The sequence below is a fragment of the Noviherbaspirillum galbum genome (genome assembly GCF_010974945.1).
Taxonomy (GTDB): domain Bacteria; phylum Pseudomonadota; class Gammaproteobacteria; order Burkholderiales; family Burkholderiaceae_D; genus Noviherbaspirillum; species Noviherbaspirillum galbum.
Window position 1 is genome coordinate 1 of the sequence record NZ_JAAIVB010000035.1, and the last position, 111,292, is coordinate 111,292.

114 protein-coding genes, 2 tRNA genes and 1 riboswitch (1 of these 117 cut by a window edge) are annotated in these 111,292 nt (G+C 64.8%); of the genes, 39 read left to right on the forward strand and 77 right to left on the reverse strand.

The window, feature by feature from the left end; genetic code table 11:
• Positions 1–392: 392 nt before the first annotated feature.
• Complete coding sequence (locus tag G3574_RS09080; RefSeq protein ID WP_163962235.1) at positions 393–1,169, reverse strand: enoyl-CoA hydratase; 777 nt, start codon at positions 1,167–1,169, stop codon at positions 393–395.
• 295 nt (positions 1,170–1,464) lie between these two features.
• Here G3574_RS09080 and G3574_RS09085 point away from each other — a divergent pair, with 295 nt between their 5' ends.
• Positions 1,465–1,836: a bacteriohemerythrin gene (locus G3574_RS09085; protein WP_163962237.1), complete on the forward strand. Its 372-nt coding sequence runs from the start codon at positions 1,465–1,467 to the stop codon at positions 1,834–1,836.
• Positions 1,837–1,885: 49 nt separating this feature from the next.
• Here the strand turns inward: G3574_RS09085 and mltA are convergent, their stop codons facing one another.
• Together mltA and apaG are read right to left on the reverse strand one after the other, a co-directional pair.
• A complete protein-coding gene (mltA, locus tag G3574_RS09090) occupies positions 1,886–3,094 on the reverse strand; it encodes a murein transglycosylase A (protein ID WP_235953239.1) in 1,209 nt (402 codons plus the stop codon).
• Positions 3,095–3,310: 216 nt separating this feature from the next.
• On the reverse strand, positions 3,311–3,685 hold the full coding sequence (gene apaG / locus G3574_RS09095) for a Co2+/Mg2+ efflux protein ApaG (RefSeq protein ID WP_163962241.1): 375 nt from the start codon (positions 3,683–3,685) through the stop codon (positions 3,311–3,313).
• 168 nt (positions 3,686–3,853) lie between these two features.
• Here apaG and rpe point away from each other — a divergent pair, with 168 nt between their 5' ends.
• The 6 genes from rpe to trpC all read left to right on the forward strand — a co-directional run bounded on the left by rpe (position 3,854) and on the right by trpC (position 9,436).
• On the forward strand, positions 3,854–4,519 hold the full coding sequence (gene rpe, locus G3574_RS09100; RefSeq protein ID WP_163962244.1) for a ribulose-phosphate 3-epimerase: 666 nt from the start codon (positions 3,854–3,856) through the stop codon (positions 4,517–4,519).
• 2 nt (positions 4,520–4,521) lie between these two features.
• Positions 4,522–5,208 carry a phosphoglycolate phosphatase gene (locus G3574_RS09105; protein WP_235953241.1) on the forward strand — a complete coding sequence of 229 codons (687 nt, stop codon included), beginning with the start codon at positions 4,522–4,524 and terminating at the stop codon, positions 5,206–5,208.
• Between the two features lie 226 nt (positions 5,209–5,434).
• Positions 5,435–6,931 carry an anthranilate synthase component I gene (gene trpE, locus G3574_RS09110; RefSeq protein ID WP_163962246.1) on the forward strand — a complete coding sequence of 499 codons (1,497 nt, stop codon included), beginning with the start codon at positions 5,435–5,437 and terminating at the stop codon, positions 6,929–6,931.
• Position 6,932: 1 nt separating this feature from the next.
• Positions 6,933–7,511, forward strand: a complete 579-nt coding sequence (locus G3574_RS09115; protein ID WP_163962248.1) for an aminodeoxychorismate/anthranilate synthase component II — start codon at positions 6,933–6,935, stop codon at positions 7,509–7,511.
• A gap of 74 nt (positions 7,512–7,585) precedes the next feature.
• The gene (gene trpD, locus G3574_RS09120; protein WP_163962249.1) at positions 7,586–8,629 is read left to right on the forward strand and encodes an anthranilate phosphoribosyltransferase; all 1,044 of its coding nucleotides are present in this window, start codon (positions 7,586–7,588) and stop codon (positions 8,627–8,629) included.
• A 6-nt stretch (positions 8,630–8,635) separates the two neighbouring features.
• The gene (gene trpC / locus G3574_RS09125; RefSeq protein ID WP_163962251.1) at positions 8,636–9,436 is read left to right on the forward strand and encodes an indole-3-glycerol phosphate synthase TrpC; all 801 of its coding nucleotides are present in this window, start codon (positions 8,636–8,638) and stop codon (positions 9,434–9,436) included.
• Positions 9,437–9,512: 76 nt separating this feature from the next.
• On the opposite strand, the gene G3574_RS09130 is transcribed toward trpC, so the two are convergent.
• From G3574_RS09130 to G3574_RS09170, 9 genes are all read right to left on the reverse strand, one after another.
• Positions 9,513–9,980 (reverse strand): hypothetical protein, encoded by a 468-nt coding sequence (locus G3574_RS09130; RefSeq protein WP_163962253.1) that lies wholly within the window; start codon positions 9,978–9,980, stop codon positions 9,513–9,515.
• 171 nt (positions 9,981–10,151) lie between these two features.
• Positions 10,152–11,960, reverse strand: coding sequence for a M61 family metallopeptidase (locus G3574_RS09135; RefSeq protein ID WP_163962254.1), 1,809 nt, complete (start codon positions 11,958–11,960; stop codon positions 10,152–10,154).
• A 28-nt stretch (positions 11,961–11,988) separates the two neighbouring features.
• On the reverse strand, positions 11,989–12,447 hold the full coding sequence (locus G3574_RS09140) for a DUF3429 domain-containing protein (protein WP_163962256.1): 459 nt from the start codon (positions 12,445–12,447) through the stop codon (positions 11,989–11,991).
• A 67-nt stretch (positions 12,448–12,514) separates the two neighbouring features.
• Entirely contained in the window at positions 12,515–13,099 is a 585-nt protein-coding gene (locus tag G3574_RS09145) for a nucleotidyltransferase family protein (protein WP_163962259.1), read from the reverse strand.
• A 29-nt stretch (positions 13,100–13,128) separates the two neighbouring features.
• Positions 13,129–15,372 (reverse strand): xanthine dehydrogenase family protein molybdopterin-binding subunit, encoded by a 2,244-nt coding sequence (locus G3574_RS09150; RefSeq protein ID WP_163962261.1) that lies wholly within the window; start codon positions 15,370–15,372, stop codon positions 13,129–13,131.
• Between the two features lie 10 nt (positions 15,373–15,382).
• Positions 15,383–15,841 carry a (2Fe-2S)-binding protein gene (locus tag G3574_RS09155; protein WP_163962263.1) on the reverse strand — a complete coding sequence of 153 codons (459 nt, stop codon included), beginning with the start codon at positions 15,839–15,841 and terminating at the stop codon, positions 15,383–15,385.
• Positions 15,842–15,944: 103 nt separating this feature from the next.
• Entirely contained in the window at positions 15,945–16,934 is a 990-nt protein-coding gene (gene acuI / locus G3574_RS09160) for an acrylyl-CoA reductase (NADPH) (RefSeq protein WP_163962265.1), read from the reverse strand.
• Between the two features lie 129 nt (positions 16,935–17,063).
• Positions 17,064–17,792 (reverse strand): DsbC family protein, encoded by a 729-nt coding sequence (locus G3574_RS09165; RefSeq protein WP_235953243.1) that lies wholly within the window; start codon positions 17,790–17,792, stop codon positions 17,064–17,066.
• Between the two features lie 44 nt (positions 17,793–17,836).
• Positions 17,837–19,036: an FAD-dependent monooxygenase gene (locus tag G3574_RS09170; protein WP_163962267.1), complete on the reverse strand. Its 1,200-nt coding sequence runs from the start codon at positions 19,034–19,036 to the stop codon at positions 17,837–17,839.
• A 111-nt stretch (positions 19,037–19,147) separates the two neighbouring features.
• Here G3574_RS09170 and G3574_RS09175 point away from each other — a divergent pair.
• Positions 19,148–19,223: transfer RNA gene (locus G3574_RS09175), tRNA-Phe, on the forward strand.
• Positions 19,224–19,462: 239 nt separating this feature from the next.
• Here the strand turns inward: G3574_RS09175 and G3574_RS09180 are convergent.
• Together G3574_RS09180 and G3574_RS09185 are read right to left on the reverse strand one after the other, a co-directional pair.
• The gene (locus G3574_RS09180) at positions 19,463–20,131 is read right to left on the reverse strand and encodes an NAD(P)H-dependent oxidoreductase (RefSeq protein WP_163962270.1); all 669 of its coding nucleotides are present in this window, start codon (positions 20,129–20,131) and stop codon (positions 19,463–19,465) included.
• A gap of 21 nt (positions 20,132–20,152) precedes the next feature.
• Positions 20,153–20,875, reverse strand: coding sequence for an SDR family oxidoreductase (locus G3574_RS09185; RefSeq protein WP_163962273.1), 723 nt, complete (start codon positions 20,873–20,875; stop codon positions 20,153–20,155).
• 62 nt (positions 20,876–20,937) lie between these two features.
• On the opposite strand from G3574_RS09185, the gene G3574_RS09190 reads away from it, so the two are divergent.
• Positions 20,938–21,900 (forward strand): LysR family transcriptional regulator, encoded by a 963-nt coding sequence (locus tag G3574_RS09190; protein WP_205609722.1) that lies wholly within the window; start codon positions 20,938–20,940, stop codon positions 21,898–21,900.
• Between the two features lie 41 nt (positions 21,901–21,941).
• On the opposite strand, the gene G3574_RS09195 is transcribed toward G3574_RS09190, so the two are convergent.
• Entirely contained in the window at positions 21,942–22,700 is a 759-nt protein-coding gene (locus tag G3574_RS09195) for an SDR family NAD(P)-dependent oxidoreductase (protein ID WP_163962275.1), read from the reverse strand.
• Positions 22,701–22,810: 110 nt separating this feature from the next.
• Between G3574_RS09195 and G3574_RS09200 the strand changes: the two genes are divergently transcribed.
• Positions 22,811–23,710 (forward strand): LysR family transcriptional regulator, encoded by a 900-nt coding sequence (locus G3574_RS09200; protein WP_163962277.1) that lies wholly within the window; start codon positions 22,811–22,813, stop codon positions 23,708–23,710.
• Between the two features lie 218 nt (positions 23,711–23,928).
• Here G3574_RS09200 and G3574_RS09205 read toward each other — a convergent pair whose 3' ends face one another.
• The 8 genes from G3574_RS09205 to araD1 form a co-directional block, all read right to left on the reverse strand.
• The gene (locus G3574_RS09205; protein WP_163962279.1) at positions 23,929–25,506 is read right to left on the reverse strand and encodes an aldehyde dehydrogenase (NADP(+)); all 1,578 of its coding nucleotides are present in this window, start codon (positions 25,504–25,506) and stop codon (positions 23,929–23,931) included.
• Between the two features lie 31 nt (positions 25,507–25,537).
• Complete coding sequence (locus tag G3574_RS09210) at positions 25,538–26,470, reverse strand: dihydrodipicolinate synthase family protein (RefSeq protein ID WP_163962281.1); 933 nt, start codon at positions 26,468–26,470, stop codon at positions 25,538–25,540.
• Positions 26,471–26,489: 19 nt separating this feature from the next.
• Positions 26,490–28,043, reverse strand: a complete 1,554-nt coding sequence (locus tag G3574_RS09215; RefSeq protein ID WP_163962550.1) for a UxaA family hydrolase — start codon at positions 28,041–28,043, stop codon at positions 26,490–26,492.
• 87 nt (positions 28,044–28,130) lie between these two features.
• The gene (locus tag G3574_RS09220) at positions 28,131–28,925 is read right to left on the reverse strand and encodes a transporter substrate-binding domain-containing protein (RefSeq protein ID WP_163962283.1); all 795 of its coding nucleotides are present in this window, start codon (positions 28,923–28,925) and stop codon (positions 28,131–28,133) included.
• 44 nt (positions 28,926–28,969) lie between these two features.
• On the reverse strand, positions 28,970–29,698 hold the full coding sequence (locus G3574_RS09225; protein WP_163962285.1) for an amino acid ABC transporter ATP-binding protein: 729 nt from the start codon (positions 29,696–29,698) through the stop codon (positions 28,970–28,972).
• A gap of 37 nt (positions 29,699–29,735) precedes the next feature.
• Entirely contained in the window at positions 29,736–30,380 is a 645-nt protein-coding gene (locus G3574_RS09230) for an amino acid ABC transporter permease (protein WP_163962287.1), read from the reverse strand.
• A 33-nt stretch (positions 30,381–30,413) separates the two neighbouring features.
• Positions 30,414–31,094, reverse strand: coding sequence for an amino acid ABC transporter permease (locus G3574_RS09235; protein WP_163962288.1), 681 nt, complete (start codon positions 31,092–31,094; stop codon positions 30,414–30,416).
• 68 nt (positions 31,095–31,162) lie between these two features.
• The gene (gene araD1 / locus G3574_RS09240; protein WP_163962290.1) at positions 31,163–32,164 is read right to left on the reverse strand and encodes an AraD1 family protein; all 1,002 of its coding nucleotides are present in this window, start codon (positions 32,162–32,164) and stop codon (positions 31,163–31,165) included.
• Between the two features lie 114 nt (positions 32,165–32,278).
• Between araD1 and G3574_RS09245 the strand changes: the two genes are divergently transcribed.
• Positions 32,279–33,214 (forward strand): LysR family transcriptional regulator, encoded by a 936-nt coding sequence (locus tag G3574_RS09245; protein WP_163962292.1) that lies wholly within the window; start codon positions 32,279–32,281, stop codon positions 33,212–33,214.
• A gap of 45 nt (positions 33,215–33,259) precedes the next feature.
• Here G3574_RS09245 and G3574_RS09250 read toward each other — a convergent pair whose 3' ends face one another.
• Positions 33,260–34,387, reverse strand: a complete 1,128-nt coding sequence (locus G3574_RS09250) for a S1C family serine protease (RefSeq protein WP_163962294.1) — start codon at positions 34,385–34,387, stop codon at positions 33,260–33,262.
• A gap of 204 nt (positions 34,388–34,591) precedes the next feature.
• On the opposite strand from G3574_RS09250, the gene G3574_RS09255 reads away from it, so the two are divergent.
• From G3574_RS09255 to G3574_RS09265, 3 genes are all read left to right on the forward strand, one after another.
• Positions 34,592–35,278 (forward strand): CC0125/CC1285 family lipoprotein, encoded by a 687-nt coding sequence (locus tag G3574_RS09255; RefSeq protein WP_163962296.1) that lies wholly within the window; start codon positions 34,592–34,594, stop codon positions 35,276–35,278.
• 126 nt (positions 35,279–35,404) lie between these two features.
• The gene (locus G3574_RS09260; RefSeq protein ID WP_205609724.1) at positions 35,405–36,280 is read left to right on the forward strand and encodes an endonuclease III domain-containing protein; all 876 of its coding nucleotides are present in this window, start codon (positions 35,405–35,407) and stop codon (positions 36,278–36,280) included.
• Between the two features lie 176 nt (positions 36,281–36,456).
• Positions 36,457–36,924, forward strand: coding sequence for a nuclear transport factor 2 family protein (locus G3574_RS09265; protein ID WP_163962298.1), 468 nt, complete (start codon positions 36,457–36,459; stop codon positions 36,922–36,924).
• A gap of 147 nt (positions 36,925–37,071) precedes the next feature.
• Here the strand turns inward: G3574_RS09265 and G3574_RS09270 are convergent, their stop codons facing one another.
• A complete protein-coding gene (locus tag G3574_RS09270; protein ID WP_235953245.1) occupies positions 37,072–37,632 on the reverse strand; it encodes a hypothetical protein in 561 nt (186 codons plus the stop codon).
• 63 nt (positions 37,633–37,695) lie between these two features.
• Here G3574_RS09270 and G3574_RS09275 point away from each other — a divergent pair, with 63 nt between their 5' ends.
• The 8 genes from G3574_RS09275 (at position 37,696) to G3574_RS09310 (ending at position 45,966) form a co-directional block, all read left to right on the forward strand.
• Entirely contained in the window at positions 37,696–38,376 is a 681-nt protein-coding gene (locus tag G3574_RS09275) for a response regulator transcription factor (RefSeq protein WP_163962300.1), read from the forward strand.
• A 146-nt stretch (positions 38,377–38,522) separates the two neighbouring features.
• Positions 38,523–39,812: a glutamyl-tRNA reductase gene (gene hemA, locus G3574_RS09280; RefSeq protein ID WP_163962302.1), complete on the forward strand. Its 1,290-nt coding sequence runs from the start codon at positions 38,523–38,525 to the stop codon at positions 39,810–39,812.
• Positions 39,813–39,907: 95 nt separating this feature from the next.
• A complete protein-coding gene (gene prfA / locus G3574_RS09285; RefSeq protein ID WP_163962304.1) occupies positions 39,908–40,990 on the forward strand; it encodes a peptide chain release factor 1 in 1,083 nt (360 codons plus the stop codon).
• An 84-nt stretch (positions 40,991–41,074) separates the two neighbouring features.
• Entirely contained in the window at positions 41,075–41,560 is a 486-nt protein-coding gene (locus tag G3574_RS09290) for a disulfide bond formation protein B (RefSeq protein ID WP_163962306.1), read from the forward strand.
• Positions 41,561–41,565: 5 nt separating this feature from the next.
• Positions 41,566–42,399 carry a peptide chain release factor N(5)-glutamine methyltransferase gene (gene prmC / locus G3574_RS09295; protein WP_163962557.1) on the forward strand — a complete coding sequence of 278 codons (834 nt, stop codon included), beginning with the start codon at positions 41,566–41,568 and terminating at the stop codon, positions 42,397–42,399.
• A 108-nt stretch (positions 42,400–42,507) separates the two neighbouring features.
• Positions 42,508–44,850, forward strand: coding sequence for a Tex family protein (locus tag G3574_RS09300; RefSeq protein WP_163962309.1), 2,343 nt, complete (start codon positions 42,508–42,510; stop codon positions 44,848–44,850).
• A 153-nt stretch (positions 44,851–45,003) separates the two neighbouring features.
• A complete protein-coding gene (gene grxD / locus G3574_RS09305; protein ID WP_163962311.1) occupies positions 45,004–45,315 on the forward strand; it encodes a Grx4 family monothiol glutaredoxin in 312 nt (103 codons plus the stop codon).
• A gap of 27 nt (positions 45,316–45,342) precedes the next feature.
• The gene (locus G3574_RS09310) at positions 45,343–45,966 is read left to right on the forward strand and encodes a UbiX family flavin prenyltransferase (RefSeq protein ID WP_163962313.1); all 624 of its coding nucleotides are present in this window, start codon (positions 45,343–45,345) and stop codon (positions 45,964–45,966) included.
• A gap of 59 nt (positions 45,967–46,025) precedes the next feature.
• Here G3574_RS09310 and G3574_RS09315 read toward each other — a convergent pair.
• From G3574_RS09315 to G3574_RS09350, 8 genes are all read right to left on the reverse strand, one after another.
• Positions 46,026–46,101, reverse strand: a tRNA-Thr gene (locus G3574_RS09315).
• Positions 46,102–46,125: 24 nt separating this feature from the next.
• Positions 46,126–46,605, reverse strand: a complete 480-nt coding sequence (locus G3574_RS09320; protein ID WP_163962315.1) for a ClpXP protease specificity-enhancing factor — start codon at positions 46,603–46,605, stop codon at positions 46,126–46,128.
• A 49-nt stretch (positions 46,606–46,654) separates the two neighbouring features.
• Positions 46,655–47,266, reverse strand: a complete 612-nt coding sequence (locus G3574_RS09325) for a glutathione S-transferase N-terminal domain-containing protein (protein WP_163962317.1) — start codon at positions 47,264–47,266, stop codon at positions 46,655–46,657.
• An 88-nt stretch (positions 47,267–47,354) separates the two neighbouring features.
• Entirely contained in the window at positions 47,355–48,119 is a 765-nt protein-coding gene (locus G3574_RS09330; RefSeq protein ID WP_163962319.1) for a cytochrome c1, read from the reverse strand.
• A 22-nt stretch (positions 48,120–48,141) separates the two neighbouring features.
• Positions 48,142–49,548, reverse strand: coding sequence for a cytochrome b (locus tag G3574_RS09335; RefSeq protein WP_328804772.1), 1,407 nt, complete (start codon positions 49,546–49,548; stop codon positions 48,142–48,144).
• Positions 49,549–50,157, reverse strand: a complete 609-nt coding sequence (petA, locus tag G3574_RS09340) for a ubiquinol-cytochrome c reductase iron-sulfur subunit (protein ID WP_163962321.1) — start codon at positions 50,155–50,157, stop codon at positions 49,549–49,551.
• A 207-nt stretch (positions 50,158–50,364) separates the two neighbouring features.
• Positions 50,365–51,120 (reverse strand): response regulator, encoded by a 756-nt coding sequence (locus G3574_RS09345; RefSeq protein WP_163962323.1) that lies wholly within the window; start codon positions 51,118–51,120, stop codon positions 50,365–50,367.
• Between the two features lie 68 nt (positions 51,121–51,188).
• Positions 51,189–51,938 carry a Nif3-like dinuclear metal center hexameric protein gene (locus G3574_RS09350; protein ID WP_407941659.1) on the reverse strand — a complete coding sequence of 250 codons (750 nt, stop codon included), beginning with the start codon at positions 51,936–51,938 and terminating at the stop codon, positions 51,189–51,191.
• 37 nt (positions 51,939–51,975) lie between these two features.
• On the opposite strand from G3574_RS09350, the gene G3574_RS09355 reads away from it, so the two are divergent.
• Positions 51,976–53,163 (forward strand): Do family serine endopeptidase, encoded by a 1,188-nt coding sequence (locus G3574_RS09355; RefSeq protein WP_163962325.1) that lies wholly within the window; start codon positions 51,976–51,978, stop codon positions 53,161–53,163.
• A gap of 12 nt (positions 53,164–53,175) precedes the next feature.
• The gene (locus tag G3574_RS09360; protein WP_163962326.1) at positions 53,176–53,865 is read left to right on the forward strand and encodes a DUF2461 domain-containing protein; all 690 of its coding nucleotides are present in this window, start codon (positions 53,176–53,178) and stop codon (positions 53,863–53,865) included.
• A 32-nt stretch (positions 53,866–53,897) separates the two neighbouring features.
• On the opposite strand, the gene tatC is transcribed toward G3574_RS09360, so the two are convergent.
• The 31 genes from tatC to G3574_RS09515 all read right to left on the reverse strand — a co-directional run bounded on the left by tatC (position 53,898) and on the right by G3574_RS09515 (position 83,810).
• On the reverse strand, positions 53,898–54,668 hold the full coding sequence (gene tatC, locus G3574_RS09365; RefSeq protein ID WP_163962327.1) for a twin-arginine translocase subunit TatC: 771 nt from the start codon (positions 54,666–54,668) through the stop codon (positions 53,898–53,900).
• A complete protein-coding gene (gene tatB / locus G3574_RS09370) occupies positions 54,668–55,159 on the reverse strand; it encodes a Sec-independent protein translocase protein TatB (RefSeq protein ID WP_163962328.1) in 492 nt (163 codons plus the stop codon). The genes tatC and tatB overlap by 1 nt, the downstream gene beginning before the upstream one ends.
• A 64-nt stretch (positions 55,160–55,223) precedes the next feature.
• Complete coding sequence (gene tatA, locus G3574_RS09375) at positions 55,224–55,424, reverse strand: Sec-independent protein translocase subunit TatA (protein WP_163962329.1); 201 nt, start codon at positions 55,422–55,424, stop codon at positions 55,224–55,226.
• A 75-nt stretch (positions 55,425–55,499) separates the two neighbouring features.
• The gene (locus G3574_RS09380; RefSeq protein WP_163962330.1) at positions 55,500–55,874 is read right to left on the reverse strand and encodes a histidine triad nucleotide-binding protein; all 375 of its coding nucleotides are present in this window, start codon (positions 55,872–55,874) and stop codon (positions 55,500–55,502) included.
• Positions 55,875–55,929: 55 nt separating this feature from the next.
• Complete coding sequence (locus G3574_RS09385) at positions 55,930–56,292, reverse strand: phosphoribosyl-ATP diphosphatase (protein WP_163962332.1); 363 nt, start codon at positions 56,290–56,292, stop codon at positions 55,930–55,932.
• Positions 56,293–56,322: 30 nt separating this feature from the next.
• Positions 56,323–56,730 carry a phosphoribosyl-AMP cyclohydrolase gene (gene hisI, locus G3574_RS09390; protein ID WP_163962334.1) on the reverse strand — a complete coding sequence of 136 codons (408 nt, stop codon included), beginning with the start codon at positions 56,728–56,730 and terminating at the stop codon, positions 56,323–56,325.
• Positions 56,727–57,491 (reverse strand): imidazole glycerol phosphate synthase subunit HisF, encoded by a 765-nt coding sequence (gene hisF / locus G3574_RS09395; protein WP_163962336.1) that lies wholly within the window; start codon positions 57,489–57,491, stop codon positions 56,727–56,729. Before hisF ends, hisI begins: the two co-directional genes overlap by 4 nt.
• Before the next feature lie 2 nt (positions 57,492–57,493).
• Positions 57,494–58,300: a 1-(5-phosphoribosyl)-5-[(5-phosphoribosylamino)methylideneamino]imidazole-4-carboxamide isomerase gene (gene hisA, locus G3574_RS09400; protein ID WP_163962338.1), complete on the reverse strand. Its 807-nt coding sequence runs from the start codon at positions 58,298–58,300 to the stop codon at positions 57,494–57,496.
• 73 nt (positions 58,301–58,373) lie between these two features.
• The gene (gene hisH, locus G3574_RS09405; protein WP_163962341.1) at positions 58,374–59,012 is read right to left on the reverse strand and encodes an imidazole glycerol phosphate synthase subunit HisH; all 639 of its coding nucleotides are present in this window, start codon (positions 59,010–59,012) and stop codon (positions 58,374–58,376) included.
• Positions 59,013–59,048: 36 nt separating this feature from the next.
• The gene (gene hisB, locus G3574_RS09410) at positions 59,049–59,645 is read right to left on the reverse strand and encodes an imidazoleglycerol-phosphate dehydratase HisB (RefSeq protein WP_163962343.1); all 597 of its coding nucleotides are present in this window, start codon (positions 59,643–59,645) and stop codon (positions 59,049–59,051) included.
• A gap of 1 nt (position 59,646) precedes the next feature.
• The gene (gene hisC, locus G3574_RS09415; RefSeq protein ID WP_163962345.1) at positions 59,647–60,753 is read right to left on the reverse strand and encodes a histidinol-phosphate transaminase; all 1,107 of its coding nucleotides are present in this window, start codon (positions 60,751–60,753) and stop codon (positions 59,647–59,649) included.
• A gap of 34 nt (positions 60,754–60,787) precedes the next feature.
• Positions 60,788–61,570: a DNA-methyltransferase gene (locus G3574_RS09420; protein ID WP_163962347.1), complete on the reverse strand. Its 783-nt coding sequence runs from the start codon at positions 61,568–61,570 to the stop codon at positions 60,788–60,790.
• A 30-nt stretch (positions 61,571–61,600) separates the two neighbouring features.
• Positions 61,601–62,914, reverse strand: a complete 1,314-nt coding sequence (gene hisD, locus G3574_RS09425) for a histidinol dehydrogenase (RefSeq protein ID WP_163962559.1) — start codon at positions 62,912–62,914, stop codon at positions 61,601–61,603.
• Complete coding sequence (gene hisG / locus G3574_RS09430) at positions 62,908–63,579, reverse strand: ATP phosphoribosyltransferase (RefSeq protein WP_163962349.1); 672 nt, start codon at positions 63,577–63,579, stop codon at positions 62,908–62,910. Before hisG ends, hisD begins: the two co-directional genes overlap by 7 nt.
• Positions 63,576–64,829, reverse strand: a complete 1,254-nt coding sequence (gene murA, locus G3574_RS09435) for a UDP-N-acetylglucosamine 1-carboxyvinyltransferase (protein ID WP_163962351.1) — start codon at positions 64,827–64,829, stop codon at positions 63,576–63,578. Before murA ends, hisG begins: the two co-directional genes overlap by 4 nt.
• Positions 64,829–65,065 (reverse strand): BolA family protein, encoded by a 237-nt coding sequence (locus G3574_RS09440; protein WP_163962353.1) that lies wholly within the window; start codon positions 65,063–65,065, stop codon positions 64,829–64,831. Before G3574_RS09440 ends, murA begins: the two co-directional genes overlap by 1 nt.
• 34 nt (positions 65,066–65,099) lie before the next feature.
• On the reverse strand, positions 65,100–65,855 hold the full coding sequence (locus G3574_RS09445; RefSeq protein WP_163962355.1) for an ABC transporter permease: 756 nt from the start codon (positions 65,853–65,855) through the stop codon (positions 65,100–65,102).
• The gene (locus tag G3574_RS09450; protein ID WP_163962357.1) at positions 65,852–66,763 is read right to left on the reverse strand and encodes an ABC transporter ATP-binding protein; all 912 of its coding nucleotides are present in this window, start codon (positions 66,761–66,763) and stop codon (positions 65,852–65,854) included. Before G3574_RS09450 ends, G3574_RS09445 begins: the two co-directional genes overlap by 4 nt.
• A 110-nt stretch (positions 66,764–66,873) precedes the next feature.
• On the reverse strand, positions 66,874–67,188 hold the full coding sequence (locus tag G3574_RS09455) for an STAS domain-containing protein (protein ID WP_163962359.1): 315 nt from the start codon (positions 67,186–67,188) through the stop codon (positions 66,874–66,876).
• A 2-nt stretch (positions 67,189–67,190) separates the two neighbouring features.
• Entirely contained in the window at positions 67,191–67,841 is a 651-nt protein-coding gene (locus G3574_RS09460) for an MlaC/ttg2D family ABC transporter substrate-binding protein (protein ID WP_163962361.1), read from the reverse strand.
• A gap of 138 nt (positions 67,842–67,979) precedes the next feature.
• Positions 67,980–68,792 carry an MlaA family lipoprotein gene (locus G3574_RS09465; RefSeq protein WP_163962363.1) on the reverse strand — a complete coding sequence of 271 codons (813 nt, stop codon included), beginning with the start codon at positions 68,790–68,792 and terminating at the stop codon, positions 67,980–67,982.
• Positions 68,789–69,265 (reverse strand): outer membrane lipid asymmetry maintenance protein MlaD, encoded by a 477-nt coding sequence (gene mlaD / locus G3574_RS09470; RefSeq protein WP_163962364.1) that lies wholly within the window; start codon positions 69,263–69,265, stop codon positions 68,789–68,791. Before mlaD ends, G3574_RS09465 begins: the two co-directional genes overlap by 4 nt.
• Before the next feature lie 79 nt (positions 69,266–69,344).
• Positions 69,345–70,124, reverse strand: coding sequence for a lipid asymmetry maintenance ABC transporter permease subunit MlaE (gene mlaE, locus G3574_RS09475; protein WP_163962367.1), 780 nt, complete (start codon positions 70,122–70,124; stop codon positions 69,345–69,347).
• On the reverse strand, positions 70,121–70,924 hold the full coding sequence (locus G3574_RS09480; RefSeq protein ID WP_163962369.1) for an ABC transporter ATP-binding protein: 804 nt from the start codon (positions 70,922–70,924) through the stop codon (positions 70,121–70,123). Before G3574_RS09480 ends, mlaE begins: the two co-directional genes overlap by 4 nt.
• A 180-nt stretch (positions 70,925–71,104) precedes the next feature.
• A complete protein-coding gene (locus G3574_RS09485; protein ID WP_163962372.1) occupies positions 71,105–72,568 on the reverse strand; it encodes a glutamate synthase subunit beta in 1,464 nt (487 codons plus the stop codon).
• Positions 72,569–72,789: 221 nt separating this feature from the next.
• Positions 72,790–77,466, reverse strand: a complete 4,677-nt coding sequence (locus G3574_RS09490) for a glutamate synthase-related protein (RefSeq protein WP_163962374.1) — start codon at positions 77,464–77,466, stop codon at positions 72,790–72,792.
• Between the two features lie 192 nt (positions 77,467–77,658).
• Positions 77,659–78,366, reverse strand: coding sequence for a transposase (locus tag G3574_RS09495; RefSeq protein WP_163962376.1), 708 nt, complete (start codon positions 78,364–78,366; stop codon positions 77,659–77,661).
• A 117-nt stretch (positions 78,367–78,483) separates the two neighbouring features.
• On the reverse strand, positions 78,484–79,989 hold the full coding sequence (locus G3574_RS09500; protein ID WP_163962378.1) for an HDOD domain-containing protein: 1,506 nt from the start codon (positions 79,987–79,989) through the stop codon (positions 78,484–78,486).
• A gap of 3 nt (positions 79,990–79,992) precedes the next feature.
• Positions 79,993–81,708 (reverse strand): putative bifunctional diguanylate cyclase/phosphodiesterase, encoded by a 1,716-nt coding sequence (locus G3574_RS09505; protein ID WP_235953249.1) that lies wholly within the window; start codon positions 81,706–81,708, stop codon positions 79,993–79,995.
• Between the two features lie 328 nt (positions 81,709–82,036).
• Complete coding sequence (gene ssb, locus G3574_RS09510; RefSeq protein ID WP_163962380.1) at positions 82,037–82,540, reverse strand: single-stranded DNA-binding protein; 504 nt, start codon at positions 82,538–82,540, stop codon at positions 82,037–82,039.
• Positions 82,541–82,610: 70 nt separating this feature from the next.
• Positions 82,611–83,810, reverse strand: a complete 1,200-nt coding sequence (locus tag G3574_RS09515) for an MFS transporter (protein WP_163962564.1) — start codon at positions 83,808–83,810, stop codon at positions 82,611–82,613.
• Between the two features lie 133 nt (positions 83,811–83,943).
• Here G3574_RS09515 and uvrA point away from each other — a divergent pair, with 133 nt between their 5' ends.
• Together uvrA and G3574_RS09525 are read left to right on the forward strand one after the other, a co-directional pair.
• Positions 83,944–86,802: an excinuclease ABC subunit UvrA gene (gene uvrA / locus G3574_RS09520; RefSeq protein ID WP_163962382.1), complete on the forward strand. Its 2,859-nt coding sequence runs from the start codon at positions 83,944–83,946 to the stop codon at positions 86,800–86,802.
• 5 nt (positions 86,803–86,807) lie between these two features.
• Entirely contained in the window at positions 86,808–87,086 is a 279-nt protein-coding gene (locus G3574_RS09525) for an acylphosphatase (protein ID WP_163962384.1), read from the forward strand.
• Positions 87,087–87,329: 243 nt separating this feature from the next.
• On the opposite strand, the gene G3574_RS09530 is transcribed toward G3574_RS09525, so the two are convergent.
• From G3574_RS09530 to G3574_RS09565, 8 genes are all read right to left on the reverse strand, one after another.
• Positions 87,330–88,421: an enoyl-CoA hydratase/isomerase family protein gene (locus G3574_RS09530; RefSeq protein ID WP_163962386.1), complete on the reverse strand. Its 1,092-nt coding sequence runs from the start codon at positions 88,419–88,421 to the stop codon at positions 87,330–87,332.
• A 91-nt stretch (positions 88,422–88,512) separates the two neighbouring features.
• Positions 88,513–88,860, reverse strand: a complete 348-nt coding sequence (gene hpf, locus G3574_RS09535; protein ID WP_163962388.1) for a ribosome hibernation-promoting factor, HPF/YfiA family — start codon at positions 88,858–88,860, stop codon at positions 88,513–88,515.
• A gap of 92 nt (positions 88,861–88,952) precedes the next feature.
• Entirely contained in the window at positions 88,953–90,434 is a 1,482-nt protein-coding gene (locus G3574_RS09540; RefSeq protein ID WP_163962390.1) for an RNA polymerase factor sigma-54, read from the reverse strand.
• A 15-nt stretch (positions 90,435–90,449) separates the two neighbouring features.
• Positions 90,450–91,190, reverse strand: a complete 741-nt coding sequence (gene lptB, locus G3574_RS09545) for an LPS export ABC transporter ATP-binding protein (RefSeq protein ID WP_163962392.1) — start codon at positions 91,188–91,190, stop codon at positions 90,450–90,452.
• The gene (gene lptA, locus G3574_RS09550) at positions 91,187–91,756 is read right to left on the reverse strand and encodes a lipopolysaccharide transport periplasmic protein LptA (RefSeq protein WP_163962394.1); all 570 of its coding nucleotides are present in this window, start codon (positions 91,754–91,756) and stop codon (positions 91,187–91,189) included. The genes lptB and lptA overlap by 4 nt, the downstream gene beginning before the upstream one ends.
• Positions 91,757–91,778: 22 nt before the next feature.
• Positions 91,779–92,375 (reverse strand): LPS export ABC transporter periplasmic protein LptC, encoded by a 597-nt coding sequence (gene lptC, locus G3574_RS09555; protein ID WP_163962396.1) that lies wholly within the window; start codon positions 92,373–92,375, stop codon positions 91,779–91,781.
• Positions 92,372–92,899, reverse strand: coding sequence for a KdsC family phosphatase (locus G3574_RS09560; protein ID WP_163962399.1), 528 nt, complete (start codon positions 92,897–92,899; stop codon positions 92,372–92,374). Before G3574_RS09560 ends, lptC begins: the two co-directional genes overlap by 4 nt.
• Complete coding sequence (locus tag G3574_RS09565) at positions 92,899–93,927, reverse strand: KpsF/GutQ family sugar-phosphate isomerase (protein ID WP_163962401.1); 1,029 nt, start codon at positions 93,925–93,927, stop codon at positions 92,899–92,901. Before G3574_RS09565 ends, G3574_RS09560 begins: the two co-directional genes overlap by 1 nt.
• A 111-nt stretch (positions 93,928–94,038) precedes the next feature.
• Between G3574_RS09565 and G3574_RS09570 the strand changes: the two genes are divergently transcribed.
• Together G3574_RS09570 and G3574_RS09575 are read left to right on the forward strand one after the other, a co-directional pair.
• A complete protein-coding gene (locus G3574_RS09570) occupies positions 94,039–96,027 on the forward strand; it encodes a monovalent cation:proton antiporter family protein (protein WP_163962403.1) in 1,989 nt (662 codons plus the stop codon).
• Positions 96,028–96,125: 98 nt separating this feature from the next.
• Positions 96,126–97,031 (forward strand): AEC family transporter, encoded by a 906-nt coding sequence (locus tag G3574_RS09575; RefSeq protein WP_163962405.1) that lies wholly within the window; start codon positions 96,126–96,128, stop codon positions 97,029–97,031.
• Positions 97,032–97,108: 77 nt separating this feature from the next.
• Here G3574_RS09575 and metF read toward each other — a convergent pair whose 3' ends face one another.
• The 5 genes from metF to metK form a co-directional block, all read right to left on the reverse strand.
• Positions 97,109–97,939, reverse strand: a complete 831-nt coding sequence (gene metF / locus G3574_RS09580; RefSeq protein WP_163962407.1) for a methylenetetrahydrofolate reductase [NAD(P)H] — start codon at positions 97,937–97,939, stop codon at positions 97,109–97,111.
• A complete protein-coding gene (locus G3574_RS09585; protein WP_163962409.1) occupies positions 97,936–98,280 on the reverse strand; it encodes a phage holin family protein in 345 nt (114 codons plus the stop codon). Before G3574_RS09585 ends, metF begins: the two co-directional genes overlap by 4 nt.
• An 82-nt stretch (positions 98,281–98,362) precedes the next feature.
• Positions 98,363–99,784: an adenosylhomocysteinase gene (gene ahcY / locus G3574_RS09590; protein ID WP_163962411.1), complete on the reverse strand. Its 1,422-nt coding sequence runs from the start codon at positions 99,782–99,784 to the stop codon at positions 98,363–98,365.
• A 29-nt stretch (positions 99,785–99,813) separates the two neighbouring features.
• Positions 99,814–99,888, reverse strand: a riboswitch (S-adenosyl-L-homocysteine riboswitch).
• A gap of 72 nt (positions 99,889–99,960) precedes the next feature.
• Positions 99,961–100,896, reverse strand: coding sequence for a M14 family zinc carboxypeptidase (locus G3574_RS09595; RefSeq protein WP_235953251.1), 936 nt, complete (start codon positions 100,894–100,896; stop codon positions 99,961–99,963).
• Between the two features lie 43 nt (positions 100,897–100,939).
• Entirely contained in the window at positions 100,940–102,118 is a 1,179-nt protein-coding gene (gene metK, locus G3574_RS09600; protein ID WP_163962415.1) for a methionine adenosyltransferase, read from the reverse strand.
• A 223-nt stretch (positions 102,119–102,341) separates the two neighbouring features.
• On the opposite strand from metK, the gene G3574_RS09605 reads away from it, so the two are divergent.
• From G3574_RS09605 to G3574_RS09655, 11 genes are all read left to right on the forward strand, one after another.
• A complete protein-coding gene (locus G3574_RS09605) occupies positions 102,342–103,208 on the forward strand; it encodes a lysophospholipid acyltransferase family protein (protein WP_268958873.1) in 867 nt (288 codons plus the stop codon).
• Complete coding sequence (locus G3574_RS09610) at positions 103,205–104,068, forward strand: LpxL/LpxP family acyltransferase (RefSeq protein WP_163962418.1); 864 nt, start codon at positions 103,205–103,207, stop codon at positions 104,066–104,068. The genes G3574_RS09605 and G3574_RS09610 overlap by 4 nt, the downstream gene beginning before the upstream one ends.
• Before the next feature lie 38 nt (positions 104,069–104,106).
• On the forward strand, positions 104,107–104,955 hold the full coding sequence (gene dapF, locus G3574_RS09615) for a diaminopimelate epimerase (protein ID WP_163962420.1): 849 nt from the start codon (positions 104,107–104,109) through the stop codon (positions 104,953–104,955).
• A 114-nt stretch (positions 104,956–105,069) separates the two neighbouring features.
• Positions 105,070–105,741, forward strand: a complete 672-nt coding sequence (locus tag G3574_RS09620; protein WP_163962423.1) for a DUF484 family protein — start codon at positions 105,070–105,072, stop codon at positions 105,739–105,741.
• Positions 105,742–105,749: 8 nt separating this feature from the next.
• The gene (locus G3574_RS09625) at positions 105,750–106,724 is read left to right on the forward strand and encodes a tyrosine recombinase XerC (RefSeq protein ID WP_163962425.1); all 975 of its coding nucleotides are present in this window, start codon (positions 105,750–105,752) and stop codon (positions 106,722–106,724) included.
• Positions 106,725–106,779: 55 nt separating this feature from the next.
• A complete protein-coding gene (locus G3574_RS09630) occupies positions 106,780–107,982 on the forward strand; it encodes a class I SAM-dependent rRNA methyltransferase (RefSeq protein WP_163962427.1) in 1,203 nt (400 codons plus the stop codon).
• A 46-nt stretch (positions 107,983–108,028) separates the two neighbouring features.
• On the forward strand, positions 108,029–108,532 hold the full coding sequence (locus G3574_RS09635; RefSeq protein ID WP_163962429.1) for a Fur family transcriptional regulator: 504 nt from the start codon (positions 108,029–108,031) through the stop codon (positions 108,530–108,532).
• Between the two features lie 40 nt (positions 108,533–108,572).
• Entirely contained in the window at positions 108,573–109,622 is a 1,050-nt protein-coding gene (locus G3574_RS09640) for a CobW family GTP-binding protein (protein WP_163962431.1), read from the forward strand.
• A gap of 371 nt (positions 109,623–109,993) precedes the next feature.
• Positions 109,994–110,479 (forward strand): RNA polymerase-binding protein DksA, encoded by a 486-nt coding sequence (gene dksA, locus G3574_RS09645; protein WP_163962433.1) that lies wholly within the window; start codon positions 109,994–109,996, stop codon positions 110,477–110,479.
• 222 nt (positions 110,480–110,701) lie between these two features.
• Positions 110,702–111,031 carry a hypothetical protein gene (locus G3574_RS09650; protein WP_235953253.1) on the forward strand — a complete coding sequence of 110 codons (330 nt, stop codon included), beginning with the start codon at positions 110,702–110,704 and terminating at the stop codon, positions 111,029–111,031.
• Between the two features lie 87 nt (positions 111,032–111,118).
• Positions 111,119–111,292, forward strand: partial view of a TonB-dependent receptor gene (locus G3574_RS09655; RefSeq protein ID WP_163962435.1) — the 5' end (the start) only. It continues 1,839 nt past the right edge of the window; only the first 174 of its 2,013 coding nucleotides appear in the window; it begins with the start codon at positions 111,119–111,121; its stop codon lies off the right edge, out of view.

A 111,292-nucleotide genomic window follows, 5' to 3' on the forward strand; every position in this document is an offset into this window, starting at 1 on the left:
ATCTTCCCTCCACCAGGTTGCCCCGGCAGACGTCCGATCGTCGCTCACTCAAAATACTGACTAGGCCAGTCCTTGCGAACTGTCCTGTATTCTGTGCAAGCACTTGATATATTGTGAGACACCGGTTGCCCGGCGTGCACCCCATCAAGCGCCCACACTTATCGGCTGTTATTTGTTAAAGATCTGTCCGCTTGCGCTACCAGCCGGTTGCCCGGGGAGCGCTGCGCTGCGAAGCGTTGTGTTCGTCAGCAGCAGAGAAACGAGATTATGCAGTACACGCTTCCTCTCGTCAAGCACTTCGCCGCATTTCGATCGGAGAAAAGAATGCCGGCCAAATTGCCATAGAGCAGATCGTTGCCGGCATGCGCCACATCACCATCGCCGGGCTGACGTCACTGGTTCTTGAAGGCCGGCGCTCTCTTTTCGACGAATGCCGCCATCCCCTCTTTCTGGTCTTCGGTCGCGAAGGTGCTGTGGAAAAGCCGGCGCTCGAACTGCACGCCCTCTGCGAGCGTCGTCTCGTAGGCGCGGTTGATGGATTCCTTGATCATCATGACGGAGGGCAATGACATCGAAGCAATCGTCGCCGCGGCGGCCAACGCCTCTTCCATCAATTTGTCCGCCGGAACGACGCGCGACACGAGACCGGCGCGCTCGGCTTCGGCCGCGTCCATCATGCGGGCGGTAAGGCAGAGATCCATCGCCTTCGCCTTGGAGACGGCGCGCGGCAGGCGTTGGGTTCCGCCTGCGCCGGGCATCGTGCCGAGCTTGATTTCAGGCTGGCCGAACTTCGCCGTCTCGGCCGCGATGATGAAGTCGCACATCATCGCGAGCTCGCAGCCGCCGCCGAGCGCATAACCGGCGACGGCGGCGATGACGGGCTTGCGCACGCGGCGGATCTGCTCCCAGTTGCGCGTAATGTACTCGCCCTTGAAGACATCCATGTAGGTGAATTTCGCCATGGCGCCGATGTCCGCGCCGGCGGCGAACGCCTTTTCGCTTCCTGTGATGACGATGCAGCCGATGCCGTCGTCCGAGTCAAAGGCGCCGAGGGCCGCACCGAGCTCGTCCATCAGCTGGTCGTTGAGCGCGTTCAGCGCTTTCGGCCGGTTCAGGCGGATCAACCCGGTCTTGCCATTTACCTCGGTGATAATCGTTTCGTAAGCCATGCGTGGACTCCGGTGGAAGGAATGACGAAAGGGCAATTGTACATTCATGCCGCAGGGGTAAAGCGCGGGGTTCGCATTTGACATGGCTCAAACCGATTCCACCGTGACCCATTAGCATGATACCCACACCGGTCCGATTTTCACCAGAGCACTGGTCCGCCAATCAAAAAGATGGAGCACGCCGCGCCTCCCGCGTCTTTCAGCATTTCCCGCTAAAAAGATGACCCGGGGAGGCAGATGCTCCACCGATCGACATTACCCAGCCGACAACCACCATTTTCCCGGAGTCACCAACATGGAAACGATGCATCGCGAGCTGTTCTCAACCTTGGAAGAGCTCTCGCTCGCAACGGACGCTGAATTCGGACGCGGCTATTCGGAGCTCGTGCGCAAGGTCGAACGCGTGTTCCAGCGGGAAGAACAATGGATGGAAGACTGCAACTATGCCGGCCTTGCCACGCATCGCGAGCAGCACGCGCGCGTCCTCGGCGGATTGCACCACGTGCACGGCATGGTCATGCATGGCGATCTGGCAACCGGACGCCGGGTGGTCGACGAACTCCTGCCGCAATGGCTGGCCTTCCATACTTCGACCATGGATGCCTCGCTCGCCGCGGCGATGCAGATGATGCGCGGCACGACCGCCCCGACCTCTACCCTCTCCTGAGCAGTCCATCCTTTCCGGGCGCCAGCGGCGCCTGGAAAGAAATGCATTCTCAGCGCGCCGCCGTGCGGGGCAGCGGCATGAGCTTGGGCAGCAATACCCACATGGAACCGCGCTGCTTCATCTTGCCTGCCTTGTCGCCCGCTTCGGCGCCGAAACCCCAGAAGAAATCGGCTCTCACCGGATTGCGGATGGCGCCGCCCGTATCCTGTGCCATGACCAGGCGCCTCAGCGGCTCGTCGCGATTGGGCAGCGTTGTGGACAGGAAGACAGGCGCCCCGAGCGGAATGAACTGCGGATCGACGGCGATCGAGCGTTGCGGGGTCAAGGGCACGCCCAGGGCGCCTTTCGGGCCCTTCGAGGGATCGGCGATCTTTTCTTCCTTGAAAAATACATAGCTCGGATTGGCGTTCAGCAATTCCTGGCGGCGCTCGGGATGGGCGATGTACCAGGACCGGATGGCTTGCGCGGACGCCTGCTCGAGCGTCATCTCGCCCTTGTCGACCAGGTAGCGGCCGATCGACTTGTAGGGATATCCGTTCTGGTCGGCATAGGCCACGCGGATGGTTTCCCTGGTGTCGGCGAGCTGGACGCGCCCGGAGCCTTGCACCTGCAGGAAGAAGGCTTCGATCGCATCATCCACCCACACCAGGTCCTTGCCGCTCAGCGCGCCGGACTGCGCCAGCTCGGCACGTGGATAGTAGGGAATGACCTTGTTTCCCACGACGCGGCCGCGCAGGCGCATGTTCTTCAGTTCAGGATAGACGCTCGACAGGTCGATGGTCAGCAGGTCGTCGGGAACCCGATGCAGGGGAATCTGGAACGGACCGCCCTTCTTCCGCGCGCCCTTCAGCAAGGGTTCGTAATAACCGGTCACGAGCCCGGCGTCGCTGCCATCCGGATTGATGACCTGGTAAGGCGTGAAGAAGGCTTCCATGAAGGTGCGGATGGCCGGGTTGCTGCCGGCGTCCACCGTCTTGGCAATCGAGCAAGGTTCGGTCCACTCGGGCTTGCGGATGAGCGCGTCGCACGACGCCAGCCAGGCCGGCCATGCTTGGCGCAGGTCATCCTGGGTCCAGCCCGGCAGGGCGCCGAAGCTGGCCGGCCGCAGCACTTCCCTGGGCGCTTCGGGCGGGGCGGGCTGGCCGGTGGGCGGAACCTGTGTCCCGGGAACGGGCGGCTTGCCGGCCGCCGGCGGCGGAACCGGGGCGGGCGGCGTGGTGGTACAGGCGGAAATCACGAGGCTGGCGAGCGCAGCCATTACGGGTAAACTAAAGCGTTTCAATGACATGAAAGAACACGATGTGGGTATTGATCCTGGAGGCGGGCTTCGCCCTGTTTCTGCTGGTGTTCATTGTATGGTGGACGATGTTCGCAGGCAAAAAACCTTCGCGTCCGGCGCAACGGAAATCCCTGCCGCGCGAGGATGAACCGTCATCCTGAGCCCGGACCGCGAGGCGCGGCGAGGAATTGGCAGTCAGTGCAGCGTGCGCGGCAGCGACAGCACGAATTCCGGAATCCGGGCCTCGAACTGCGCGCCGTCCTCGGCCACGCAGAAGTAGGTGCCGGACATCGTGCCTTGCGGCGTGGCTAGCGAGGTGCCGCTGGTGTATTCGAATTCCTCGCCGGGTTTCAGGAAGGGCTGGTGCCCGACGACGCCGAGGCCGCGCACTTCCTGGACCTCGTCGTCGGCATCCACGATGACCCAATGCCGGGAAATGAGCTGCGCCGGCATCTGGCCGGTATTCTTGATGGTGATGGTGTAGGCGAAGACATAATTCGACCGCTCGGGATCGGATTGCTCGGAAAGGTATTCGGTCTTGACCGAAATGCTGAATTCGTAGGCAGCCATGATGTTCCCTGTTGTTTTTGTTGTGATGCAGTCCGCGCGACGCACGGTGTCGAAGCGGCCGGTCCGGCATTGCACAGCAAATCCTGGAGGCGCGCAAGTGGCGGACGCGGGGCCGGAACGGATGAACGGGTAAAATACCGCATTCCCATCAACCTGGCTTGATCTGCAATGCCCAACTACCGTATCGCCCCGAGCATCCTGTCCGCCGATTTCGCCCGCCTGGGCGAGGAAGTCCGCAACGTCGTCGCGGCCGGCGCGGACATCATCCATTTCGACGTGATGGACAACCATTACGTTCCCAACCTGACCATCGGCCCGCTCGTCTGCGAAGCCATCCGTCCGCACGTGCAGGTGCCGATCGACGTGCATCTCATGGTCAAGCCGGTGGACCGCATCATTCCCGATTTCGCCAAGGCGGGCGCGAACATCATCACCTTCCACCCGGAAGCATCGGAACACATCGACCGCTCGCTGCAGCTGATCCGCGACAACGGCTGCAAGGCCGGCCTGGTGTTCAACCCGGCAACGCCGCTGCACCATCTCGATCATGTGATGGACAAGCTGGACATCATCCTGATCATGTCGGTCAACCCGGGCTTCGGCGGCCAGTCCTTCATTCCGGAAGCCTTGAAGAAGATCGCCGCCGTCCGCCAGCGCATCGACGCCTCGGGCCGCGACATCATGCTGGAAGTCGACGGCGGCATCAAGGTCGAGAACATCGCCGAGGCGGCGCGCGCCGGCGCGGACACCTTCGTCGCCGGCTCGGCCATCTTCGGCAAGCCGGACTACAAGGCGGTGATCGACGCCATGCGCGCGCAACTGGCGCAGGGCTGACCATGCAGGACGCCGCCATGCTTCCCGGCATCCGGGCCGCCATCATCGACCTCGACGGCACCATGATCCATACGGCGCCCGACTTCCATGTCGCGGTGAACCGCATGCGCGACGAGCTCGGCCTGCCGCCGCTGGACATCGAGACCATCACGCATTTCGTCGGCAAGGGCACCGAAAACCTGATCCGCCGGGTGCTGGCAGTGGATTTCGACGAGGGCGGCGCGGACACGCATTTCGCGCAGGCGCTGGCGTCCTACCTCAAGCATTACCTGGCGATCAATGGCGACTTTTCGTCCATCTACCCCGGCGTGCGGGAAGGCCTCGATGCCTTGCGCGGCAAGGGCCTGCGGCTGGCCTGCGTGACCAACAAGCCGGTCGATTTCGCGGTGCCGCTGCTGGAGAAGTCCGGCCTGAGGCACTACTTCGAGATCGTCTACGGTGGCGATTCGCTGCCGCGGAAGAAGCCCGATCCCCTGCCCCTGCTGCAGGTCTGCGAGGATTTCGGCCTGCCGCCGGCGCAGGTCGTGGCGATCGGCGACTCGTCCAATGATGCGCAGGCGGCGCGCGCGGCGGGTTGCAGGGTGCTGAACGTGCCCTACGGCTATAACCATGGCGAATCTATACACGGCGTCGATTCCGATGGTATAGTTCCCACGCTGCTCGATGCGGCGCGGCTCATCGCCGCTTGATCCTTCGACTCCGTACACGACAACCACGCATGTTTCTCGGCAAAAAACGTACCGTGACCGCTCCAGGCCAATTCGAGGCCTGGCTGTGGCGACGCTGGCAATCCTGGTCCAACTGAGACCCCGATCGCCGCTGGCCGCATGCGTTTCACTTTGCCTGGCCGGCAACGTTTTCTGCAAACACCCCTTCCATAAGGCGCCTCGTCTACAATAGCGCCCGGAGAGAAACATGACCGAACTCGAATTCAAATCGCTGGCCACGCAAGGCTACAACCGCATTCCGCTGATCGCCGAGGCTTTCGCCGACCTGGAAACGCCGCTCACGCTCTACCTGAAGCTGGCCCAGACCCAGAACACCGGACGCAACACCTTCCTGCTCGAATCCGTCGTCGGCGGCGAGCGCTTCGGCCGCTATTCCTTCATCGGCCTGCCGGCCACGACGCTGATGCGCAGCTTCGGCGAGCGCACCGAGGTGGTCAGGCACGGCGAGGTGGTGGAAACCTACCAGGGCAATCCCCTGGACTTCATCGCCGAATTCCAGGCGCGCTACAAGGCGGCGATCCGCCCCGGCATGCCGCGCTTCTGCGGCGGCCTGGCCGGCTACTTCGCCTACGACACCGTGCGCCACATCGAGAAGCGCCTCGCCCACTCCACGCCCCGCGATGACCTCGGCCTGCCCGACATCCAGTTGCTGGTGACCGAGGAGCTGGCGGTCATCGACAACCTCTCCGGCAAGCTCTACCTCATCGTCTATGCCGACCCGGGCCAGCCGGAAGCCTATTCCAAGGCGCGCCAGCGCCTGAAGGACCTGCGCGCGATGCTGCGCCGGGTTGTCGACGTGCCGGTCACCTCCGCCTCGGTGCGCACCGAGACCGTGCGCGAGTTCGACAAGGCGGATTATCTCAAGGCGGTCGACAAGGCCAAGGAATACGTCATGGCCGGCGACCTGATGCAGGTGCAGGTCGGCCAGCGCCTGAAGAAGTCCTACGTGGATTCGCCGCTGTCGCTCTACCGCGCGCTGCGTTCGCTGAATCCCTCGCCCTACATGTACTTCTACAACTTCGGCGACATGCAGATCGTCGGCGCCTCGCCTGAAATCCTGGTGCGCAACGAGCAGACCAACGAAGGCAAGAAGAAGGTCACGATCCGCCCCCTCGCCGGCACCCGTCCGCGCGGTTCGACGCCGGAAAAGGATGCCCAGCTGGCCAAGGAACTGCTGGCCGACCCGAAGGAAATCGCCGAGCACGTCATGCTGATCGACCTGGCGCGCAATGACATCGGCCGCATCGCCGAGACCGGCAGCGTGAAGGTCACCGACAAGCTGGTCATCGAAAAATACTCGCACGTGCAGCACATCGTTTCGAACGTCGAAGGCATCCTCAAGCCGGAGCAGTCCAACCTCGACGTGCTCAAGGCCACCTTCCCGGCCGGCACGCTATCGGGCGCGCCTAAGGTGCGGGCCATGGAAATCATCGACGAACTCGAGCCGACCAAGCGCGGCATCTACGGCGGCGCCTGCGGCTACCTGTCCTTCGGCGGCGAGATGGACCTTGCAATCGCCATCCGCACCGGCGTCATCAAGGACGGCACGCTCTACGTGCAGGCCGCGGCCGGCGTGGTCGCCGACTCGGTGCCCGAGATGGAATGGCAGGAAACGGAAAACAAGGCGCGCGCCGTGCTGCGCGCGGCCGAGCAGGTGCAAGACGGACTGGACGGGGAGTTCTGACATGTTGCTGATGATCGATAACTACGACTCCTTCACCTACAACCTCGTCCAGTACTTCGGCGAACTGGGCGAAGACGTGCGGACCTTCCGCAACGACGAGATCACCCTGGAACAGATCGCGGCCATGAAGCCGGACCGCATCTGCATTTCCCCCGGGCCGTGCACGCCCAACGAAGCCGGCGTATCGGTGCCGGTGCTGAAGGAATTTGCGGGCAAGCTGCCCATCCTCGGCGTCTGCCTGGGCCACCAGGGCATCGGCGCGGCCTTCGGCGGCAAGGTGATCAGGGCCAAGCAGGTCATGCATGGCAAGACCTCGGTGCTGCACCACACCGGCGTGGGCGTGTTCAAGGACCTGCCCGATCCGTACACCGTGATCCGCTACCACTCGCTGGCGATCGAGCGCGAGTCGCTGCCGGATTGCCTGGAAGTGACGGCCTGGACGGAGGACGGGGAAATCATGGGCGTGCGGCACAAGGAATTCGCGGTCGAGGGCGTGCAGTTCCATCCCGAGTCCATTCTTTCCGAGCATGGCCATGCGCTGCTCAAGAACTTCCTCGACCTGCGCTCGCCGACGCGCTGACCCGACCGACTCCCTTCGAACGCGCGCCCCGGCCGAGGCCGGGCGCCGGATCGAGCCACAGAAAGGCTGACACGATGCCGATTACGCCACAGGAAGCGCTGATCCGCTGTATCGAACACCGCGAGATCTTCCACGACGAAATGCTGTCGCTGTTCCGCAGGATCATGAGCGGCGAGATGTCGCCCGTCATGATCGCCGCCCTCACCATGGGCCTGCGGGTGAAGAAGGAAACCATCGGCGAGATCGCCGCCGCGGCCACCGTGATGCGCGAATTCGCGACCAAGGTGCCGCTGAAGGACGCGAGCGGCCTGCTCGACATCGTCGGCACCGGCGGCGACGGCGCGCATACCTTCAACATTTCCACGGCGTCGATGTTCGTGGCCGCCGCGGCGGGCGCGCGCGTGGCCAAGCATGGCGGACGCAGCGTGTCCTCCTCCTCGGGCAGCGCGGACGTGCTCGAAGCCCTCGGCGCGAACATCAACCTCCAGCCGGCACAAGTGGCCGACTGCATCGAGGAAACCGGAATCGGCTTCATGTTCGCGCCCAACCACCACGCGGCGATGAAGCATGCCGCGCCGGTGCGCAAGGAACTGGGCGTGCGCACCATCTTCAACATCCTCGGCCCGCTGACCAATCCCGCCGGCGCGCCCAACATCCTGATGGGCGTGTTCCATCCCGACCTCGTCGGCATCCAGGTGCGGGTGCTTCAACGCCTCGGCGCCCAGCATGCGCTGGTGGTCTGGGGACGCGACAACATGGATGAGGTCTCGCTCGGCGCCGGCACCATGATCGGCGAGCTGGTCAACGGCGAAGTGCGCGAATACGAAATCCATCCCGAAGACTTCGGCCTGCAGATGGTCGCCAGCCGCAACCTGAAGGTGTCGGGCGCGGCGGAGTCCAAGGAAAAAATCTTCGAGGCGCTCGACAACCGCCCCGGCCCCGTGCGCGACATCGTCGTGCTCAACGCCGGCACCGCCCTGTACGCAGCGGGCCTGAGCCCATCCATCGGCGAAGGACTCAACACGGCGCGCGAGGTCATCGCCTCGGGCGCGGCGCGCAACAAGCTCAATCAATTCGTGAAAGTGACGCAGCGGATCGGCGCTGCCAACCCTGCCTGATTCATCATGTCCGACATCCTGCAAAAAATCCTCGACGTCAAGGCGGATGAAGTCGCCGCCGCCAAGAAGAACCGCGACTTCGCCAGCCTGCGCCGCGACGTGGAAAGCGACCGCGACCTGCGCGCCGGCCTGCGCGGTTTCGAAGCCAGCCTGCGCGGCAAGATCGCCGCCGGCCAGGCCGGCGTCATCGCCGAGGTGAAGAAGGCCTCGCCTTCGAAAGGCGTGCTGCGCGAACGTTTCCTGCCGGCGCAGATCGCCGAGAGCTATGCCAGCCACGGCGCGGCCTGCCTGTCGGTGCTGACGGACGTGCAGTTCTTCCAAGGTTCGCCCGCCTACCTGGAGCAGGCGCGCGCCGCCTGCGGCATTCCGGTGCTGCGCAAGGATTTCATGGTCGACCTGTACCAGGTCTATGAAGCGCGGTCCTGGGGCGCGGACTGCATCCTGCTGATCGTGGCCGCGCTCGACCACGGCCTGATGGCCGAACTCGAAGCCTGCGCGCTCGACCTCGGCATGAGCGTGCTGGTGGAAGTGCACGACGGCGAGGAACTGGACGCCGCCCTCAAGCTGAAGACGCCGCTGCTGGGCATCAACAACCGCAACCTGCGCACCTTCGAGACCTCGCTCGACACCACGCTCGGCCTCCTGCCGCGCATTCCTTCCGACAAGCTGGTGGTGACCGAATCGGGCATCCTTGCGCCGAACGACGTGAAGCGCATGCGCGACGCGAACGTGCATGCCTTCCTCGTCGGCGAAGCCTTCATGCGCGCGCCGGAGCCCGGCGTGGAATTGCAGCGGCTTTTCGGCTGAACCCCGCGGCTGACCCAGAGTCGGCGCGAATGCTCCATGCACGAAACGGCCTGACCACGTCAGGCCGTTTTTCTTTTCACCGCTCGTCGCTGAGCAAATGGCCGGCGACGAGGCCGACAGCGAGCGCGCCGTAGATGACCGCCAGCGAACGTCCGGACAGGCGCAATTCATAGCCAGGGGTTAGGCGCTTCGGCACGAGGTAATAATCGGTGACATAGGCGCCTGCGGTCACCAGCGCCGCGCCGACCACCGGCGTCACTGACGACGTGTTGCGCTTTCCGCCGAACAGGCGCTCGTAGATCGCCGCCCAGAAGATGCTGGAGGCGTGGTTCAGGAGAAACCCGGTCAGGGTGAATTTCGCCGAAGCACGATCCTGCCGCCCAGCGTTCTCGTTTCCCCAGACGATGTGGCTGGTGGCGTTGAGCGGCGCGGCATAGGAGTCGGTTTCGCGCTTGCCCGCGAGCGACGCGGCCAGCGCCGTGGCGATGCCGGCCACCGTGCCGGAAACGAGCGATTTTCCCAGCAGGCCGTTGGCGATGTTCATTGGTGTTCTCCATGCGGTGAAACGCGCCTGCTGTGCCGGGTGTAAAAGCGACATGGCGCGTTGTACAAGGTACAGCATCCCGCCGGCGGGATGCCGCCTCCCCGGATGGGAGGCATTTCAGCGCATGGGAATTGCAAGAGCTGTGCCCAAGGGGACAGCGTGGAGGCTTGTTCAGCCCTTCTGCAGCCATTGCCCGCGCTTGCGGACCACGGCAGCCGGCTTCGTTTCCGCCGCCAGCACGACCTTGGGGGCATCGTCGCGGGCGATCGCCAGCGTGGTGCTGAACAGTTCGTCGCGCCGGAAAGCATGCACCGTGACAAGGTCGCCGACACGATACCGGCCGAGCAATCCGTCGACATTGGCGTGCGTGACGCGGATGCCGTCGATGGCCACGAGAATGTCGCCTGCCGACAAGCCGGCCTGGTGCGCAGCGCCATCCTCGTATACGTTTGCCAGCTTGCAGTCATTGCCTTCGCGGCCCGTCTTGACGCCGATCGCCGGCTTGGCGTCCTTGCGGTCGTCGGCATAGGCGATGCCGAAAGGCGCCAGCAGCTTGTCGAGCGGCAGGTCGTCGGTGCCGTGCACGTGGCGCTCGAAGAAGCGCCTGAGCTTCAGGCCGGTGACCTCCTCGAACAAGGCTTCGACATCGTCCTCGGCAATGCCCTGCCCCAGGACCTTGCCTTCGTAGAAGTCGCGGCCGTAGCGTTCCCACAGCGCGCGCATCACGTCGTCGAGCGACCGGCGGCCGCGCGTCTGCTCCCGGATGGTCAGGTCGAAGCCGAGCCCGACCAGCGAACCCTTAGCGTAATAGCTGACGATGGCGTTCGGCGAATTTTCATCCTGGCGGTAGTACTTGACCCAGGCATCGAAACTCGATTCGGCCACGCTCTGCTTGGTGCGGCCGCTGCCGCGCAGCACGCCGTTGACCGTCTTGGACAGCAGCTTGCAATAGGCGGCCTCGTCGATCACGCCGGAGCGCACCAGCATCAGGTCGTCGTAGTAGCTGGTGAAGCCTTCGAACAGCCAGAGCAGCGCGGTGTAGCCTTCGCTGCGCAGGTCGTAGGGCGCGAACACCGCCGGCTTGATGCGCTTGACGTTCCAGGTATGGAAATACTCGTGGCTGCACAGGCCGAGGTAGGTGCGGTAGCCGTCGCTCATTTCCTTGCGGCCGGTAACCGGCAGGTCGGCGCGCGAACAGATGAGCGCCGTGGAGGCGCGGTGTTCGAGGCCGCCGTAGCCGTCGCCCACCGCCATGGTCATGAACACGTAGCGGCGCATCGGCGCGCGCCGGGTCTTCGGTTCGAACAGGGCGATCTGCGCTTCGCAGATCTTCTTCAGGTCGCCGGACAGCCGCGCCATGTCGAGGTTGGGTACGCGGCCGGTGATGACGATGTCATGCGGCACGCCGTGCGCCTTGAAGGTCGCCAGCGCGAAGGTGCCCATCTCGACGGGATGGTCGATCAGCTCGTCGTAGTCGGCGGCGACATAGGTGCCGAAGCCGTAGCGCTTCGCCTTCAGTTCCGGCAGGGCCGTCGCCACCCGCCAGTCGCGGAAGCCGTCACCTTCGGGCGGCCGGATGTCCACGACGTGCTGCATGCCCTCCATGCCCTGCGCCGACAGGAAGACGCTGGTGCCATTGAAGAAGCCGTGCGTCTGGTCGAGATGGGCGGCGCGCACCGACAGGTCCCAGGCGTAGACCTCGTAGGTCAGCACCAGTGGACCCTTGCAGGGCGCGGCCTGCCAGGTGTGCTTGTCGATCTTTTCCAGCAAAACTTCGCTGCCCTTGCCACCCCTGCCCGATTCCGCCCGGATGCGCACGATGTTGCGGGCAAACTCGCGGATCATGTAGCTGCCCGGGATCCAGGCCGGCAGCGACACCACCTGGCCGTCGGCGGCGGGCGTCTCGATGGTCAGCGTCACCTCGAACAGATGGGCGGCGGGATCCTTGGGGGTGATGACGTAGAAAAGGGCGTTCTTCATTCTCGGTTCTATCAAAAGTCGGCCGCGGTCATCCACGGACGTTGGCGGCCATGACGGCCAGGGCCAGCGACGGCACCACCACGCAGGTCAGGCGGAAACGCAGGTCGATCAGCCAGTCGGGCAGGCGATACCAGGGATAGGTGCGCTTGTCGACCTGATAGGCCGCGATGAAGCCGGCCATCAGCACCGCGTAGCCGAATCCGCCGGTCATGGTCGCCAGCCAGGCGATGAGCGACGGCGTCACGCCCCACAGCAGGGCGCGCCGGGTCTGTTCGATGGACAGCGTCCCGGACAACATGGTTGCACCCCAATGCAGCCCGCCGAGGAAAGACAGGATGATCACGCCATAGGCAAGCTGGCCCTTGATGAAGTCGCCGAGCCAGCTCGGGTCGACCAGCCAGCAGGCGGCCGCGAGGGCGACGAAGGGAATCAGGCCGGCATAGCCCAGCAGGTGGGAGAGACGCTTGTTGAGGAAATGGGTATTCATCCGATGGCGCGCGCAGGCCGGAACGAAAGACCATAGTGTAGCGGAAGGCGGGAATGTCCACCCGGCATCATGTCAGGTCGTCAACCGTGTCGATGTCGCGCGCGATGCCCGGGTCGTCCACCGCGATTTCCATGACAGGATGGCTGCGCAGCAGGCGGCGCGCGCCCTCGTCGCCGGACAGGCCGAGCAGCGCGTCGAGGTGGTTGCGGTGGAAGGCGACCGGGTTGCCGCGACGGCCCTCGCGGGTCGGTGCGGCTATGGACGCGCCGCCGCGGATGGCGTCGGCGAGCAGGCGGACGGTGGATGACTGCACATAAGGCATGTCGGCCAGGGCGATGACCCAGCCGTCGGCGTCTCGCGCCAGGCCGATCGCATGACGCAGGGAAGCACCCATGCCTTCCGATGCCTCGGCGCAGCAGGAGACCTCGCAGCCCGCCGCGCGCAACGCCACGGCAAGCACATCGGCGCCGGGACGAACCACCGCCAGCACGCGGGGCAAGGCGCCGAGCATGGCGGCGGCGGCGCGGACCGCCACCGTCCCGCCATCGGCCAGAGGCTGCATCAGCTTGTTGCGCGCGCCCTCCGGATCGAAGCGCGATCCGCGCCCGGCGGCAAGCAGGATGCCGACGACCTGTCCGGACATCCCGCTCATGCGGCCGGCCCAGTGATCGTCTTCACGCCTCAGGCCGACTTCAAGTCGAAGGGCAGTTGCCGCAGGCGCTTGCCGGTGAGCTTGGCGATCGCATTCGCGAAGGCCGGGGCCAGCGGCGGCAGGCCGGGTTCGCCCATGCCGGTCGGCGGCTCGGCGGACGGCACGACATGCACCGCGATCTGCGGCATGTCGGGCATGCGCGCCACGGTGTAATCGTTGAAGTTCTGCTGCTGCACCACGCCATCCTTCAGGGTGATGGCCGCCCCGGGCAGGGTCGTGCCCAGCGCCATCAGTGCCGCGCCCTGAACCTGCGCCTCGATGCTCATCGGGTTGACGGCGCGGTTGCAATGCACGGCGGCGGTGACCTTGTGCAGCTTCGGCACGCCATCCTTGACCGAGGCTTCGACCACGTAGGCCACGACCGACTGGAAGGATTCATGCAGCGCCACGCCCCAGGCTTGGCCGGCAGGCAAGGCCTTCTTGCCGTAGCCCGACTTGGCAACCGCCAGGTCGAGCGCGGCGAGATGGCGCGGATGCTCGCTGCCGATGAGCTGCTTGCGGTAGGCGACCGGGTCCATGCCGGCGGCCTGCGCTGCCTCGTCGATCAGGGTTTCCATCACGAAGGCGGTATGGGTCGAGCCGACCGAGCGCCACCACAGGACGGGCACGTTGGCCTTGGCATTGTGCACTGACAGCTTGAGCGGCACCTTGTAGGGTTCGCCCATGCCTTCGACCATGGTGGCGTCGACGCCGTTCTTGACCATGAAGGGCTCGAAGGGCGTGCCGGCGAGGATGGACTGGCCGACGATGGTGTGGTTCCAGGCGAGGATGTTGCCCTTGTCATCGAGGCCGAGCTCGGCGCGGTGCAAGTGCGCCGGACGGTAGTAGCCGCCCTTGATGTCGTCCTCGCGGCTCCAGATGAGCTTCACCGGGCCGCTCTTGCCGGCGGCGCGCCAGGCCTTGGCGACGTTTACCGCTTCGACGATGTAGTCGGAGGTCGGGACCGCGCGCCGGCCGAAGCCGCCGCCCGCCATCATGGTGTGCAGCGTGACCTGTTCCGGCTTGAGGCCGGCGGTCCGGGCGACCGCGCCCTGGTCGACCGTCTGGAACTGTGAGCCGGCCCAGACGGTGCAGGCATCGTCCTTCAGGTCGATCACGCAGTTCAGCGGCTCCATCGGCGCATGGGCCAGGTAGGGAAAGCTGTATTCGGCAACGATCTTCCTGGGGGCGGACGCCAGCTTCGAGATGTCCGCGTCGCGGGCAACGATGCCCGGCGTGGCGGCGAGGCGGCGGTACTCGGCCATCTGCTGCTCGCTGCTTACCTTCTCGACGGCCGAGGTATCCCACTCCACCACCAGCGCGTCGCGCCCCTGCTTCGCCGGCCAGTAGCCGTCGGCGATGACGGCGATGCCGCTGCCGCCGCGGTCTGTCGCGACCTGCACGACCTGCTGCACGCCCTTGATGGCCAATGCCTTGGCGGCGTCGAATTTCGCCACCTTCGCGCCGAACACCGGCGGCCGCGCCACCACCGCGACCTTCATGCCGGGCAGGCTGTGGTCGATGCCGAATTTCTGCTTGCCGCTCGACTTGTCGCGCGCGTCGAGGCGCGGCGTGGGGTGGCCGATGAGGCGGAAATCCTTCGGGTCCTTGAGCGCGACCTTGTCCGGAACCGGCTGCTCCATCGCGGCACCGGCGAGCGAACCATAGCTTGCCTTCCTGCCGCCCGGGCCGATCACCATGCCCTTGCTGGCGGCGCACTTGTCGGCGGGAACCTTCCACTGCTGGGCAGCGGCGGTGACCAGCATCGCGCGCGCCTTGGCGCCGATCTCGCGGTACTGCGTGAAGGAATGCGCGACCGAACCCGAACCGCCGGTCATCTGCATGCCGAACAGCGGGTCCTTGTAGGCATCGCCGGCCGGCGCGAGGTCGGAACGCACCTGCGACCAGTCGGCATCGAGTTCCTCGGCGATCAGCATCGGCAGGCTGGTGTTGACGCCCTGGCCGAACTCGAGGCGGTTGACGGCGATGGTGACGGTATTGTCCGGCGCGATGCGCAGGAAGGCATTGGGGGCGGTGAGGGCCGAGGGCGCCTGCTGCGCCTGGGCCCGGGCGAAACGCTGCGCGCCGGGCACGACGAAGCCGATGACCAGGCCCCCGCCCACCACGCCGGCGGCCTTGATGAAGTCGCGGCGCGACACGCCCGCCGTGCCGGCTTCATCAGCCGAATCATTGACGGCGGACTGCGCGTCCGTCCGCATCCAGTCGATATGCATGGTGATCTCCTCAGGCCAGCGTCTTGGCCGCATCCTTGATGGCGGCGCGGATGCGCTGGTAGGTGCCGCAGCGGCAGATGTTGCCGCTCATGGCGGCGTCGATGTCGGCATCGCTGGGATTGCGGTTCCCGCGCAGCAGCGCGGTCGCGCTCATGACTTGCCCGCTCTGGCAGTAGCCGCACTGGGGCACGTCGTGCCTGACCCAGGCTGCCTGCACTGCCTGCCCGACCTTGTCGACCTCCATCGCCTCGATGGTAGTGATCTTCTGACCGGCGGCAGCCGAAATCGGCGTGACGCAGGAGCGGATGGCCTCGCCGTTCAGGTGCACGGTGCAGGCGCCGCACAAGGCGGCGCCGCAGCCGAACTTGGTGCCGGTCATGTTGAGGTTGTCGCGCAAGGCCCAGAGAATGGGCGTGGATGGATCGGCGTCCACCTGCATGTCCTTGCCGTTGATGTTGAGTGTAACCATGACCTCTCCTATGGTTGTTGCGTTGATGCCGGCGGCGTGAATCGTCCAGGGAATATAACGCAATTCCGGCGTAACGCGCAGGCCTGCCGCGGGTTGTCGACGTTCAGCGATTGACGTCCACCACCAGCCGTCCGCGCACCTTGCCGGCAAGGATCTCCGGCGCCCTGGCAATGACGTCGCCGAGCGCGATTTCCTGGGTGATGCGTTCCAGCTTGGCGGCGTCGAGGTCGCGGGCGAGATGTTCCCATGCCTGGACGCGGCGCGCCTGCGGCGCCATCACGCTGTCGACGCCGATCAGCTTCACGCCGCGCAGGATGAAGGGCGCGACCGAGGCGGGCAGGTCCATGCCCTGCGCCAGGCCGCAGGCGGTGACCGTGCCGCCGTAGCGGGTCTGGGCGATGGCATTGACGAGGGTATGCGAACCCACGGAGTCCACCACGCCGGCCCAGCGTTCCTTCTGCAGGGGCTTGCCGGCTTCGGACAGCGCGGCGCGGTCGATGACCTCGGACGCGCCGAGCGCCTGCAGGTATTCCTTTTCCGCCAGCTTGCCGGTGGAAGCGACGACCCGGTAGCCCCAGCCGGACAGGATGGCGACCGCGACGCTGCCCACGCCGCCGGATGCGCCGGTCACGAGGATCCCGCCGGCATCCGGCTTGACGCCCTGCTCGCGCAGGGACAGCGCGCACAGCATTGCCGTGTAGCCGGCGGTGCCGATGGCCATCGCGGTGCGCGCGCTCATGCCGTCCGGCAGGCGCACCAGCCAGTCGCCCTTGAGCTTCGCGCGCTGCGCCAGGCAGCCCATGTGGACCTCGCCCACGCCCCAGCCATTGAGGATGACGCGGTCGCCCGGTTTCCATGCGGCGTGGCTGGACTCGATGACCTCGCCGGCGCCGTCGATGCCCGGCACCATCGGCCACTTGCGCACGACCGGCGAGCGGCCGGTGATGGCGAGGCCGTCCTTGAAATTGATGGTGGAGTAATCGACCCGTATCGTGACGTCGCCGTCGGCGGGCAATTGCGCCTCGTCGAGTTCGGTCAGCTGCGCGTCCGTTGCGCCGTCGTCCTTCTTGCCGAGCAGTATGGCCTTGAACATGTCGTCTCTCCTGGTAGTGTCGCGTTGTCTTCTTGTCAGGTGGAGCAAGGATTATAGTGCGCATGAAAAAAGCGCGCGGCCCGAAGGCGCGCGCGCTTTGCTCGACAGGAAGACGTTGCCGCGTTCAGATCATTTGCTTGCCGTCGACGCCAGCTTGGCTTCCAGCGTCTGCTTGTCGATGGCGCCCGGCACCCGGCTGCCGTCCATGAAGAAGATCGTCGGCGTGCCGGTGATCTTGAGCTTCTGGCCGAGCGCGAACACCTTGTCGTTGGGCGCGGTGCAGTTGGCGGGCGCGTCCGGCGCGGCCTTGCCCTTGAGCATCCATTCATCCCAGGCTTTCGCGCGGTCGGCGGTGCACCAGATGTTGCGCGACTTCACCGAGGAATCCTCGGCCAGGATGTTGTACATGAAGGTGTAGACGGTGACGTCGTTCACGTCCGTCAGCGTCTGGCGGAAACGCTTGCAGTAGCCGCAGTTCGGATCCTCGAACACCGCGATCACGCGCTTGCCGTTGCCCTTGACCGTCTTGAGCGCCGCGTCCAGCGGCAGGTCGGAGAACTTGATCTTGTTGACTTCGTCGATGCGGGCCTGGGTCAGGTCGGAGCGCGTCTTGAGGTCGATGACGCGGCCCATGAACAGGTAGTCGCCCTTGGCATCGGTATAGAGGATGTCGCCGCCGACCTTGACTTCGTACAGGCCGCCGTAGGGCGTCTTGGTGACGCTGTCGACCTTCACGCCTTCGCCGAGGCGCGGCTCGATCGTCTTCCTGATCGCGGCTTCGGTGGTGCCTTCGGCGGCCATGGCCATGCCGGCGGTCATCGTGATGGCGCAGGCGGCGATCAATGTCTTGAGTTTCATGCGGTTCTTTCGATGTGGTTCAGGTTGTTCAGGATGTTCGAAGCTTAGCGTTTTCCCAAGGCATGGGAAATCAGGGTTCGCTTTATGACAGGCAACTTGTTGACAAGGTTCATTCCCAGGTTGCGGACCAGGCGCAAGGGCTCGAGGTCGGCCGAGAACAGGCGCTCCAGCCCGTCGGTGGCCACCTGCATGAGGAGGATATCTTCCTTGCGCGAACGCGCATAGCGCCCGAGGACGCGCTCGTCGCCGCAATCGCGGTGCGCCTCGCGCTCGCGCACCGCCTTGAGCAGGCCGGCGACGTCGCCGAATCCGAGGTTCATGCCGTGGCCGGCAAGCGGATGCACCACGTGCGCGGCATCCCCCACCAGGGCGACGCGCGGCGCGACCAGGGAATGCGCCCGGATCAGGCTGAGCGGAAAGGCCTTCACCACTTCCGGCTGGACAGGCTGCAGCCGGCCCAGCGGCTGTCCGGGCAAGGCATTCAGGCGCTCCGCGAGCTGCCCCTGGGATTCCTGGAGCAGCACGCTGGCAAGGTGTTCCGGCGCCGACCACACCAGCGACGTCCGGTTGCCCGGCAGCGGCAGCAGCGCGATGATGCCGTCGGCCGAGGTGAACCACTGGAAAGCCGTGCCATGATGCGGCAGCTCGGTCTCGAAGTTGCAGACCACGGCGCGCTGGCCGTAGGGCCGGTAGTCGATGCCGATGTCGCACTGGTTGCGCACCCAGGATTGCGCGCCGTCCGCGCCGATGATCAGTTCGGCCTGCAGCACGCTGCCATCGTCCAGGTGGACTTTCCCGCAGTCACCGGTTTCAAGGCGCGCGGCGCGGCCGTTCACGACCCGCAGGCCGGGCGCGAAGCGCAGGGCGGCGTCCAGCGCGGCGTTGAGGTTGCGGTCTTCGACGATCCAGGCCAGCGCGCCGGCGCGTGCGGCGAAGGCATCGAACACGAGGTTGCCGGCCTGCTCGCCGTCGCCCTTGATGTCCATGGCATCTACCGCCGCGATGCGCGACGCATCCATCGCATCCCAGACCCGCAGCGAGGCCAGGAGATCATGCGCGGTCTGGTTCAGGGCATAGACCCGCACATCCCAGCTGGCGGCTTCGCCGGCGGGCACGGAAGGAGGAGACGGGGGAGAAGGAGGAACGAGGAGGGTGACGCTCATGCCGGCCTGCGCAAAACCGAGGGCGGTTGCCTTGCCGATGGCGCCATTGCCGATCACGCAGATTTGGCTTTGATATTGCATGGATTCCGGGTTTCCGGGTGGTGGTCTTGTCCCGCATTATAGCCCCAGCCGAAAAATGCATGCCTGGAAATGCTTGCATATTCCCATAGCTTTGCTATACTTGCGCGCCTTGGCCTGGTAGCTCAGTCGGTAGAGCAGAGGATTGAAAATCCTTGTGTCGGTGGTTCGATTCCGCCCCGGGCCACCAAGAATTTCTTAGCAAAAACGCCAACCCATTCGGGTTGGCGTTTTTGTTTCCGGCAACCGAAATCCTGGTGTCCGGTCCATTTCCGGCACAAGGCGGGCCAGCGGCAACGCAGTTTCCTTCTGGTTCAGTCGTGTGCGCCCGTCAATCACGGATAGTTGTCCAACTCACTACCCCATCACCACCTTTCCGACCGTGTGCTGAACGCGCATCTCCTTCAGGGCGCCGCACGGGCAGCCCCTTTAGTACGGTCCGACCACGACCGGCGCTTCCGCGTGAATCGCCGTCAGCCGCCGCGCGTAGTCCGCTAGCCAGGCAGCGCGCTGCTCGTCGCTCGCGCGCACTGGGCCGTAGTGGATCTGCGGCGCCAGCACGTCGAAGCCGAGGAATTCGAGCACGCCGCGATGCACCGGGCGCAGGATGGCCTCGATGTCGCCGTTGAAACCGTCCTTGCGGTAAGCCTCTTCCGGCCCGCCCGTGGTGAGCGACAGCAGCGCGCGCTTGCCGCGGAACTTGCCGGTCTGGTAGATCGACCCGTAGCCGTAGGTGCGGCCCATCGCCATCACCCGGTCGACCCAGCCCTTGAGGATGGCCGGCAGGCCGAACCACCACAGCGGGAACTGCAGGATCAGCAAATCGCAGGCTTCGAGCTTGTGCAACTCGCCTTGAATGTCCGGGGCGAAGCCGTCGTGCTCGGTGGCGTGGGTTTCCTCGAGCTGGAGCTTGAGGTAGTCCGGGTCTTTCACGGTCGTGAAGTTGGCGCGGCTCGACACGGGATTGAAACCCATGCGATACAAGTCGCTGGTGCACACCGTGTGGCCGGCGGCTTGCAGCTCGCGTACGGCGGTGTCGAACATGGCGCCGTTGAAGCTGTGCGCTTCCGGATGGGCGAGGACGATCAGTACGTTCATTGTAAGGTTTCCTGATGTAGGTCAGACGGACATGCGCGCACCGCCATCGACGTCGAGGATCGCGCCGGTGGTGAAGCCGTTGCCGAGCAGGTAGACGATGGCGGCGGCGATGTCTTCCGGAGTGCCGGTGCGGCCGGCCGGCAGCGACTTGGCTGCGCCGGCGAACATGCCGGCCTTCGCCTCGGCCGGCATGCCGTCGTAGGCCGGGGTGTCGACCAGGCCAGGGGAAACCACGTTCACGCGCAGCGGCGCCAGTTCCTTGGCCAGCGTTTGCGCCATCTGCGTGAGCGCGCCATTGACCGCGGCCAGGCCGGCGGTACCCGGCATCGCGGTGCGCGAGGCGGCACCCGACAGCATCACCACCGAACCGTCGCGGCGCAGGTGAGGCAGGGCCGCCTGCAATGATTGCCAGTAGCCGACCAGCTTGCCCTCGATCGCGGCGCGCAGCGCGGACGCCGGGACCGAGGCGAACGGCCCCCAGGCCGCGTTGGACGAGCCGGCCAGCACCAGGTGATCGATGCGGCCGATGCGCTCGAACAGGGCGGTCAGCGAGGCAGGGTCGGTGAAGTCGGCCACGTAACCGGCGGCGCGGCCTTCGATGGTTGCCAGCGCGAGGTCGAGCTTGGCCTGGGAACGGCCGGCGATCAGTACCTCGGCGCCGTCGCGCGCGAGGCTGCGCGCCGCGGCCAGGCCCATGCCGTTGGAACCGCCGATGATCAGGATGCGTTGCTGTGCGAAGGACATGTTGTTCTCCAAAGTGGGGGTTAGGTGTCGCCCACTTTAGCGGCCGGCCACCCATCCGTGAAATGGATTATGATTATTCCCGGCATAAGCAGAACAAATACCTCGTGGACCTCAACCGTATCGACCTCAACCTGCTCGTCTCGCTCGACGTGCTCTTGGCCGAGCGCAACGTCACGCATGCGGCGCGGCGCCTGTCGCTGTCGCAGCCGGCGCTGTCGGCGCAGCTGCGCCAGCTGCGCGAACTGTTCCGCGACCCGCTGCTGCTGCCGGCCGCGCGCGGCATGACGCCGACCGCGCGCGCGCTCGAGCTGCAGGGGCCGCTGCGCGAAATGCTGGCCACGTTGTCGAGCCTGGTGGCCGAACGCCAGCCGTTCGATCCGGGAACGGCCAGCGATACCTTCCGCATCGCGACCACGGACTCGATCCAGGCGGTGGTGTGCGTGCCCTTGATTGCGCGGCTGCGGAGCCTGGCGCCGGGCGTGCGGGTGGCCCTGCTGCCGGTCGCCGAGGCGCGCCTTGCGGAACAGATGGGCAGCGGCGAAGTCGACCTGGCGCTGGTGACGCCGCAGGCGATGCCGCCTTCGCTGAAGAGCCGGGCGCTGTATGACGAAACCTTCCTCTGCCTGCTTCGGCAAGGCCACCCGGCGGCGGCGCAGCCGCTGACCCTGGACACTTTCTGCGACCTCGACCATGTCCTGACGTCGCCCGCGGGGGGCGGCTTTTCCGGCGTCGTCGACGAGGTGCTCGCCCGGCTCGGCCGGCGTCGTCGCGTCGTGGTTTCGATCAACAGTTTCCTGCTGGCACAGGAACTGGTTGGGGAGAGCGACCTGGTGTGCACCGTGCCGAGCCGGCTGGCGCGGCGCTGGAGCGACAAGCTCAACGTCATGGCGCCGCCGTGCGAGGTGGACGCCTTTTCGATCCACATGGGCTGGCATCCGCGCGCCCACAGCGATCCGGCGCAGCGCTGGCTGCGGGACCAGGTGGCGGAAGCAGCCGTCGGCATTGCAGGCCGTTCAGCCTCCTGAACCGCCCGCCATCCTGACGCTCGGGCAAAGCGGCGCGGTTCTCAGATGAACATGCCGCCCGATGCTTCGATCCGCTGGGCATTGATCCAGCGGCCCTGGTCGCTCAGCAGCATGGCGACGGCGTCGCCGATATCGTCGGGCAAGCCCACGCGGCCGAGCGCGGTCTGCGATGCGATGTAAGAGCCTACCTGCGCGTTGTCGCGTACCACCCCGCCACCGAAATCGGTTGCGATGGCGCCCGGCGCAATCACGTTCACCGCGATGCCGCGCGGACCGAGTTCCTTGGCCAGGTAGCGCGTCAGCACCTCGACCGCCCCTTTCATGGCCGCATAGGCCGATTTGCCAGGCAGGGCGAACCGCGCCAGGCCCGACGACACGTTCAGGATCCGGCCGCCGTCGGCCATCAGCGGCAGCAACTGCTGGGTCAGGAAGAACACGCCCTTGAAGTGGGTGTCGCACATCTGGTCGAACTGGGCTTCGGTGGTTTCGGCGAACGGCGCGTCGATGCCGGTGCCGGCGTTGTTGAGCAGGTAATCGAAGCGATCGCGCTGCCAGATGTCGCGCAGCGCCGCGCGCACGGCATCGGCGAACGCGGCGAAGCCTCCGATCGTCGCGACGTCCAGTTGCAGGGCGACGGCACGGCGTCCCAGCCCGGCGATCTCGGCAACGATCGCCAGCGCCTCGTCGCGCCGGTGATGATAGGTCAGGATGACATCGACGCCCTGCTGCGCGAGCTTGAGCGCCGCGCTCTTGCCAAGGCCGCGGCTGCCGCCGGTGATCAGTGCAATCTTCTGGTTCATGGTTCGGGTCCTTTCGCTGGGTAGATGCGAAGAGTCTATAGTCGCCTCCAAGCTGAATAAAGATAGAATATGCGGCAGCACTGTTCATCAATACCAAACAATCGAGGCAAATGGATCGAATCGATGTCATGCGAACCTTCCTGCGCGTCGCAGAGCTCGGCAGCTTCACGCAGGCAGCGGACAGCCTCGGCCTGTCCAAGGCGAGCATCTCGTCCGCAATCCGGGAGCTGGAAACGGCGCTGGGCGCGCGCCTGCTGCAGCGCACGACGCGCAAGGTGCAGATGACGCCCGACGGCCTCCTGTTCTATGGACGGTGTCGTGACATGCTGGCGGAGCTGGACGAAGTCCAGACCATGTTCCAGAACGACAACGCGGCCCTGACCGGCCGCCTGCGGGTTGACATGCCGATCGGCGTCGCGCGCAACATCGTGATTCCCGCCCTGCCGGCCTTCCTGGGCGCGCACCCGCGCCTGCAAGTGGAGCTTTCCAGTACCGACCGCCGGGTCGATGCCGTGCGCGAAGGCTTCGATTGCGTGCTGCGCGCGGGCGTGCTTGAAAACTCGTCGCTGGTCGCGCGTCCGCTCGGGCATTTCGAACTGGTCAACTGTGCCAGCCCCGCTTACCTGGCGCGCCACGGCCTGCCGCGCACCCCCGCCGAACTGCACTCGCATTTCCTGGTCGATTACGCGCCGGGCCTGGCGGGGCGGCCGGCACTGTTCGAATACATGGAGGGCGGCGCGCGGCGCACCTGCGAGGTGCCGGCCGCGCTGGCGGTGAACAACAGCGACGCCTACCAGGCAGCCTGCCTGGCGGGCCTGGGCATCATCCAGGCACCGCGCGCCGGCATGATCGACCTGCTCGCGCAAGGCCGCCTGGTATCGCTGCTGGAAGACTTCCAGGCGCCGCCGATGCCGGTGACCTTGCTGTATTCAAGCCGGCGCCATTTGAGCAAGCGCGTGCGCTGTTTCATGGATTGGCTGGCCGGCGTCCTGCAGCCCTATCTCGCCTGATGGCGGTCGACTTGACCTCGATGTCTGCCGCGACAGCGAACGCCGTACTGAAAATTCTTGTCCGGTGGTTCGATTCCGCTCCGGGCCACCAAAAAAACAAGGGCTTGCAAGTGTCGGCTTGCAAGCCCTTTTGTTTTGCCTGTGATTCGCGATGCGCTTTCCAGCGGCGAAGCTTGATGCAAGCATCAAGCTTCGAGTACTGCGATCCCGGCAGCTGCTTAGGCCGGAACCACGACGCCATCGACGAGGCGCGTCACCTGCATGGGATTGTCCGGCTGCAGCGCCGGCGGCAGCAAAGCCGCCGGCAGGTCCTGGTAGCACACCGGCCGCAGGAAGCGCTGTATCGCCATGCTGCCCACCGATGTCGAGCGGCCATCGGACGTTGCGGGATAAGGTCCGCCATGCACCATCGCATGGGACACTTCGACGCCGGTGCCGAAACCATTCACGAGGATGCGGCCGGCGCGGCGCTCCAGGGTCGGCAGCATGCGCCGCGCATCGGCATGGTCGGCGTCGTCGATATGGATTGCAGCGGTCAGCTGGCCTTCCATGCTTTCCAGCAAGTCCTGCATGTCAGCCAGGTTCGCACAGCGGACCACCAGCGATGCCGCCCCGAATACCTCTTCGCGCAGCCCGCGTTCGCGCCGGAAGGATGCCGCATCGGTCGAGAACAGCGCGGCCCGCGCCTGGGTGGCGCCGCCATCCTTGCCGCGTGCTTCCAGCTTGACCGTGTCATGGGAGCCGAGCGCGGCCACGCCAGCCTGGTAGGCATCCCGGATGCCGGGCGTCAGCATGGTGGCCGCCGGCGCCTGGGCAAGCGCTTCCGACGCCGCCGCAATGAAGCGGTCGAGATCCTGCCCATCCACGGCGAGCACAAGGCCGGGATTGGTGCAGAACTGTCCGGCGCCCAGCACCAGCGATGACACGAAGCCTTGCGCGATCTGCACGCCGCGCGCGGCCAGCGCGTGCGGAAAAAGCACCACCGGATTGATGCTGCTCATCTCGGCATAGACGGGAATGGGTTCGGGCCGGGCCGCGGCGATGCGCATCAGCGCCGTGCCGCCCGCGCGCGAGCCGGTGAAGCCGACCGCCTTGATGCGCGGATCCGCCACCAGCGCCTGGCCGATTTCGCGGCCGGCGTCGAACAGCAGCGAGAACGTGCCTTCCGGCATGCCGCATTCACGCACCGCCCGCTGCACCGCGCGTCCGACCATTTCCGAGGTTCCCGGGTGCGCGGAATGCGCCTTGACGACGACCGGGCAACCCGCCGCCAGCGCTGCCGCCGTATCGCCGCCCGCGACGGAAAACGCCAGCGGGAAATTGCTGGCGCCGAACACCGCGACCGGCCCCAGCGCAACCTGGCGCAGCCTCAGGTCGGACCGGGGCAAGGGCTTGCGGTCGGGCTGCGCGGGATCGATGCGCACGTCCAGGAAATCGCCGGCCCGTACTACCGACGAGAACAAGCGTAGCTGCCCGACGGTGCGCCCGCGTTCGCCTTCGAGGCGCGCGCGCGGCAGTCCGCTTTCGCGCATGCAACGCTCGATCAGGGCGTCGCCAAGCGCGAGGATGTTTTCCGCGATGCGTTCGAGGAAAGCGGCACGCTGCTCCGGCGCCGTTTCGCGATACGCGTCGAACGCGCCCCAGGCGAGGCGGCAGGCCTCGTCCAATTCCTGCATTCCGGCGCCGCCGAAAGCGGGCGCCATGCGTTCCCCGCTGGCCGCGTCGGTCGCATGCACCGTACCGTTGTTGCCGCGCATGGCGCGGCCGCCGATCAAAAGTTCACCTTCCACCATCACGAATTTCCTTTTCTTGTCGTATGCGCCGCGATCAGCGGCCCCAGCGCAGCACCAGCGGCTCGAGGCGCCGGGCGATGGCCAGCAGGCCGTCGCGCGTGGCCGGTTGCACCTGCGGCAAGGGATGCCGGACCGCGTCGCAGCGGATCACCCCGCCTTCCTTCATCAGGATCTTTGCCGTGGCAAGGCCGGCCTGTCGGTTTTCATAATTGATCAGCGGCAGCCAGCGCTGGTATTCGTCCGCGGCGCGCGCGGTGTCGCCCTGGGCGTAGGCATCGGTGATCATGCGGATGCCGTCCGGGTAGCCGCCGCCGGTCATCGCGCCGGTCGCGCCGGCGTCGAGGTCCGCCATCAAGGTGATGGCTTCCTCGCCATCCCAGGGGCCTTCGATGGCATCGCCGCCGAGGGCGATCAGCTCGCGCAGCTTGGCCGCGGCTTGCGGCACTTCGATCTTGAAATACGACACCTGCTCGATTTCCTTCGCCATGCTGACAAGGAAGGGCGCGGACAGGGGCGTGCCGGCCACCGGCGCGTCCTGGATCATGATCGGGATGTCGATCGCGTCGGACACCGCCTGGTAAAACTCGCGGATGCCGCGTTCGGCCACGCGGAAGGTGGCGCCGTGATAAGGCGGCATCACCATCACCATGGCCGCGCCCATGTCCTGCGCGCGGCGGCTGCGTTCCGCGCAGACGCGCGAGCTGAAATGGGTGGTGGTGACGATCACCGGCACCCGGCCCGCGACATGTTCCAGCGCAGTCTTCATCAGGACCTCGCGTTCATCGTCGCTGAGCGTGAACTGCTCTGAAAAATTGGCGAGGATGCAGATGCCTTCGGAGCCGGCATCGATCATGAAGTCCAGGCAGCGGCGCTGGCCGTCGAGGTCCAGTTCGCCACGCTCGTCGAAGATCGTCGGCGCGACCGGGAAGACGCCGCGGTAGCGCGGCTTGGCGTTGATTGTGTTCATGTTGTCCTTTGAAGATGAATCAGGTGATCGCGCCGATCTGCCAGGGAACGAACTCGTTCTGGCCATAACCGTGCATTTCGCTGCGGCTGTGGCGGCCGGAGGCGGTGTCGAGCATCAGCTGGAACAGTTCCGCGCCTTTTTCCTGGATGGTGGCCTCGCCGGTGAGGATGGTGCCGCAGTTCAAGTCCATGTCATCCTGCTGGCGCTCCCACAGGGCGTTGTTGGTGGCGATCTTCAGCGAGGGAGACGGGGCGCAGCCATAGGCCGAGCCGCGGCCCGTGGTAAAGCAGATGAGGTTGGCGCCGCCTGCCACCTGGCCCGTTGCCGAGATCGGGTCGTAGCCCGGGGTATCCATGAACACCAGGCCGCGCGCCCTGACCGGCTCGGCATACTCATATACGTCCACCAGGTTGGTGTTGCCCGCCTTGGCGATGCCGCCGAGCGATTTTTCGAGAACCGTGGTCAGTCCGCCCGCCTTGTTGCCGGCGGAAGGATTGTTGTTCATCGAGGCGTTGTGGCGATCGCAGTAGGCTTCCCACCATCGGATGCGTCCGACCAGCTTTTCGCCGACCTCGCGGCTCACCGCCCGCCGCGTCAGAAGGTGCTCGGCGCCGTAGATTTCCGGCGTCTCGGACAGGATGGCCGTGCCGCCGTGCTTCACCAGCAGGTCCACCGCCGCGCCCAGCGCGGGATTGGCCGAGATGCCGGAATAGCCATCGGAGCCTCCGCATTGCAATCCCACGATCAGGTTGCTGGCCGGCACCGGCTGGCGCTTCGCCAGGTTGGCCTCGGCCAGCATGCCGCGCACGATCTCGACGCCATGGGCAACGGTCTTGGTGGTGCCGCCGGTGTCCTGGATGTTGAAGGTCTTGAGAAAATCCGACTGCGCCAGCCCCTGGCTTTCCACCAGGCGCGCGATCTGGTTGGTTTCGCAGCCGAGGCCGATGACCAGCACGGCGGCGAAGTTGGGATGGCGGGCGTAGCCGCCCAGCGTGCGCTGCAATAGCGCCAGTCCTTCCCCTTCCGGATCCACCGCGCAGCCGACGCCATGGGTCAGCGCGACCACGCCATCGACGTTGGGAAAGTCCGCCAGCGCCTCGGGATACAGGTCGCGCCGGAAGCGGTCGGCGATGGCGCGCGCCACCGTGGCCGAGCAATTCACCGACGTCAGGATGCCAATGTAGTTGCGGGTGGCGACCCGTCCGTCGGCGCGCACGATGCCCTCGAACGTGGCCGGCGAATCGGCCGGAACGGTCGGCCTGGCGTCGGCGCAGTAGGCATAGTCGCGGGCGAAGTCACCCATTGCGAGGTTATGCGTATGAACGTGCTCGCCGGGCTGGATCGCGCGGCTGGCGAAGCCGATGATCTGGCCATAGCGCCTGACCGGCGCGCCGGCTTCGATGGCGCGTACCGCCACCTTGTGGCCGGCGGGAATGAGCCCGGCCACGCGGACATCCTCGCCGGCCAGCATGGTGCCGCCCACGAGCTGGCTTCGGGCAATGACGACGTCGTCGTCCTGGTGCAGGCGCACGGCGCGCGCGGTGTTGGCCGCCGCGGCCGGTGGCGCCGTCATGGTGTGTTCGCTGGGAGGCATGTCTGTCCTTGAATACGCCGGTCTAGACCGGCATGCGGTTGCTAACGATGCGTTGGATGGCAGGCGTCACAGGTCGGCCGGCAGCGCCGTGCCAAAGTATTTCTTGTAGATCTCGCTCAGCTTGCCGTTGGCCATGTTGGTCTTGACCCAGCCGTCGAGATAAGCCTTGAGCTCGGGTTCGTTCTTGCGCAGGCCGATGCCGAGAGGGAAGGCCTTCATGGCGAATTTCACTTCCACGTCGCGCGCCGGATTGTTTTTCTTTACCGCCGGGATCACGCTCATCGCCGCGGCGATGTAATCCTGCTGGCCGGTCGAGACGGCGGTGTTGGTGGTGGCATCGTCCTCGTAGCGCACGATGCTCACGCCAGCGATGTCCTTCGTGCCGCGCGTCAGTTCCTGGTCGCTGGTGGTGCCGCGCGTGACGGCGATGGTCTTGCCGGCCAGGTCGCCGAAGCCGGCGATCTTTTGCTTGGCCGGACCGCCGACCACGACCTGCAGCACGGCGTAGGGGTTCGAGAAGTCGACCACCTTCTTGCGTTCATCGGTGATGGAGAACGAGGCCATCACCACGTCGGCCTTCTTGGTGAGCAGGAAAGGCACGCGGTTCGGGCCGGACACCGGCACCACCTCGAGCTCGACGCCCAGGTCCTTGGCCAGCAGCTGGGCGGCTTCGATATCCGATCCGCTCTGCTTGGCCTGCCCGTCGATCATGCCGAAGGGCGGCGCGCCGATGTCGACGGCCACGAGGATCTTCTTGCGCTGCTTGATCGCGTCCAGCGCGCCCGAGGCGCTTGCGAAGGACATCGTGCCCATCAAGCCGAGGGCAATCAGGCTGGTGATGACGGTGCGGCGTGTATTCATGGTCTCTCTCCTTGTAGATGGCCGGATGGCCGGTCGTTCAATATTCACAATCCACTCGATACGAACTGGTTCAGCTCGGCGGTCGACGGCTGGCCGAGCATCTCGCCGCCGCCGGATTCCCAGACGATGCCGTGATGCATGAACATGATCTGGTCGGCGACGTTGCGCGCGAACGCCATTTCATGCGTCACCAGCACCATGGTCATGCCGTCGGCCGCCAGCTTCTCGATGACCTTCAGGACTTCGCCGGTCAGCTCGGGATCCAGCGCCGACGTCACCTCGTCGAACAGCATGAGCTTGGGTTTCATCGCCAGCGAACGGGCGATCGCCACGCGCTGCTGCTGTCCGCCGGAAAGCTGCTCGGGGTAGGCGGCGGCCTTGTCCAGCAGGCCCACCTTTCGCAGCACGTCGGCGGCGGTTTCCCTGGCTTCCTGCGCGCCGATGCCATTGACCTTGCGCGGCGCCAGCGTGATGTTCTCTTCCACCGTCAGGTGCGGAAACAGGTTGTAGCTCTGGAAAACGATCCCCACGTCCTTGCGCAGTCCGTGCAGGTCGACGCCAGGCTGGTGCATGGCGCGTCCGCATACGTGCAGCTCGCCGCCGTTGATCGTTTCCAGGCCGTTGATGCAGCGCAGGGCCGTGCTTTTGCCGGACCCGCTGCGGCCGATCAGGGCAACCACCTGGCCTTGCGTGATCTCGAAGCTCACTCCCTTGAGGATCTGGTTGCTGCCGAAGGACTTGTGCACTTTGTCGAACCGGACGATGCTGTCCATGTGAAGTCTCCTATGAATTGTTTTCCCGGCCGCCTTTTCAGCCGCGCTTGTAGCGTTGTTCCATGCGGGCCGCCAGGCGCGACAGCGGGTAGCACATGGCGAAGTAAACCAGGGCCGCGATGCTGAACACGATGAAGGGTTCGAACGTGGAGTTGTTCACCACGCGCGAAGAATAGGTCAGGTCGAAGAAGCCGATCACCACCGCATAGGATGAGTTCTTGACCACCTGCACCAGGAAGCCGACGGTCGGCGGAATGGCGATGCGCCATGCCTGGGGCAGGATCACGTAGACCGCGGTCTGCACCGGCGTCAGCGCCAGGCAGTCGGCGGCTTCCCACTGGGTGCGGGGCACGGCCTGGATGCAGCCTTTCCAGATTTCGCCGAGATAGGCGCCGGCGTAGGCGGTGAGCGCGAGGCCCGCGGCCACCAGCGCAGGCAGGTCGAATCCGGTGGCGCTGATGCCGAAATAAACGATGAACATGATGACCGGCAGCGGCACGCCCTGCACCACCGAGATGAACACGCCAGCGGCGCGCGACAGCCAAGCCCGCCGGCCGGCGCGTGCCAGCGCAAGCGGCAGGCCGAGCAGCGCGCCGCCGGCGAAACCCATCATGGACAGCAGGATGGTCCAGCCGGCGCCCTTGAAGATGAACAGCAGGTGATCGAAGGTCAATCCTTGCATCGCGTTCTCCTTGATGTCTTTTCGTTTCTCTGATTACCGGGCGGCGATGCGGCGCCGGCGCGGAAAGGCGATTCTGGCGCCCTGCTCCATGATCAGCCGCAGCAGCCAGGAGAGCACGAGATAGACCACCGCGATCACGATGTAGACTTCGAAGCCGCGGAAGGTTTCGGACTGGATGCGGTAGCCCACCGCGGTCAGCTCTTCGGCCGAAATCTGCGACATGATGGACGTGGCCAGCATCATCAGCACGAACTGGCTGATCAGCGAGGGATACATCTTTTCCACTGCCTGGGGAAGGATCACGTGCCAGATCACGCGCCAGCGCTTGAGTCCGAGGCATTCGGCGGCCTCGAGCTGGCCCTTGGGAATGGATTCCATGCCGGCGCGGATGATCTCGGTGGTGTAGGCGGCAACGTTGACCACAAGGGCAAGAATGGCGGCCGTGAAGGCCGGCACCCGCACGTGCAGCGCCGCCAGGCCGAAGAACAGCCAGAACGCCTGGATGACGAGCGGCGTGTTGCGGATCACGTCCACGTACCATCGCACGCCGGTCTGCATCCAGGACTTGCCGTAAACCCGTGCCACCGCGAGGCCCGCGCCGGCGCCGAACCCCAGCGCGATGCTGAGCGCCGACATGCGCACCGTCAGCCAGACGCCATCGAGGATGTCGCGCCAGTTGCTCATGAAGAAGCTGAAATCGAATTCGTAATCCATGTCTTGTCTCCGCCGCCTGTTTCCGTCATGTTTTGCCGCCCGGTGGGCGCGCTTGCAAAGGGGTATGCCTATAATGCCGCCATTTCTCCGGGCCGCATCGCGACCGCCGCGGTACGGTAGGCATTGCGCAGCGGCGCGCCGAATCCCGCGAGGCTGATTTCGAACACGTCCCCTTCGCGCGTGGCGACGCCGTCCGAAAACGAGGTCACGGCCGAGCCGAAGAAATGGACGTGCACCGATCCCGGCCGCAGGAACTGCGCATACTTGAAATGGTGGTATTCGAGGTTCTCGATCGAATGGCTCATGTGCTCGCGGCCGGTGGCGAAGCGCCTTTCCCACAGCAGCCTGTCGCCGCGGAAGATCCGGCTGGTACCGGCGACGCTCGGCGGCAGTTCGCCCACCAGCAATTCCGGCCCGAAGGAGCAGTTGCGCAGTTTCGAGTGCGCCAGGTAGAGGTAATTGCGGCGCTCCATCAGGTGGTCGGAAAACTCGTTCCCGCCCGCGAATCCGATGCGGTAGGGCTGCCGGTCCGGGCCGATGACGTAGAGCCCGGCAAGCTCGGATTCCTCGCCGGCGTCTTCGGCGAAGGCGGGAATCGAAATGTCTTGGCCGGGATGGACCAGGATGCCGCCGTCGCCCTTGTAGAACCACTCCGGCTGCGCGCCGACGGCGCCGGCGGGCGGACGGCCGCCCTCCAGGCCGAGGCGAAACATGCGCATCGAATCGGTCATGGTTTCGGCCGGCATGTGGTCATGGTGCATCGCGTCGCGCAGCGAGGCGCTTGCAAGATGGGTCAGGCCGGTGCCGCTCACCATGCAGTGCGCCGGGTCATCTTCATGATCCAGCGGCACGAGGATTCGGCATTCGTCGAGAATGGGGGCGTAGGGAAAGCTGGCGCCGACGCCGCGTGCGCGGATTTCCTGCTCCAGGTTGCGGCCGGCGGCAATCGCGTCAAGTGCGAGGCGGCGCATGGAACGCGCGTCGCGGATGGCTGCCACCCGCTCGCCGCCGGCGTCGATCATGCCGACGCGGCGTTGTCCATCGAGATCCAAAAACTGAATGAGCCGCATGCCTGTCTCCGTGGAAGGCGCCCTCCGGGGCGCTCTGCATTGCGAAGAACTATACGCAGCGGCCTGGTGTGTGTATATTGAATTGTTTCCATTACGTGATCACTTTTACGACTCATGGAGAAAACCCTCAACACGCTGATGGCGCGCCTGCGCCTGAAGCAATTGCAGCTCCTGATCGCGCTCGACGATCACAAGTCCCTGCACAAGGCGGCGGGCGTCATGGCGATGACGCAGTCCGCCGCGAGCAAGGTCTTGCACGAACTCGAAGACATGGTTGGCGTGGCGCTGTTCGAGCGCAGCAAGACAGGCATGATCCCCAACCAGTACGGCCACTCCCTGATCCGCCACGCGCGCCTCATGGTCACGGGCGTGGGCGCGCTGTGCCAGGACATCGCCGATATCCGCTCGGGCAAGGGCGGCCGCCTCGCCATCGGCAGCATCATGGGCGCGGTGCCGGATGTAATCGCCCCTATCCTGAACTGGCTGCATTCGCGCCAGCCCGCGCTCACGATCGAAGTCGTCGAAGACACCAGCAAGAGGCTGCTGGCCTTGTTGGAAGATGGAAAGATCGATCTGATGATCGGCCGCATTGCCGGCATGGACGATCAAGGAAAGTTCCGCTACCAGCCCTTGTGCGACGAACCGGTTTCGGTGGTGGTTGGCCATGGCCATCCGCCGCTGCGCAAGAAGGAACTGACTCTGCGCGACCTGAAGGATCACCGCTGGGTGGTGTATCCCTCGCGCATGCCCCTGCATACCCTGCTTGAGCGCGAATTCGATCGCGCCGGCCTTTCCATGCCGGCCAACCACATCGCCACGGCCTCGAGCCTGGTAACGATCACCTTGCTGGAGCGCAGCATGGATGCCGCCGCGCTGCTGCCCACCGAAGTCGCCACTTTCTTCGAGAAGCACCGGATCGTGCGCATCCTGCCGATCCAGCTGCATTCGAAGCAGCAGACCTTCGGCATCGTCACTCGCTCGGGTGGCACCCTGTCGCCGCCGGCGGAACAATTTATCCAGCTGCTGCGGGACCGCAACATGGTGCACTGACGATGGCGGAGTGGATTGCCCCTGCGGATGCGCGGCCGCGCATGGCTAGACGCATTCCACCTTGACCGTGTACCGGCGGGCGCGCTCCGCGATGGCGACGCCATCCATTTTCCCTTCCGGTTCCGCCTTCCTGTAGTACACCTTCGCCGACTCGAGAAATTCGCGCAGCACCTCCGGCTTGATCGCGAAGTTGATGTTTTGCGCGAAGTCGCCGATGTAGGGCTCCGCCTTGGCGCTGTTGAGCTTGTAGGCAACCACGCTGACGATGTTTCCCGAGCGGTCGAGCAGCGGCCCGCCGCTATTGCCGGAATGGACCTGCGCGGAAATCTGGAACGACGCCTGGTCGTTCTCCAGACCCGCGAGGGCATTGACCTGGCCGAAGGTAACGACGAGATCCTTGGCAAGAAGGTTGCTCAGGGGATGCCCGGCCGCGATGACGTCTTCTCCAAGCATGGCCTTCGACCGGATGCCCGGTTCAGCCATGCCCGACAACCCGCTGATCCGCACCACGGCCAGGTCCAGGGCCTTGGAGGATCTCGCCATCACGGCCTCGACCTTCTCGTTTTCATGATGCACGTAGAGCAAATTGCATTCGCCCGCGACATGGTAGTTGGTGACGACATAGTTCGTGCCGACGACGAAGCCGCTGCCGTATTTCGGCGTCCTGGAAGACGGCCTGTCACCCGGTCGTTGACCGGCGCCGGGCGCTTGCGGACGAAGCCAGAATGCATAATCGGCCCGCCCCGCGAAAGCCTCGCCGCAGGCGATGTCGAGTTCCTTGCCATACTTGGTTCCCGGGAAGGTCGAGTACAACGGCAGGGTGTCTGGATCGTCGCCGCGAAGCAGTTGTCCGCGCTTTCGGAGGGAACAATCCGCGACGATCACTTCACGCACTTCGATGCCGCGGAACTTGTCCATGTACCTTGTGCGGTACATGATCCGCTCACCCTTTTTCAGCATGCCGTCGAGATCGATGGCGCGATCGACTTCGTTGTAGATTTCCCCGGGCGCGTAGATCCGATAGTTTTCCGCTTTCGCATGAAGCGGCAGGAGCGTGGCGATCGGCATCGCCACGGCGGCAACGATTCGAACAATGGCAGTAAATGGTTTGCTGGAAGCGGGCGAAGAAGCGTCCGCCTCGCCAGCCGGTGACGTGATTGGATTGCGCAACATGGTTTTTGGATGAAGAAGATCGGCTGCGCAGTGTTGTGCCACCGTACCGAAAGCTGAATAGATATTAGAAACTTTTAAGCATGGTTTGCAAAAGCGTGGAAGCAGGATGGCGCTGAAAAATGTTAGAAAGAATTAGGGCGCATTTCCGGAACGGACGCGCCGAGGACGCCACCATTCGTCTCTCATTTTTTCCGGGAAACCATCGTGAAACACCCTCGCCTGGCATTCATGTTCTTCATCTGCGGCATCCTTTCCGCGTGCGCCACGTCTTATCAAGCCAAGGGGATAACCGGCGGCTTCACCGACTCGAAAATCAACGATACGACCTGGCGCGTGCGCTTCGACGGCAACGGCAAGACATCAAGGGACACTGTCTGGAATTACTGGATCTATCGCTGCGCCCAGCTCACCGTTGAACAGGGCTTCGATTCGATGCTGATTACCAAGTACGTTCCCCAGCAAGGTGGGATGAGTCAGCTGAACATGGCATTTCCGCCGCGCTTCGCCCACGAAGAAGCGAACACCGATCCCGCGAAGGCCGGTTTTGCGCGAGCGGCCGCATTCGGCGGCCATTCCGCGGGCTTGACCAAGGCCTTCTACGCAGGCTCCGGTTTCGATGCCGCACAGATGCGGAACGTGAAAAGCGCTGGCAGCTATTCCTACTACTCCATCCCCAGCTACCGGACGATCACCACGTGGCATGCCGATGGCATCGTGTACATGTTCAACGATGGCAGCGCGCCGATCCAGGCAAGGTTCTGGTACAAGCCCGCCGTGATCCTGGAAATGCTCAAGCCGTATGTCGAATCCGGGGGACAGGCCACGCCGCCCCAGCCCGAGGAAATCTTGAACAGGGCGCTGTATAAGTTCTCCGACGGCCTGAGATCGTGACGGTGGCCGCATCTCATGCCATGACGCGCCGCGTTCCTTTCCACTTGTCAATCCGTTCGAAAAAGAAGCAACGAAGTAACTCGGCCGCAGTCATACCGTCGTTCCCCTCCTCAAGACAGGCCCACCATGACCGCAAGAAGCAGGCCGCCTTCCTCGCGCCGTTCTTCCTCCGCTGCCGCGATGCGCGATCTTTTTGCGCCCGAGCCGGAGGCGGCGCCGGAAAGCCGGGAGACGGCAGATGCGGAGCGACCTGCTGATTCGAATGCCGCGGGCGACTCGCTCCAGGCCAAGGCCCTCGAGGTGCACCATCGCCTCTGCGAGGTCTACCATTGCCCACTCGGCTACTTCCACACCCTCGAACCGCTCGATGAACTGATCTCGTCCCTGCTGTCGCATCGCACCCGCAACCGCGACTCCGCGCTGGCATTCCGCACGCTGCGGGAACAGTTTCCCGACTGGGCGTCGGTGCGGGATGCGCCGGTCGCCGAGGTGCAGGAGGCGATCGCTGCCTCCACCTGGCCCGAGCAAAAGGCGCCGCGCATCCAGCAGGTGCTGCGCGAACTGACCGAACGCGGGGATGGCGAACTGACGCTGGACTTCCTGCGCGACTTGCCGGTGGACGAGGCGCGCGCCTGGCTGCAGACGCTGCCGGGCGTCGGCCCCAAGACCAGCGCGGCGGTCATCTCGTTCAGCACCATGCGCGGGCGGGCCTTGCCGGTGGACAGCCATCATCATCGGGTCGCTGCACGCCTCGGCCTGATTCCCGCCGGCCTCGCCGTGGGGCCGGCGCATCGCGTGCTGGAAGCGCAGCTTCCCGCCGGCTGGGACGCGCAGCAGGTCTACGACAACCACCAGGTGCTCATGCGACATGGCAAGGACGTGTGTACCTGGCGCGGCCCGCAATGCCAGCGCTGCGTGCTGCTCGATCTTTGTCCCCATGGACAGGCGCGCATGCGGGGCGATGACGCCGCCCTCGACGATCCCGGCCGCGACATGCATTGAATCGTTCCCGAAGCACCTCCGGACGGCGTGGCGCTGCGTTGCGATCCGGCGCGGCTCTTTCGCAACGCGGCCCGCACGCCACACGACTTCGGTCAAACCGCGTTACCCTGCCGGCATTGCTTTCCCGCGAAGCGCGACGATACTGACGATCCGATCACCACCGGCAGGAGCAGATCATGAATGAACAAGCGAACACCACTTTGGTGAAGCAATGCTATGACGCTTTCATGCAAGGCGACATTCCTCGCCTGATGAGCATGTGCGATCCGGATATCGACTGGGAACTGCCCGAAGTCCCTGGCGCGACTTTCACCGGCAAGCGGCACGGCCATGCCGAGGTGCTGGAATTTTTCCGCAGGCTAGATGAGTCGGAAACCATCACCGAATTCATGCCGCAGGAATTTATCGCTCAGGGCGAGCGCGTTGTCGTGCTCGGCCGCCATGTCGGCACGGTCAAGGCCAACGGCGAGCGTTACGAAACCGAATGGGCCCATCTTTTCACGGTGCGCAACGGCAAGGTCTGCGGCTTCCATGAATTCCTGGATTCGTTCGCGGCCTCGCAAGCCTACAGCAGCCTCGCGACAGGCAGCATGCGGCAGGCATCCATGCAGCAGGGACAAGGCCAGCAGCCATCGATCCACTAGACTTGATAACGCGCCTTCACACCACGCGCCGCAGCAGGGGAACGACAGCCTCAAGGGCATAGACCGGGGCATCGACCACGGCACCGACTCACGCAAGCCACGACGCCACCCTCGGGTGGCGTCGTGGCATTCGCGCCGGCAAGCCTGTCACTGCTTCGCGTGCAGCAGTTCGGCCGCCACCTTCGCGCAGGCATCGATGTGCTGGAAGCCGATCATGCGGAAGGCGGTGAATCCGATCGCCGCCGAGGCGATCTGCCCTGCCACCGGGACCAACTTGGCGCCCTGCTTGGCCGCCGTCTTCATGCCGGCGCGCTTGAGCACGAAGCCGATGAGTTCGCGCGTCATGGCGCGTCCGACCAGCGTGCCGCCGACGCCGACGATGGTCTGGTACACCAGCACCCTCGCCTTGGGATTGAGCCTCTCGATCTGGGCTTCGCTCAGGCCGAACTCGCCATTGATGTCATCGATCACCCGCATCAGCAGGGTGATGTCGACGGCGATGTCTAGCCCGGGGATCGGCACCGCCGCCGCGCCCGCCGACATCGTGGCGCGCCGCGTGACGAGGCGCCGGCATTTGTGGCGCAACGCCTCGATGTCCTGCTCCGAGGACGGCACGAGCGTCCACTCCTCTTCCTGCTTGCCGCGGCGCAGCTGGCGAAACGGGTTGGCCTTCATTGCGGCCTGGAAAATTTCATTCGGCTTCATCATGCGGTTCCTTCATGGCTGGTCTGATAATATCGCCCGATCTTCCCGTGCCCGTCGATCTACATCATGCACATTGCCATCGTGGCCAGCCCGGAGCAAGCGGAACGCATCGGCAAGGCGCTGGAGCGGCACGCCTGCACGCCGGTCCTTAGCACCGCCGAGCTGCTGGAACATGCCCGCAGGCATGAGCTGGATGGCATCGTGGCCGACTGGCGCGACGGCATGGCGGATCTGCCGCGCGCGGTGGCGGAGACCATGAAGCGTTCCCTGCCCATCCTGGCTCTGGTGGAGCGCGATGCGACAGCCGCCAGCATGGCGATGCGCGCAGGCTGCGGCGACTACGTTTTCCGCCCCTGGCGCGCCGGCGAACTCGCAGTCCGCGTCGACACGCTGCTCCGCCTCGCCTATCCGGACCGCCGGGCGGAATCCTTGCGGGTCGGCGAATATGCCTTCGACCTCGAGGCCAGGAGCGTATCGCGGCGCGGCCAGGCCATCGCCATGACGCAGAAGGAGGTCGGGCTGGCGCTGCTGTTTTTCCGGAACCTGGGAAGGCCGCTGTCGCGCGCCTACCTGCAGGAACACATCTGGGCGGGCGAGCCGGAACTGCAGACGCGAACCATCGACACGCACGTCAGCCGGGTGCGCACCAAGCTCGCGCTGCTTCCCGAAAATGGCTACCGGCTCGCGCCGGTCTACAGCTTCGGCTATCGGCTGGAACGCCTGGAAGGTAAGCATGACAACCCCTGAGCCGCCGCCTGCGGCACCAGCACGTACGCAACGATGATCTTTATGGCAGCGCGCGCTGCACGCGGCGTGCCGAAAACGCCCGTTTCCGTCTCGAATTGCCGCTCCACAGCGTATAATGTCGGCTGATTCCGCCTGTTTCATTACCCATGCAGCTGCTTGCCGTAGGATTGAACCACACCACCGCGCCGGTCGCCCTGCGCGAAAAGGTGGCCTTCCCCGCCGACCAGATCGGTCAGGCGGTCGCTGCCGCGCGGGCATGGTTCGGCCGCAGCGCGGCGAGCCAGTCCAGCGACGAAGCGGCCATCCTCTCCACCTGCAACCGCACCGAACTCTACGCCGCCAACCACGTTCCCGGCGGCGTGGAAGCGGCCATCGACAGCACCGCACACTTCCTCGCGCAGTACCACAAGCTGCCCTACGCCGAACTGCGTCCCTACCTCTACACCTTGCCCCAGGAAAACGCCGTGCGCCACGCCTTCCGTGTGGCGTCCGGGCTCGACTCCATGGTGCTCGGCGAGCCGCAGATCCTCGGCCAGATGAAGGACGCGGTGCGCCACGCGGAAGCGGCGGGCGGACTCGGCACCTACCTGCACCAGATGTTCCAGCGGACCTTCGCGGTCGCCAAGGAAGTGCGCAGCAGCACCGAGATCGGCGCGCACAGCGTGTCCATGGCGGCGGCGGCGGTACGCCTGTCGCAGCGCATCTTCGACCGCCTCTCCGAGCAGCACGTGCTGTTCATCGGCGCCGGGGAAATGATCGAGCTGTGCGCCGCGCACTTCGCCGCGCAGGCGCCGCAATCGCTGACGATCGCCAACCGCACGATGGAGCGCGGGGAGAGCCTGGCGCATCGCTTCAATGGCCGCGCGATCCGCCTGGCCGACCTGCCTGACCAACTCGCGCGCTTCGACATCGTGGTGTCCTGCACTGCCTCGACCTTGCCGATCATCGGCCTGGGCATGGTGGAACGCGCGATCAAGGCGCGCCGCCACCGGCCGATGTTCATGGTGGACATCGCCGTGCCGCGCGACATCGAAACCGAGGTCGGCCGCCTCGACGACGTCTTCCTGTACACCGTGGACGACCTCGGCGCCGCGGTGCAGACCGGCATGGAAAACCGCCAGGCCGCGGTGGCGCAGGCGGAAGCCATCATCGAAACCCGGGTGCAAGCCTTCATGCAATGGCTGGACAGCCGCGCGGTCGTGCCCCTGATTCAGGACCTGCACGAAACGAGCGAGGCAATGCGCCTGGCCGAACTGGAGCGGGCGAAACGCCTGCTCGCCAAGGGCGAAGATATCGACGCCGTGCTGGATGCCCTGTCGCGGGGACTGACCGCGAAGTTCCTGCATGGTCCCCAGCAGGCGCTGCACAACGCCCAGGGCGACGATCGCGCCCGCCTCGCCGCCTTGCTTCCGCAGCTGTTCCGCACCAAGCGCTAGCGCCTCCCGCCGCCCGCCTGCGTCGGCGGGCATTCCGCCCCAGCCCGCGGCTGCATTGCCGCGCCCCTCGAATTCCGGACCCAGGACTCAGCATCATGAAACCATCCATGCTCGCCAAGCTCGACCAGCTCACCGAACGGCTGGAAGAAGTCGGCAGCCTTCTCATGCAGGAAGGCGTCACCGCCGACATGGAGCAGTACCGCAAGCTCACGCGCGAGCATGCCGAACTGAGCCCGCTGGTGGCCCTCTACCAGGACTACGCCAGGACCGGCAGGGACATCGAGGCGGCGCAGGAAATGCTTGCTGACCCGGACATGAAGGAAATGGCGCAGGAGGAAATCACCGAGGGCAAGGCCCGGCTGGAACGGCTCGAGCTGGACCTGCAGAAGATGCTGCTGCCCAAGGACCCGAACGACGAGCGCAACATCTACCTCGAGATCCGCGCCGGCACCGGAGGCGACGAAGCCGCCCTGTTCGCGGGCGACCTGCTGCGCATGTATACGCGCTACGCCGAGCGCAACCGCTGGCAGGTCGAGATGGTGTCCGAATCGGCATCCGAGCTGGGCGGCTACAAGGAAGTCATCGTGCGCCTCGTCGGCGCGGGCGTCTACTCGAAGCTGAAGTTCGAGTCCGGCGGCCACCGCGTGCAGCGCGTGCCGGCCACCGAGACGCAGGGCCGCATCCATACCTCGGCCTGCACCGTGGCGGTCATGCCGGAAGCGGACGAAGTGGAAGACGTGGACATCAACCCGGCCGACATCCGCATCGATACCTTCCGCGCCTCGGGCGCGGGCGGCCAGCACATCAACAAGACCGACTCGGCGGTGCGCATCACCCACTTGCCGACCGGCATCGTGGTCGAATGCCAGGACGACCGCAGCCAGCACAAGAACAAGGCGTCCGCGCTGAAGGTGCTGGCGGCGCGCATCAAGGACGTGCAGCTGCGCGAACAGCAGGCCAAGGAGGCGGCCACCCGCAAGTCGCTGGTCGGTTCGGGCGACCGCAGCGAACGCATCCGCACCTACAATTTCCCGCAGGGACGGATGACCGACCACCGCATCAACCTGACCCTCTACAAGCTCGATTTCATCATGGATGGCGACCTCGACGAACTGACCGGCGCGCTGATGTCGGAGCACCAGGCCGACATGCTGGCCCAGCTTTCGGAAGAAACCTGATCCAGGTCTTGGAAACGCCGTTGCGCTTTGCGTTACCCTATTGCCATTTTCATTAACGCCACCTTCCTTTTCCACGGGCCTTGCATGAAGAACACCAGACCCCTCCTCGTCGCCATCGGCATCGTTGCGCTCGGCCTCGTCGGCTTTGCGCTTTACCTGCAGCACGTGAAGGACATGGCGCCCTGCCCATGGTGCGTGATCCAGCGCTACTGCTTCGTCGGCCTGGCGATCGTGTGCTTCGTCCTCGCCGCGCTGCCGAAAGGCGGCGGCCGCGCGGGCACCTTCCTGGCGGCGCTGATCGCGCTCGGCGGCGCGGGCTCCGCCGGATGGCACGTCTGGATCAAGGCGCATCCCAGCGTTTCCTGCGGCATCGACCCGATGGAAACCGCGCTCAACAAGATTCCTCCCGCGGAACTCTTGCCCTTCCTGTTCAAGGCCGACGGCTTCTGCACCACGCCCTACCCGCCGGTCATCGGACTCGACATCCCGGTGTGGTCGCTGATCTGGTTTGCCTTCTTCGCGCTGGCGCTGCTGTGGCTGAGCTTCCGCGGAGCGCCGCGCCGGGCATGACCGCCATGCCGACCTTGCCGGAATCCGGCTGGACCCTGGCGCAAGCGCTGTCCCGGTCCGGCCTGCCGGGGCTGGAAGCCCGCATGCTGGCCGGCCACGCGCTCGGCCTGAGCCGGGTGCAACTCATCACCCAGTCCGACCGGGTGCTGGACGAGACGGAGAGCGTCCGGCTTGGCGACCTGTTTTCCCGTCGCCTCGCGGGCGAGCCGATCGCCTATCTCGTCGGCGAGCGCGAGTTCTACGGCTTGCACTTTGCCACCACGCCCGCGGTGCTGATCCCGCGTCCCGAGACCGAACTGCTGGTGGAACTCGCGCTGGCCCGCATGCCGGCGCAGGGCAGCGTGCTCGACATGGGAACGGGCTCGGGCGCCATCGCCGTCGCCCTCGCGCACGCACTGCCCGGCTTGCGCGTGACGGCGCTCGATGCGAGCGAGGAGGCATTGGCCGTGGCGCGGGACAATGCGCGCCGCCATGCCCCGCAGGTCGAGATGCTGCACAGCGACTGGTACGCGGCCCTTGCCGGCCGGCGCTTCGACCTGATCGTATCCAATCCGCCCTACATTCGCGCCGGCGATCCGCACCTGTCACAGGGCGACCTGCGCTTCGAACCAGCCGGCGCGCTGACCGACCATGCCGATGGCCTGTCGGCGCTGCGCACCATCGTGGCCGGTGCGCCGTCCCACCTGGAGCGCGGCGGCTGGCTGCTAATGGAACACGGCTACGACCAGGCCGGGGAAGTGCGCAGCTTGCTGACCGCGCAAGGTTTCACCGAAGTGCAAAGCTGGCAAGACCTGGCGGGAATCGAGCGCGTCTCGGGCGGCCGGCTCGCTTTCGATTGACGGATCGGCAAGGTCCGCCATCCGTTCGCGGTTTTTCGCGATGTCAAGACTGGCGCATTCGCCCAAATTGCGTATCATCATCCGCTTGTTTTTCTCCATTGATTTTCCATGCTGCCATCGATCGAACAACGCCTCGCCGTTGAACTCGCCGCCAAGCCGGCGCAAGTTGCCGCCGCCATTGCCTTGCTGGACGAAGGCGCGACCGTGCCCTTCATCGCGCGCTACCGCAAGGAAGCCACCGGCGGACTGGACGACATCCAGCTGCGCCTTCTCGAAGAGCGCCTGCGCTACCTGCGCGAACTGGAAGACCGCCGGGCCGCGATCATCGCCTCGATCGAGGAACAGGGAAAGATGACGCCCGAACTGCTCGACGCCATCGTCCACGCCGAAGACAAGACCCGGCTCGAAGACCTCTACCTGCCCTACAAGCCCAAGCGCCGCACCAAGGCCCAGATCGCTGCCGAAGCCGGACTCACCGAACTGGCCGATGCCCTGCTGGGCAATCCCGCGCTCAACCCGGACGAAGAAGCCGCGAAATACCTCAAGCCGGCCTTCAGCACCGACAATGGCGACAACCCCGGCGTGCCGGATGCCAAGGCCGCGCTGGACGGCGCGCGCCAGATCCTGATGGAGCGCTTTGCCGAAGACGCGACGCTGCTGCAGGCCCTGCGCGAATACCTGACCGACCATGGCGTGGTCGAATCGAAGGTGGTCGAAGGCAAGGAAGACGCGGGCGAGAAATTCGCCGACTACTTCGACTACGCCGAAACCTTTGGCACGATTCCTTCGCACCGCGCCCTGGCCCTGTTCCGCGGACGCCGCGAGGAAATGCTGACCGTGTCGCTGCGCCTGGACAGCGAGGAAGAAAAGCCGAAATGGGACGCGCCGCACAATCCCTGCGAAAGCCGCATCGCGGCGCGCTTCGGCATCAGCAGCCAGGGCCGCCCCGCCGACAAGTGGTTGTGCGACACGGTGCGCTGGACCTGGCGCGTCAAGGTCTTCATGCACCTCGAAACCGAGCTGATGACCGGCCTGCGCGAGCGCGCGGAAGTCGAGGCGATCAACGTCTTCGCCCGCAACCTCAAGGACCTGCTGCTGGCTGCGCCGGCCGGCCCGCGCGCGACCATGGGCCTGGACCCCGGCCTGCGCACCGGCGTGAAGGTGGCGGTGGTGGACGCCACCGGCAAGGTGGTGGACACGGCGACCATCTACCCGCACCAGCCGCGCAACGACTGGCACGGTTCCCTGCATACGCTGGCGCTGCTCGCGGCCAAGCACAAGGTGGCGCTGATTTCCATCGGCAACGGCACGGCATCGCGCGAGACCGACAAGCTGGCGCAGGACCTCATCAAGCAGCATCCTGAACTGAAGCTCACCAAGATCGTGGTTTCCGAGGCAGGCGCGTCGGTGTACTCGGCGTCCGAGTTCGCCTCCAAGGAACTGCCCGAACTCGACGTTTCGCTCCGCGGCGCGGTTTCGATCGCGCGCCGCCTGCAGGATCCGCTGGCGGAGCTGGTGAAGATCGACCCGAAGTCGATCGGCGTCGGCCAGTACCAGCACGACGTCAGCCAGTCCCAGCTCGCGCGTTCGCTGGACGCGGTGGTGGAAGATTGCGTGAACGCGGTGGGCGTGGATGTGAACACTGCATCGGCGCCGCTGCTGGCGCGGGTATCCGGACTGAACACGAGCGTGGCGCAGAGCATCGTGACCTACCGCGACATGAAGGGCATGTTCAGCTCGCGCGCCCAGCTGCGCGACGTGCCTCGCCTCGGCGACAAGACCTTCGAGCAGGCGGCGGGCTTCCTGCGCATCATGCATGGCGACAATCCGCTCGATGCCTCGGCGGTGCACCCCGAATCGTATCCCGTGGTCGAACGCATCCTGGCCGACATCAAGAAGGACGTGAAGGGCGTGCTCGGCGACGGCAAGCTGCTCAAGGGACTCAATCCGTCGAAGTATGCGGACGAGAAGTTCGGCGTGCCGACCGTGACCGACATCCTCAAGGAACTCGAGAAGCCCGGCCGCGATCCGCGCCCGGAATTCACGACCGCGACCTTCAAGGAAGGCGTGGAAGAGATCAAGGACCTGCGCCCGGACATGATCCTCGAAGGCGTGGTCACCAACGTGGCGGCGTTCGGCGCCTTCGTCGACATCGGCGTGCACCAGGATGGCCTGGTGCACATTTCCGCGCTGTCCAACACTTTCGTCAAGGACCCGCACACCGTGGTCAAGGCGGGTCAGGTGGTGAAGGTCAAGGTGCTGGAGGTGGACGAGAAGCGCAAGCGCATCGCCCTGACGATGCGCCTGAGCGACTCGCCTTCGCCCGCCGGTTCCCGGCCAGAGCAGCGCGGCGACCGCAACGACTCCAAACGGCTGTCGCAGCACCAGCAATCGCGCCAGCCCGCGGTGAACGGCGCCATGGCGGCCGCTTTTGCCAAGCTGAAAGGCTGACGCCGGCACGGGCCGGCCCGCTCCATGCCGCCGGCCGGCAGGGCGCGTCGGAGCGGTCAAGGAAGGCAGGGATGCGGTTTGGCGACGTCCCTGCCGGCTTTTTCATATAATGATTCCATTCCGAACCTGAATGAACCTGAAGGGGCAATAGTCATGAGCGACGTACAAAACTGGATCAAGGAAACCGTTACCCAGCACCCGGTGGTGCTCTTCATGAAAGGCACGGCGCAGTTTCCGCAGTGCGGCTTTTCCGGCCGCGCGGTGCAGATCCTGAATGCCTGCGGTGTCGAAAACATCATCACCGTCAACGTGCTGGAAGATGCGGAAGTCCGCCAGGGCATCAAGGAGTTTTCCAATTGGCCGACCATCCCGCAACTCTACGTGAAGGGCGAGTTCGTCGGCGGCGCGGACATCATGAACGAAATGTTCGAGTCCGGTGAACTGCAAAGCATGCTGAAGTCCTGATCCGGCACGATTACGACGAATTACGCCATGCCACGCACCGGTCGCCTCGTCATTGCGATTACCGGCGCCTCCGGTGCGATCTACGGCATTCGCCTGCTGCAAGCCCTGCGCGAGGCCGGCGGCATGGAGTCGCACCTGCTGATTTCCGAAGCCGGGGTCTTGAACGTGCACCAGGAGCTTGGCCTTGGCCGCAAGGATGTCGAGGCGATGGCCGACGTGGTACATCACGTGCGGGATGTCGGCGCCACCGTGGCGAGCGGATCGTTCCAGACGGATGGCATGGTCGTCGCTCCGTGCTCGATGAAAACCCTGGCCGCGATCGCGCATGGCCTGTCGGACAACCTGATTACACGCGCCGCCGACGTGGCGCTGAAGGAAAGGCGAAGGCTGGTGTTGATGGTGCGCGAAACGCCCTTCAACCTGGCCCACCTGCGCAACATGACCGCCGTGACGGAAATGGGCGGCATCATCTTCCCTCCCCTCCCCGCGTTCTATCATCGCCCGCAATCCATCTCCGAGATGGTGGACCACACCGTGTCCAGGGTGCTTGACCTGTTCGACGTACACCACCTGCTGGCGCCGCGCTGGTCCGGCATGCAGGGCGAGTCAACTCAGCCGCCGCCGTTGGGGCTGGAAGAACAGGAAGGCTGATCCGGTACGATGAGGGTCAACAAAAAAGCCCGCCATTGGAAAATGGCGGGCTTTTTGTTTGGTGCCGGCTGCAGGACTCGAACCCGCCACCTGATGATTACAAATCAACTGCTCTACCAGATGAGCTAAGCCGGCGAAATCGAAGAAACGTATTGTACTTTATTTGACGCGGGTTAGCGTGGGGCGTCCGCCTTTTTTGGGCGGGTCGTTATTGTCGTCCGGCCCGTCGCCCGGCGGTGTCGCCTGCTCGTTGCCGGAAGGCGGGACCGCACTCAATGCGGGCGCCTTGTCATCCTCGCTTGCGGGCTGCTCGTCGCGAGCCGGCAGGGACGATACCTCGAACGCCATGCCCTGCCCGTTCTCGCGCGCATAGATCGCGACCACGTTCTCCACGGGAATCGAAATCTCGCGGGAGACGCCGCCGAAACGTGCATGAAACTCGATGAGGTCGTTGTCCATCTTCAGGCCGCTGGTCGCCGTGAAACTGATGTTCAGTACGATCTCGCCATTCTTGACGAACTCGCGCGGCACGCGGGTGTGGCCATCGACCATGGCGGCAAGATACGGCGTATAGCCGTTATCGGTGCACCATTCGTAGATGGCTCTGAGCAGGTAAGGCTTGGTCGAAATCTCGGACATGTTGGAGGCCGCCTGAAGCGCGCCGGGGCAAGGCGCCCCGGCAGCGTGCTTAACGACGCATCACTTTCTCGGACGGCGTCAGTGCTTCGATGTATGCCGGACGGGAAAAGATGCGTTCCGCGTATTTCATGAGAGGTGCTGCGGTCTTGGATAGTTCGATGCCGTAATGGTCGAGTCTCCAGAGCAAGGGAGCAACCGCAACGTCGAGCATGGAAAACTCGTCGCCCAGCATGTACTTGTTCTTGAGGAACAAGGGTGCCAGCGTGGTCAGGCGGTCGCGGATTTCATGGCGCGCCTTTTCGTGGGCCTTCTCCGCCGCCTTGGACTTGTCGTTCTCCAGCGTGTGCACGTGAACGAACAATTCCTTTTCGAAATTGAACAGCATCAGCCGGGCACGCGCGCGCATCAGCGGATCGGCGGGCATCAGCTGCGGATGCGGGAAGCGCTCGTCGATGTACTCGTTGATGATGTTCGACTCGTACAGGATCAGGTCGCGCTCCACCAGGATAGGCACCTGGCCATACGGGTTCATGACGGAAATATCTTCCGGCTTGTTGAACAGGTCGACGTCGCGGATCTCGAAATCCATGCCCTTCTCGAACAGGACGAGTCGGCAGCGTTGGGAAAATGGGCAGGTCGTGCCCGAATAGAGAACCATCATTTTGCAGTTCCTTAGAAACAAAAGGGTGAGACCGCGTAGCCTCACCCTGAAACCATGGCCTGCCTTCCCAGGGGAAAGCAGGCAATTCTTATTTAATCGTTTTCCAGTAGGAAGCGCTCAGGCGCCATGCCAGCACCAGGAACACACCCAGGAAAAGCAGAACCCAGACGCCGAGGCGCTTGCGGGTATTCTGCGCCGGTTCGCCCATCCACTCCAGGTAGGCGACGAGGTCGGCGACGGCCTGGTCATAGTCGAGCGCATTCAGCTTGCCCGGCTTGACTTGCTCGAAGCCAACGAACTTGTGCACCGTCTTGCCTTCTTCGTGCGGATCCTTTACTTCCTCGAACTTGGCAGCACGAACGCCCTGGAGTTCCCACATCACGTGCGGCATGCCCACGTTGGGGAAGACGAGGTTGTTCCAGCCGGTGGGCCGGGTGTCGTCCTTGTAGAAGGTGCGCAGGTAAGTGTAAAGCCAGTCGCCTCCGGTTCCAGCATCGGAAGCCTTTGCTCGCGCGATGACGGAAAGGTCGGGAGGAACGGCGCCGAACCAGTCCTTTGCGTCCTTGGAAGGCATGGCGACCTTCATCAGGTCGCCGACCTTTTCGGAGGTGAACAACAGGTTGTTCTTGATCTGGTCTTCGCTCAGGCCGATGTCGCGCAGGCGGTTGTAGCGCATGGCGGAGGCCGAGTGGCAGTTCAGGCAGTAGTTCACGAACAGCTTCGCGCCATTCTGCAGGGCGGCCAGGTCCTTGGTGCGATCCGGCGCGTGGTCCAGCGGAAAGGTCGCTTCGTTTGCCAGCGCCAGCGCGGGAACGAAAGCAAGGACCGCAATCAGTTTTTTCAGCAAATTCATTCTTGTATCCCTCTTGCGGCGCTTAGTGCGGTTGGAATGTGACGCGGTCCGGCACAGGCTTGAACTGGCCCATGCGGCTCCACCACGGCATCAGCAGGAAGAAGCCGAAGTAGATGAAGGTGCAGATCTGCGCCACCAGAGTGCCTACCGGGGTGGGCGGCTGCACGCCGAGGTAACCCAGAATCACGAAGGCAATGCCGAAGACCAGGTAGATGTAGCCATGGAAGCCGGGACGATAGCGGATCGAACGGACCGGAGCGTGGTCGAGCCACGGCAAACCGCCCAGGATCATCACCGACACGCCCATCAGGACCACGCCCCAGAACTTCGCGTCGAGGACGAACATGCCGATCAGCGCGGCCACCGCGACGACCAGCACGATCATCTTGACGAAGCCGCTCAGGCGCGACTTGGTCAGCAGCAGCGCGGCATAGGCCAGCACGCCGACTTCCAGGGCGTACATGAACTGCGAGGTCGTTGCGCGCAGGATGGAGTAGAACGGCGTGAAGTACCAGACCGGCGCGATGTGCGGCGGCGTCTTCAGGGGATCGGCCGGGATGAAGTTGTTGTACTCGAGGAAGTAGCCACCCATCTCAGGCGCGAAGAAGATCACCGCGGTGAAGACGATCAGGAACACGGAAACGACGAAGATGTCGTGCACCGTGTAGAACGGATGGAAGGGAATGCCATCCAGGGGCACGCCGTTGACGTCGGTCTTTTCCTTGATCTCGATGCCGTCCGGGTTGTTGGAACCGACTTCGTGCAGAGCGACGATGTGGGCGACGACCAGGCCGAGCAGGACCAGCGGGATGGCGATGACGTGGAAGGAGAAGAAGCGGTTCAGGGTGGCGTCGGAGACGACGTAGTCGCCGCGGATCCAGAGCGACAGGTCAGGACCGATGAAGGGGATCGCGCCGAACAGGTTGACGATCACCTGCGCGCCCCAGTAGGACATCTGGCCCCAGGGAAGCAGGTAGCCGAAGAAGGCTTCCGCCATCAGGCACAGGAAGATGCCCACGCCGAACAGCCACACCAGCTCGCGGGGCTTGCGGTAGGAACCGTAAAGCAGGCCGCGCACCATGTGCAGGTAGACGACGATGAAGAAGGCGGATGCGCCGGTGGAGTGCATGTAGCGGATCAGCCAGCCCCAGGGCACGTCGCGCATGATGTACTCGACGGAGGCGAAGGCGAGGTTGGCATCCGGCTTGTAGTGCATCACCAGGAAGATGCCGGTGACGATCTGGATGACCAGCACGAGCAGGGCCAGCGAGCCGAAGGCGTACCAGAAATTGAAGTTCTTCGGTGCGTAGTATTCGGAAAGATGCGCCTTCCAGGTCGCGGTCAGCGGGAAGCGCGCGTCGATCCAGTTCAGTGCCTTTGCCGACGCGGGGGCATTGGCGGGAAGCTTTTTCTCTTGGAATGCCATGATTTATGCCTCGCCTTTCTCGTCCTTGCCGATGAGGATCTTGGTTTCGCTCAGGTACATGTGGCGCGGAACCTGCAGGTTGTCCGGGGCGGGCTTGTTCTTGAACACGCGGCCGGCCAGGTCGAAGGTCGAGCCGTGGCAGGGGCAGAGGAAGCCGCCGGCCCAGTCGTCGGGCAGCGAGGGCTGGGCGCCCGGCTGGAACTTGGTGGTCGGCGAGCAGCCCAGGTGGGAGCAGATGCCGACGGCGACCAGGAGTTCCGGCTTGATCGAGCGGTATTCGTTGCGGGCGTACTCGGGCGTCAGGTCTTCCTTGTTGCGCTCGGACTTCGGGTCGGCGACCTGGCCGTCGGTCTTCTTGAGGGAAGCGACCATGTCGGGCGAGCGCTTGAGGATCCAGACCGGCTTGCCGCGCCATTCGACGGTTTTCATTTCACCGGGCGCCATGCCGGTGATATCCACCTCGACCGGAGCGCCGGCGGCCTTGGCGCGCTCGGACGGCTGGAAGGTAGACACTAACGCGCCTGCCGTAGCCAATCCGGCTACACCGCCCACCGCGCATGTCGCAGCGAGCAAGCCGCGTCGACCGGAATCGACCTGCTTTTCATTACTCATTACCAACCCCAATAGTGAAAATGCGAAACTTGTGGAAACTTCTAGCAACCTTCGATTATAACGGACGCGGAATATGATTTAAAGCACGGACCCTTCCGCGCGAGCAAAATCCCGGAACTTTTTCGATGGATGGAGCGCTGCGGCGACAAGAAGTGCCTTGCCGGGGCCGCCGGCCGGTCTTTCCCGGGGACTTGCCGGCCCGGCGGCTCAATCCGTGCCGGCCCGCCTGGCCGCATGGGCCGCCTGCCCCGATGAACCGGCCTGGCCGATCTGCAGCAGGCCGCGCCGATGCGCTTCGAACACCGCTTCGCCACGCGAGTGGACGGCGAGCTTGCCGTAGATGTTCTTGATGTGGGTCTGGATGGTGCCGACCGATACCGACAAGACCTTGGCGACCTCGCCGTAGCTGTCGCCCTTCGCGATCAGGTCGAGGATGGCTGCCTCCCGCTTGGTCAGGGCGGCAGCGGACGGCGCGGGCTGGATGGGCGACTTGCTCGGCGCCGGTTGGTTGCCGTCTCGCACCTTCGCCAGTACCATGCGCGCGATCGCGGGACTCATCGGCGCGCCGCCGGCGCGCAGGTCCAGCACGGCGCGCGCGATGTCGAGGCGGCGCGCATTCTTCAGCACGTAGCCCGAGGCGCCCGCCTCGATGCACGCCAGCACGCTGGCTTCGTCGCTGGATACCGTCACCACCATGATGTCCGTGGCCGGGTGGCGCTGGGCGCAGGCCTGGATGATCTCCAGGCCGGAACCGTCGGGCAAGCCAAGGTCGGTGATCAGCACGTCGGCCTTGTTGCCTTCCAGCCACATCAGGGCAGGCTTCACGCCGTCGAAGTGCGCCAGCAGGCGCAGCGCCGGTTCCGACTCCACCGCCAGGCACAGCATCTTGCGCGTCACGGCGTCGTCCTCGACGATGAGCACGCCGACGGAATCGGATGTTGCGGTGGAAGAGGGGTCTTGCATCCTGGCCTGGTCTTGTTCGAGGTTTTTTTACCGTCTTAACTAATGATGACTAGATTGCCACATTCTTGTCAGACCGGGTTGGCTATGTCAATAAATTGGTGCCTGAGGCCAAAATGTTCCGCGAGGTGGTTGCCGAGCGCTTCGATGCCGTAACGCTCGGTCGCATGGTGGCCGCAGGCGAGATAGGCCACGCCGGCTTCCCGCGCCAGGTGCACCGTCGGCTCGGAGACCTCGCCGCTCAGGTAAGCGCTCGCTCCAGCGTTGACTGCGTCGGAGAGCATGTTCTGCGCCGCGCCGGTACACCAGGCGACGGTGTCGAGGCGCTGGCCGGGGTCGCCGATGACGAGCGGAGCCCGGCCGAGGCGGCGTTCCACCAGCATCGCCAGGTCGGCCACGGTCGAGACGCCGGGCGCCGGCTGTCCCAGCCAGCCGAGGTCGCCTTCGCCGAAGCGTCCGGACGGCGCGAGGCCGAGCCGCATGCCGAGCTGGGCGTTGTTGCCCCAGTCGGGATGCGCGTCGAGGGGAAGGTGGAAGGCGAACAGGCTGATATCATGGTTCAGCAGGAGCTTGAGCCGCTTCTGCTTCGGACCGATGACGCGGGCATCCTCGCCGCGCCAGAAGTAGCCGTGGTGGACCAGGATGGCATCCGCGCCGGCGCCGGCCGCCGCTTCCAGCAAGGCCAGGCTGGCGGTGACGCCGGTAACGATGGTCTTGATGGCATTGCGTCCCTCGACCTGAATGCCGTTTGGGCAATAGTCGCGAAAACGGTTAATATCGAGCGCCTGCGCCAGATATTTGGCGAGGTCATCCCTGTTGATCACAGCTGCTGAATCCATTTCTTTTCCTAGTATTTGTATGCGACGTCTCTGGCTATTGTTTGCCCAAACTGTCACCGTGGGCCTGGCGATCTGGTTCATTGTAGCGAGCCTGAAGCCGGAGTGGATCACCGGCGGACTGGGCGGGGCGGCCCGCTCCGCGCGCCTGAATTCCTCGTCGCCGGTGCCGATGCTGGAGGCCTCGCCCAATGCCACGCCCGGACAGAATTCCTATCGCGACGCCGCGGCGCGCGCCATGCCCGCCGTGGTCAACATCTTCACCACCAAGGGCGCGCGCAACCAGCGCCATCCCTTCATGGACGACCCGCTGTTCCGCCGCTTCTTCGGCGACCAGCAGGAGGAAAAGCAGTTCAGCCTCGGTTCCGGCGTCATCGTCAGTCCCAAGGGCTACATCCTGACGAACAACCATGTCATCGAGACCGCCGATGAGATCGAGGTGGCTTTATCCGATGGCCGCAAGGCGACGGCGAAGGTGGTGGGCTCCGATCCGGAAACCGACCTCGCGGTGGTCAAGATCGACCTGCCCAACGTTCCCGCCATCACGCTCGGCCACGCCGACCAGTCGCGCGTCGGCGACGTGGTGCTGGCGATCGGCAACCCCTTCGGCGTGGGCCAGACCGTCACCATGGGCATCGTGTCGGCGCTCGGACGCAACCACCTCGGCATCAACACCTTCGAGAACTTCATCCAGACCGACGCCGCCATCAATCCCGGCAACTCGGGCGGCGCGCTGATCGACATCCACGGCAACCTGCTGGGCATCAATACTGCGATCTACAGCCGCAGCGGCGGCTCGCTGGGCATCGGCTTCGCCATTCCCGTGACGACCGTGAAGTCGGTGATGGAATCGATCATCGCCACCGGCCAGGTGATCCGCGGCTGGATCGGCGTGGAACCGCAGGACATCACCCCGGAGCTGGCGGAAAGCTTCGGGCTGGGCAAGAAATCCGGCACCATCATCGCCGGCGTGCTGAAGAACGGCCCGGCGGACAAGGCAGGCATCCGCCCGGGAGACATACTGGTGGCGGTCGACGGCCAGCCGGTGGCGGACACGACCGACATGCTGAACGTCATCGCCCAGCTCGTCCCGGGCAAGAAGGCGCGCATGACTGTGCTGCGCAAGAACCAGGAATCGATGATCGACGTCCTCGTCGGCAAGCGTCCGCGCCAGCCGCGCGAGCAGCGCGACGACGACGACATCCGCTGAGAGGGGAAGCCGATGCATCTGCGCGATCTGATCCAGTTCCTGGGCGAACTGGCGGAAAACAACAACCGGGCGTGGTTCGTGATGAACAAGCCGCGCTACGATATCCTGCGCGAGGAATTCCTGGTGCTGGTCACGCGGCTGATCGCGGACATCGGCAAGTTCGACCCGGACGTGGCGGACTGCAATCCGAAGAAGGCGCTGTTCCGCATCAACCGGGACATCCGCTTCGCGAACGACAAGCGACCCTACAAGACCTACTTTTCGGCGGCGATCACCGCCAGCGGCTTGAAGAAGCCGAGCCAGGGCGGCGGGCCGGCCTATTACTTCCACATCAACGAGCAAGGCCAGTTGCTGGTGGCGGGCGGCGAATACATGCCGCCGGCGGACCGGCTGCGTTCCATCCGCGAGCAGATCGCCGGCGATCCGGCGGGATTCATGAAGGTGCTGAAGAACAAGAAGCTGAAGGAGACCTTCGGTGACCTGCAGGATGAAGGCAAGCTGGTGCGCCCTCCGAAGGGCTTCGACCCGGACTCGCCGGTCATCGACTACCTGAAGCACAAGAGCTACATCGTGTGGAAGGAGACCAGCCTGAAGTCCGCGCTCCCCGCCAACCTGGGCAAGGACCTGGCGGCGGAATTCCGCCATGCCCTGCCGCTCGTGACTTGGCTGCGGCAGGTCAGGACGATTTCAACGGAAGAGTAACGCCCTGCCCTTGCCGCCTCGAGATGGCTGCTTCAGGTAGCCTCTTCGGCGGCTTCCTCGGGCGCGCGCGTGGCCCGGGCGAAGACCGGCGCAACCAGCAGCCCGATCTCGAAGAGCAGGCAAAGCGGCACGGCCAGCAGCAGCTGGCTCATGATGTCCGGCGGCGTGACCACGGCCGCGATGATGAAGGCGCCCACGATCACGTAGGGCCGCAGTTCCTTGAGCTTCTCGACGGTGACGAGTCCCATGCGCACCAGCACGATGACGACGATGGGCACCTCGAAGGTGACGCCGAAGGCGATGAACATCGTCAGCACGAAGCCGAAATAGCTTTCGATGTCCGGCGCCACCGCGATCGACTTGGGCGCGAATTCGTTGATGAACTTGAAGATCACGCCAAAGACGAAAAAGTAGCAGAACGCCACGCCGATCAGGAACAGGATGGACGACGACACCACCAGCGGCGCAACCAGCTTCTTTTCATGTTCGTAGAGGCCCGGCGCGACGAAGGCCCATGCCTGGTAGAGCACCACCGGCAAGGCGATCAGGAAGGCGACGAGCAGCGTGACCTTCACCGGGATGAGGAAGGGCGTGATGACGCCGGTGGCGATCATCTTGCTGCCGGCGGGCAGCGCGAGCATCATCGGCTGGGCCAGCATGTCGTAGATGTGGCCGGCGAACGGCATCAGGCACAGGAAAACCACGATGACCGCGATGGAGGCCTTCATGATGCGGTTGCGCAGCTCGACCAGGTGGGAAATGAAGGTCTCAGTGCCCGCGTCGTTGTGTTGTGATTCGCTCATCAGTGGAAAGGTGCGGACTTGCGGCTGCCGGCCGGACGGTACCGGGCGACGCGGGCCGCGCCGGAAAGCACGCGCGTCCTGCGCCCGCTCTGCTTCTTGTACCAGGCGGGAATGGCGGAGGAACGCGCCAGCTTCTTCTTGCGGAAATCCTTGGCCTTGACGGCATGCTGGTCAGGCACCGGCGTGTCGAGCAAGGGATTGGACAATGGGTCGCTGAACGCGGACTGCACCTCGGAATGGACGTCCGAGAAGCTTTGCTTGACTTCCTGTTCGAAGCCGCTCGCTGCCTCCTTCACGTCCTTGTGCATCTTGCGCAATTCATCGAGCTCGATTTCGCGGCTGACTTCGGATTTGACTTCGTTGAGGTAGCGCTGGGCGCGGCCGAACAGCGTGCCGGCCATGCGGGCCACCCGCGGCAGCTTTTCCGGGCCGATCACGACCAGCGCGACGACGCCGATCACGGCGAGCTTGGTCAGGCCGAGGTCAATCATGGCGTGGCATGCAGGAACGGGTCCCGCAGGGCGTGCGGGAAACGGGGAAAAGCGTCATGCCGTCTCAGCTTTTCTTTTCCTTGGCTTCGACGTCGATCGCTGCCTTGTCGGCGGCGGCCTTCTCTTCTTCACCCTTCACGCCTTCCTTGAAGCCGCGAACGGCCTTGCCGAGGTCGGAACCGATGTTGCCGAGCTTCTTCGTGCCGAAGACCAACATGATGATGACCAGGACGATCAGCCAGTGCCAGATACTAAACGAACCCATTTTTTTCTCCAGTGGAACGCCTTGCGTTCCTGATTAATCTGTTGCCTGTCCGGCCATCGCAAGGGCCGGAGGCGGTCATCGCTGCCCGCGCCAGGGCTTGGGACCACCGATAACGTGCAGGTGCAGATGGTACACCTCTTGCCCGCCGTCCGGTCCGGTATTGAACAGCGTCTTGAATCCGCCGTTGCCCGCGGAGCCGTCTTCGTTGCCGTCATAACCACACCCAGCTTCCTGGGCGAGCTTGGGCGCCAGCAACATCATTTTACCCAACAAGGCGGAATGCCTCTCGGAACAATGCGCCAGCGTCGGAATGTGTTCCTTCGGCACGACCAGCAGGTGCACGGGCGCGGCAGGATTGATGTCGTTGAACACGATGACGTCGTCGTCCTCGTAGACGGTCTTCGAAGGAATCTGCTTCGAGGCAATCTTGCAGAAGATGCAGTCGGTCATGATGCTCCTGTCTGTTTCGTTGTAAGTGGGAAATCCTGGCATGGCGCCAGTCGGGTCAGTCGCCGTTGCGCTCGCGCTCGACCAGCTTGCGGTTGGCTTTCTCCTCGAGTCCGGACAGGCCTTCGCGCCGCGCGAGTTCTTCGAGAACCTGGCCGGGGCTCAAGTCGAACTGGGCCAGCATGATGAGGGAATGAAACCACAGGTCGGCGCATTCGTAGAGCACCTTGGAGGCATCGCCATCGCGGCGCGCGTCCTTGGCGGCCATCACGGTTTCGGTGGCTTCCTCGCCGATCTTCTTGAGGATGGCATCGTCGCCCTTGGAGAACAGGCGGGCGACGTAGGATTTGTCGGGGTCGCCGCCATTGGCAAGCTTGCGGCTTTCAATGATCAGCGCGAGGCGGTCGAGGATATCGCTCATACGGAGTGGGTTCCGGCAGGTACCGGCTGGTTATTTGGTGTAGATGCTGTCCGGGTCTTTCAGGACCGGTTCGACCGCGACCCATTCGCCGGTATCCTTGTCGCCCTCGAACTTCTGGAAGAAGCAGGAATGACGGCCGGTATGGCAGGCGATGCGGTCGGCCTGCTCGACCTTGAGCAGCACCACGTCTTCGTCGCAGTCGAGGCGGATCTCGTGCACCTTCTGGATGTGGCCGGACTCTTCGCCCTTGTGCCACAGCTTCTTGCGCGACCGGCTCCAGTAGACGGCTTCGCCGAGTTCGACGGTGCGCGACAGCGCCTCGCGGTTCATCCAGGCGAACATCAGCACGTCATTGCTGCCGACTTCCTGGGCGATGACGGGCACGAGGCCATGCTCGTCCCATTTCACCTTGTTGAGCCACTTGGCCTTGATGCTCATGCCAGCCTCATCGGGATGCCCTGTCCGGACATGAAGCGCTTGGCTTCCTGCACGGTGTGCTGGCCGTAGTGGAAGATGCTGGCGGCGAGTACCGCATCGGCGCGGCCGATCTTGACGCCGTCGGCGAGATCCTGCAGGCCGCCGACGCCGCCGGAGGCGATGACGGGAATGGAAACCGCGTTCGACACGGCGCTGGTGAGCGCGAGGTCGAAGCCGCTCTTGGTGCCGTCGCGGTCCATGCTGGTGAGGAGGATCTCGCCCACGCCCAGGCTTTCCATCTTTTTGGCCCACTCGACCACGTCCAGCCCGGTCGGCTTGCGGCCGCCATGGGTGAAGACTTCCCACCTGCCCTCGCCCGAGCGCTTGGCGTCGATGGCGACGACGATGCATTGCGAGCCGTACTTGTAGGCGGCTTCGCGCACCATCTCGGGATTGGCCACTGCGGTGCTGTTGATGCTGATCTTGTCTGCGCCGGCGTTGAGCAGGCGGCGCACGTCGTCGACCGTGCGCACGCCGCCGCCGACCGTCAGGGGAATGAAGACCTGCGAGGCGACGGCCTCGATGATGTGCAGGATGAGGTCGCGGCCGTCGGAGGTGGCGGTGATGTCGAGGAAGGTCAGTTCATCCGCGCCCTGCTCGTCGTAGCGGCGCGCGATCTCGACCGGGTCGCCCGCGTCGCGCAGCTCGACGAAGTTGACGCCCTTGACCACGCGGCCGGCAGTGACGTCGAGGCAGGGAATGATGCGTTTGGCAAGGGTCATGCTTACTCTTCTTCCGCCTCTTGCGTCTCTTCGGCTTGCGCTTCCACGCCGGTGAGTTCGTCGGCCCGGCTCTGGGCGGAGCGCAGGTCCAGCGTGCCTTCGTAGATGGAGCGGCCGCAGATGACGCCCTCAATGCCCTCGTCCTGCACCGCGCACAGGGACTCGACGTCCTTGAGGTTGTGGACGCCGCCGGAGGCGATGATGGGAATGGAGACGCTTTGCGCCAGCTTGACGGTAGCCTCGATGTTGACGCCGCCCATCATGCCGTCGCGGCCGATGTCGGTATAGACGATGGCTTCGCAGCCGTAGTCTTCGAATTTCTTGGCCAGGTCGATGACTTCATGGCCGGAGAGCTTGCTCCAGCCGTCGGTCGCCACCTTGCCGTCCCTGGCGTCGAGGCCGACGATGATCTGGCCCGGGAAGGCGCTGCAGGCATCGTGCAGGAAACCCGGGTTCTTCACCGCCGCGGTGCCGATGATGATGTAGGACAGGCCGTCGTCGAGGTAGCGCTCGATGGTGTCGAGGTCGCGGATGCCGCCGCCGAGCTGGATCGGGATTTCGTCGGTGTCGTTTTCCTCGGCGAAGTCGCGCACGGCCTGGATGATGGACTTGACCGCCGCTTCGTTCTTGGGCTTGCCGGCGAAGGCACCATTGAGGTCAACCAGGTGCAATCGTCGCGCGCCCTGCGCAAGCCAGTGCCGCGCCATCTGGCCGGGGTCGTCGGAAAACACGGTGGCTTGGTCCATGTCGCCTTGTTTGAGGCGCACGCAGTGACCGTCCTTGAGGTCGATGGCAGGTATGAGCAGCATGGCTACATTCGTATCGCAGTGTGGTTGTCAATGGGTTGGTGCTACCGGGTAATGCAAGGCTCGGCCTCCGGAATCAGGGATTCCAGTGGACGAAATTCTTGTAAAGCTGCAGTCCGGCGCTCGCGCTTTTCTCCGGATGGAACTGGGTGGCGAAGATGTTTTCCTTCGCGACCGCGCAGGCGAACCAGCCGCCGTAGTCCGCTTCTCCGGCAATGTGTTCCCTGCGCTCCGGTGCCGCGTAGTAGCTGTGGACAAAGTAAAAATAGCTGTTGTCCTCGATGCCGTTCCACAGCGGATGGGACTGGGTCTGCCTGACCCGGTTCCAGCCCATCTGGGGAACCTTGAAACGCGATCCGTCTTCCTGCAGTTTATCCTCAAGCTGGAAACGTACAACTTTTCCAGGCAACAAACCCAGCCCCGGGGTATCGCCCTCTTCGCTCCAGTCGAAGAGCAGCTGCTCGCCCACGCACACGCCAAGCAAGGGTTTGGATTTCGTCGATTCTACGACAGCTTCCTGCAAACCGGATTCGCGCAGGCAGCGCATGCAATCGGGAATGGCGCCCTGCCCCGGCAGGACCAGCCGGTCGGCGGACTTGATGTCGGCCAGTTCGCCGGAAATGCGCACGTCGGCTTCCGGCGCGACATGGCGCAGCGCCTGCGCTACCGAGCGCAGGTTGCCCATGCCGTAATCCACTACAACAATCTTGTTCATGTCAGCAAAGAGGTTGGCGGCGCCACGGCGCCGTGCTTACAGGCTGCCTTTCGTCGAGGGAATGGTGCCTGCGGCCCGCGGATCGAGTTCGGCGGCCATGCGCAGCGCGCGTCCGAACGCCTTGAATACGGTTTCACACTGGTGGTGCGCGTTGTCGCCGCGCAGATTATCGATGTGCAGCGTGACGAGCGCATGATTCACGAAGCCCTGGAAAAACTCGCGGGCGAGGTCGACGTCGAAGCCGCCGATCATGGCGCGCGTGAAGGGAATGTGGTACTGCAGCCCGGGACGTCCGGAGAAGTCCACGACCACGCGCGACAGCGCTTCGTCCAGCGGCACGTAGGCATGGCCGTAGCGGCGGATGCCCTTCTTGTCGCCGATGGCCTTGGCGACCGCCTGGCCGAGGGTGATGCCGACGTCTTCCACGGTATGGTGGGCGTCGATGTGCAGGTCCCCCTTGGCTTCGATGTCCAGGTCGATGAGGCCATGGCGCGCGATCTGGTCGAGCATGTGGTCGAGGAAGGGGACGCCGGTGTTCAGGTTCTGCCTGCCGGTGCCATCGAGGTTGATCACCACGCGGATTTGCGTTTCGTTGGTGTTGCGCGTGATCTCTGCGGCGCGAGACGTGGACATGTTAAGGATGTGTTGATGATGACGATGCGAGCGATGCCGCCAGGGCATCGAGGAACAGCTTGTTTTCTTCCGGCGTGCTTACCGTGATGCGCAAGCAGTTTTCCAGCAATGGGTGCATTTTACCGACATTTTTGATCAAAACCTTACGCTCTACCAGTCCGGCAAAGACTTTATCGGCAGGATGGCGTCCGGATTGCAGGCGGACCAGCAGGAAATTCGCTGCCGACGGGAAAACCTCCACCCCGTCGATCGCCGACAAGGCCTGCGCCAGGCGGCTTCTTTCGGTGCGCAGCGCGGCGGCCTGCGCGTCGAGCACGTCGACGTGGTCGAGCACGAACTCGGCGGCGGCCTGGGTCAGCACGTTCACATTGTAGGGCGGACGGACCTTGTCGAATTCCTGCAGCAGGTCGGCCTGGGCCGTCATGTAGCCGAGCCGGATGCCGGCCAGTCCCAGCTTGGACACGGTGCGCATCACGATCATGTTGGGAAAAGCCGGCACGCGTTCCATGAAGCTGGCTTCGGCGAAAGGCTGGTAGGCCTCGTCGATGACCACCACGCCGGCGTCGCCCACGGCGCGCGCGATGTCTTCCATGTCGCCGGCATCGTACAGGTTGCCCGTCGGATTGTTGGGGTAGGCGAGATAAGTGATCACTGGCTTATGCTCGGCGATGGCGGCCAGCATGGCGGCCTTGTCGAGCGAAAAGTCCGGCTTGAGCGGCACGCCGACGAATTCCAGGCCGGCGAATTTCGCGGACATGGCATACATCACGAAGCCCGGCGTCGGCGCCAGCACCTTGGCGCCCGGCCTGGCGCAGGCCACGGACAACATGCTGATGAGTTCGTCGGAGCCGTTGCCCAGCACCACGTCGTAGCCTTGGGGCACGCCGAGCTTGCTCCGGATCTTTTCCTTGAGCCGGGAATAGGACGGCACCGGGTAGCGGTTCAGCGCCACGTCAGCCAGCCGCTGCCCCAGTTCGGTGCGCAGGTCTTCCGGCAGGTGGTAAGGATTTTCCATGGCATCGAGCTTGACGAAGCCGCTGGCATCGGGAACGTGATAGGCGGCAAGCGCGCGCACCTCGGGGCGAATGATGTTGTCGATCAGAGACATGTGTGGGTTCCGGTTTGAATGCTTGCTGCTGTTGTCATTCTGCTTCCGCTTCTTCGGTGGCGGTGTCGAGTTCCGCGAGGCGCTGGTCGATCAGGCGGCAATAGGCGGGATTCAGCTCGAAGCCGACCCAATGCCTGCCGCAGCGCCGCGCGGCGACCGCGCTGGTGCCGCTGCCCATGAACGGGTCGAAGACGACGCCGCCCGGCGGGCAGGACGCCTTGATCATGCGCTCCACGATTTCCAGGGGCTTCTGGGTGGGATGGTCGGCGCGCTCGCGATGTTCGCGGTGCAGGCGCGACACGCTCCACACATCCTTCGGGTTGTAGCCGACTTCCAGCCATTTCGCGCCGACGAAGATGGAACGCGAGCGCGCCTTCTTGGTTTCGGCATCGTAGGGAATGCGGACGGCGTCGAGGTCGAAGTGGTAATCCTTGGCGCGGGCGAAGAAGCCGATGGTGTCGTGCACCGACGAGAAGCGGCGGGTGCTGCCGCCCATGGACGGCACCCGGCGGTCCCAGATGATCTCGTTGATCATGGTCATGCGCTTCTTGAGCATGACGAAGATTTCCGGCGAGTAGCGCCAGGTGAGGAAGATGTAGAGGCTGGCGGCGGGCTTGAGCTTGGGCAGCGCGGCGTCTATCCATTGCTCGGTCCACCGCAGGTAGGCGTCGGCGTCGAGCTTGTCGGAATCGTTGCCGTAGTCCTTGCCCAGGCCGTAGGGCGGATCGGCGATCAGCAGGTCGATGCTGCCGTCGGGGATGCGCGCCATGCCGGCGAGCGCATCCTCGCAGAACACGCGGTCGAGCCAGGCGTCCATGTCAGCGGCGCCCGGTCATGTCGGCGCGCCTCATTTGAAGCGGTACTCGGCGGAGCCGGCGTGGGCCTGCAAGCCTTCGCCATACGCCAGTTCGGCGGCGATGCGTCCCAGGGTGCGCGCGCCTGCCTCGCTGACGTGGATGAGGCTGGAGCGCTTCTGGAAATCGTAGACGCCCAGCGGCGAGGAAAAGCGCGCGGTGCGGGAGGTCGGCAGCACGTGGTTCGGGCCGGCGCAGTAGTCGCCCAGCGATTCCGAGGTGAAGCGGCCGAGGAAGATCGCGCCGGCGTGGCGGATGCGGTCGGCCCAGCGCTGCGGGTTGTCGGCGGAGATTTCCAGGTGCTCGGCGGCGATGGCATTGGCGATGTCGCAGGCCTCTTCCATGTCGCGCACCTTCACCAGCGCGCCGCGGTTGACCAGCGAGGTCTGGATGACTTCCTTGCGCGGCATGCCGGGCAGCTGGCGGTTGATGCTTTCCTCGACGCGGGCGATGTAGCCGGCGTCCGGACAGAGCAGGATGGACTGCGCGAGTTCGTCGTGCTCGGCCTGGGAGAACAGGTCCATGGCCACCCAGTCGGGATCGGTGCTGCCATCGCAGATCACCAGGATCTCGGACGGCCCGGCGATCATGTCGATGCCGACGATGCCGAACACGCGGCGCTTGGCGGCGGCGACGTAGGCATTGCCCGGACCGACGATCTTGTCGACCTGGGGAATGGTGGCGGTGCCGTGGGCCAGCGCGCCGACAGCCTGGGCGCCGCCGATGGTGAACACGCGGTCGACGCCGGCAATCGCGGCGGCGGCCAGCACCAGTTCGTTCTTCACGCCGGCCGGCGTGGGCACGACCATGATGATTTCCTGCACGCCAGCCACCTTGGCGGGAATGGCGTTCATCAGCACCGACGACGGGTAGGCCGCCTTGCCGCCGGGAACATAGATGCCGACGCGGTCGAGCGGCGTGACTTTCTGTCCGAGCACCGTGCCATCGGCTTCGGTGTAGGTGAAGCCGTCGGAGCCGCATTCCCTTTTCTGCCGCTCGTGGTAGGCGCGCACGCGGTCGGCCGCGGTCTGCAGCGCGTCGCGGCGGGCGGGCGCCAGGCCGGAGAGCGCGGCCTGCAATTCCTGCTTGCCGATTTCCAGGCCGGCGACACTGGCGGCGTCGAGCTTGTCGAAGCGGTTGGTGTAGTCGAGCACGGCGGCGTCGCCGCGCGCCTTGACGTCGGCTAGGATGCCGGCGGCGGCGCGGTCGATGGCTTCGTCTTCGCTGGCCTCGAAGGCAAGCACGGCGTCAAGCTGCGCCTTGAAGCTGGGGGCGGCGGAATCGAGTTTGCGGATGGCGATCATGATGGCTGGGCTGTCGTTTCCTTGGCTTGCGAAGCGGCTTCGATTGCGGCGAGGATGGGCTGGAGGCGTTCGCGCTTGAGCTTGAGCGCCGCCTGGTTGACCACGAGGCGGGAAGAAATGTCCATGATGTGCTCGACCTCGACCAGGTTGTTGGCCCGCAGCGTGCTGCCGGTGCTGACGAGGTCGACGATGGCGTCCGACAGGCCGACCAGCGGCCCGAGCTCCATCGAGCCGTAGAGCTTGATGAGGTCGACGTGCACGCCCTTGGCGGCGAAGTGATTGCGCGCGCAATTGACGTACTTGGTGACGACGCGCAGGCGCGCGCCCTGGCGCACCGCGCTGGCGTAGTCGAAGCCGGCCGGCACCGCGACCGACAGGCGGCACTTGGCGATGTTGAGGTCGATAGGCTGGTAGAGGCCTTCGCCGCCGTGTTCGAGCAGCACGTCCTTGCCGGCCACGCCGAAATCGGCCGCGCCGTACTGCACGTAGGTCGGCACGTCGGAAGCGCGCACGATGACCACCCGCACCGCCGGATCGTTGGTCGGCAGGATGAGCTTGCGGGAGCGTTCGGGATCTTCGGTGACTTCGATGCCGGCGGCCTTGAGCAGGGGCAGGGTTTCTTCGAAAATGCGGCCTTTGGACAGGGCGAGCGTGAGCTGCTGGGTCATGATTTGATTCGCTGGATGTTGGCGCCGACCCCGGAAAGCTTCAGTTCCATGCGGTCGTAGCCGCGGTCGAGGTGATAGATGCGGTCGACCAGGGTCTGGCCTTCGGCGGCCAGGCCGGCGATCACCAGCGAGGCCGAGGCGCGCAGGTCGGTCGCCATGACGGGTGCGCCGACGAGGCGCTCGGCGCCGTTGATGATGGCGGTGTGGCCGTCGATCTCGATGCGCGCGCCGAGGCGGTTGAGTTCCTGCACGTGCATGAAGCGGTTCTCGAAGATGGTTTCGGTCACGTGGCTGCTGCCCTCGGCGATGATGTCCAGCGCCATGAACTGCGCCTGCATGTCGGTCGGGAAGCCGGGATATTCCGTGGTGCGGAAGCTGACCGCCTTCGGCCGGCCGGACATCTGCACGCGGATGGTGTCGGCCTGGCTGGTGACGATGGCGCCGGCCTCGCGCAGCTTGTCGATGGCGACGTCGAGGATGTCGCTGCGGGTGTTGCGCAGGGTGACGTCGCCGCCGGCGGCGGCGGCGGCGCAGAGGAAGGTGCCGGTCTCGATGCGGTCGGGAATGACGGCATGCGCGGCGCCGTGCAGCTTGTCGACGCCTTGCACGATCAGGCGGTCGGTGCCGATGCCATCGATCTTCGCGCCCATCGCCACCAGCAGGTTGGCAAGGTCGGTCACCTCAGGCTCGCGGGCGGCGTTTTCCAGCACGGTCTCGCCATCGGCCAGTACCGCGGCCATGAGCAGGTTTTCGGTGCCGGTGACGGTGATCATGTCGGTCACGATGCGCGCACCGCGCAGGCGCTTGGCGCGGGCATGGATGTAGCCGGCCTCGATGCGGATGTCGGCGCCCATGGCCTGCAGGCCCTTGATGTGCTGGTCCACCGGCCGGGAGCCGATGGCGCAGCCGCCCGGCAGCGACACCTTCGCTTCGCCGAAACGGGCCAGCAGCGGACCGAGCACGAGGATGGACGCGCGCATGGTCTTCACCATTTCATAGGGCGCTTCCAGCTTGTCGATGGCCGAGCCGTCCAGCACCACGCGGTCTGCGTCCTGCTCGTAGCGCATGCCCATCTGGTGCAGCAACTTGAGCATGGTGGAGACGTCGTGCAGGCGCGGCACGTTGGACAGCTTCACCTGTTCGGCGGTAAGGAGGCCGGCGCAGAGGATAGGCAGGGCCGCATTCTTCGCACCGGAAATGATGATCTCGCCGGACAGCCGGTTGCCGCCGGTAATAAGCAGTTTGTCCATCAGCTTTGGAACTCTTCAGGGGTAAGTGTCTTCATCGACAGGGCGTGGATTTCCTGGCGCATGCGGTCGCCCAGGGCGGCATAGACGATCTGGTGCCGCTGCACCAGGCGCTTGCCGGCGAAGGCGGAGGAAACGATGACGGCGTTGAAATGCTGGCCGTCGCCTTCCACTTCGAGGTGGGTGCAGTCCAGGCCTGCGGCGATGTAGCTTTTGACGAGCTCGGGGGTAGGTAGCATGGCGGTTCTCGGCGCGGGGGTGGCTTAGTGTGGCTTAGTGACGCAGCTTGTAGCCGCTCTTGAGCATGCGGATGGCGAATGCGGCGAGCAGCAGGAAAAACACGCTGACGATCGTGAAACTGATGAGGGGATTGATGTCGGACTTGCCGAAGAAGCCGTAGCGGAAGCCGTCGATCATGTAGAAGAACGGGTTGAAATGCGAGACGGCCTGCCAGAAGGACGGCAGGGAATGGATCGAGTAGAACACGCCGGACAGGAAGGTGGCCGGCATGATCAGGAAGTTCTGGAAGGCGGCGAGCTGGTCGAACTTCTCGGCCCAGATGCCGGCGATCAGGCCCATGGTGCCGAGCATCGCGGCCCCCATCAAGGCAAAGATGACGATCCACCACGGCGCGACGAAACTCAGCTTGGTGAACCAGGCGGTGATGACGAACACGCCCAGTCCTACGGCCAGGCCGCGGATCACCGACGCCAGCACGTAGGCGCCGAACAGTTCCCAGTGCGAGAGCGGCGGCAGCAGCACGAACACGAGGTTGCCGGTGATCTTGGACTGGATCAGCGAGGAAGAGCTGTTGGCGAAGGCGTTCTGCAGCACGCTCATCATCACCAGGCCGGGCACGAGGAACGCGGTATAGCGCACGTCGGGATAGACCTGCACGTGGTCTTCGAGGACATGCCCGAAGATCAGCAGGTAGAGCATGGCCGTGAGGATGGGCGCGGTGATGGTCTGGGTGGCCACCTTCCAGAAGCGCAGCACTTCCTTGTAGAGCAGGGTCTGGAAGCCGGTCATTTCTCGCCCTCCATGATCTGGATGAAGACATCTTCCAGGTCGGCCTGGTGCAGCTGCATGTCGTCGATCACCGCGCCGGACTGCCGCAGCGTCGCCAGGATCGGTTCGACCTCGGCATAGTCGTTCACGCGCAGGGTGTACCGGCTGCCGCTGACCAGTTCGTCGGGATGCGACACCAGCGGCTTGAGGCCGTCGGGCAGCGTTCCCCTGGCGAGGTGCACCACCAGCTGCGAACCGGAGATGCGCTTGATGAGTTTCGACATGGTGTCGAGCGCGACGACCTTGCCGCCCTTGAGCATGGCAACGCGGTTGCACAGCGCCTGGGCTTCCTCGAGGTAATGCGTGGTCAGGATGATGGTGTGGCCCTCGCGGTTGAGCCGGGAAATGAATTTCCAGAGGGTTTGCCGCAGCTCTACGTCGACGCCCGCGGTCGGCTCGTCGAGCACGATGACGGGCGGCTTGTGGACGAGGGCCTGAGCCACCAGCACGCGCCGCTTCATGCCGCCGGACAAGGCGCGCATGTTGGTATCGGCCTTGTCTGTCAGGTCGAGGTTTTCCATGACCTCGTCGATCCACTTGTCATTGTTCTTCAGCCCGAAGTAGCCGGACTGCATGCGCAGGGTTTCGCGCACGGTGAAGAAAGGATCGAACACCAGTTCCTGCGGCACAACGCCAAGCCGCCTGCGTGCCTCGCGGTAATCCTTGACGACGTCGAAGCCGTGTACGGCGGCCGTGCCGGAATCGGGCCGGTTCAGGCCGGCGATGATGGAAATCAGGGTGGTCTTGCCCGCGCCGTTCGGACCGAGCAGGCCGAAGAATTCGCCGGGCTCGACCGACAGGCTCACGCCGCCAAGCGCCTGAAGCGACTTGTAGCGTTTCTTGACATCGACAATGTGGAGTGCAGCCATGGTGGGTGGCTTATATTCTTGTTGGGGAAGCGGCGCATGGCGGCATTGCCATGGGAGCAGCGGCGGAACCCTTGATTATAGGGGATTTCCCGCCGCGGAACCGGAAGGGATCAGGCCCGGTGTCGCTGATCGGAGGCGGCGGAGGCAGCGGCAGGGACGGAGGCCGTGATGCCGAGGATGTCGCCCACGCCGTAGAGGGCGATCAGGCTTTGCAGGTTGGGGGAAGCGTGATGGAAGGCCAGGCTGCGCCCGGCCTTGGCGGCCAGCCGTTTCCAGGCCAGCAAGGTGGCGACGGCGGCGGAATCCACCGCCGTCAGCTCGCCAAGGTCGATGTCGGTCTGGCCGTCGGCCACCGCCCTCGAGCCGGCTTCGAGGACGGTCTTGGCATTGTTGAAGGTCAGGCTGAGGCCGGGACGGAACTGCATGGTCAGGACTTGCCCGTCTTGCCGGCGTTGGCGGCCAGGCGCTTGTTCTTTTCCGCCAGGGTCTTGATCAGTCCGTCCACGCCGCCCTTGCTGATCTCGGCCGCGAAGTTGCCCTTGTAGGTTTCCACCAGCCAGGCGCCAAGCACGTTGACGTCATAGATCTTCCAGTTGCCGCTGGGCAGTTTTTCCAGGCGGTAGTTCAGCTGGATCGGATCGCCGCCTCGGGGCTGCAGCACCTGCGAGCGGACCTCGACTTCGGTATCGCTGGCGTCGGCGCGCATCGGCTTGAAGTCGAGCTTCTGGTCACGCACCTGGGAGATGGCGCCAGAATAGGTATAGACCAGCAGAGTGCGGAATTCGTCGGTCAGCTGCTTTTGCTGGTCCGGGCTGGCCTCGCGCCAGAAACGGCCGGCTGCGAGCGCGGTCATGCGCTGGAAGTCCACGTGCGGCAGGACTTTTTCCTCGACCAGGGAGATGACCTTTTTCTGGTTGCCGGACTGGATGTCCTTGTCGGTCTTTGCGGCATCCAGCACTTCCTGGCTGATGCGCTTGACCAGCGCATCGGGAGCTTCCTGGGCTTGCGCCGGCTGCACGAAGGCAAGCGCCCCCACGGCAAGCATGGCAATGGCAAACATCTTTTTCATCAGGTTCATGGTTTCCTTTTCTCGACGGCCCTGAATGGCCCTCAGGTGAATTAACAACGATGGGGAAAGCGGAGATGACGATGGCAACAAATGGTTGCAAAAGCCGGGTAGCCGATACTTTCCCCGTTTCCCCGAAGCGTTACCTGCTTACTTGATTTCCTTGGCCAGCGGCGAACCCATGCCACCGCCGCCGTTTTGTTCCTCTTTGATAACCACCTTGACCGGCGGTTCCATCTCCGCGGTCGGGCCGACGTCGTCGTCGCTGGAGCTGCGGCTCTTGGTCTCGCCATCGTGGATCTTGCTTTCCCGGCGTTGCAGGTAGGCATCGCGCACGAATTCGTACTTGTCGATCGCTGCTTCCTCGATCAGGGTCGCGGCATCGAGGACCACCGCGCGCTGGTCGATCAGGCGCACCGCCGTGCCGGTATTGCGGTAGCGCACCGGCATTTCGTAGGCCCACGGGTCGGTATAGATGTCCACGGGCAAGGCAAGCGAATCACGCAGCGTCGACGAACCCAGCCCCGGCAGGACGATGTAGGGCCCTGACGCCACGCCCCACTTGCCGAGTGTCTGCCCGAAGTCTTCGCGGTGCTTGGGAATGCCCGCCTCGGAACCGATGTCCAGCAGGCCGCCCAGGCCGAGCGTGGTGTTGACCGCCACGCGCATGACGTCGTTCATGCCGTCTTCCAGCTTCCCTTGCAGGAAATTGTTCATGGCCGTGCCGACGTCGCTCAGGTTGCCGAAGAAATTGCCGACCGCGGTCTGCATCCAGGACGGCAGGACATTGCTGTAGACCTCCGCCGCCGGCTTGATGGCCACCTTGTCGAGCTTGTCGTTGAACGAGAAGACCGCGCGATTGAAGGGTTCGAGCGGATCCTTCGGGTTGTTGGTGGCGCAGCCGGCGAGCGCCAGGGCTGCGGCCAGCGCGAGCACCCGGATCGCCCGGTTCGATATGTTCATTTTGAATTGCCTTCCTTTCCTTCGGCGGCCTTGCTGTACAGGAACTGGCTGATCAGGTTTTCCAGCACCACCGCCGATTGCGTCATCTTGATCTGGTCGTTGGCCACCAGGTTGTTGGTGTCTCCGCCCGGCTCGATGCCGATGTATTGCTCGCCAAGCAGGCCTGCGGTGAGGATCTTGGCGGAACTGTCCTTGGGAAACTTGTAGTTCGTGTCCAGGTTGAGCGTGACGACGGCCTGGAAGCGCTTGTCGTCGAAGCGGATGTCACCGACCCGGCCGACCACGACGCCGGCGCTCTTGACCGGCGCGCGCGGCTTCAGCCCGCCGATGTTGTCGAACTTGGTCACGACCGGATAGGTGGCATTGAACGACATGGAACTCATGTTCCCCGCCTTGAGTGCAAGAAACACCAATGCTGCTGCACCGATCAGCACGAAAAGCCCTACCCATAAGTCTAATGATTTTCGTTGCATTGCTTGATACCTTAATTATGGGATGTTATTTCTCTAAAACAAGACATCCTTGATTCCACGCTTCCGGTTGCCCGGCCCGTCAATTAAACATCAGCGCGGTCAGCAGGAAGTCCAGGAACAATACCGTCAGGGACGCCGTCACCACCGTCCGCGTGGTGGCCCGCGACACGCCTTCCGGCGTGGGTTGCGATTCGTAGCCCTGGTACAGGGCGATGAAGGTCACCGCGAAGCCGAAAACGATGCTTTTCAGGACGCCGTTCGCGATGTCTTTCCAGACGTCGACGCCGGCCTGCATCTGCGACCAGAACGCGCCTTCGTCCACGCCGATCATCCTGACACCAACCAGGTAACCGCCGATCACCCCGACCGCGCTGAAGATCGCCGCCAGCAGGGGCATGGCGATCACGCCTGCCCAGAAACGCGGCGCGACGACCCGCTCCAGCGGATTGACCGCCATCATTTCCATCGCCGACAGTTGCTCGCCCGCCTTCATCAGGCCGATCTCGGCGGTCAGCGAGGTGCCGGCGCGGCCGGCGAACAGCAATGCCGAGACGACCGGCCCGAGCTCACGCGTCAATGATAATGCGACAAGCAAGCCGAGCGCCTGTTCCGAACCATACTTGTTGAGCGTGTAGTAGCCCTGGAGGCCGAGCACGAAGCCGACGAACAATCCGGACACCGCGATGATGACCAGGGAATAGTTGCCGATGAAATGGATCTGGTCGGTCACCAGGCGCGGGCGGCGCAGCACTCCCGGCGTTGCCGCCAGCAGGCCGAAGAAGGTGCGGGTGCCATAGCCGAGGTTGGACAGGATGCCGCGCGTCTTGCGGCCGACCGCGGAAACCAGCGTGCCGATCATGCCCGTCCTCCCACGCCAAGGTCCTCCGCCAGCGACTTGCCGGCGTAGTGGAAGGGTACCGGCCCGTCGGCTTCGGCATGCACGAACTGCTTCACGTAGGGATCGGTGGATTCCTGCATCTGCTGCGGCGTGCCATGCGCCACGATCTTGCCTTGCGACAGGAAGTAGACGTAGTCGGCGATGACGAAGGTTTCGTGCACGTCGTGCGACACGAGGATGGAAGTCGACCCGAGGGCGTCGTTGAGTTCCCGGATCAGGTTGGCGGTCACGCCCATCGAGATCGGGTCGAGGCCGGCGAACGGTTCGTCGTACATGATGATCTGCGGATCGAGGGCGATCGCACGCGCGAGCGCGACGCGGCGCGCCATGCCGCCGGAAATTTCGGAAGGTTTCAGGTTCGCGGCATTGCGCAGGCCGACGGCCTGCAGCTTCATGAGCACGAGGTCGCGGATCATGTCTTCCGGCAGCGCGGTGTGTTCGCGCAGGGGAAAGGCGACGTTCTCGAAGACCGTGAGGTCGGTGAACAGGGCGCCGTGCTGGAACAGCATGCCCATGCGGCGGCGCATGGCATACATCTGCCGCATGTCGCGCGGGTCGACCGGCTTGCCGTCGACGAGGACGGAGCCGGACTGGGCGGCGATCTGGCCGCCGATCAGGCGCAGGATGGTGGTCTTGCCGGACCCGGAACCACCCATTACCGCGATCACTTTTCCACGCGGAAAATCCATGCGCAGGCCCGACAGGATGGGCCGGTCGCCATAGGAAAAATGCAGATCGCGAATTTCAACCAGATTCGTCAAGGCATGCTCACTTGTTAAAGTTGAGATTGTAGTGCAGAAATGCCGAACGAGCTTGTTAATGAATCGTTAGTCAGATGCGGGTGCGGTGCAACATGTTCCCGCCCAAGAAAGAAAAATGGCCCGGCCGGCAAGAACGCCGGACGGGCCTAAGGGGAACCTTTCAACGGGGATGCGGCCGCTTCAGCGCGGCAGGACGCTGCTGCCCATCAGGTACTCGTCGACCGCGCGGGCGCACTGGCGTCCTTCGCGGATGGCCCAGACGACCAGAGACTGGCCGCGGCGCATGTCGCCGGCGGCGAAGACCTTGTCGGCCGAGGTCTGGTAGCAGCCGTCGCCGTCGGTGGTGGCGCGGGCGTTGCCGCGGGCATCCTTGTCGACGCCGAAGGCATCGAGCACTCCTTGTACCGGCGAGACGAAGCCCATGGCCAGCAGTACGAGGTCGGCCTTGAGCTCGAATTCCGAGTTCGGCACTTCGACCATCTTGCCGTCCTTCCATTCGACGCGCGCGGCGATCAGCTTCTCGACCTTGCCGTTCTTGCCTTCGAGGCGCTTGGTGGCGACCGACCAGTCGCGGTCGCAGCCTTCCTCGTGCGAGGACGAGGTGCGCAGCTTGGTCGGCCAGTAGGGCCAGACCAGGGGCTTGTTTTCCTGCTCGGGCGGCTGGGGCAGCAGCTCGAACTGCGTGACCGACGCCGCGCCGTGGCGGTTGGAGGTGCCGACGCAGTCGGAACCGGTATCGCCGCCGCCGATCACGATGACGTGCTTGCCGGTGGCGAGGAGCTGGTCCTTGACCTTGTCGCCAGCCACGACCTTGTTCTGCAGCGGCAGGAATTCCATGGCGTAGTGCACGCCCTTGAGCTCGCGGCCGGGCACCGGCAGGTCGCGCGGCATTTCCGCGCCGCCGGCGATAACGACGGCGTCGAAGTCTTTCTTGATCTGGTCGGGAGAGATGGTTTCCTTGGCCCAGTTGTAGACGTTCGGGGTGAAGTCCTTGCCGACGAAGACGCCGGTGCGGAAGGTCACGCCTTCGGCCTTCATCTGCTCGACGCGGCGGTCGATGTGCGACTTTTCCATCTTGAAGTCGGGGATGCCGTAGCGCAGCAGGCCGCCGATGCGGTCGTTCTTCTCGAACACCGTCACGTCATGGCCGGCGCGCGCGAGCTGCTGGGCGGCCGCCATGCCTGCGGGGCCGGAGCCGACCACGGCGACCTTCTTGCCGGTCTTGGCGGTGGGGACCTGGGGCACGACCCAGCCGTTTTCCCAGCCCTTGTCGATGATGTAATGCTCGATCGACTTGATGCCGACCGGGTCGTCGTTGATGCCGAGGGTGCACGCGGCTTCGCAGGGCGCGGGGCAGATGCGGCCGGTGAACTCGGGGAAGTTGTTCGTGGAGTGCAGGTTTTCCAGCGCCTCGCGGATGTGGCCGTGGAAGACCAGGTCGTTCCAGTCGGGGATGATGTTGTTGACCGGGCAGCCGTTGTTGCAGAAGGGGATGCCGCAGTCCATGCAGCGCGCGCCCTGCACCTTGGCATTGGCATCGCTCAGGTGGACCACGAATTCCTTGTAGTGTTTCTTGCGCAGCTGCGGCGCCTCGCTTGCTTCCTGCAGGCGTTCGAATTCAAGAAAGCCGGTTACTTTTCCCATGATGTTCCTTCAGTGTTTTTTCTTTGCCTTCCCCGCCTGACCGTCCCCTCCCCTTCAAGGGGAGGGTTAGGGTGGGGATGGGGTTCGGTCGCACGCAATGAACAAATCTAGCGCGCTGGCAATTCAACGTTGTTCTTTGCTCGCACCGGAAACCCATCCCCCACCCGGCCTCCCCCTTGAAGGGGGAGGAGCCTTGCGGAGGGTGTCTATCGATACAGCGATTACGCGACAGCCTTTTCCTTCGTCTCGGCCGCCGCCGCGAGTTCGCGCAGCGCGCGCTTGTACTCGGTCGGGAAGACCTTGACGAACTTCGTCCGTCCGTTGGCCCAGTCGTCGAGCAGGTTGCGGGCGCGGGTGCTGCCGGTGTACTTGAAGTGGCGCTCGATCAGGCTGCGCAGGATGACTTCGTCGGTCTGCTTGTCGCCGCCCCGGGTCGCGCTGTGCCAGATGGCGCGTTCGATCTGCGCCTCCTGCTCGTAGCTCGGCAGCACCTTGTCCAGCGCCACCATGGCCATGTTGCACTTCTTGGCGAATTCGCCGTCCGGGTCGTACACGTAGGCGATGCCGCCCGACATGCCGGCCGCGAAGTTGCGTCCGGTGGCGCCGAGCACGACCACGGTGCCGCCGGTCATGTATTCGCAGCCATGGTCGCCGGTGCCTTCCACCACCGCGACCGCGCCGGAGTTGCGCACCGCGAAGCGTTCGCCGGCCACGCCGTTGATGAAGGCTTCACCCGCGATCGCGCCATAGAGCACGGTGTTGCCGGCGATGATGTTGTCCACCGCCCAGCCACGGAACTCGGTGTTCGGACGCACGATGATGCGGCCGCCCGACAGGCCCTTGCCGACGTAGTCGTTGCCCTCGCCCACCAGGTCCAGCGTGATGCCGTGCGCGAGGAACGCCGCAGCCGACTGGCCGGCCGTGCCCTGCAGCTGGATGTGGATGGTGTCGTCCGGCAGGCCTTCGTGGCCGTAGCGCTTGGCGACCTCGCCCGACAGCATGGCGCCGACGGTGCGGTTGCGGTTCTTGACCGGCGAGATGAAGGAGACCTTCTCGCCCTTTTCCAGCGCCAGCTGGGCTTGCGCGATCAGCTTGTGGTCGAGCGCCTTGTTGAGGCCGTGGTCCTGCTCCAGCACCTGGAAGCGCGGTTCGTCGTCGATGTCCGGCTGGTGGAAGATGCGGCTGAAGTCCAGGCCCTTTGCCTTCCAGTGGGAGATCGCCTTTGCCTTGTCGAGCAGGTCGGCGCGGCCGATCAGCTCGTTGAAGCTGCGGATGCCGAGCTGGGCCATGATCTGGCGCGCTTCTTCGGCGACGAAGAAAAAGTAGTTCACCACGTGCTCGGGCTTGCCCCGGAATTTGGCGCGCAGCACCGGATCTTGCGTCGCGACGCCGACCGGGCAGGTGTTGAGGTGGCACTTGCGCATCATGATGCAGCCCTCGACGACCAGCGGCGCGGTGGCGAAGCCGAATTCGTCGGCGCCCAGCATCGCGCCGATGACGACGTCGCGGCCGGTCTTGATCTGGCCGTCGGTCTGCACGCGGATGCGGCTGCGCAGGCGGTTGAGCACCAGGGTCTGCTGGGTTTCGGCGAGGCCGAGTTCCCAGGGCGTGCCGGCATGCTTGATCGAGGACAGCGGCGACGCGCCGGTGCCGCCGTCATGGCCGGCGATCACGACGTGGTCGGCCTTGGCCTTGGCCACGCCGGCGGCGATGGTGCCGACGCCGACTTCGGAGACCAGCTTGACCGAGATGCTTGCCTTCGGATTGACGTTCTTCAGGTCGTGGATCAGCTGCGCCAGGTCTTCGATGGAATAGATGTCATGGTGCGGCGGCGGGGAAATCAGGCCCACGCCCGGCACCGAGAAGCGCAGCTTGGCGATGTACTCGGACACCTTGTGGCCGGGCAGCTGGCCGCCTTCGCCGGGCTTCGCGCCCTGCGCCATCTTGATCTGGATCTGGTCGGCGGAAGTCAGGTATTCCGCGGTCACGCCGAAACGGCCCGATGCCACCTGCTTGATCTTCGAGCGCAGCGAGTCGCCGGCCTGCAGCGGCAGGTCGACTTCCACGCGGTCGCGGCCGATCACGGAAGCCAGGGTTTCGCCCTTCTTGATGGGGATGCCCTTGAGTTCCATGCGGTAGCGGTTCTCGTCCTCGCCGCCTTCGCCGGTATTCGACTTGCCGCCGATGCGGTTCATGGCGACGGCCAGCGTGGCATGGGCTTCGGTCGAGATCGAGCCGAGCGACATGGCGCCGGTGGCGAAGCGCTTGACGATTTCCTTCGCAGGTTCGACTTCGTCGATCGGGATCGCGCGGGAGGGATCGATCTTGAACTCGAACAGGCCGCGCAGGGTCATGTGGCGCTTGGACTGGTCGTTGATGATCTGCGCGTACTCTTTGTACGTGCTGAAGTTGTTGGAGCGGGTCGAATGCTGCAGCTTGGCGATCGCATCCGGCGTCCACATGTGGTCTTCGCCGCGCACGCGGAAGGCATACTCGCCGCCGGCGTCCAGCGCATGGGCCAGCACCGGGTCGGCGCTGAAGGCCAGGCGATGCAGGCGCAGCGCTTCCTCGGCCACTTCGAACACGCCGATGCCCTCGACGTTTGACGCGGTGCCCTTGAAGTACTTCTGCACCATCGCCTTGTTGAGGCCGATGGCTTCGAAGATCTGCGCGCCGCAGTAGGACATGTAGGTCGAGATGCCCATCTTGGACATGACCTTCATCAGGCCCTTGCCGACCGCCTTCTGGAAGTTGTAGATCGCCTTGTCTGCGGACAGGTCGCCCGGCAGGTCGTGCGCCATGGCGGACAGCGTGTCCATCGCGAGGTAGGGATGGATGGCTTCCGCGCCGTAGCCGGCCAGCAGCGCGAAGTGATGCGTCTCGCGCGCGGATCCGGTTTCCACCACCAGGCCGGTGGAGGTGCGCAGGCCCTTGCTCACCAGGTGCAGGTGGATGGCGGAGGTTGCCAGCAGCGCGGGAATCGCGACCATGCCCGGGCCGACCTTGCGGTCGGACACGATCAGGATGTTGTGGCCGGAACGCACGGCGTCGACCGCCTGCGCGCACAGCGAGGCGATGCGCGCCTCGATGCCTTCCTTGCCCCAGGCGACCGGGTAGCAGATGTCCAGCTCATGCGACTTGAACTTGCCGCCGGTGTGCTTGCTGATGTTGCGCAGCTTGGCGATGTCGGCGTAGTCCAGGATGGGCTGGGACACTTCCAGGCGCATCGGCGGGTTGATGTTGTTGGTGTCGAGCAGGTTCGGGCGCGGGCCGATGAAGGACACCAGCGACATGACCATGGCTTCGCGGATCGGGTCGATCGGCGGGTTGGTCACCTGGGCGAACAGCTGCTTGAAGTAGTTGTACAGCGGCTTGTTCTTGTTGGACATGACCGCCAGCGGCGAGTCGTTGCCCATGGAGCCCACCGCTTCCTCGCCGGCGGCGGCCATCGGCGCCATCAGGAACTTCAGGTCTTCCTGGGTGTAGCCAAAGACCTGCTGGCGGTCGAGCAGCGGAACCTCCGACTTGGACTCGGCGGCTTCGGCGTCGAGCTCGTCAAGCTTGATGCGGACCGATTCGATCCACTGCTTGTACGGCTTGGCGTTGGCGTAGGTGTCCTTCAGTTCCTTGTCGTCGATGATGCGGCCGGCGTCGAGGTCGATGAGGAACATCTTGCCCGGCTGCAGGCGCCACTTCTTGATGATCTTGGACTCGGGGATGGGCAGCACGCCGGTCTCGGAAGCCATGACCACGAAGTCATCTTCCGTAACGATGTAGCGCGCCGGGCGCAGGCCGTTGCGGTCGAGCGTGCCGCCGATGTGGCGGCCGTCGGTGAAGGCCATGGCGGCGGGGCCGTCCCAGGGTTCCATCATCGCGGCGTGGTATTCGTAGAAGGCGCGGCGGTTGTCGTCCATCAGCGTGTGGTTTTCCCAGGCTTCCGGGATCATCATCATCATCGCCTGGGCGAGCGGGTAGCCGGCCATCAGCAGCAGTTCGAGCGCGTTGTCGAAACAGGCGGTATCGGACTGGCCTTCATAGATCAGCGGGAACAGCTTCTTCAGGTCGTCGCCCAGCACGGCCGACTTCATGACGCCTTCGCGGGCGCGCATCCAGTTGAAGTTGCCCTTGACGGTGTTGATCTCGCCGTTGTGGGCGATCAGGCGGTACGGGTGGGCCAGCGGCCACTCGGGGAAGGTGTTCGTGGAGAAGCGCTGGTGCACGAGGGCCAGGGCGGAGACGCAGCGCTCGTCCTGAAGGTCCTTGTAATACACGCCGACCTGGTCGGCGAGCAGCAGGCCTTTGTAAACGATGGTGCGCGCCGACATCGACGGCACGAAGAATTCCTTGCCGTGCAGGAGGTTCAGCGCCTGGATCGCGTGGCCGGAAGCCTTGCGGATGACGTACAGCTTGCGCTCGAGGGCGTCGGTCACCATGATGTCGGCGCCGCGGCCGATGAAGATCTGGCGGATCACCGGCTCTTTCAGGCGCACGGTGGGTGACATCGGCATTTCAAAATCGACCGGCACGTCGCGCCAGCCCAGCACGACCTGGCCTTCGGCGTTGACCGCCCGCTCGATTTCCTGCTCGCAGGCGATGCGGGAAGCATGTTCCTTGGGCAGGAAGACCATGCCGACGCCGTACTCGCCGGGAGGCGGCAGGGTGACGCCCTGCTTGGCCATCTCTTCGCGGTAGTACTGGTCGGGGATCTGGATGAGAATGCCCGCGCCGTCGCCCATCAGGGGGTCGGCACCGACCGCGCCCCGGTGGTCGAGGTTCTTCAGGATCAGCAGACCCTGTTCAATGATGGAATGGCTTTTCTTGCCCTTGATGTGGGCAATGAAGCCGACGCCGCAGGCGTCGTGTTCGTTGGACGGGTCGTATAAACCTTGCGCGTGCATAGAGCTTCTCCGCTTGCTTTTTTAAATCGAATTGTGAGGATAGTGCAGTGCAATAGATAGTTCAACCGAAATAATTGGGGTCGGAGCAAAATAGCGAATTGCGGGCGATCAAAGCCCATTTTATTGGGGACAGAGTGAATCCGGCCGGAAAGCCGGGATGCATCGGCGTGGTGCGGGGAGACCGGCCGGAAATCAGGAATCGCGCGTTTCAGGCGCAGGCTTGGGCGGACGGCCGCGCTTTGCCGGTGCAACCCGCCTCGCCGTTTGCTTTTCGAGCGAACGCATGAACTGGTCGGAACCCAGCGGCCAGCCTTTGCGCAGCGCCTGGTCGAACAGGCTGATTTCGGCCTGGCTCATCCCGCTTTCCATGAGGCGCCGGTAACCCGCTTCCCTGTCGAACGGCGTGTTCCCAAGCTGCCAGTACAAGGGATGATCGGTAATCAGCGGGTCTTGCCGGATACCGGCGTGGTGGGCATAGCTCGACCAGCGGTACTGGCCGGGCTCGCCGCAGAGGCCGGCGCGAACCGGCGCGGATTCGAGGTAGCGGCAGCAATCGAGGAAATACCGGCCGGCGTCGACCAGCGTGGCGCGATACCTGCCCTGCCAGAGGGTGCCGGCACGGCCGTGCCTGGCGTTGAAATAAGGGACATACTGGCGGCCGAGCCACTGCATCATCTTTCCCAGGCCGGTGGCGTCGGACGGCGTAATCAGCATTTGCACCTGTCCCGGCAGCAGGACATAGGCGTGCAGCGCCACCCTGAACTGGCGGGAAGCCATCTTGAGCCAGCCGAGGAAGGCGGCATGGTCTTCCTCGTCGCGGAACGCGGACAGCGAATCCAGCGCGTCCAGGATGACGTGATGCGGATGGTCGGGGATGACGAGTCGGGGCAGGCGGGCCATGGAAACGGAGAATGGGAAGCGGCAGGTGGCGGGCGCCACTCTGCCCCCAATTTTATCGCATGGCTTGCCGGCCCGGAAAGGCCGGCGGCGGAAACCGCCGCGCTCCGTGACGGGCGGTCAAAGGCCGCCGCGGTTCCAGTCGACGTCGGGCTGCTGCCGGTTCTCGAAGGTGCGGACCACGAGCGAGCGCAGCTCGTTGAGCGGTCCGGCGTCCGCCAGCTCCACCTTTGCCACCGGCAGGCTGGCGTCCCAGTCTCCGTAGATGAAGCCGATCGGATGGCGATGGACGGTCACCGGCAGGACCATGAAGCTGCGCGCCGTCGGCAAGGCCTCGCGCCACCAGCGCGGCACCTTGTTGACGAAGGCCGGATCGCGGGCGTTCTCGACGAAGATCATCTTGTTGTTGGCCAGCGCGGCATGGAAGACGTCCGGCTGGTAGGCGTCGCTGAAGCTCATGCGGCGCATGACGTCTGCGCCGACGTCGCCGAACGACAGCCTGGCGATGTAGGCATGCTTTTCCCGGCTGCGCAGAAAGGCGATGGACCGGCTGAAGCCGAGGCCCTGGTGCACCGTTTCCAGCGCCATGCCGATCAGCTGGCTGAGCGTCGCGTTGGGCGCCGCGCCGCGCATGTCGTTGACGCCGCGAGTGAGGATCTGCACCGCATCGGCCGGCTTGCCGGAAGGCGGCAGCGGTTCTGCCTTGTCGTCGGTACGGCGGGAAGAACGCACCAGCACCGAGTTCTCCTCGGCGGCGTTGCGCTGGGCCGAATCGACGGCCAGCATGACCTGGCTGGCGTCCATGCCGAGCATGTCGGCGTATTGTCCGGCCAGCGACTGCAAGGCGGCCTGGGCGCTCCCGGTTTCGTCGCAGAGGGCGGTTGCGCAGGACGTCGACAGCGTCGAGATCGCCGACAGCCAGTCCGAATGCGCGAGCGGTTCGGCGACCGGGCGCGGCGGCAGGTCCTGCATGGTGTTCACCACCGTGGCGGGCAAGCCCCATTGGCGGGCGGCGTGCTGTCCAATGTCATGGAACAGGATACCGAGCACTTCCAGCGCCGCCGCGTCCTCGGTCATCTTCGCCTCGGTGATCAGGGCGTCGATGCGTTGCCAGCGGTCCGGCAGGTAGAAGGTCACCAGCATGCGTCCCAGCGAATGCAGCATCGCGCACACCACGGCTTCCTCGGCGTCGCGCGAGGGCGCGGACGAGGCTAGCTGGCGGCCGATATGGCCGGCGAGCACCGCCTTTTCCATTTCCGCGCGCGCGGCGGCGGAATCGGACGAAGCCGCCGAGAGGCCGTCGATCAGCTTGAGGCCGAGGGCAAGGTGGCCGATGGTTTCGGTGCCCAGCACGATGACCGCCTTGGAGACGGTATTGATGCCCTGGCCGAAGACCGAGTACATGGCGCTGTTGGCCAGGCGCAGAACCTTCTGCGTCAGGGCCGGGTCCTGCAGCACGGTCTTGGCCATGTTGAATTCGCGCGCCTCGTCGCCGCGCATGGCGCCGACGATGGTGCTGATCACCTTGGAAAAACCGGGAAGGTCGCCGCGCTGGCGGATGCGGGACCAGAGCAGCTCCATGGTGGCGGCGCCGGCGGCATTGGTGTTTGGATCGTCCTTGGTCATGTATTACCGGATCTCGACGGGTTCGACGTCCGGCACTCCAGGTTTGAGAAGCTGAATGATGTCATTGGGCACGAGGGGCCGGCCGGTGAGGTAACCCTGCACCAGGTTGCAGCCTTGCTGCGCGAGGAAGTCGAGCTGTTCCTCGTTTTCGACGCCTTCGGCGACGGTATTGAGGTTGAGGTGGTTGGCCAGGCTGAGCACGACGTTGCAGATCGCGACATCCTTGACCGAGGCCGGCAGGTCCTTGATGAAGGCGCGGTCGATCTTGAGCGTGGCGATCGGGAAGCGCTTGAGATAGGCCAGCGACGAGTAGCCGGTGCCGAAATCGTCGATGGCGATGCGCACGTTCCGCGACAGCATCGCGCTGAGCAGGTGCTCCGCATGTTCCGGGTCGGACATGAGGATGCCTTCGGTGATCTCGAGCAGGAGCTGGTGCGCCTTCAGGCCGGACAGGTTGATGGCCTCGTCGACGATGTCCAGGAACTGGTCGTTGCGGAACTGCCGCGGACTGACGTTGACCGACACGTACAGCGGGCGGCCGGCGATGGCCTCGAACTGCTTGATCTGCACGCACGCCGACTTCAGCGCCCAGGCGCCGAGCAGGTTGATCAGGCCGTTGTTCTCGGCCATGGGAATGAACTGCATCGGCGGCACCATGCCGAGGCCGGGGCGGCTCCAGCGCATCAGCGCCTCGAAGCCCATGATCTGCCGGCTGCGCGCATCGACGATGGGCTGGTATTGCAGCGAGAACTCGCCGTCGCGGACCGCCTGGAACATGGCGGCCTCCATCGACACGTCATGCTCGGGCTGGGTGAATTTTTCCTGGCTGTAGACCACGCAGCGCGCCTTGCCGGTCTCCTTGGCGCGGTACATCGCGGTATCGGCATGCGCCAGCAGCTTGACCTCGCTGTCGCCGTGTTCGGGGAACACCGCCGCGCCGATCGAGGTGCCGACGTAGAGGCTCTGCCCCTGGATCTCGAAGGGCAGCTGGATCATGGAAATCATGCGGCGCCCGACCATCTGGATCTCGGCTTCCGACACCGCGCCGGGCAGGACCGCGACGAATTCGTCGCCGCCCACGCGCGCCAGGGTATCGACATCGCGCAGGGTATCGGCGAAGCGGCTCGCCGCCACCCGCAGCAAGGCGTCGCCCACCGGGTGGCCGAGCGCATCGTTGACCTTCTTGAAGCCGTCGAGGTCCAGCACCAGCACCGCGAAGCCGCGGCCGGTGCGGCGCGCCTGCGCGATCGCCATGCGGATCCGGTCGGACAGCAGGGAACGGTTGGGCAATCCGGTCAATGCATCATGCGTCGCCATGTGGCGCAGGCGCTCCTCGGTCGCCTGCTGGCTCGAGATGTCGCGCCCGACCGCGAGAAGCTCGGCGCTGCCGTCTTCGTTGGCACAGGCCATGAACTGGATTTCCATCCACAAGGTCTGGCTGGCGGCGAGAATGCGGATGTTGATGCGATGCGGGCTGGGGAAGGACGCCGCCTGGGTGAGGGCCAGCGCAATCGCGGAATGGTCGGCCGGCAGGACGATGCTGCTGAAGGGTTTCCCGGCCAGGTCGGCATCCTTGCCGAGCAGGTCGAGGGTGCGCCGGCTCGCGGACAGGATCTGCCCGTCGTCGCTCAACCGGAAGACGATGTCCCCGGCGGCCTCCATGAGGCTGTCGATCTGCGTTTTGACGGCATCCTGGCGATCGCGGCGTAAGGAAAACATGTTGGTATTCTTAGTTTTCGGAAGCCGGCTGAAGGCCATCCGTCAAGGGTCGCGCAACTGCGACTTGCTATAAATCAAAAACCACAAGCCATCTTAGTGCAGAAATTGCTGCGATTGCAAAGAGAAAAAAGAGGGAAAAACACCTGTCCATTCAATTGAAGGCATTTTTGTCTCTTCTCTTCCAGCGAATGTTCAGCTTTGGAACAAGTTGGCCAAGCCGATTGCCAAGGTGGCAAGCCGGGAGGCGCAAAAAAACCCGACGCATGGCCGGGTTTTTTCATTCAGGTGCGGTAGCGTGCGTTGGCGAACCGGACGCCCTGGCAAGCGATCAGAACGGAATGTCGTCGTCCATGTCGCTGAAGTTGGGTGCCGGGCGCGAAGCCGGCGCGGCGCGCGACGCGCCCGCATTGCCGCCGCCCGAGCTTTGGCGAGGCGCGGGTGCGCTGCTGCCGTAGTCGTCATCCATGGGCGCGCCGCCCATGCCGCCGCCCATGCCCTGGCGGCTGCCCAGCATCTGCATCGTGTCGGCGATGATCTCGGTGGTGTAGCGCTCGACGCCATCCTTGTCGGTCCACTTGCGGGTCTGCAGGCGGCCTTCGACGTAGACTTGCGAACCCTTCTTCAGGTACTGGCCGGCGATCTCGGCGAGCTTGCGGTAGAAGGTGATGCGGTGCCATTCGGTCAGTTCCTTCTTTTCGCCGCTGTTCTTGTCCTTCCAGCTTTCCGTGGTTGCCACCGCGACGTTGGTCACGGCCTCGCCGTTGGCCATGTAGCGGGTTTCGGGATCGCGACCCAGGTTGCCGACGATGATGACCTTGTTGACCGATGCCATGTGTTTCTCCTAATGCTGAACTCGAATGATGGTGTGCGATGGGGAGGCGCCGCCTGCGACGGGATGGCGGTCAGGCCCGCGCCCCGCCTGGCTGGGTGGCGCCGCGGCGCGGCAGGTTCCTCATGCTGGCTGCCATTATAAGCCACACCAGCGTCACCGCAGCGCACACGGCGAACACGGCGTAGCCGCCGACATGCTGGTTGAGCCAGCCGCCGAGCGCGCCGCCGCAGAACAGGCCGAGGGCCTGCAGGGTGTTGTACACGCCGAGCGCCGAGCCCTTCGCCGCCGGCGGCGCGATGCGCGACACCAGCGAAGGCTGGGACGCCTCCAGGATGTTGAACGCGACGAAGAAGGCCAGCAGCAGCCCGGCCAGGAACAGCCAGTGCCCGGGCGCATGCAGGAAGACGAAGAAGCCGGCCTGTACCGCCAGCATCAGGCCGATCGCGCCGAGGAAGACCTGCTTCATCTTGCCCTGCTTCTCGCCGACGAACACCGGCGGCAGCATGAGGATGAAGGATGCCAGAACCACCGGCAGGTAGATCTTCCAGTGGTCGGCCACCGGGATCCCAGCGAATTTGACCAGGGCCTGCGGCACCACCACGAACATCGCCATCTGCGACAGGTGCAGCACGAACACGCCATAGTTCAGCCGCATGAGCTCCTTGTCGCGCAGCACCGCGCTGAACGGCACCTTGGGCAGGGCGACCATGCGCGGCGCCGGCGGCACCACGTAGGCCACCACCAGGATTGCCAGCAGCGACAGCACGCCGGTCAGGCCGAAGATACCGCCCATGCCGATCACCCGGTACAGCAGCGGCGCGGCGATGAGGGACACGGCGAAGGTGATGCCGATCGATCCGCCGACCATGGCCATCGCCTTGGTGCGGTGCTCCTCGCGGGTAGCGTCGGCGATGAAGGCGGTGACCGCGGCGGAGATCGCGCCGGCGCCCTGCACCGCGCGCCCGACGATGACCCATTCCAGGGTGGACGCGAAGGCGGCGATGAACGACCCGAGCGCAAACAGCAGCAGCCCCGCGATGATGACCGGCTTGCGGCCGAAGCGGTCGGATGCCGCGCCGAAGGGAATCTGCCCGAAGGACTGCGTCAGGCCATACATGCCCATGGCCAGGCCGATCAGCGTGGCGTTGTCGCCGCCGGGCATGGAACGCGCATGCACGGCGAAGACGGGAAGGATGAGGAACATGCCCAGCATGCGCAGGGCGAAGATGGAGGCCAGCGAGGCGCTCGAGCGCACCTCCTGGGGTGTCATGCGGGTGCTTGGCTCGATGGGAACGGTGGTGGACATGCCAGTTTGGACAGACGATCTCGGCCGGACGCGACCGACTTCAAAACCCGTTATAGTATCAGGTTGACCGAATCAAACCCCAAGATACCCATCGTTCATGGAAGAAATACGCATTCGCGGCGCCCGTACGCACAACCTCAAGAACATCAGCCTTGAGTTGCCCCGGAACAAGCTCATCGTCATCACCGGGCTGTCCGGTTCCGGCAAATCCTCCCTCGCCTTCGACACCCTGTACGCGGAGGGACAGCGCCGCTACGTCGAGTCGCTGTCGGCCTACGCCCGCCAGTTCCTGCAATTGATGGAAAAGCCGGACGTGGACCTGATCGAGGGCCTTTCCCCGGCTATTTCCATCGAGCAAAAAGCCACCTCGCACAACCCCCGTTCCACCGTGGGCACCGTGACGGAAATCCACGATTACCTGCGTCTTCTGTATGCGCGGGTCGGCACGCCGTATTGCCCCAACCATCCGGAGAATCCCTTGTCGGCGCAGTCGGTGTCGCAGATGGTGGACGCGGTGCTGGCCATGCCCGAAGACACCAAGCTGATGATCCTCGCGCCGGTGGTGGCGAACCGCAAGGGCGAGCATGCCGACCTGTTCGAGGAAATGCAGGCCCAGGGCTTCATCCGCTTCCGCATCCAGAGCGGCACCGGCGACGCCAAGACCTACGAGGTCGACGACCTGCCCAAGCTGAAGAAAGCCGAGAAGCACACCATCGACGTGGTGGTCGACCGCCTGAAGGTGAAGCCGGACGCCAAGCAGCGCCTCGCCGAAAGCTTCGAGACCGCCCTGCGCCTCGCGGACGGCCGCGCCATCGCGCTCGAAATGGACACCGGCAAGGAACAGCTTTTCTCGAACAAGTTCGCCTGCCCGATCTGCGGCTACTCGCTGCAGGAACTCGAGCCGCGCCTGTTCTCGTTCAACAACCCGATGGGCGCCTGCCCGGAGTGCGACGGCCTGGGGCACATCGAGTTCTTCGATCCCAAGCGCATCGTCGCCTTTCCCAACCTTTCGCTCGCCAGCGGCGCGATCAAGGGCTGGGACCGGCGCAACCAGTTCTACTTCCAGATGCTGTCGAACCTGGCGGAACACTACGAGTTCGACCTGGACACGCCCTTCGAGGAACTGCCGGAACAGGCGCGGCAGGTGATCCTGCACGGCTCCGGCCGGCAGACCATTCCCTTCACCTACATCAACGAGCGCGGCCGCGCCATGGTGCGCCAGCATACCTTCGAAGGCGTGGTGAACAATCTGCAGCGCCGCTACCGCGAAACCGACTCGATGGCGGTCAAGGAAGAACTGGCGAAGTTCATCAATCAGAAGGCTTGCCCGCAATGCGAGGGCGCGCGCCTGCGCGTCGAAGCGCGCAACGTCAAGGTCGGCACCGGCAAGCAGGAACGCTCCATCCATGAAGTGGCGACCACGCCGCTGCGCGAGACACTCGCCTTCTTCGAGAAGCTCAAGCTGACCGGCGCCAAGCGCGAGATCGCCGACCGCATCATCAAGGAAATCGTCTCCCGACTGAAATTCCTGAACAACGTCGGCCTCGACTACCTGTCGCTGGAACGCAGCGCCGACACGCTGTCGGGCGGCGAGGCGCAGCGCATCCGCCTCGCCTCGCAGATCGGTTCCGGCCTCACCGGCGTGATGTACGTGCTCGACGAGCCCTCCATCGGCCTGCACCAGCGCGACAACGACCGCCTCATCAACACCCTCAAGCACCTGCGCGACATCGGCAACAGCGTGCTGGTGGTGGAACACGACGAAGACGCGATCCGCTGCGCCGACTACATCGTCGACATGGGCATCGGCGCCGGCGTGCACGGCGGCGAAGTCATCGCCAAGGGCCCGCTGGACGACATCCTCAAGCACAAGAAATCGCTGACGGCGAAGTACCTGAACGGCACGCTGGCGATCCACGTGCCGAAGAAACGTACCGCGCCCGATGCCGAGCGCCGCCTCGTGATCACCGGCGCGACCGGCAACAACCTGCGCAACGTCACGATGGACCTGCCGGTCGGCCTCCTGACCTGCGTGACCGGCGTGTCCGGTTCGGGCAAGTCGACGCTGGTGAACGACACGCTCTACCACGCCGCCTCGCGCCACCTGTACGGCTCGCAGGCCGAACCCGCGCCCTACGAAACGATTTCCGGCCTCGAGCATTTCGACAAGGTGATCAACGTCGACCAGGCGCCCATCGGCCGCACGCCCCGCTCCAACCCGGCGACCTACACCGGCGTGTTCACGCCCATCCGCGATCTGTTCGCCACGGTGCCGACCTCCAAGGAACGCGGCTACAGCGCCGGACGCTTCTCCTTCAACGTCAAGGGCGGCCGCTGCGAAGCCTGCCAGGGCGACGGCGTGATCAAAGTCGAGATGCACTTCCTTCCCGACGTCTACGTGCCTTGCGACGTCTGCCACGGCAAGCGCTACAACCGCGAGACGCTCGAAGTGCACTACAAGGGCAAGAGCATCCACGAAGTCCTGGAAATGACCGTCGAAGAGGCGCACGAATTCTTTAAGCCGGTACCGGTCGTGGCGCGCAAGCTGCAGACCCTGCTCGACGTGGGCCTGGGTTACATCCGCCTCGGCCAGAGCGCGACCACGCTGTCGGGTGGCGAAGCGCAGCGCGTCAAGCTCTCGCTCGAACTCTCCAAGCGCGACACGGGACGCACGCTCTATATCCTCGACGAGCCGACCACCGGCTTGCACTTCCACGACATCGACCTGCTGCTGAAGGTGATCCACCGCCTGCGCGACCAGGGGAATACCGTGGTGATCATCGAGCACAACCTCGACGTCATCAAGACGGCCGACTGGCTCGTCGACCTTGGACCGGAAGGCGGCGCGGGCGGCGGCCAGATCATTGCCGCCGGCACGCCGGAAGACGTGGCGAAGAGCCCGCTCAGCCACACCGGCAAGTATCTCGCGCCGATGCTCGCCACGAAGAAGAAGTAAGCCGCATGGCCAGGCATCTCGTCATTACCGGGAAAGTGCAAGGCGTGGGATATCGCGCTTCGTTCGAATCCGAGGCGCGGCGGCTGGGGTTGTGGGGATGGGTGCGCAACCGGACGGACGGCTCGGTGGAAGCGATGGTGGATGGCGAGGCCCGGGCGCTTGAAGCGATTCTCGCGTGGGCGCGGCGCGGGCCGGCTTCTGCACGGGTGGATGACGTGGTAGTGGAGGAAGTCGGCGACGCGGGTATCACGCCTGGGCGGTTTGATGTGGTGGCGACTGGGTAAAAGGTCGCTTCTCCTCCAGCGCGCTTAGCTCCCCCTCTTTCAGGGCGCTTAGCTCCCTCCCTTTCAAGAGGAGGGTTGGGGTGAGGATGGGGTTCCGGCGCGAGCAAAGGACAGCGTTGATATAACCGGCGAACTTAATGCTGTTCTTTAGGTGCGGCCGACCCCCATCCCCACCCTAACCCTCCCCTTGAAGGGGAGGGAATGCGGCTCGCCTTCGGCATTGCGCTCATAAGGTCGCGGGAGTTACTCCAACCCCCGCAACGGATGCGCATGCCCCGGCCACGGGCTGTCAAAGAACCCCGCCACCATCTCCGGCGTCACCTCCTCCACCGACCCTGGATTCCACCTCGGCGCATTATCTTTATCCACCACCAGCGCCCGCACGCCCTCCAGCACTTCGCCATGCTCGAAGGTACGCCTGACCAGCGTACGCTCCACCCGCAAGCACTCCGCGAGCGACATCGACGCGCCGCGCCGCAATTGCTCCAGCGTCACGCACATCATCAGCGGCGAGCGCTTGCGCATGATGTCCAGCGTCCTCTGCGCGAAGGGATCGTCATCGCCGGCCAGCGAGGCCATGATGTCCGCCACGGTATCAAAGGCGAAATGCCGGTCGATGCGCTCGCGTTGCGCGGCAAGGATGCCCTTGCCGGCAGCGCCGGCTTCCCGATGCGGCGCGGCGAATTCGCGAAGGGCCGCGCGGATGTCGGACGCGTTCGTGCCGTCCAGCAACTCCATCATTGCCGGCAGCCGGTCGGAGGGAACGAAGACATCGGCGAGTCCCGCCGCAATGGCGTCGGCCGCGCCGATGGTTTCGCCGGTCACGCCGAGATAGGTGCCGATCTGCCCCGGCGCGCGCGACAGGAAGTAGCCGCCGCCGACATCGGGAAACAGGCCGATGTTGACTTCAGGCATGGCGATCTTGCTGCGCTCGGTGACGATGCGCAGGCGGTTCGCCTCGCCGCCTTCCGCCACGCCCATGCCGCCGCCCATGACGATGCCGTCCATGATGGCGACATAAGGCTTGGGATAATGATGGATCAGGTGGTTGAGGGAATACTCTTCGGTGAAGAAGTCTTCCAGCAGCGCGCTGCCGCCCTGCGGCGTCTTCGTGCCGGCGTCGTGGAAGAAGCGGATGTCGCCACCGGCGCAGAGCGCGCGTTCGCTGGTGCTGCGGATCACGACGGCCTGCACGCCGGCGTCGTCGCGCCAGGCCAGCAGCGCGGCGGTGATCGCGCGGACCATGTCGAGCGACAGGGAGTTCAGCGCCTTGGGGCGGTCGAGGATGATGTGGGCAATGCGGTTCTTGATCTCGGTCTTGACGAATGCGGACATGGGAAGTTTCTGGAGATGGCGACACGCAATTTTAAAGTGCAAACAAAAAGGGCGCATCGCTGCGCCCTTGATGGATGACTGCCTTGGTGGATCAGGCGGGAACCTGGGTGTCCGGCATGCGCTTGAGCGTCTCACGCTGGTGGTTCTGCAGCTTGTCCTTGTATTTGATGACCTGACGGTCGAGCTTGTCGATCAGGGCATCGATCGCGGCGTAGAGGTCTTCCGCGATGCTTTCGACGTGGATGGTGTTGCCACGCAGTCGAAGGTTGATTTCGGCTTTCTGCCGCTTTTCTTTCTCGGGGAGCTTTTCGACGGCCAGGATGACCGCCACATCAATGACATGATCGAAATGCCTTTTGATTCGCTCCAGCTTGGCCTGCACGTACTCGCGAATGGCGGGGGTCAGTTCGAGGTGATGTCCACTGATTGTCAGATTCATACAGCGCTCCTATATGGGCGTCGCCGGCGGTTCGCGACGTGTCGCCGATGCGGTCAGAACCACGCCGGGAACACGGCAACAACAACACAAAACTACAGGGATTTGCGGAGATTGACAGGAGGAATCTTCAGGGCTTCCCGGTACTTGGCGACCGTGCGTCGCGCGACGACCATGCCTTGTTCCCCCAGCATATCCGCGATCTTGCTATCCGAAAATGGATTCTTGGGGTCTTCAGCTCCTATGAGTTGTTTGATCAGCGCCCGGATCGCGGTGGAGGAGGCTTCTCCTCCTGCTTCCGTGGCGACATGGCTACCGAAGAAGTACTTCAACTCGAACATGCCGTGGGGTGTCAGCATGTATTTCTGAGTTGTTACACGAGAAATTGTGCTCTCGTGTAATCCCAGTGTATCAGCAATTTCGCGCAACACAAGGGGGCGCATGGCGACCGCGCCGTGGGTGAAAAAATTGCGCTGGCGGTCGACGATAGCCTGCGCCACGCGCAGGATGGTGTCGAAGCGCTGGCGCATGTTCTTGATCAGCCACTTGGCTTCCTGGAGCTGGGAAGAGAGCGAGCCCTCACCCTTGTTCTGCTTGAGGATGGTGGCGTACAGCGCGTTGACCCGCAGGCGCGGCATGACGTCATGGTTGAGCATGACCTGCCAGCCGTTCTTGGTGCGCTTGACGATGACGTCGGGAACGACGAAGTCCGAGGCATCGGAGGCATAGGCCGCGCCGGGATGCGGGTTGCAGCGCTTGATGATCACCTGCGCCTCGCGCAGGTCTTCGTCGTCGCAGTCCAGCGCCTTCTTGAGCTTGTTGAAGTCGCGCTGGGCGAACAGGGTGAGATGCTTTTCGACGATGTCCAGCGCTCGGCGGCGCGTGACCAGCGCCACCTTGGGCATGCGCCGGATCTGCAGCGAGAGGCACTCCGAGGCATTGCGCGCGCCCACGCCGGCCGGCTCGAAGCTTTGCACCAGCTTCAGCGCCACCTGCAGTTCGTCGAGGTCGATCTCCAGCTCCTCCGGCAGGCGGGCATGGATTTCCTCGATCGGCTCTTCGAGGTAGCCATTGTCGTCGAGCGCGTCGACGATCAGTTCCACCAGTGCGCGGTCGCGCTGGCCGCGCACCGTCAGCCGCATCTGTTCGAGCAGGTGTTCGCGCAGCGTGGTTTCGTGGGCTTCGAGCTGGGGCCGGGCATCGTCGTCCTCGGGCGCCTTGGAGGTGCGCGCGACATCGTCGAAGCTCCATTCGCCCTCGCTCGCGCTGCCCGCCTCGCCATCGCCGCCATTCTCGAAATTGCCGCCCTCCTCGCCGCCTTCCGGTGCGGAGGAAGCGGACTCCTGGGCAGGCGCTTCCGACGGCGCCGACGAAGGCGTGATCGCGCCGTCCGCCAGCAGGCGCACCGAGTTGTCGAGGGGATCGTCCACGCGTTCCAGCATGGGATTGTCGGACAGGATCTGTTCCAGCTCCTGGTGCAGCTCGAGCGTCGACAGTTGCAGGAGCCGGATCGACTGCTGCAACTGCGGCGTCAGCGCAAGGTGTTGCGATATGCGAAGTTGGAGAGTCTGTTTCATGACGTCATGTCTTCCCTACATCCGGAAGTGTTCACCGAGGTACACGCGCCGCACGGATTCGTTGGCGATGATGTCGTCCGGCCGGCCGCTCGCCAGCACCGAGCCCTGGTTGATGATATAGGCCCGGTCGCAGATGCCCAGGGTTTCGCGCACGTTGTGGTCGGTGATCAGCACGCCGATGCCGCGTTCCTTCAGGAAGCGCACGATGCGCTGGATCTCGATGACCGCGATCGGGTCCACGCCGGCGAAGGGTTCGTCGAGCAGCACGAAGCGCGGATTGGTGGCGAGCGCGCGGGCGATCTCCACGCGGCGGCGTTCGCCGCCCGACAGGGACAGCGCCTGGTTTTCGCGCAGCTTCTCGATCTGCAGCTCGGACAGCAGGGTGTTGAGGCGCTTCTCGATGTCGGACGAGGAAATCGGCTTGTCGTCGACCCGCTGCAGTTCGAGCACCGCGCGGATGTTGTCCGCGACCGTGAGCTTGCGGAACACCGAGGCTTCCTGCGGCAGGTAGGACAGCCCGAGCGTGGCCCGCCTGTGGATGGGCAGGCGCGAGATCGGCACGTCGTTGAGGTGGATCTCGCCGGCATCGGACGGCACCAGGCCGACGATCATGTAGAACGAGGTCGTCTTGCCCGCGCCGTTCGGCCCGAGGAGGCCGACCACTTCGCCGCACTCCACTTCGAGCGAGACGTCCTGCACCACCTGGCGCGCGCCGTAGCTCTTCTGCAATCCCCGTGCGACTAGGGTGCTCTTCATTGCTTGTCCTTCTGCTCGCCTGGCTTGGCTTCGGTTCTCGGCTGGATCACGGCCTTGATCCTGCCGCCGCCCGGCTTGCTGCTGCCATTGGCGGTGTTGTTGACGGAAAAGAATTCGGCCCGGCTGTCGTAGGAAATGAATTCGCCCTCGACCTCGTCGGTGGGCCGGGTGCCTTCCAGGCGGCGCATCTTGGCTTTCGAAAACAGCTTCACCAGTTCCGCGCGGCCGTCGTACTCGATGCGTTCGGCCTGGCCTTCCACCCACTGGTCGCCCGGGCCATCGCGCTTTTGCCGGAACGTCGCCAGCCCGCCCTGCGGCGCGAGCAGGGTGGCGTGCTGGTAGCCCGCCGGGTCCTGGGTCACGATCAGCTTGTTGGCCCGCATGATCAGGGTGCCGCGCGTGAGGATCACGTTGCCGGTGAAGGTGTTGATCTGCTTCACGTCGTCGTAGGCCATCTGGTCCGCTTCGATGTTGGTCGGTTTTTGAGAGTCTGCTTTCTCGGCGCGGACGCTGACGGCGGCGGTGGCGGTCAGCAGGGCCAGAAGGAAGGAGACGAAAAGTTTCATGGACATTCCCGGATAAGCAGTATTACCTGATTTGGCGCGTCGCAGGTTGATACGTGCCATGGACATTGTTGAGGAGCCGGAGCTCGCGGGTGGCATTGTTGGCGACCATGCCCACGCCGTTCAGCACCGCTTCCCCCGAGGTAATGACCACCGGCTTGTCGGTCTTCATCACGTCGTCGTCGGGCAGCACCAGAAGGTAGTCGGAACGCAACTGCAGGGGCCGGCCGTCGGCGGTGGCGGGGCGGTCCATCTGCACGTGGTCGTACATGTGCACTTCGCTGTTGTCGTTGCTCACGTGCGCGCGGTCCGAGCGGATGCTCATCGGCGAAGCGGACTTGCCGGTGGTGCGGATGACGGGATTGCGGATGTCGTAGGAGTCGTCCCGCGGATTGTGCGTCAGGCGTTCGCCGGCGAAATGGTATTGCGCCCGGCCGTCCGGCGCGAGCTTCACGTAGCTGAACTTGTCGATGTAGAAATCCGGCTCGACCCGGACTTTGTCGGGTGTCGCCTCGCCGGCCGAGCGGCGCAGGACTTCGAGCAGCCAGAAGCTGCCCAGTGCCAGGGCGATCACGGGCGCCAGAAGCAAGAGGAACCGGATGATGCGGGTCGATTCGTTCATGCCAGGTAGGGCGCGAGCGCCTTGTCGTAGTTGCCCTGGGCGCGCAGGATGAAGTCGCACAACTCCCGCGCCGCGCCCTTGCCGCCCGCGGCCTGGGTGACGTAATGCACCCGGCTCTTCACTTCGGGATGGGCGTTGGGCACGCTGGCCGCGAAGCCCGCGCGCAGGAGGATGGGCAGGTCGATCACGTCGTCGCCGACGAAGCCGGATTCCGCGGCGGCAATGCCAGTGTCGGACAGCAAGGTCTCGAAGGCGGCCTTCTTGTCGTGCACGCCCTGGTAAAGGTGGGCGATGCCGAGGTCGGCGGCGCGCCTGGCCACGAGTTCGGACTTGCGCGCGCTGATGATGGCCGTGGCCACGCCGGATTGCTGCAGCAGCTTGATGCCGTGGCCGTCGAGCACGTTGAAGGTTTTGATCAGCTCGCCCTGGGCGCCATAGTGCAGGCTGCCGTCGGTGAGGATGCCATCGACGTCGAAGATCATCAGGCGCAGGCGCGCGGCCCGTTCGATTGCGCTGGCGTCCATCAGATCACCTTGGCGCGCGTAAGGTCGTGGATGTGCAGGGCGCCGACCAGCTTTCCGTCGCCATCCGCGACCAGCAGCTGGTTGATGCGGAACTGCTCCATGATTTCCACCGCCTCGACCGCGAGCTGGTCGGGGTGGATGGTGCGGGGGTTGGCGTGCATCACGTCGGCGATGCGGACCCGGGTGAAGTCCTGCACGGTTTCGAGCAGGCGGCGCAGGTCGCCGTCGGTGAAAATTCCGGTGACGCGGAAGCCGTCGTCCACCACGGCGGTCATGGCCATGCCCTTGCGGCTAATTTCGCCGAGCGCCTGCGGCAGGCTGGTCTCGGCCTTGACCGCCGGAATCGCGTCGCCCTTGCGCATGACGTCGCGCACGTGGGTCAGCAGGCGCCGGCCCAGCGCGCCGCCCGGATGCGAGCGGGCGAAGTCTTCCTCGCGGAAACCGCGGGCGTCGAGCAGGGCGACCGCGAGCGCGTCGCCGAGCGCCAGGGTGGCGGTGCTGCTGGCGGTCGGCGCGAGGTTGAGCGGGCAGGCTTCCTTGTCGACATGCACGTTGAGATGGATGTCGGCAAGCTGGCCGAGGCTGGACGCCGGATTGCCGGTCATGGCGATCAGCCTGGCGCCCATGCGCTTGACGATAGGAATGATGGACAGGAATTCCGCGGCTTCCCCGGAATAGGAAATCGCGATCATGGCGTCGTTTTCGGTGATCATGCCCAGGTCGCCGTGCAGCGCCTCGGCGGCATGGACGAACAGCGCCGGCGTGCCGGTCGAGGCCAGGGTGGAAGCGATCTTGCGGGCGATGTGGCCCGACTTGCCGATGCCGGAAACGACCACCCGGCCGCTGCAGTCCAGCAGCGTGGCGACGGCGCGGGCGAAGGCTTCGCCCTCGTCGCTTTCGAGCCGCTGCTGCAGGGCGAGGATGGCATCCGCCTCGATGCGCAGCGTCTCGGCCGCGAGCGCGCGGGCGCGCGTCAGCGTGGTTGAATCAAAAACTTTCGGCAGGCTTTTTGCATGGGGTACACTCATGCGGGAAGTATAAACGAAGTTGGAAAGCAAAAAATCTGCCAGTGGTAACAAAAACCGCGGCTTTGACCACACTCAACCCACCGGCAATCGGGTCTTGTCTTTGCACGAAGCATGTTCTCTCCGCTTGAACTAACCCTACTTCTCCTGTTGGCCGCGGTTCTGGGCGTCGTGGCCTTCCGCATGCTGCACCTGCCGCCGATGCTCGGCTACCTGGCGGTCGGCATCGTCATCGGTCCCTTCGGCCTGGGACTGGCGGAACAGAACGCCACCACCCACATCCTGGGCGAGTTCGGCGTGGTCTTCCTGATGTTTTCGATCGGCCTGGAGTTCTCCCTGCCCAAGCTGTCCGCCATGCGCAAGACGGTATTCGGGCTGGGGATGGCGCAGGTGCTGCTTACCATCGGCGTCACCATGGTATTCGGCTGGAGCACGGCCTGGCTGCTGCCGCAGCTGGTCGACATCAGCTGGCGGGCGGCCTTCGCGCTCGGCGGCGCGCTCGCCATGTCGTCCACCGCCATCGTTTCCAAGATGCTGACCGAGCGCCTGGAACTCGAAAGCGAGCATGGCCGGCGCATCATCGGCATCCTGCTGTTCCAGGACTTGGCGGTGGTGCCGCTGCTGATCCTGGTGCCGGCACTGGCCAACAAGTCGGGCGACCTGATGGCGACGCTAGCGCTGGCGTCCATGAAGGCGGTGATCGTGCTGGTGCTGCTGCTGGTCATCGGCCAGCAGCTCATGCGCACCTGGTTCCATATCGTGGTCAAGCGGCGTTCGCAGGAGCTGTTCATGCTGAACCTGCTGCTCATCACCCTGGGCGCGGCCTGGATCACCGAGCTTGCCGGGCTGTCCATGGCGCTGGGCGCCTTCGTCGCCGGCATGCTGATTTCCGAGACCGAATACAAGCACCAGGTGGAAGAAGACATCAAGCCCTTCCGCGACGTGCTGCTCGGCCTGTTCTTCATCACCATCGGCATGCTGCTCAACCTCAAGCTCATGGTGCACAACGGCTGGCTGGTGCTGCTGCTGCTCGCCGGGCCGGTGCTGCTCAAGTTCGGCATCATCGCCGGCCTGGCCCGGCTGTTCGGCGCTTCCACCGGCGTGGCGCTGCGCACCGGCCTGGCGCTGGCGCAGGCAGGCGAATTCGGCTTCGTGCTGCTCAACCAGGCCGGCGGCCTGCAGCTCATGGATCCGATGGTCATCCAGCTCATCCTCGCGTCCATGGTGCTGTCCATGCTGCTGGCGCCGTTCATCATCGAGAAGTCGGACGCCATCGTGCTCAAGCTGTCGGCCAACGAGTGGATGATGCAATCGCTCGCCCTCACGCAGATCGCGACGCGCACCATGACCACCCAGAAGCACGTCATCATCGCCGGCTTCGGCCGCAGCGGCCAGAACCTGGGACGGCTGCTGGAAGAAGAAGGCATCGCCTACCATGCGCTCGACCTCGACCCCGACCGGGTGCGGGAAGCGCAGGCCGCCGGCGCGAACGTGTCGTTCGGCGATGCGGCGCGCCGCGAAAGCCTGGTGGCCGCCGGCATCCACCGCGCCTCGGCGCTGGTCGTGACCTACGCCAGCACGCCGTCCGCGCTCAAGGTGCTGCATTTCGCCCACGAGCTTGCCCCCACCCTGCCCGTGATCGTGCGCAGCCACGACGACACCGACCTCGACAAGCTGCGCAGCGCGGGCGCGGCCGAGGTGGTACCCGAGGCGATCGAAGGCAGCCTGATGCTGGCGTCCCACGCGATGGTGATGCTGGGCGTGCCGCTGCGGCGCGTGGTGCACCGGGTGCAGGCGGCGCGCGACGAGCGCTATGCCTCCTTGCGCGGCTACTTCCACGGCGTGGGCGACGCGCCCGACGACGCCGAGCACCTGCATGTGCGCCTGCATTCCGTGGTGCTCAACGAGGGCGCCCGGGCCATCGGCAGGACCCTCGAATCGCTGAAGCTCGCGGAACTTGGCGCGGAAGTCACGATCCTCCGGCGCGGCAAGGCCCGCATCGACCTGAGGCCCGGCGTGGCATTGCAGGAGGGCGACATTGTGGTCCTGCGCGGCGCGACCGACGGCGTGGCTAGGGCGGAAGCGCGCCTGCTGAAGTCCTGAACCGGGAACGGCGCCAGAGCCCCCGGGCCGGAAGCGCGAGAACGCCGAACGCGACTTCTCGCTACAATGGTCGCCGCCCGTCCGCCTGAAAGCTTTCCATGCAAGTGTTTGAACGCATCCTCGGTATCATCCTTCCCGTCTTCATCATCATCGCCCTCGGCTACGTCTACGGCCGCGTCCGCGGCAAGTCCGTCAAGCCGGACATGATCTCGGTGAACAAGGTGAGCATGGATGTGCTGTGCCCGCTGCTCGTCTTTACCGCGCTGGCGGCGAAGGAATTCGATCTCGTCCAGAATGGCATGCTGATCGTGGCAGGCATCCTCATCTCCCTCGGTTCCGGCCTGATCGCCTGGCCGGTCGCGCGCATGCTGGGTTACGATCCGCGCAGCTTCGTGCCGCCCATGATGTATAACAATTGCGGCAACATGGGCCTGCCGCTGGCCGTGCTGGCCTTCGGCCCCACCGGGCTCTCCGCCGCAGTCGCCCTGTTCATGGCGAGCAACCTGATTTATTTTTCGGTGGGGATCAAGCTCATCGAGAGCGGACGCAACCAGCACACGCCGGTGTGGCGGTTCCTGCTCAGCCCGATGATGATCGCCATGGCCATCGGCATGGTCTTCGCCATCTTCCACATCGTCCTGCCGGTGCCGCTGATGCAGGCCTTGAAGATGCTGGGCGATGCCTGCATTCCCATCATGCTTTTCTCGCTCGGCGTGCGCATGCTCGACGTCAACCTCAAGAGCTGGCACATCGGACTCGTGGGCGCGGTGGTGTGCCCGCTGGCCGGGCTGGTCGTGGCCTGGCTGCTCGACCTGGCGCTGACGCTGTCCCCCGATCAGCGCGGACAGATGTACCTGTTTGCGTCGCTGCCGCCGGCGGTGTTCTGCTTCATGATCGCCGAGCGGTACAAGCAGGAGCCGGACAAGGTGGCGTCGATCGTGTTGCTGGGGAACCTGGCGGCGCTGGGGTTCGTGCCGCTGGGGTTGTGGATGGGGTTGCGGTGAGTGGACTCCCATTTCGGTGTTAAGGGCTCCCTCCCCTTCAAGGGGAGGGAACCTTGCTGGGAAACGAGACCTCCCCTTTAACCCCCAAGCCTCCGGCAAATCTCCACCGTCGCTGCCGCCTGATTCAACGTATAAAAATGCAGCCCCGGCGCCCCACCGGAGATCAATCTCTCGCAAAGCGCCGTCACCACGTCGAGCCCGAAGGCCTTGATCGACGCCGTATCGTCACCGAAGCTGGCAAGCTTGAGCCGGATCCACCGCGGGATTTCCGCGCCGCACATGTCGGAAAACCGCATGAGCTGGGAATAATTTGTGATAGGCATGACGCCGGCAACGATGGGCACATTGGCACCGGCGCGCGCGGCATCGTCGACGAAACGGAAATACGCGTCGGCGTTGTAGAAGTATTGCGTGATGGCGGCGTCCGCGCCGGCATTCACCTTGCGCACGAAGCTGGCGAGGTCATCCTGCGGCGACCGCGCCTGCGGATGCGTCTCGGGATAGGCCGCGACTTCGACGTGGAACCAGTCACCGGTCTCGGCGCGGATGAACTCCACGAGTTCGTTGGCATAGCGGATTTCGCCAAAGGCGCCGTAGCCGCTGGGCAGGTCGCCGCGCAGGGCGACCAGGCGCTTGATGCCGTTCTCCTTGTACTCCTGGAGAATGGCGCGCAGGCTGTCGCGGGAACTGCCGATGCAGGACAGGTGGGGCGCGGCGTCGTGGCCTTCGCCCTTGATGTCGAGCACGGTTTCGAGCGTGCCCTTCTGGGTCGATCCGCCCGCGCCGAAGGTCACGGAAAAATACTTCGGCTGCAGCGCGGCGAGCTTGCCGCGTGCAACGCGGAGCTTTTCCACGCCTTCCGGCGTTTTGGGCGGAAAGAACTCGATGCTGACGTTAGGAAGAGTCATTCTTTCTTGAGGATGAGTGCGGACAATGCCCAGGAAATCACGCTGTACAGCAGCGCCGCGAGGATGGCGCTGCCGAAGCTGGCGACGTAGAAGCCGCTGACGAAGTTCGCCACGACCCAGAACATCAATCCATTGATGACGAAGATGAAGAGCCCGAGCGTGAGCAGCGTGACCGGCAGGGTAAGCAGCAGCAAAATGGGCCGGATCAGGGTGTTGACCAGGCCCAGCACCAGCGCGGCGATGAGCGCCGACGTGAAGTCCTGCACCGCGACCGTGGACAGCAGATAGGGCAGCGCGAACAGGGTCGCGGCATTGATCAGCCAGGTGACGAGCAGACGCATGGTGCCTCCTTGCAGAAGTTAGGAACCGCCTTACGGGTACTGCGCCGGGAGCGCGGCGGAACCGGTCCGCCGCGCGCGTTCATCAATAACGGTAGTGATCGGCCTTATACGGGCCTTCCTTCTTCACGCCGATGTAGCCGGCCTGCTCATCGCTCAGCACGGTGAGCTGGGCATTGAGCTTCTTGAGCTGCAGGCGGGCGACCTTTTCATCGAGGTGCTTGGGCAGGGTGTACACGCCGACCGGATAGGCCTGGGTATTGGTGTACAGCTCGATCTGGGCGATGGTCTGGTTGGCGAAGGACGAGCTCATCACGTAGGACGGATGGCCGGTGGCGCAGCCGAGGTTCACCAGGCGGCCTTCGGCCAGCAGGATGATGCGCTTGCCGTCGGGGAAGATCACGTGGTCGACCTGGGGCTTGATGTTTTCCCAGGTGTAGCCGCGCAGCGCCGCGACTTCGATCTCGTTGTCGAAGTGGCCGATGTTGCACACGATGGCCTGGTCCTTCATGCGCTTCATGTGCTCGTGGGTGATCACATGGTAGTTGCCGGTGGCGGTGACGAAGATGTCGCCATGCTCGGCGGCGTAGTCCATGGTGACGACGCGGTAGCCTTCCATCGCGGCCTGCAGGGCGCAGATCGGGTCGATCTCGGTGACCCACACTTGCGCGGACAGGGCGCGCAGGGCCTGGGCGGAACCCTTGCCCACGTCGCCGTAGCCGGCCACCACGGCGACCTTGCCGGCAACCATCACGTCGGTGGCGCGCTTGATGCCGTCGACCAGCGATTCGCGGCAGCCGTAGAGGTTGTCGAACTTGGACTTGGTGACCGAGTCGTTGACGTTGATGGCCGGGAAGGCCAGCTTGCCTTCCTTGTGCATCTGGTACAGGCGGTGAACGCCGGTGGTGGTTTCCTCGGTCACGCCCTTGATCTGGGCGAGGCGGGTGGAATACCAGGTCGGGTCGGTGGCGAGCTTGGCCTTGATGGACTTGAACAGGCAGACGGCTTCCTCGGAATCGGGATTGGCCAGCACGCCGATGTCCTTCTCGGCGCGGGCGCCGAGGTGCAGCAGCAGGGTAGCGTCGCCGCCGTCGTCGAGGATCATGTTGGAGTAGCCGCCGTCGGTCCACTCGAAGATGCGGTGGGTGAAGTCCCAGTATTCGTCGAGCGACTCGCCCTTGAAGGCGAAGACCGGCGTGCCGCTGGCGGCGATGGCCGCGGCCGCGTGGTCCTGGGTAGAGTAGATGTTGCAGGAGGCCCAGCGGACCTTGGCGCCCAGCGCTTCGAGCGTCTGGATCAGCACCGCGGTCTGGATGGTCATGTGCAGCGAACCGGTGATGCGCGCGCCCTTGAGCGGCTGCGCGACCGCGAATTCCTCGCGGATGGCCATCAGGCCGGGCATTTCGGTTTCGGCGATCTTGATTTCCTTGCGGCCCCAGTCAGCGAGGCTGAGGTCGGCAACGAAAAAGTCTTGGGTGGAATTGGTGTTCGAGATAACGGCGCTCATCACGCCCTCCTTTCCGGAAAAAAGAAAAAAGTTCGTGAGCGCCGTTGCAAAGAATCCAAGCCTGACACGATGGCGGGCACCGTGCTGCAACGCTCCTTGGAGTCCGGGAATTATACCTGAGCTTTTGCGGGAATCAGCATGCAGTGCGGCAGGCGGATCCGCCCTGGCCGGCTATCTCAGCGCAGCGCCGTCCGCTGGATGGCGGCCGGCGGCTTGCCGGTGGACACGTTCTTTTCCATCCAGCCGAGCATGTCGGCCCAGATGCGCCGGACTTCCTCGGCGGGAGGCATGGCGAGGGAGTTCGGCAGCTCGATGGTGATCACCGGAACGTTCTTGTTGGCACCGCCATAATTGCCCAGCGAGCCGGGATAGACGCCGACCCGGTTGAATACTAGGCGGCCGAAGCGCTCTGGCGGATTGGCGGGGCCGTCGAGGTCGAGCACGCCGAAAGGAGCATGCACCGAGACGATGACGTGCGGCCGGAAACGCTCGATTTCCTGGTTCAGCCAGCGCGATTCCGGCTCGGACAGCGGCGATTTGCCGGGATAGCGGCGCGGATCGCGGCCGGTGACCCGCGTCCAGTAGGCCGGTGCGTCCTTCTGCCACCCGGGCGTGGGGAAATTGCGGTTGAGGTCGACGCCGTTGGCATTCACCCGCTGCGGCTTGCCAGCCAGCAAGCCGTCGGGATTGACCACCGGGGCAACGCGCCAGGAAAAGTTTTGCGCTTGCGACGCCCCCATGTTCATGAATTGCATCCACTGGAACACGATGGCGGCAGCCGTCAGCTCGTCCCCATGGATGCCGCCGAGCAGCAGCACGCGCAGCGGCTCCTTCTGGTTTCGTGCCGCGGGGTAGGTCTTGAGGAGCAGCGGGAAACCGTTGCGGGACACGACGCCCGTCGGCTGGAGCTGGAGTTTCTGGCATTGCGCCAGGGATACGCCGGGAAGTCGCGGCGTCAGGCGCTTGCATACGTCGGCCGGGGCGGCCGGCTTCTGGGCCGCGCTGCGCACCGGAATGGCGGCCGCGGGCTGAAGCAGGGCTGGCAGCAAGGCAAGGCCAGCCGCGATGTGAAGGGCGGCACGTCCGGTTCGCGGAATCACAAGCTGAAGCAAGCCTTGCCTGAACCGTTTCATCGCAGCGTGCCGCCCCTCGTTCTTACAGTCCGGCAGCGGCGCGCAGCGCGGCGGCCTTGTCGGTGCGTTCCCAGGTGAACTCCGGCTCTTCCCGGCCGAAGTGCCCGTAGGCGGCGGTCTTGCCGTAGATCGGGCGCAGCAGGTCCAGCATCTGGATGATGCCGCGCGGACGCAGGTCGAACAGCTCGTTGACCAGCGCGGCGATCTTGTCGTCGGGAATGACGCCGGTGCCTTCGGTGTAGACGGTGACGTTCATCGGGCGGGCCACGCCGATCGCGTACGCCACCTGGATCTGGCACTGGCGCGCCAGGCCGGCGGCAACGATGTTCTTGGCGACGTAGCGCGCGGCATAGGCGGCCGAGCGGTCGACCTTGGTGGGATCCTTGCCGGAGAAAGCGCCACCGCCGTGCGGGCAGGCGCCGCCGTAGGTGTCGACGATGATCTTGCGGCCGGTCAGGCCGCAGTCACCCTGCGGGCCGCCGATGACGAAGCGGCCGGTGGGGTTGATCAGGTAATTGGTATTGTTCAGCCATTCCTTGGGCAGCACCGGCTTGATGATTTCCTCGATGACGGCCTCGACGAACTCCGGCTTCATCTTGGAGCCGTCGCTCATCTCGGGGCTGTGCTGGCTGGACAGCACCACGGTGTCGATGGAATGCGGCTTGCCGTCGACGTAGCGCATCGTCACCTGGCTCTTGGCGTCCGGACGCAGGAAAGGCAGGCGGCCGTCCTTGCGCAGCTGGGCCTGGCGCTCGACCAGGCGGTGTGCGTAGTAGATCGGCGCGGGCATGAGCTCGGGCGTCTCGTCGCAGGCGTAGCCGAACATCAGGCCCTGGTCGCCGGCGCCGGTGTTGAGGTAGTCGTCGCTGGCGTGGTCCACGCCCTGGGCGATGTCGTTGCTCTGCTTGTCGTAGGCCACCAGCACGGCGCAGCCCTTGTAGTCGATGCCGTACTCGGTGTTGTCGTAGCCGATGCGCTTGATGGTGTCACGCGCGACCTGGATGTAGTCGACGTGCGCATTGGTGGTGATTTCACCGGCCAGGACGACCAGGCCGGTGTTGGTCAGCGTCTCGGCGGCCACGCGGGAACGCGGGTCCTGGGTGAAGATTGCATCGAGGATTGCATCGGAAATCTGGTCGGCCACCTTGTCGGGGTGACCTTCGGAGACCGATTCCGAGGTGAAGAGAAAGTCGTTTGCCATCGCAAGCTCCAAAACTGATGATTGACCACATGTCGCGGCCATGCGAGCCTGCGACGCTTTAGCGAAATTTGTCGGCCGCCTCGCAAGTTGTCTGATTAACTCGGCGGTGGGAAGCTGCCTGCGCTTTCTCGGTTTTCGTGAAGAAAAACAATCGGCGGGCGATGCGACCCTGGTGTGCTATTTTACGCCTCTGAAAAAAAATCACCAAGCGCGTGTTGTCATCCTGATGCTAGTCAGCCTCTTTCGCCTGTTGTCGTTTTTGCCCTTGCCCGTCCTGCATGCCGCGGGCGCGGCCCTCGGCTGGCTGGTCTACCTGCTCTCCCCTTCCTATCGCCGCCGGCTGAAGGACAACCTGGCGCGCGCCGGCCTGTCCCACGTGCTGCCGGCCGCCGTCCAGGAAGCGGGAAAGAACGTGCTGGAACTGCCCTTCATCTGGTGCGCGCCGCAGGAGCGGGTGCTGGCCGCGGTCACCATCGAGGACGATGCGCTGGTGAAGGAAGCCTTGGCCGCCGGCCGCGGCATCGTTTTCCTGACGCCGCATCTCGGCTGCTTCGAGGTCACCGCGCAAACCATGGCGGCCCGGATGCCGCTGACGGTGCTCTACCGCCCGCCGCGCAAGGCCATCCTCAAGCCGCTGGTCGAAGGCGCCCGCGCCCGCCCCAACCTGCACCTCGCGCCGGCCAACCTGAGCGGCGTGCGCATGCTTCTCAAGGCGCTCAAGGGCGGCGGCCTGATCGGCCTGCTGCCGGACCAGGTGCCGCAGAACGGCGAAGGCGTTTGGGCCGGCTTCTTCGGCAAGCCCGCCTATACCATGACCCTGCCGGGCAAGCTGCACGGCATGACCGGCGCGCCCATCCTGCTGACCTATGCCGAGCGCCTGCCGCGCGGCCGGGGCTTCGTGATGCGCTTCGTGCGCTTCGAGGAAAACCTGGGCGAGACGCCGGAACAACAGGCGCGCGCCATCAACCGCGCCATGGAAAAACTGGTAGCGCGCTGCCCGGCGCAGTATTTCTGGAGCTATAACCGCTATAAGGTGCCGGCGGGCGTCACGCCGCCGGGCGAGCCAATGCCGGGCGGGGATGCGTCATGAGGCTGCTGCTGGCGATCATGTGGCTGCTGCACTGGCTGCCGCTGCCGGTGCTCGGCCGCATCGGCGAAGTCATCGGCGCGCTGCTGTTCCGGATGGTGGGCTCGCGGCGACGCATTACGCTGACCAATCTCCGCCTCTGCCTGCCGGAGCTGTCCGACGACGAGCGCCTCGGCATCGCGCGCGCGCATTTCCAGGCCTATGCCCGCAGCATCCTCGAACGGGGCGTGCTGTGGTGGGCATCCGAAGCGCGCCTGAAAGGCCTGCTGGTCGTTGAGCCGGGCGTGCCGCTGGAGCAGATCGCCGCCGGGCCGACCATCCTGCTGTGTCCGCATTTCGTCTGCCTCGACGTGGCCGGCGTGGCGGTCATGCTCGAAAGCTCGCTGTGCTCGATCTACACCCGGCAGCGCAACCAGGCCTTCGACCAGGCGCTGCGCCGCGGCCGCTCGCGTTTCCGCGAGGTCAAGCTGTTCTCGCGGGCCGACGGCGTCAAGCCCATCCTGCGCGCGATGCGGGAGAAGCTGCCTTACTTCATGCTGCCCGACATGGATTTCGGCGCGAAGGACGCGGAATTCGTGCCCTTCTTCGGCATTCCCGCCGCCACGCTGACCGCGCCGGCGCGCATCGCCTCGGCCACCGGCGCGAAGATCATCCCCGTGGTCGCCACCTTCCTGCCGGACTACCGCGGCTGGCGGGTGCGCTTCTATCCGGCCTGGGAAGACTATCCGGGCGACGACGTCGCCGCGGCCACGCGGCGCATGAATGCCTTCATCGAGAAACGCGTGCGGGAAGCGCCGGCGGAATACTTCTGGGCGCACAAGCGCTTCAAGACCCGGCCGCCGGGCAAGCCGGGCGTGTATTGACCGCAGGCGTTACAATCGATTCAACAGGATCGGAATCCATGAAACTCAAGTTCACCAAAATGCACGGCGCGGGCAACGATTTCGTCGTCATCGACGCCATCAGCCAGCGCATCGCCTTCACCCCCGAGCAGTGGAAGCAGCTCGCCGACCGTCGCTTCGGCGTGGGCGCGGACCAGATGCTGGTGGTGGAAAAGTCGCCGACGCCGGGCGTGGATTTCCGTTATCGCATCTACAACGCCGACGGCGGCGAGGTGGAGCAATGCGGCAACGGCTCGCGCGCCTTCGTCAAGTTCGTGGTCGACAAGGGCCTGACCGACAAGCGCGCGATCAAGGTGGAAACCATGTCGGGCGTGATCGAACCGCGCCTGGAAGACGACGGCAACATCACCGTCGACATGGGCCCGGCCATCCTCGAACCCGCGCGCGTGCCCTTCGACGCGCAAGGCTTGCAGGGTAAACCGGAAGGTGACGATACGCTGTGGCCGCTGGACGTGAACGGGAAGACGACCTGGATCTCGGTGGTGTCCATGGGCAACCCGCATGCGGTGCAGGTGGTGGACGACGCCGACGCCGCGCCGGTCGAGGCGGACGGCCCGGCGATCGAATCGCATCCGCGCTTCCCGCGGCGCGTCAATGCCGGCTTCATGCAGGTAATGGACCGCAGCCACGTGCGCCTGCGGGTATACGAGCGCGGCGCGGGCGAGACCCTGGCCTGCGGCACGGGCGCCTGCGCCGCGGTCGTTGCCGGCATCCGGCGCGGCCTGCTCGACTCGCCGGTGCGGGTCTCGACGCGTGGCGGCGAACTGTCCATCGCCTGGCAGCCCGAGCAATCTGTACTGCTGACCGGGCCGGCGGTCACGGTGTTCGAAGGCGAAATCGAACTCTGACGTTGCAGGCGCGCCGCAAGCGGCTTGCGCGCCCCGGTTGTCGGTTACAATCGCCGCTGCATCCTCCGGTTCCCTCCCTCCGGGGCGGGAACTTACTCCGATACTTTCTGCGCCATGACACTCCAAGTCGATTCCCAAGCCATCGCCGATTACCTGGCCGACAATCCGCATTTTTTCGAAGAACACAGCGAGCTGCTGTCCCGCATCAAGCTCACCAGCCCGCTCGCCGGGCGCACGGTATCGCTGCAGGAACGCCAGATGGAAGTGTTGCGCGAAAAGATCAAGGGCATGGAGATGCGCCTGTCCGAGCTGATGCGCATCGGCCAGGAAAACGACGCCATCACCGACAAGTTCCAGCTCTGGACCCGCGCCCTGCTGCTGGCCCGCAATGACGTGGACCTGCCGCACACGCTGGTCAACGGCCTGCAGACCATCTTCAACGTTCCGCACGCCACGCTGCGCCTGTGGAACGTCGGCGAAGCGTTCTCGCACACCTGGTTCGCGGCAGCCGTGTCGGAAGACGCGCGCCTGTTCACCAACGGCCTGACGGTGCCTTACTGCGGCACCAACCAGGAATTCGAGGCGGCCGGCTGGTTCGAGGACGCGGAATCGGTGCATTCCGTCGCCATGCTGCCCCTGCGGGTCGGCGCCGCGCCGGAAGCCTTCGGCCTGCTGGTGCTGGGTTCGCCCGATCCGCAGCGCTTCAGCGCGGACATGGCCACCGACTTCCTGCAAAAGATCGCCCAGACCGCCAGCGCCGCGCTGGCCTGCCTGCTGGACGCCTGAGCGTTTCCATGTCCACCGCGCCGGAACTGGCCGCGCAGGTCGGCGCCTATCTCGAGGTGCTGGAACGGCATCGCAAGCTGTCTTCCCATACCGTGGACAATTACCGGCGCGACCTGGCCGAGCTCGTCGAACTCGCCGGCAAGCTGCCGGGCGCACCGGGCTTTTCCGACGTCAGCCATGCCCATGTGCGGCGCTTCGCCTCGCAACTGCATGCCAAGGGACTCAACCCGCGCTCGATCGCGCGCAAGCTGTCCGCCTGGCGCGGCTTCTTCGGGTGGCTGTCGGAGTCGGCGCAGCTCGCCGCCAATCCGGTCGACGGCGTGAAGGCGCCCAAGCGCAGCAAGCCGCTGCCCAAGGCCTTGTCCGCCGACGACGCGGTGCGCCTCGTGGCCGAGACGCCGCAATCGAGGGCCGGGGCCGGAGCGGGGGCCGACCAGCAATGCAACCGGGCCATGTTCGAACTGCTCTATTCGAGCGGCCTGCGCGTCTCCGAGCTGGTGGCACTGGACGTGCATTTCGTCCGCGAGGACGGTCATGTCTCGGCGGGCTGGATCGATTTCGACGAGCACGAGGTCCATGTGACCGGCAAGGGCGGCAGGCAGCGCAAGGTTCCCGTCGGCAAGCCGGCGATGGAAGCGGTACGCGCCTGGCTCGCCATTCGTCCCACGCTGGTCAAGCTCGATCCGCATCCGCTTTTCCTGACCAGCCGCGGCACGCGCATGACGCCGCGCCTGGTGCAACTGCGCATCAAGGCGCACGCGCTGGCGCTGGGCATCCCTGCCAACGTGCATCCGCACGTGATGCGGCATTCCTTCGCCTCGCACGTGCTGCAATCCTCGGGCGACCTGCGGGCGGTGCAGGAAATGCTCGGCCACGCATCGATCGCCGCCACCCAGATCTATACATCCCTCGATTTCCAGCGCCTGGCGCAGGTCTACGACGCGGCCCACCCGCGGGCGAAGAAGAGCAGCAAGCCCGAGTAGAGAGTCGCGCGGGCTTTTGCTGAACCGCCGTGCGGGAGCGGCTACAATCCCGCCTATGCTTACCATCACACTCAAGCCGGGCAAGGAAAAAAGCCTCCTGCGGCGCCATCCCTGGGTCTTTCCCACCGCCATCGACCGCATCGAGGGCAAGCCCGAAGAAAAGAACAAGGCCGGCGCGACCGCGCTGGTGCAATCCGCGAGCGGCCAGTTCCTGGCGCGCGCCGCCTACAGCCCGCAGTCGCAGATCCGTGCGCGGGTCTGGACCTTCAGCGAGAAGGAGCCAGTCGACCATGCCCTGATCAAGCGCCGGATCCGCCAGGCGCTGGCCTGGCGCCGCGCCAGCGTGCGCGACACCGATGCGCTCCGCCTCATCTTCGGCGAGGCCGACGGCTTTCCCGGGCTGGTGGTGGACTGGTATGCCGGCACGGAGGGTTACCTCGTCTGCCAGTTCCAGTCGGCCGGCGTGGAAGCCTGGAAAGTCCCCATCGTGCAGGCGCTGATCGCCGAGACCGGCTGCCCGAACGTCTATGAACGCTCCGACGCGTCGGTGCGCGAACGCGAGGGCTTGCCCCTGGTGACCGGCGTGCTCGCCGGCAAGGAACCCGGCGACGCGACCCACGTGACCGAGAACGGCGTGCGCTATGCGGTCGACATCAAGGCCGGGCACAAGACCGGCTTCTACATCGACCAGCGCGACAACCGCCGCCTGGTGATGGAACAGGCCGCCGGCCGCGACGTGCTCAACTGCTTCTGCTACACCGGCGGCTTTTCGCTGGCCGCGCTCAAGGGCGGCGCCAGCAGCGTGCTCTCGGTGGATTCTTCGGGCGAAGCGCTCGACATCGGCCGCCGCAACGTCGAGCTCAATGGTTTCGACGCGGCAAGGGCGCAATGGCAGGATGCCGACGTTTTCAAGCTGCTGCGCGCGTTGCGCGAGGAAGGACGAAGCTTCGACCTGATCGTGCTCGACCCGCCGAAGTTCGCCGCCTCGCCCGGCCAGGTGGAACGCGCGGCGCGCGCCTACAAGGACATCAACCTCCTCGGCTTCCAGCTGCTGCGCGAGGGCGGGCTGCTGTTCACCTATTCCTGCTCGGGCGCCATCAGCGCCGACCTGTTCCAGAAGATCGTCGCCGGCGCGGCCAACGATGCCAAGGTGGACGCGCGCATCCTGCGCCGGCTGTCGGCCGGGGCCGACCATCCGATGACGACCAGCTTTCCCGAAGGGGAATATCTGAAGGGACTGATGCTGGGCAAACCCTGAGCCGCCGGTGCACCGCATCGGCGCCGGACTGCGCGATAATCCCGTGATGAGCAGCAAAGCCAAATTCCCTTCCGTCATTCCGCACGCTTCCCCGCCCGCCTCGGCGGTGTCGGCGCTTGCCGAATCGCAGCTGCGCGCGGCGGCGGTGCGCATCACCTCGGCCCGGATCAAAGTGCTGGCCGCGCTGCTGCAGGCCGAGCAGGCCTGCTCGCACCAGGACATGCAGGATGCCTTCGCCGACATGGACCGGGTCACCCTCTACCGGGCGCTGGACTGCCTGACCGACGCCGGCCTGGCGCACAAGATCGCCGGCGATGACCGGGTTTTCCGCTACAGCGCCGGCGCGGAGCATCCCGCCGACGCGCCGCACCACCAGCACGGACACTTCAAGTGCACCCGCTGCGCGAGGGTGTTCTGCCTCGAGAGCGTGGCCGAGCCCGCGCTGCTGCAGGACGCGGTGCGGAAATCCCTTGGAAAGGGCTTCCGCAGCCACGACATCGAATTCACCATCAAGGGCTGGTGCCCGGACTGCGCGCCCGCCTCCGAATGACCCGGACAACCGACCAACGAACACGAAGGAGAAGAGACGCATGGCTCTCGTCCCCGCCACCATCCTGACCGGCTTCCTCGGCGCCGGCAAAACCACCCTGCTCAACCGCATCCTCAAGGAACCGCACGGGCACAAGATCGCCGTCATCGAAAACGAATTCGGCGAGGAAAACATCGACAACGAAATCCTGGTGCAGGACAGCAACGAGCAGATCGTAGAGATGAGCAACGGCTGCGTCTGCTGCACCGTGCGCGGCGACCTGATCGCGGCGCTGGGAACGCTGGCGCAGAAGCGCAATGACGGCGAGATCAGCTTCGACCACCTCGTCATCGAAACCACCGGCCTGGCCAATCCAGGGCCGGTGGCGCAGACCTTCTTCATGGACGACGAGGTCGCCATGCACTACATGCTCGACGCGGTGATCACGGTGGTCGATTCGCGCCATGCGATGCAGCAGCTCGACGAGCACGAGGAAGCGCAGCGTCAGGTCGGGTTCGCCGACAAGCTGCTGCTGTCCAAGACCGATATCGTGGCGGCGGGGCAGGTCGACGAGCTGGTCACGCGCCTCAAGCGCATCAATCCGCGCGCGCCCGTCGGCAAGGTGCATTTCGGCGAAGTGCCGATCGCCGAGGTGCTCGACCTGCGCGGCTTCAACCTGAACGACAAGCTGGAAATCGATCCAGATTTCCTCGCCGCCGAGGAACATGATCACGACCATGATCACGCCTGCGGCGAGCATTGCGATCATGACCACCATGACCATGCACACGACCACCACCATGCGCGCCATGCCGACGACGTGGCGGCCTTCGTCTACCGCAGCGACCGGCCCTTCGATACCGCGCGTCTCGATGACTTCCTCGGACGGCTGGTGCAGGTGTACGGGCCGCGCATGATGCGCTACAAGGGCGTGATCTGGATGGAAGGCGCGGACCGCAAGGTCGTGTTCCAGGGCGTGCACCAGATGATGGGCAGCGACATCGGCGCGAAGTGGGGCGATGGCGAACCCCGCGGCAGCAAGATGGTGTTCATCGGGAAAAATCTGCCGAAGGAGACATTTGTCACCGGGCTCGACCAATGTCTGGTATAAACTACGGCCGCTTTTGTTGAGGTCGCTCAGTCACCTCCGGTATCGGGGTGGCCGTTTTGCCAACAGATTCCGCTTAATGTGTGTTAGATTCTGCAATGAATGAATCTTTCCACAATGCAGAATTTAGTATCGTCAGATTGTGCGTCGTCATCGGTGCGTGTGCAAAACCCATTGCCAAAGCACTGAAAAGCAAGGTAAAACACAGGTTCGCAGCCGCGTTGAAGCCTGACGGAAACTTCGGTTTCCCAACTGGACAAGGCGGCTTGCGCAAACGTCTCTCCTGCCGGTGATCGATCGGCATCGGGAGCCGGGTTGCAAGGAGACGTCCGGAAACCGGGCCCATGGCCAGGCATTCCGGATGAAGACAGTCGATGGAAACATCCGCAGTTTCGAAAGTAAGCGAAGTGGCTACCAAACAGAACAAATCGACGCCTGCCCCCGCTGAGGGCACGCTTCTGTCCGAGGAGCAGATCCTCGCGATGAGCGACAAAGACTACATGAACGAGGCGCAGCTGGCTTTCTTCAAGGCGCGCTTGCAGCAGCTCGAAAGAGACCTGCTCAAGAACGCCGGCGAAACGACAGAGCACCTGCGTGAAACCGTGCTGGTTCCAGACCCCGCCGACCGAGCGACGATCGAGGAAGAGCATGCGCTGGAACTGCGTACACGCGACCGCGAGCGCAAGCTCCTCAAGAAAGTGCAGCAGGCCATCGCCAGCATCGATGCCGGCGACTACGGCTGGTGCGAGGAAACCGGCGAGCCGATCGGCATTCCCCGGCTGCTCGCCCGCCCGACCGCCACGCTGTCGCTCGAAGCGCAGCAGCGCCGCGAACTGAAGCAGAAGCTGTACGGCGACTGAGATTCCGCGCCGGTCCGCCGCATCGCCGGCGTCGCCGGTGCTGCGTCCAACCCGGAATCCGCATCACAAGCGCACCTTGCCTGCCGGCAGCGTGCGCTTGTTTTCTTTCCGGTCCGGAAACGGCAGCGCCGGGCAGGTCGCGCCGGCACCGGTATAATGCTCCCCTGCCGTCCAACCCCACTCCCCGTGCCCGTGCTTCTTCGACACCAGCGCAAACCATCCTTGTCCATCGTCCTGCTGCTGGCGATGGCGCTGCTGTTCGCGCAATGGGCCGGCCTGAAACACCGCATCGTGCACGCCGCGCTGATGCAGGGCGCGCAGACGGCGATGCAAACTGATGCCTCCGCCGGCAAGTCCGGCGGCGATGCCGACCTGAGCCATTCCTGCCTTGCCTTCGACGCGGCGGCCACGGCCGATGCCTTGCACATGCCGCCCGTCCTGCCGCCGCTGCTGTCCAGCGCGCGCGTCCTGTCGCTCTGGGCCGCCTTCCTCTCCTGGGATGCGCCTCCCTCCCTCTGCTTTTCTTCCCGCGCGCCACCCGTGCGCCGATGAACGCCCGCGCGGCCCTCGCCGCGCCCATCCGTTCCGCCGGCATGACTGCCGTCGGCACCGATCCACTTTCATCGGCAATCCCACATCATGGCAATGTATCGACGCCGCGCGGCCAGCGCGGTCATTTCCGCGCTCGCGAGCCTGCCAGCGCTGGCGCAGCAAACACAGCAACCCGAACCGGCGATGAGCACCGTCACCGTCACCTCCAGTGCGCTCGGCGGCGGCGAGGCGGGGCAGATCCTGAGCCCGGCCAAGGTGCTG

Excerpts from the sequence above, each read along its gene's own strand:
- G3574_RS09080 (WP_163962235.1), bottom strand. The coding sequence starts at position 1,169 with ATGGCTTACGAAACGATTATCACCGAGGTAAATGGCAAGACCGGGTTG.
- G3574_RS09085 (WP_163962237.1), top strand. The coding sequence starts at position 1,465 with ATGGAAACGATGCATCGCGAGCTGTTCTCAACCTTGGAAGAGCTCTCG.
- mltA (WP_235953239.1), bottom strand. The coding sequence starts at position 3,094 with ATGGCTGCGCTCGCCAGCCTCGTGATTTCCGCCTGTACCACCACGCCG.
- apaG (WP_163962241.1), bottom strand. The coding sequence starts at position 3,685 with ATGGCTGCCTACGAATTCAGCATTTCGGTCAAGACCGAATACCTTTCC.
- rpe (WP_163962244.1), top strand. The coding sequence starts at position 3,854 with ATGCCCAACTACCGTATCGCCCCGAGCATCCTGTCCGCCGATTTCGCC.
- G3574_RS09105 (WP_235953241.1), top strand. The coding sequence starts at position 4,522 with ATGCAGGACGCCGCCATGCTTCCCGGCATCCGGGCCGCCATCATCGAC.
- trpE (WP_163962246.1), top strand. The coding sequence starts at position 5,435 with ATGACCGAACTCGAATTCAAATCGCTGGCCACGCAAGGCTACAACCGC.
- G3574_RS09115 (WP_163962248.1), top strand. The coding sequence starts at position 6,933 with ATGTTGCTGATGATCGATAACTACGACTCCTTCACCTACAACCTCGTC.
- trpD (WP_163962249.1), top strand. The coding sequence starts at position 7,586 with ATGCCGATTACGCCACAGGAAGCGCTGATCCGCTGTATCGAACACCGC.
- trpC (WP_163962251.1), top strand. The coding sequence starts at position 8,636 with ATGTCCGACATCCTGCAAAAAATCCTCGACGTCAAGGCGGATGAAGTC.
- G3574_RS09130 (WP_163962253.1), bottom strand. The coding sequence starts at position 9,980 with ATGAACATCGCCAACGGCCTGCTGGGAAAATCGCTCGTTTCCGGCACG.
- G3574_RS09135 (WP_163962254.1), bottom strand. The coding sequence starts at position 11,960 with ATGAAGAACGCCCTTTTCTACGTCATCACCCCCAAGGATCCCGCCGCC.
- G3574_RS09140 (WP_163962256.1), bottom strand. The coding sequence starts at position 12,447 with ATGAATACCCATTTCCTCAACAAGCGTCTCTCCCACCTGCTGGGCTAT.
- G3574_RS09145 (WP_163962259.1), bottom strand. The coding sequence starts at position 13,099 with ATGAGCGGGATGTCCGGACAGGTCGTCGGCATCCTGCTTGCCGCCGGG.
- G3574_RS09150 (WP_163962261.1), bottom strand. The coding sequence starts at position 15,372 with ATGCATATCGACTGGATGCGGACGGACGCGCAGTCCGCCGTCAATGAT.
- G3574_RS09155 (WP_163962263.1), bottom strand. The coding sequence starts at position 15,841 with ATGGTTACACTCAACATCAACGGCAAGGACATGCAGGTGGACGCCGAT.
- acuI (WP_163962265.1), bottom strand. The coding sequence starts at position 16,934 with ATGTTCAAGGCCATACTGCTCGGCAAGAAGGACGACGGCGCAACGGAC.
- G3574_RS09165 (WP_235953243.1), bottom strand. The coding sequence starts at position 17,792 with ATGAAACTCAAGACATTGATCGCCGCCTGCGCCATCACGATGACCGCC.
- G3574_RS09170 (WP_163962267.1), bottom strand. The coding sequence starts at position 19,036 with ATGCAATATCAAAGCCAAATCTGCGTGATCGGCAATGGCGCCATCGGC.
- G3574_RS09180 (WP_163962270.1), bottom strand. The coding sequence starts at position 20,131 with ATGAACGTACTGATCGTCCTCGCCCATCCGGAAGCGCACAGCTTCAAC.
- G3574_RS09185 (WP_163962273.1), bottom strand. The coding sequence starts at position 20,875 with ATGTCCTTCGCACAGCAACGCATCCTGATCATCGGCGGTTCCAACGGC.
- G3574_RS09190 (WP_205609722.1), top strand. The coding sequence starts at position 20,938 with ATGGATTATGATTATTCCCGGCATAAGCAGAACAAATACCTCGTGGAC.
- G3574_RS09195 (WP_163962275.1), bottom strand. The coding sequence starts at position 22,700 with ATGAACCAGAAGATTGCACTGATCACCGGCGGCAGCCGCGGCCTTGGC.
- G3574_RS09200 (WP_163962277.1), top strand. The coding sequence starts at position 22,811 with ATGGATCGAATCGATGTCATGCGAACCTTCCTGCGCGTCGCAGAGCTC.
- G3574_RS09210 (WP_163962281.1), bottom strand. The coding sequence starts at position 26,470 with ATGAACACAATCAACGCCAAGCCGCGCTACCGCGGCGTCTTCCCGGTC.
- G3574_RS09215 (WP_163962550.1), bottom strand. The coding sequence starts at position 28,043 with ATGACGGCGCCACCGGCCGCGGCGGCCAACACCGCGCGCGCCGTGCGC.
- G3574_RS09220 (WP_163962283.1), bottom strand. The coding sequence starts at position 28,925 with ATGAATACACGCCGCACCGTCATCACCAGCCTGATTGCCCTCGGCTTG.
- G3574_RS09225 (WP_163962285.1), bottom strand. The coding sequence starts at position 29,698 with ATGGACAGCATCGTCCGGTTCGACAAAGTGCACAAGTCCTTCGGCAGC.
- G3574_RS09230 (WP_163962287.1), bottom strand. The coding sequence starts at position 30,380 with ATGCAAGGATTGACCTTCGATCACCTGCTGTTCATCTTCAAGGGCGCC.
- G3574_RS09235 (WP_163962288.1), bottom strand. The coding sequence starts at position 31,094 with ATGGATTACGAATTCGATTTCAGCTTCTTCATGAGCAACTGGCGCGAC.
- araD1 (WP_163962290.1), bottom strand. The coding sequence starts at position 32,164 with ATGCGGCTCATTCAGTTTTTGGATCTCGATGGACAACGCCGCGTCGGC.
- G3574_RS09245 (WP_163962292.1), top strand. The coding sequence starts at position 32,279 with ATGGAGAAAACCCTCAACACGCTGATGGCGCGCCTGCGCCTGAAGCAA.
- G3574_RS09250 (WP_163962294.1), bottom strand. The coding sequence starts at position 34,387 with ATGTTGCGCAATCCAATCACGTCACCGGCTGGCGAGGCGGACGCTTCT.
- G3574_RS09260 (WP_205609724.1), top strand. The coding sequence starts at position 35,405 with ATGACCGCAAGAAGCAGGCCGCCTTCCTCGCGCCGTTCTTCCTCCGCT.
- G3574_RS09265 (WP_163962298.1), top strand. The coding sequence starts at position 36,457 with ATGAATGAACAAGCGAACACCACTTTGGTGAAGCAATGCTATGACGCT.
- G3574_RS09270 (WP_235953245.1), bottom strand. The coding sequence starts at position 37,632 with ATGATGAAGCCGAATGAAATTTTCCAGGCCGCAATGAAGGCCAACCCG.
- G3574_RS09275 (WP_163962300.1), top strand. The coding sequence starts at position 37,696 with ATGCACATTGCCATCGTGGCCAGCCCGGAGCAAGCGGAACGCATCGGC.
- hemA (WP_163962302.1), top strand. The coding sequence starts at position 38,523 with ATGCAGCTGCTTGCCGTAGGATTGAACCACACCACCGCGCCGGTCGCC.
- prfA (WP_163962304.1), top strand. The coding sequence starts at position 39,908 with ATGAAACCATCCATGCTCGCCAAGCTCGACCAGCTCACCGAACGGCTG.
- G3574_RS09290 (WP_163962306.1), top strand. The coding sequence starts at position 41,075 with ATGAAGAACACCAGACCCCTCCTCGTCGCCATCGGCATCGTTGCGCTC.
- prmC (WP_163962557.1), top strand. The coding sequence starts at position 41,566 with ATGCCGACCTTGCCGGAATCCGGCTGGACCCTGGCGCAAGCGCTGTCC.
- G3574_RS09300 (WP_163962309.1), top strand. The coding sequence starts at position 42,508 with ATGCTGCCATCGATCGAACAACGCCTCGCCGTTGAACTCGCCGCCAAG.
- grxD (WP_163962311.1), top strand. The coding sequence starts at position 45,004 with ATGAGCGACGTACAAAACTGGATCAAGGAAACCGTTACCCAGCACCCG.
- G3574_RS09310 (WP_163962313.1), top strand. The coding sequence starts at position 45,343 with ATGCCACGCACCGGTCGCCTCGTCATTGCGATTACCGGCGCCTCCGGT.
- G3574_RS09320 (WP_163962315.1), bottom strand. The coding sequence starts at position 46,605 with ATGTCCGAGATTTCGACCAAGCCTTACCTGCTCAGAGCCATCTACGAA.
- G3574_RS09325 (WP_163962317.1), bottom strand. The coding sequence starts at position 47,266 with ATGATGGTTCTCTATTCGGGCACGACCTGCCCATTTTCCCAACGCTGC.
- G3574_RS09330 (WP_163962319.1), bottom strand. The coding sequence starts at position 48,119 with ATGAATTTGCTGAAAAAACTGATTGCGGTCCTTGCTTTCGTTCCCGCG.
- petA (WP_163962321.1), bottom strand. The coding sequence starts at position 50,157 with ATGAGTAATGAAAAGCAGGTCGATTCCGGTCGACGCGGCTTGCTCGCT.
- G3574_RS09345 (WP_163962323.1), bottom strand. The coding sequence starts at position 51,120 with ATGCAAGACCCCTCTTCCACCGCAACATCCGATTCCGTCGGCGTGCTC.
- G3574_RS09355 (WP_163962325.1), top strand. The coding sequence starts at position 51,976 with ATGCGACGTCTCTGGCTATTGTTTGCCCAAACTGTCACCGTGGGCCTG.
- G3574_RS09360 (WP_163962326.1), top strand. The coding sequence starts at position 53,176 with ATGCATCTGCGCGATCTGATCCAGTTCCTGGGCGAACTGGCGGAAAAC.
- tatC (WP_163962327.1), bottom strand. The coding sequence starts at position 54,668 with ATGAGCGAATCACAACACAACGACGCGGGCACTGAGACCTTCATTTCC.
- tatB (WP_163962328.1), bottom strand. The coding sequence starts at position 55,159 with ATGATTGACCTCGGCCTGACCAAGCTCGCCGTGATCGGCGTCGTCGCG.
- tatA (WP_163962329.1), bottom strand. The coding sequence starts at position 55,424 with ATGGGTTCGTTTAGTATCTGGCACTGGCTGATCGTCCTGGTCATCATC.
- G3574_RS09380 (WP_163962330.1), bottom strand. The coding sequence starts at position 55,874 with ATGACCGACTGCATCTTCTGCAAGATTGCCTCGAAGCAGATTCCTTCG.
- G3574_RS09385 (WP_163962332.1), bottom strand. The coding sequence starts at position 56,292 with ATGAGCGATATCCTCGACCGCCTCGCGCTGATCATTGAAAGCCGCAAG.
- hisI (WP_163962334.1), bottom strand. The coding sequence starts at position 56,730 with ATGAGCATCAAGGCCAAGTGGCTCAACAAGGTGAAATGGGACGAGCAT.
- hisF (WP_163962336.1), bottom strand. The coding sequence starts at position 57,491 with ATGACCCTTGCCAAACGCATCATTCCCTGCCTCGACGTCACTGCCGGC.
- hisA (WP_163962338.1), bottom strand. The coding sequence starts at position 58,300 with ATGCTGCTCATACCTGCCATCGACCTCAAGGACGGTCACTGCGTGCGC.
- hisH (WP_163962341.1), bottom strand. The coding sequence starts at position 59,012 with ATGAACAAGATTGTTGTAGTGGATTACGGCATGGGCAACCTGCGCTCG.
- hisB (WP_163962343.1), bottom strand. The coding sequence starts at position 59,645 with ATGTCCACGTCTCGCGCCGCAGAGATCACGCGCAACACCAACGAAACG.
- hisC (WP_163962345.1), bottom strand. The coding sequence starts at position 60,753 with ATGTCTCTGATCGACAACATCATTCGCCCCGAGGTGCGCGCGCTTGCC.
- G3574_RS09420 (WP_163962347.1), bottom strand. The coding sequence starts at position 61,570 with ATGGACGCCTGGCTCGACCGCGTGTTCTGCGAGGATGCGCTCGCCGGC.
- hisG (WP_163962349.1), bottom strand. The coding sequence starts at position 63,579 with ATGACCCAGCAGCTCACGCTCGCCCTGTCCAAAGGCCGCATTTTCGAA.
- murA (WP_163962351.1), bottom strand. The coding sequence starts at position 64,829 with ATGGACAAACTGCTTATTACCGGCGGCAACCGGCTGTCCGGCGAGATC.
- G3574_RS09440 (WP_163962353.1), bottom strand. The coding sequence starts at position 65,065 with ATGCTACCTACCCCCGAGCTCGTCAAAAGCTACATCGCCGCAGGCCTG.
- G3574_RS09445 (WP_163962355.1), bottom strand. The coding sequence starts at position 65,855 with ATGACCGGCTTCCAGACCCTGCTCTACAAGGAAGTGCTGCGCTTCTGG.
- G3574_RS09450 (WP_163962357.1), bottom strand. The coding sequence starts at position 66,763 with ATGGCTGCACTCCACATTGTCGATGTCAAGAAACGCTACAAGTCGCTT.
- G3574_RS09455 (WP_163962359.1), bottom strand. The coding sequence starts at position 67,188 with ATGCAGTTCCGTCCCGGCCTCAGCCTGACCTTCAACAATGCCAAGACC.
- G3574_RS09460 (WP_163962361.1), bottom strand. The coding sequence starts at position 67,841 with ATGAACCTGATGAAAAAGATGTTTGCCATTGCCATGCTTGCCGTGGGG.
- G3574_RS09465 (WP_163962363.1), bottom strand. The coding sequence starts at position 68,792 with ATGAACATATCGAACCGGGCGATCCGGGTGCTCGCGCTGGCCGCAGCC.
- mlaD (WP_163962364.1), bottom strand. The coding sequence starts at position 69,265 with ATGCAACGAAAATCATTAGACTTATGGGTAGGGCTTTTCGTGCTGATC.
- mlaE (WP_163962367.1), bottom strand. The coding sequence starts at position 70,124 with ATGATCGGCACGCTGGTTTCCGCGGTCGGCCGCAAGACGCGCGGCATC.
- G3574_RS09485 (WP_163962372.1), bottom strand. The coding sequence starts at position 72,568 with ATGGGAAAAGTAACCGGCTTTCTTGAATTCGAACGCCTGCAGGAAGCA.
- G3574_RS09490 (WP_163962374.1), bottom strand. The coding sequence starts at position 77,466 with ATGCACGCGCAAGGTTTATACGACCCGTCCAACGAACACGACGCCTGC.
- G3574_RS09495 (WP_163962376.1), bottom strand. The coding sequence starts at position 78,366 with ATGGCCCGCCTGCCCCGACTCGTCATCCCCGACCATCCGCATCACGTC.
- G3574_RS09500 (WP_163962378.1), bottom strand. The coding sequence starts at position 79,989 with ATGACCAAGGACGATCCAAACACCAATGCCGCCGGCGCCGCCACCATG.
- G3574_RS09505 (WP_235953249.1), bottom strand. The coding sequence starts at position 81,708 with ATGTTTTCCTTACGCCGCGATCGCCAGGATGCCGTCAAAACGCAGATC.
- ssb (WP_163962380.1), bottom strand. The coding sequence starts at position 82,540 with ATGGCATCGGTCAACAAGGTCATCATCGTCGGCAACCTGGGTCGCGAT.
- G3574_RS09515 (WP_163962564.1), bottom strand. The coding sequence starts at position 83,810 with ATGACACCCCAGGAGGTGCGCTCGAGCGCCTCGCTGGCCTCCATCTTC.
- uvrA (WP_163962382.1), top strand. The coding sequence starts at position 83,944 with ATGGAAGAAATACGCATTCGCGGCGCCCGTACGCACAACCTCAAGAAC.
- G3574_RS09525 (WP_163962384.1), top strand. The coding sequence starts at position 86,808 with ATGGCCAGGCATCTCGTCATTACCGGGAAAGTGCAAGGCGTGGGATAT.
- G3574_RS09530 (WP_163962386.1), bottom strand. The coding sequence starts at position 88,421 with ATGTCCGCATTCGTCAAGACCGAGATCAAGAACCGCATTGCCCACATC.
- hpf (WP_163962388.1), bottom strand. The coding sequence starts at position 88,860 with ATGAATCTGACAATCAGTGGACATCACCTCGAACTGACCCCCGCCATT.
- G3574_RS09540 (WP_163962390.1), bottom strand. The coding sequence starts at position 90,434 with ATGAAACAGACTCTCCAACTTCGCATATCGCAACACCTTGCGCTGACG.
- lptB (WP_163962392.1), bottom strand. The coding sequence starts at position 91,190 with ATGAAGAGCACCCTAGTCGCACGGGGATTGCAGAAGAGCTACGGCGCG.
- lptA (WP_163962394.1), bottom strand. The coding sequence starts at position 91,756 with ATGAAACTTTTCGTCTCCTTCCTTCTGGCCCTGCTGACCGCCACCGCC.
- lptC (WP_163962396.1), bottom strand. The coding sequence starts at position 92,375 with ATGAACGAATCGACCCGCATCATCCGGTTCCTCTTGCTTCTGGCGCCC.
- G3574_RS09560 (WP_163962399.1), bottom strand. The coding sequence starts at position 92,899 with ATGGACGCCAGCGCAATCGAACGGGCCGCGCGCCTGCGCCTGATGATC.
- G3574_RS09565 (WP_163962401.1), bottom strand. The coding sequence starts at position 93,927 with ATGAGTGTACCCCATGCAAAAAGCCTGCCGAAAGTTTTTGATTCAACC.
- G3574_RS09570 (WP_163962403.1), top strand. The coding sequence starts at position 94,039 with ATGTTCTCTCCGCTTGAACTAACCCTACTTCTCCTGTTGGCCGCGGTT.
- G3574_RS09575 (WP_163962405.1), top strand. The coding sequence starts at position 96,126 with ATGCAAGTGTTTGAACGCATCCTCGGTATCATCCTTCCCGTCTTCATC.
- metF (WP_163962407.1), bottom strand. The coding sequence starts at position 97,939 with ATGACTCTTCCTAACGTCAGCATCGAGTTCTTTCCGCCCAAAACGCCG.
- G3574_RS09585 (WP_163962409.1), bottom strand. The coding sequence starts at position 98,280 with ATGCGTCTGCTCGTCACCTGGCTGATCAATGCCGCGACCCTGTTCGCG.
- ahcY (WP_163962411.1), bottom strand. The coding sequence starts at position 99,784 with ATGAGCGCCGTTATCTCGAACACCAATTCCACCCAAGACTTTTTCGTT.
- metK (WP_163962415.1), bottom strand. The coding sequence starts at position 102,118 with ATGGCAAACGACTTTCTCTTCACCTCGGAATCGGTCTCCGAAGGTCAC.
- G3574_RS09610 (WP_163962418.1), top strand. The coding sequence starts at position 103,205 with ATGAGGCTGCTGCTGGCGATCATGTGGCTGCTGCACTGGCTGCCGCTG.
- dapF (WP_163962420.1), top strand. The coding sequence starts at position 104,107 with ATGAAACTCAAGTTCACCAAAATGCACGGCGCGGGCAACGATTTCGTC.
- G3574_RS09620 (WP_163962423.1), top strand. The coding sequence starts at position 105,070 with ATGACACTCCAAGTCGATTCCCAAGCCATCGCCGATTACCTGGCCGAC.
- G3574_RS09625 (WP_163962425.1), top strand. The coding sequence starts at position 105,750 with ATGTCCACCGCGCCGGAACTGGCCGCGCAGGTCGGCGCCTATCTCGAG.
- G3574_RS09630 (WP_163962427.1), top strand. The coding sequence starts at position 106,780 with ATGCTTACCATCACACTCAAGCCGGGCAAGGAAAAAAGCCTCCTGCGG.
- G3574_RS09635 (WP_163962429.1), top strand. The coding sequence starts at position 108,029 with ATGAGCAGCAAAGCCAAATTCCCTTCCGTCATTCCGCACGCTTCCCCG.
- G3574_RS09640 (WP_163962431.1), top strand. The coding sequence starts at position 108,573 with ATGGCTCTCGTCCCCGCCACCATCCTGACCGGCTTCCTCGGCGCCGGC.
- dksA (WP_163962433.1), top strand. The coding sequence starts at position 109,994 with ATGGAAACATCCGCAGTTTCGAAAGTAAGCGAAGTGGCTACCAAACAG.